General features: G+C 69.3%; 109 protein-coding genes (1 of these 109 cut by a window edge). 49 read left to right on the top strand and 60 right to left on the bottom strand.

Annotation, left to right across the window (positions count from 1 at the left end):
* From BLU09_RS22865 to BLU09_RS38850, 14 genes are all read right to left on the bottom strand, one after another.
* A protein-coding gene (locus BLU09_RS22865) for a hypothetical protein (protein ID WP_090491632.1) crosses the window boundary here: on the bottom strand, positions 1-697 show its 5' portion. The gene continues 125 nt to the left of window position 1, outside the view; the window shows 697 of its 822 coding nt (coding positions 1-697); the start codon lies at positions 695-697; the stop codon falls past the left edge of the window.
* Positions 690-1,265, bottom strand: a complete 576-nt coding sequence (locus tag BLU09_RS22860) for a phiTE_072 family protein (RefSeq protein WP_090491631.1) — start codon at positions 1,263-1,265, stop codon at positions 690-692. The genes BLU09_RS22865 and BLU09_RS22860 overlap by 8 nt, the downstream gene beginning before the upstream one ends.
* Positions 1,258-1,737 carry a hypothetical protein gene (locus BLU09_RS22855; protein ID WP_090491630.1) on the bottom strand — a complete coding sequence of 160 codons (480 nt, stop codon included), beginning with the start codon at positions 1,735-1,737 and terminating at the stop codon, positions 1,258-1,260. The genes BLU09_RS22860 and BLU09_RS22855 overlap by 8 nt, the downstream gene beginning before the upstream one ends.
* Positions 1,730-4,339 (bottom strand): DnaJ-like cysteine-rich domain-containing protein, encoded by a 2,610-nt coding sequence (locus tag BLU09_RS22850; protein WP_090491629.1) that lies wholly within the window; start codon positions 4,337-4,339, stop codon positions 1,730-1,732. Before BLU09_RS22850 ends, BLU09_RS22855 begins: the two co-directional genes overlap by 8 nt.
* A gap of 118 nt (positions 4,340-4,457) precedes the next feature.
* Positions 4,458-4,697 carry a hypothetical protein gene (locus BLU09_RS22845; protein WP_143043172.1) on the bottom strand — a complete coding sequence of 80 codons (240 nt, stop codon included), beginning with the start codon at positions 4,695-4,697 and terminating at the stop codon, positions 4,458-4,460.
* A gap of 173 nt (positions 4,698-4,870) precedes the next feature.
* The gene (locus BLU09_RS22840; RefSeq protein WP_090491627.1) at positions 4,871-5,098 is read right to left on the bottom strand and encodes a hypothetical protein; all 228 of its coding nucleotides are present in this window, start codon (positions 5,096-5,098) and stop codon (positions 4,871-4,873) included.
* A gap of 89 nt (positions 5,099-5,187) precedes the next feature.
* A complete protein-coding gene (locus tag BLU09_RS22835; protein WP_090491626.1) occupies positions 5,188-6,888 on the bottom strand; it encodes an amidohydrolase in 1,701 nt (566 codons plus the stop codon).
* A 157-nt stretch (positions 6,889-7,045) separates the two neighbouring features.
* Positions 7,046-7,375, bottom strand: a complete 330-nt coding sequence (locus tag BLU09_RS22830) for a hypothetical protein (protein ID WP_090491625.1) — start codon at positions 7,373-7,375, stop codon at positions 7,046-7,048.
* A gap of 249 nt (positions 7,376-7,624) precedes the next feature.
* Positions 7,625-7,963 carry a hypothetical protein gene (locus BLU09_RS22825; protein WP_090491624.1) on the bottom strand — a complete coding sequence of 113 codons (339 nt, stop codon included), beginning with the start codon at positions 7,961-7,963 and terminating at the stop codon, positions 7,625-7,627.
* Between the two features lie 286 nt (positions 7,964-8,249).
* Positions 8,250-9,401: an ERF family protein gene (locus BLU09_RS22820; RefSeq protein ID WP_167371132.1), complete on the bottom strand. Its 1,152-nt coding sequence runs from the start codon at positions 9,399-9,401 to the stop codon at positions 8,250-8,252.
* A gap of 79 nt (positions 9,402-9,480) precedes the next feature.
* Positions 9,481-9,678 carry a hypothetical protein gene (locus BLU09_RS22815; protein ID WP_143043171.1) on the bottom strand — a complete coding sequence of 66 codons (198 nt, stop codon included), beginning with the start codon at positions 9,676-9,678 and terminating at the stop codon, positions 9,481-9,483.
* Between the two features lie 49 nt (positions 9,679-9,727).
* Positions 9,728-10,105, bottom strand: a complete 378-nt coding sequence (locus BLU09_RS22810) for a hypothetical protein (protein WP_090491621.1) — start codon at positions 10,103-10,105, stop codon at positions 9,728-9,730.
* A complete protein-coding gene (locus BLU09_RS22805; protein WP_090491620.1) occupies positions 10,102-10,614 on the bottom strand; it encodes a hypothetical protein in 513 nt (170 codons plus the stop codon). Before BLU09_RS22805 ends, BLU09_RS22810 begins: the two co-directional genes overlap by 4 nt.
* Positions 10,615-10,697: 83 nt before the next feature.
* On the bottom strand, positions 10,698-10,838 hold the full coding sequence (locus BLU09_RS38850; protein WP_167371131.1) for a hypothetical protein: 141 nt from the start codon (positions 10,836-10,838) through the stop codon (positions 10,698-10,700).
* A gap of 201 nt (positions 10,839-11,039) precedes the next feature.
* On the opposite strand from BLU09_RS38850, the gene BLU09_RS22800 reads away from it, so the two are divergent.
* The 4 genes from BLU09_RS22800 (at position 11,040) to BLU09_RS22780 (ending at position 14,549) form a co-directional block, all read left to right on the top strand.
* Positions 11,040-11,435 carry a hypothetical protein gene (locus BLU09_RS22800; RefSeq protein ID WP_143043170.1) on the top strand — a complete coding sequence of 132 codons (396 nt, stop codon included), beginning with the start codon at positions 11,040-11,042 and terminating at the stop codon, positions 11,433-11,435.
* 53 nt (positions 11,436-11,488) lie between these two features.
* Positions 11,489-12,211, top strand: coding sequence for a hypothetical protein (locus tag BLU09_RS22795; protein ID WP_208610768.1), 723 nt, complete (start codon positions 11,489-11,491; stop codon positions 12,209-12,211).
* Between the two features lie 797 nt (positions 12,212-13,008).
* Complete coding sequence (locus BLU09_RS22785) at positions 13,009-13,284, top strand: helix-turn-helix domain-containing protein (protein ID WP_306440810.1); 276 nt, start codon at positions 13,009-13,011, stop codon at positions 13,282-13,284.
* The gene (locus tag BLU09_RS22780; RefSeq protein WP_090491616.1) at positions 13,281-14,549 is read left to right on the top strand and encodes a tyrosine-type recombinase/integrase; all 1,269 of its coding nucleotides are present in this window, start codon (positions 13,281-13,283) and stop codon (positions 14,547-14,549) included. The genes BLU09_RS22785 and BLU09_RS22780 overlap by 4 nt, the downstream gene beginning before the upstream one ends.
* Here BLU09_RS22780 and BLU09_RS22775 read toward each other — a convergent pair.
* Positions 14,498-15,994 (bottom strand): sigma-54-dependent transcriptional regulator, encoded by a 1,497-nt coding sequence (locus tag BLU09_RS22775; protein WP_090491615.1) that lies wholly within the window; start codon positions 15,992-15,994, stop codon positions 14,498-14,500. The genes BLU09_RS22780 and BLU09_RS22775 overlap by 52 nt on opposite strands.
* A gap of 220 nt (positions 15,995-16,214) precedes the next feature.
* On the opposite strand from BLU09_RS22775, the gene BLU09_RS22770 reads away from it, so the two are divergent.
* The 7 genes from BLU09_RS22770 (at position 16,215) to BLU09_RS22740 (ending at position 25,149) form a co-directional block, all read left to right on the top strand.
* Positions 16,215-16,964 (top strand): OmpA family protein, encoded by a 750-nt coding sequence (locus BLU09_RS22770; protein WP_090491614.1) that lies wholly within the window; start codon positions 16,215-16,217, stop codon positions 16,962-16,964.
* A 22-nt stretch (positions 16,965-16,986) separates the two neighbouring features.
* Entirely contained in the window at positions 16,987-17,421 is a 435-nt protein-coding gene (locus BLU09_RS22765) for a chemotaxis protein CheW (protein WP_163884324.1), read from the top strand.
* A gap of 3 nt (positions 17,422-17,424) precedes the next feature.
* A complete protein-coding gene (locus tag BLU09_RS22760; protein ID WP_090491613.1) occupies positions 17,425-17,796 on the top strand; it encodes a protein CrdC in 372 nt (123 codons plus the stop codon).
* Complete coding sequence (locus BLU09_RS22755; RefSeq protein ID WP_011555120.1) at positions 17,793-19,580, top strand: methyl-accepting chemotaxis protein; 1,788 nt, start codon at positions 17,793-17,795, stop codon at positions 19,578-19,580. Before BLU09_RS22760 ends, BLU09_RS22755 begins: the two co-directional genes overlap by 4 nt.
* A complete protein-coding gene (locus tag BLU09_RS39915) occupies positions 19,577-21,394 on the top strand; it encodes a methyl-accepting chemotaxis protein (RefSeq protein WP_090491612.1) in 1,818 nt (605 codons plus the stop codon). Before BLU09_RS22755 ends, BLU09_RS39915 begins: the two co-directional genes overlap by 4 nt.
* A complete protein-coding gene (locus BLU09_RS22745; protein ID WP_090491611.1) occupies positions 21,391-23,787 on the top strand; it encodes a hybrid sensor histidine kinase/response regulator in 2,397 nt (798 codons plus the stop codon). Before BLU09_RS39915 ends, BLU09_RS22745 begins: the two co-directional genes overlap by 4 nt.
* A gap of 180 nt (positions 23,788-23,967) precedes the next feature.
* Positions 23,968-25,149 (top strand): hypothetical protein, encoded by a 1,182-nt coding sequence (locus BLU09_RS22740; RefSeq protein WP_090491610.1) that lies wholly within the window; start codon positions 23,968-23,970, stop codon positions 25,147-25,149.
* A gap of 67 nt (positions 25,150-25,216) precedes the next feature.
* Here BLU09_RS22740 and BLU09_RS38845 read toward each other — a convergent pair whose 3' ends face one another.
* Positions 25,217-25,363 carry a hypothetical protein gene (locus tag BLU09_RS38845; RefSeq protein WP_167371130.1) on the bottom strand — a complete coding sequence of 49 codons (147 nt, stop codon included), beginning with the start codon at positions 25,361-25,363 and terminating at the stop codon, positions 25,217-25,219.
* Positions 25,360-26,118 (bottom strand): DUF6209 family protein, encoded by a 759-nt coding sequence (locus tag BLU09_RS22735; RefSeq protein WP_090491609.1) that lies wholly within the window; start codon positions 26,116-26,118, stop codon positions 25,360-25,362. Before BLU09_RS22735 ends, BLU09_RS38845 begins: the two co-directional genes overlap by 4 nt.
* Before the next feature lie 485 nt (positions 26,119-26,603).
* Here BLU09_RS22735 and cheB point away from each other — a divergent pair, with 485 nt between their 5' ends.
* The 7 genes from cheB to BLU09_RS22705 all read left to right on the top strand — a co-directional run bounded on the left by cheB (position 26,604) and on the right by BLU09_RS22705 (position 32,502).
* Complete coding sequence (gene cheB, locus BLU09_RS22730) at positions 26,604-27,662, top strand: chemotaxis-specific protein-glutamate methyltransferase CheB (protein ID WP_090491608.1); 1,059 nt, start codon at positions 26,604-26,606, stop codon at positions 27,660-27,662.
* Positions 27,663-27,668: 6 nt separating this feature from the next.
* Positions 27,669-28,991, top strand: coding sequence for a CheR family methyltransferase (locus BLU09_RS22725; protein WP_090491607.1), 1,323 nt, complete (start codon positions 27,669-27,671; stop codon positions 28,989-28,991).
* An 88-nt stretch (positions 28,992-29,079) separates the two neighbouring features.
* Positions 29,080-29,922 carry a tetratricopeptide repeat protein gene (locus tag BLU09_RS22720; protein WP_186817938.1) on the top strand — a complete coding sequence of 281 codons (843 nt, stop codon included), beginning with the start codon at positions 29,080-29,082 and terminating at the stop codon, positions 29,920-29,922.
* Positions 29,919-30,053 (top strand): hypothetical protein, encoded by a 135-nt coding sequence (locus tag BLU09_RS39910; RefSeq protein ID WP_002634075.1) that lies wholly within the window; start codon positions 29,919-29,921, stop codon positions 30,051-30,053. The genes BLU09_RS22720 and BLU09_RS39910 overlap by 4 nt, the downstream gene beginning before the upstream one ends.
* Positions 30,054-30,125: 72 nt before the next feature.
* Positions 30,126-31,064: a metallophosphoesterase family protein gene (locus BLU09_RS22715; protein ID WP_090491605.1), complete on the top strand. Its 939-nt coding sequence runs from the start codon at positions 30,126-30,128 to the stop codon at positions 31,062-31,064.
* Positions 31,065-31,175: 111 nt separating this feature from the next.
* Entirely contained in the window at positions 31,176-31,397 is a 222-nt protein-coding gene (rpmE, locus tag BLU09_RS22710) for a 50S ribosomal protein L31 (RefSeq protein ID WP_011555112.1), read from the top strand.
* 220 nt (positions 31,398-31,617) lie between these two features.
* On the top strand, positions 31,618-32,502 hold the full coding sequence (locus tag BLU09_RS22705; RefSeq protein WP_090491604.1) for a DNA-methyltransferase: 885 nt from the start codon (positions 31,618-31,620) through the stop codon (positions 32,500-32,502).
* Positions 32,503-32,523: 21 nt separating this feature from the next.
* Here the strand turns inward: BLU09_RS22705 and BLU09_RS22700 are convergent, their stop codons facing one another.
* Positions 32,524-34,278: a M1 family metallopeptidase gene (locus BLU09_RS22700; protein WP_090491603.1), complete on the bottom strand. Its 1,755-nt coding sequence runs from the start codon at positions 34,276-34,278 to the stop codon at positions 32,524-32,526.
* Between the two features lie 127 nt (positions 34,279-34,405).
* Between BLU09_RS22700 and BLU09_RS22695 the strand changes: the two genes are divergently transcribed.
* Together BLU09_RS22695 and BLU09_RS22690 are read left to right on the top strand one after the other, a co-directional pair.
* Positions 34,406-36,784: a 3-hydroxyacyl-CoA dehydrogenase/enoyl-CoA hydratase family protein gene (locus BLU09_RS22695; RefSeq protein ID WP_090491602.1), complete on the top strand. Its 2,379-nt coding sequence runs from the start codon at positions 34,406-34,408 to the stop codon at positions 36,782-36,784.
* Positions 36,785-36,863: 79 nt separating this feature from the next.
* A complete protein-coding gene (locus BLU09_RS22690; RefSeq protein WP_090491601.1) occupies positions 36,864-38,036 on the top strand; it encodes a thiolase family protein in 1,173 nt (390 codons plus the stop codon).
* Positions 38,037-38,110: 74 nt separating this feature from the next.
* Here BLU09_RS22690 and BLU09_RS22685 read toward each other — a convergent pair whose 3' ends face one another.
* Positions 38,111-39,964 (bottom strand): MutS-related protein, encoded by a 1,854-nt coding sequence (locus BLU09_RS22685; protein WP_373284044.1) that lies wholly within the window; start codon positions 39,962-39,964, stop codon positions 38,111-38,113.
* A 157-nt stretch (positions 39,965-40,121) separates the two neighbouring features.
* On the opposite strand from BLU09_RS22685, the gene BLU09_RS22680 reads away from it, so the two are divergent.
* Positions 40,122-41,216 carry a vWA domain-containing protein gene (locus BLU09_RS22680; protein WP_090491599.1) on the top strand — a complete coding sequence of 365 codons (1,095 nt, stop codon included), beginning with the start codon at positions 40,122-40,124 and terminating at the stop codon, positions 41,214-41,216.
* Positions 41,217-41,229: 13 nt separating this feature from the next.
* Here BLU09_RS22680 and BLU09_RS22675 read toward each other — a convergent pair whose 3' ends face one another.
* On the bottom strand, positions 41,230-42,936 hold the full coding sequence (locus BLU09_RS22675; protein WP_090491598.1) for a HEAT repeat domain-containing protein: 1,707 nt from the start codon (positions 42,934-42,936) through the stop codon (positions 41,230-41,232).
* 156 nt (positions 42,937-43,092) lie between these two features.
* Here BLU09_RS22675 and BLU09_RS22670 point away from each other — a divergent pair, with 156 nt between their 5' ends.
* Both BLU09_RS22670 and BLU09_RS22665 read left to right on the top strand, forming a co-directional pair.
* A complete protein-coding gene (locus tag BLU09_RS22670) occupies positions 43,093-43,863 on the top strand; it encodes a metallophosphoesterase family protein (RefSeq protein WP_090491597.1) in 771 nt (256 codons plus the stop codon).
* Positions 43,863-44,459, top strand: a complete 597-nt coding sequence (locus BLU09_RS22665) for a hypothetical protein (protein ID WP_090491596.1) — start codon at positions 43,863-43,865, stop codon at positions 44,457-44,459. Before BLU09_RS22670 ends, BLU09_RS22665 begins: the two co-directional genes overlap by 1 nt.
* A gap of 45 nt (positions 44,460-44,504) precedes the next feature.
* Here BLU09_RS22665 and BLU09_RS22660 read toward each other — a convergent pair whose 3' ends face one another.
* Positions 44,505-46,400, bottom strand: a complete 1,896-nt coding sequence (locus BLU09_RS22660) for a sulfatase-like hydrolase/transferase (protein ID WP_090491595.1) — start codon at positions 46,398-46,400, stop codon at positions 44,505-44,507.
* Between the two features lie 106 nt (positions 46,401-46,506).
* Between BLU09_RS22660 and BLU09_RS22655 the strand changes: the two genes are divergently transcribed.
* Both BLU09_RS22655 and BLU09_RS22650 read left to right on the top strand, forming a co-directional pair.
* Positions 46,507-47,418: a LysR family transcriptional regulator gene (locus BLU09_RS22655; RefSeq protein ID WP_373284042.1), complete on the top strand. Its 912-nt coding sequence runs from the start codon at positions 46,507-46,509 to the stop codon at positions 47,416-47,418.
* Positions 47,419-47,521: 103 nt separating this feature from the next.
* On the top strand, positions 47,522-49,093 hold the full coding sequence (locus BLU09_RS22650) for an aromatic amino acid hydroxylase (RefSeq protein ID WP_167371145.1): 1,572 nt from the start codon (positions 47,522-47,524) through the stop codon (positions 49,091-49,093).
* Position 49,094: 1 nt separating this feature from the next.
* Here the strand turns inward: BLU09_RS22650 and BLU09_RS22645 are convergent, their stop codons facing one another.
* The 4 genes from BLU09_RS22645 to BLU09_RS22630 all read right to left on the bottom strand — a co-directional run bounded on the left by BLU09_RS22645 (position 49,095) and on the right by BLU09_RS22630 (position 53,263).
* Positions 49,095-49,673 (bottom strand): SMI1/KNR4 family protein, encoded by a 579-nt coding sequence (locus BLU09_RS22645; protein WP_090491592.1) that lies wholly within the window; start codon positions 49,671-49,673, stop codon positions 49,095-49,097.
* A 124-nt stretch (positions 49,674-49,797) separates the two neighbouring features.
* On the bottom strand, positions 49,798-50,544 hold the full coding sequence (gene mrpC, locus BLU09_RS22640; protein ID WP_002634092.1) for a Crp/Fnr family transcriptional regulator MrpC: 747 nt from the start codon (positions 50,542-50,544) through the stop codon (positions 49,798-49,800).
* A gap of 273 nt (positions 50,545-50,817) precedes the next feature.
* On the bottom strand, positions 50,818-52,281 hold the full coding sequence (locus BLU09_RS22635) for a sigma-54-dependent transcriptional regulator (RefSeq protein ID WP_090491591.1): 1,464 nt from the start codon (positions 52,279-52,281) through the stop codon (positions 50,818-50,820).
* Positions 52,282-52,288: 7 nt separating this feature from the next.
* The gene (locus BLU09_RS22630) at positions 52,289-53,263 is read right to left on the bottom strand and encodes a sensor histidine kinase (protein WP_306440809.1); all 975 of its coding nucleotides are present in this window, start codon (positions 53,261-53,263) and stop codon (positions 52,289-52,291) included.
* A 77-nt stretch (positions 53,264-53,340) separates the two neighbouring features.
* On the opposite strand from BLU09_RS22630, the gene BLU09_RS22625 reads away from it, so the two are divergent.
* From BLU09_RS22625 to BLU09_RS22615, 3 genes are all read left to right on the top strand, one after another.
* Positions 53,341-56,184, top strand: coding sequence for a fused MFS/spermidine synthase (locus BLU09_RS22625; RefSeq protein ID WP_244171951.1), 2,844 nt, complete (start codon positions 53,341-53,343; stop codon positions 56,182-56,184).
* A 164-nt stretch (positions 56,185-56,348) separates the two neighbouring features.
* Positions 56,349-56,606, top strand: coding sequence for a hypothetical protein (locus BLU09_RS22620; protein WP_026114034.1), 258 nt, complete (start codon positions 56,349-56,351; stop codon positions 56,604-56,606).
* Positions 56,607-56,781: 175 nt separating this feature from the next.
* Entirely contained in the window at positions 56,782-57,561 is a 780-nt protein-coding gene (locus BLU09_RS22615) for a MerR family transcriptional regulator (RefSeq protein ID WP_186817937.1), read from the top strand.
* Here the strand turns inward: BLU09_RS22615 and BLU09_RS22610 are convergent.
* Complete coding sequence (locus BLU09_RS22610) at positions 57,558-58,688, bottom strand: hypothetical protein (protein ID WP_244171950.1); 1,131 nt, start codon at positions 58,686-58,688, stop codon at positions 57,558-57,560. The two genes, BLU09_RS22615 and BLU09_RS22610, sit on opposite strands and share 4 nt — an antisense overlap.
* A gap of 116 nt (positions 58,689-58,804) precedes the next feature.
* Here BLU09_RS22610 and BLU09_RS22605 point away from each other — a divergent pair, with 116 nt between their 5' ends.
* The 5 genes from BLU09_RS22605 (at position 58,805) to BLU09_RS22585 (ending at position 64,218) form a co-directional block, all read left to right on the top strand.
* Entirely contained in the window at positions 58,805-60,130 is a 1,326-nt protein-coding gene (locus BLU09_RS22605) for an amidohydrolase family protein (protein ID WP_090491586.1), read from the top strand.
* Between the two features lie 8 nt (positions 60,131-60,138).
* Positions 60,139-61,125 carry a class I SAM-dependent rRNA methyltransferase gene (locus BLU09_RS22600; protein ID WP_090491585.1) on the top strand — a complete coding sequence of 329 codons (987 nt, stop codon included), beginning with the start codon at positions 60,139-60,141 and terminating at the stop codon, positions 61,123-61,125.
* Positions 61,126-61,407: 282 nt separating this feature from the next.
* The gene (locus tag BLU09_RS22595; protein ID WP_090491584.1) at positions 61,408-62,634 is read left to right on the top strand and encodes a serine/threonine protein kinase; all 1,227 of its coding nucleotides are present in this window, start codon (positions 61,408-61,410) and stop codon (positions 62,632-62,634) included.
* Between the two features lie 3 nt (positions 62,635-62,637).
* Positions 62,638-63,435, top strand: coding sequence for a tRNA pseudouridine(38-40) synthase TruA (truA, locus tag BLU09_RS22590; protein ID WP_090491583.1), 798 nt, complete (start codon positions 62,638-62,640; stop codon positions 63,433-63,435).
* 21 nt (positions 63,436-63,456) lie between these two features.
* The gene (locus tag BLU09_RS22585; protein ID WP_090491582.1) at positions 63,457-64,218 is read left to right on the top strand and encodes a hypothetical protein; all 762 of its coding nucleotides are present in this window, start codon (positions 63,457-63,459) and stop codon (positions 64,216-64,218) included.
* Positions 64,219-64,243: 25 nt separating this feature from the next.
* Here BLU09_RS22585 and BLU09_RS22580 read toward each other — a convergent pair whose 3' ends face one another.
* Both BLU09_RS22580 and BLU09_RS22575 read right to left on the bottom strand, forming a co-directional pair.
* The gene (locus BLU09_RS22580; protein ID WP_244171949.1) at positions 64,244-65,110 is read right to left on the bottom strand and encodes a universal stress protein; all 867 of its coding nucleotides are present in this window, start codon (positions 65,108-65,110) and stop codon (positions 64,244-64,246) included.
* A gap of 127 nt (positions 65,111-65,237) precedes the next feature.
* Positions 65,238-66,848, bottom strand: coding sequence for a Na+/H+ antiporter (locus tag BLU09_RS22575; protein ID WP_090491580.1), 1,611 nt, complete (start codon positions 66,846-66,848; stop codon positions 65,238-65,240).
* A 186-nt stretch (positions 66,849-67,034) separates the two neighbouring features.
* On the opposite strand from BLU09_RS22575, the gene BLU09_RS22570 reads away from it, so the two are divergent.
* The gene (locus tag BLU09_RS22570) at positions 67,035-67,835 is read left to right on the top strand and encodes a TVP38/TMEM64 family protein (protein WP_090491579.1); all 801 of its coding nucleotides are present in this window, start codon (positions 67,035-67,037) and stop codon (positions 67,833-67,835) included.
* Here BLU09_RS22570 and argC read toward each other — a convergent pair.
* From argC to BLU09_RS22535, 7 genes are read right to left on the bottom strand one after another with little or no spacing between them, the layout of a single operon-like run.
* Entirely contained in the window at positions 67,774-68,841 is a 1,068-nt protein-coding gene (gene argC / locus BLU09_RS22565) for an N-acetyl-gamma-glutamyl-phosphate reductase (protein WP_090491578.1), read from the bottom strand. The genes BLU09_RS22570 and argC overlap by 62 nt on opposite strands.
* Positions 68,838-69,899, bottom strand: a complete 1,062-nt coding sequence (locus tag BLU09_RS22560; protein WP_090491577.1) for a hypothetical protein — start codon at positions 69,897-69,899, stop codon at positions 68,838-68,840. The genes argC and BLU09_RS22560 overlap by 4 nt, the downstream gene beginning before the upstream one ends.
* Positions 69,900-69,906: 7 nt before the next feature.
* Complete coding sequence (argG, locus tag BLU09_RS22555) at positions 69,907-71,097, bottom strand: argininosuccinate synthase (protein WP_090491576.1); 1,191 nt, start codon at positions 71,095-71,097, stop codon at positions 69,907-69,909.
* Between the two features lie 25 nt (positions 71,098-71,122).
* Complete coding sequence (gene argH / locus BLU09_RS22550; RefSeq protein WP_090491575.1) at positions 71,123-72,472, bottom strand: argininosuccinate lyase; 1,350 nt, start codon at positions 72,470-72,472, stop codon at positions 71,123-71,125.
* Positions 72,465-73,526 carry a M20/M25/M40 family metallo-hydrolase gene (locus BLU09_RS22545; protein WP_090491574.1) on the bottom strand — a complete coding sequence of 354 codons (1,062 nt, stop codon included), beginning with the start codon at positions 73,524-73,526 and terminating at the stop codon, positions 72,465-72,467. The genes argH and BLU09_RS22545 overlap by 8 nt, the downstream gene beginning before the upstream one ends.
* On the bottom strand, positions 73,523-74,449 hold the full coding sequence (gene argB / locus BLU09_RS22540; RefSeq protein ID WP_011555079.1) for an acetylglutamate kinase: 927 nt from the start codon (positions 74,447-74,449) through the stop codon (positions 73,523-73,525). The genes BLU09_RS22545 and argB overlap by 4 nt, the downstream gene beginning before the upstream one ends.
* Before the next feature lie 43 nt (positions 74,450-74,492).
* Complete coding sequence (locus tag BLU09_RS22535) at positions 74,493-75,500, bottom strand: N-acetylornithine carbamoyltransferase (protein ID WP_090491573.1); 1,008 nt, start codon at positions 75,498-75,500, stop codon at positions 74,493-74,495.
* A 169-nt stretch (positions 75,501-75,669) separates the two neighbouring features.
* Between BLU09_RS22535 and BLU09_RS22530 the strand changes: the two genes are divergently transcribed.
* Entirely contained in the window at positions 75,670-76,104 is a 435-nt protein-coding gene (locus BLU09_RS22530) for an arginine repressor (RefSeq protein WP_090491572.1), read from the top strand.
* 154 nt (positions 76,105-76,258) lie between these two features.
* Here the strand turns inward: BLU09_RS22530 and BLU09_RS22525 are convergent, their stop codons facing one another.
* On the bottom strand, positions 76,259-77,068 hold the full coding sequence (locus BLU09_RS22525) for a DUF6209 family protein (protein ID WP_090491571.1): 810 nt from the start codon (positions 77,066-77,068) through the stop codon (positions 76,259-76,261).
* Between the two features lie 308 nt (positions 77,069-77,376).
* On the opposite strand from BLU09_RS22525, the gene BLU09_RS22520 reads away from it, so the two are divergent.
* A complete protein-coding gene (locus BLU09_RS22520; protein ID WP_090491813.1) occupies positions 77,377-77,928 on the top strand; it encodes a sigma-70 family RNA polymerase sigma factor in 552 nt (183 codons plus the stop codon).
* Between the two features lie 49 nt (positions 77,929-77,977).
* Here BLU09_RS22520 and BLU09_RS22515 read toward each other — a convergent pair whose 3' ends face one another.
* Together BLU09_RS22515 and BLU09_RS22510 are read right to left on the bottom strand one after the other, a co-directional pair.
* On the bottom strand, positions 77,978-80,197 hold the full coding sequence (locus BLU09_RS22515) for an Ig domain-containing protein (protein WP_090491570.1): 2,220 nt from the start codon (positions 80,195-80,197) through the stop codon (positions 77,978-77,980).
* Between the two features lie 132 nt (positions 80,198-80,329).
* Complete coding sequence (locus BLU09_RS22510; RefSeq protein WP_090491569.1) at positions 80,330-81,643, bottom strand: amidohydrolase; 1,314 nt, start codon at positions 81,641-81,643, stop codon at positions 80,330-80,332.
* A 138-nt stretch (positions 81,644-81,781) separates the two neighbouring features.
* Between BLU09_RS22510 and BLU09_RS22505 the strand changes: the two genes are divergently transcribed.
* Positions 81,782-83,110: a DUF418 domain-containing protein gene (locus tag BLU09_RS22505; protein WP_090491568.1), complete on the top strand. Its 1,329-nt coding sequence runs from the start codon at positions 81,782-81,784 to the stop codon at positions 83,108-83,110.
* 11 nt (positions 83,111-83,121) lie between these two features.
* Here the strand turns inward: BLU09_RS22505 and BLU09_RS22500 are convergent, their stop codons facing one another.
* The 4 genes from BLU09_RS22500 to clpB all read right to left on the bottom strand — a co-directional run bounded on the left by BLU09_RS22500 (position 83,122) and on the right by clpB (position 89,165).
* Positions 83,122-84,507, bottom strand: a complete 1,386-nt coding sequence (locus BLU09_RS22500; RefSeq protein ID WP_090491567.1) for a di-heme oxidoreductase family protein — start codon at positions 84,505-84,507, stop codon at positions 83,122-83,124.
* 246 nt (positions 84,508-84,753) lie between these two features.
* Complete coding sequence (locus tag BLU09_RS22495; protein WP_090491566.1) at positions 84,754-85,770, bottom strand: LLM class flavin-dependent oxidoreductase; 1,017 nt, start codon at positions 85,768-85,770, stop codon at positions 84,754-84,756.
* A gap of 10 nt (positions 85,771-85,780) precedes the next feature.
* The gene (locus BLU09_RS22490; protein WP_090491565.1) at positions 85,781-86,464 is read right to left on the bottom strand and encodes a spermidine synthase family protein; all 684 of its coding nucleotides are present in this window, start codon (positions 86,462-86,464) and stop codon (positions 85,781-85,783) included.
* 76 nt (positions 86,465-86,540) lie between these two features.
* Complete coding sequence (clpB, locus tag BLU09_RS22485) at positions 86,541-89,165, bottom strand: ATP-dependent chaperone ClpB (RefSeq protein ID WP_090491564.1); 2,625 nt, start codon at positions 89,163-89,165, stop codon at positions 86,541-86,543.
* A 235-nt stretch (positions 89,166-89,400) separates the two neighbouring features.
* Here clpB and BLU09_RS22480 point away from each other — a divergent pair, with 235 nt between their 5' ends.
* Positions 89,401-89,928, top strand: a complete 528-nt coding sequence (locus BLU09_RS22480; RefSeq protein ID WP_090491563.1) for a hypothetical protein — start codon at positions 89,401-89,403, stop codon at positions 89,926-89,928.
* 6 nt (positions 89,929-89,934) lie between these two features.
* On the opposite strand, the gene BLU09_RS22475 is transcribed toward BLU09_RS22480, so the two are convergent.
* The 3 genes from BLU09_RS22475 to BLU09_RS22465 are packed head-to-tail and all read right to left on the bottom strand — an operon-like array spanning position 89,935 to position 91,252.
* Complete coding sequence (locus BLU09_RS22475; protein WP_090491562.1) at positions 89,935-90,576, bottom strand: hypothetical protein; 642 nt, start codon at positions 90,574-90,576, stop codon at positions 89,935-89,937.
* On the bottom strand, positions 90,573-90,887 hold the full coding sequence (locus BLU09_RS22470) for a DUF1844 domain-containing protein (protein ID WP_090491561.1): 315 nt from the start codon (positions 90,885-90,887) through the stop codon (positions 90,573-90,575). The genes BLU09_RS22475 and BLU09_RS22470 overlap by 4 nt, the downstream gene beginning before the upstream one ends.
* Positions 90,884-91,252 carry an RNA polymerase subunit sigma gene (locus BLU09_RS22465; RefSeq protein ID WP_090491560.1) on the bottom strand — a complete coding sequence of 123 codons (369 nt, stop codon included), beginning with the start codon at positions 91,250-91,252 and terminating at the stop codon, positions 90,884-90,886. The genes BLU09_RS22470 and BLU09_RS22465 overlap by 4 nt, the downstream gene beginning before the upstream one ends.
* Positions 91,253-91,344: 92 nt before the next feature.
* Between BLU09_RS22465 and thiE the strand changes: the two genes are divergently transcribed.
* Genes thiE through thiD form a run of 3 tightly spaced genes read left to right on the top strand, consistent with a single transcriptional unit; the run spans position 91,345 to position 93,523 of the window.
* Complete coding sequence (gene thiE / locus BLU09_RS22460) at positions 91,345-92,001, top strand: thiamine phosphate synthase (protein WP_090491559.1); 657 nt, start codon at positions 91,345-91,347, stop codon at positions 91,999-92,001.
* Between the two features lie 20 nt (positions 92,002-92,021).
* Complete coding sequence (locus BLU09_RS22455) at positions 92,022-92,786, top strand: gamma-glutamyl-gamma-aminobutyrate hydrolase family protein (RefSeq protein ID WP_090491558.1); 765 nt, start codon at positions 92,022-92,024, stop codon at positions 92,784-92,786.
* Positions 92,783-93,523: a bifunctional hydroxymethylpyrimidine kinase/phosphomethylpyrimidine kinase gene (gene thiD, locus BLU09_RS22450; protein WP_090491557.1), complete on the top strand. Its 741-nt coding sequence runs from the start codon at positions 92,783-92,785 to the stop codon at positions 93,521-93,523. The genes BLU09_RS22455 and thiD overlap by 4 nt, the downstream gene beginning before the upstream one ends.
* 76 nt (positions 93,524-93,599) lie before the next feature.
* Here thiD and dnaB read toward each other — a convergent pair whose 3' ends face one another.
* From dnaB to BLU09_RS22390, 12 genes are all read right to left on the bottom strand, one after another.
* Entirely contained in the window at positions 93,600-94,967 is a 1,368-nt protein-coding gene (gene dnaB, locus BLU09_RS22445; RefSeq protein WP_090491556.1) for a replicative DNA helicase, read from the bottom strand.
* A gap of 71 nt (positions 94,968-95,038) precedes the next feature.
* Entirely contained in the window at positions 95,039-95,809 is a 771-nt protein-coding gene (locus tag BLU09_RS22440; RefSeq protein WP_090491555.1) for a LytR/AlgR family response regulator transcription factor, read from the bottom strand.
* Positions 95,806-96,921, bottom strand: a complete 1,116-nt coding sequence (locus BLU09_RS22435; RefSeq protein WP_090491554.1) for a sensor histidine kinase — start codon at positions 96,919-96,921, stop codon at positions 95,806-95,808. The genes BLU09_RS22440 and BLU09_RS22435 overlap by 4 nt, the downstream gene beginning before the upstream one ends.
* An 8-nt stretch (positions 96,922-96,929) precedes the next feature.
* Positions 96,930-98,096, bottom strand: a complete 1,167-nt coding sequence (locus BLU09_RS22430; RefSeq protein WP_090491553.1) for an acyltransferase family protein — start codon at positions 98,094-98,096, stop codon at positions 96,930-96,932.
* A 173-nt stretch (positions 98,097-98,269) separates the two neighbouring features.
* Positions 98,270-98,713: a 50S ribosomal protein L9 gene (gene rplI, locus BLU09_RS22425; RefSeq protein ID WP_011555054.1), complete on the bottom strand. Its 444-nt coding sequence runs from the start codon at positions 98,711-98,713 to the stop codon at positions 98,270-98,272.
* 27 nt (positions 98,714-98,740) lie between these two features.
* A complete protein-coding gene (rpsR, locus tag BLU09_RS22420) occupies positions 98,741-99,136 on the bottom strand; it encodes a 30S ribosomal protein S18 (RefSeq protein WP_090491552.1) in 396 nt (131 codons plus the stop codon).
* A gap of 51 nt (positions 99,137-99,187) precedes the next feature.
* On the bottom strand, positions 99,188-99,664 hold the full coding sequence (rpsF, locus tag BLU09_RS22415; RefSeq protein ID WP_090491551.1) for a 30S ribosomal protein S6: 477 nt from the start codon (positions 99,662-99,664) through the stop codon (positions 99,188-99,190).
* A gap of 271 nt (positions 99,665-99,935) precedes the next feature.
* Positions 99,936-100,511, bottom strand: a complete 576-nt coding sequence (gene pth / locus BLU09_RS22410) for an aminoacyl-tRNA hydrolase (RefSeq protein ID WP_090491550.1) — start codon at positions 100,509-100,511, stop codon at positions 99,936-99,938.
* Positions 100,512-100,592: 81 nt separating this feature from the next.
* The gene (locus tag BLU09_RS22405) at positions 100,593-101,258 is read right to left on the bottom strand and encodes a 50S ribosomal protein L25/general stress protein Ctc (RefSeq protein ID WP_090491549.1); all 666 of its coding nucleotides are present in this window, start codon (positions 101,256-101,258) and stop codon (positions 100,593-100,595) included.
* 173 nt (positions 101,259-101,431) lie between these two features.
* The gene (locus BLU09_RS22400) at positions 101,432-102,382 is read right to left on the bottom strand and encodes a ribose-phosphate pyrophosphokinase (protein WP_011555049.1); all 951 of its coding nucleotides are present in this window, start codon (positions 102,380-102,382) and stop codon (positions 101,432-101,434) included.
* A 47-nt stretch (positions 102,383-102,429) separates the two neighbouring features.
* Entirely contained in the window at positions 102,430-102,729 is a 300-nt protein-coding gene (spoVG, locus tag BLU09_RS22395; RefSeq protein WP_002634160.1) for a septation regulator SpoVG, read from the bottom strand.
* A 134-nt stretch (positions 102,730-102,863) separates the two neighbouring features.
* On the bottom strand, positions 102,864-103,244 hold the full coding sequence (locus BLU09_RS22390; protein ID WP_171452260.1) for a DUF5658 family protein: 381 nt from the start codon (positions 103,242-103,244) through the stop codon (positions 102,864-102,866).
* A 194-nt stretch (positions 103,245-103,438) separates the two neighbouring features.
* On the opposite strand from BLU09_RS22390, the gene BLU09_RS22385 reads away from it, so the two are divergent.
* Genes BLU09_RS22385 through hpt form a run of 3 tightly spaced genes read left to right on the top strand, consistent with a single transcriptional unit; the run spans position 103,439 to position 105,414 of the window.
* The gene (locus BLU09_RS22385) at positions 103,439-104,038 is read left to right on the top strand and encodes a thymidine kinase (protein WP_011555047.1); all 600 of its coding nucleotides are present in this window, start codon (positions 103,439-103,441) and stop codon (positions 104,036-104,038) included.
* A gap of 15 nt (positions 104,039-104,053) precedes the next feature.
* Positions 104,054-104,869, top strand: a complete 816-nt coding sequence (locus tag BLU09_RS22380; RefSeq protein ID WP_011555046.1) for a uracil phosphoribosyltransferase — start codon at positions 104,054-104,056, stop codon at positions 104,867-104,869.
* 11 nt (positions 104,870-104,880) lie between these two features.
* Positions 104,881-105,414: a hypoxanthine phosphoribosyltransferase gene (gene hpt / locus BLU09_RS22375; RefSeq protein WP_011555045.1), complete on the top strand. Its 534-nt coding sequence runs from the start codon at positions 104,881-104,883 to the stop codon at positions 105,412-105,414.
* 62 nt (positions 105,415-105,476) lie between these two features.
* Here hpt and BLU09_RS22370 read toward each other — a convergent pair whose 3' ends face one another.
* The gene (locus BLU09_RS22370) at positions 105,477-105,893 is read right to left on the bottom strand and encodes a hypothetical protein (RefSeq protein WP_143043168.1); all 417 of its coding nucleotides are present in this window, start codon (positions 105,891-105,893) and stop codon (positions 105,477-105,479) included.
* Between the two features lie 44 nt (positions 105,894-105,937).
* A complete protein-coding gene (locus tag BLU09_RS22365) occupies positions 105,938-106,207 on the bottom strand; it encodes a hypothetical protein (RefSeq protein WP_090491547.1) in 270 nt (89 codons plus the stop codon).
* Positions 106,208-106,438: 231 nt separating this feature from the next.
* On the opposite strand from BLU09_RS22365, the gene aqpZ reads away from it, so the two are divergent.
* On the top strand, positions 106,439-107,275 hold the full coding sequence (gene aqpZ / locus BLU09_RS22360) for an aquaporin Z (protein ID WP_090491546.1): 837 nt from the start codon (positions 106,439-106,441) through the stop codon (positions 107,273-107,275).
* Positions 107,276-107,358: 83 nt separating this feature from the next.
* A complete protein-coding gene (locus tag BLU09_RS22355; protein WP_090491545.1) occupies positions 107,359-107,994 on the top strand; it encodes a LysE family translocator in 636 nt (211 codons plus the stop codon).
* A gap of 3 nt (positions 107,995-107,997) precedes the next feature.
* Here the strand turns inward: BLU09_RS22355 and BLU09_RS22350 are convergent, their stop codons facing one another.
* Positions 107,998-108,645: a hypothetical protein gene (locus tag BLU09_RS22350; protein WP_090491544.1), complete on the bottom strand. Its 648-nt coding sequence runs from the start codon at positions 108,643-108,645 to the stop codon at positions 107,998-108,000.
* A 112-nt stretch (positions 108,646-108,757) separates the two neighbouring features.
* Here BLU09_RS22350 and BLU09_RS22345 point away from each other — a divergent pair, with 112 nt between their 5' ends.
* The 3 genes from BLU09_RS22345 to BLU09_RS38840 form a co-directional block, all read left to right on the top strand.
* Positions 108,758-108,937 carry a hypothetical protein gene (locus tag BLU09_RS22345; RefSeq protein WP_090491543.1) on the top strand — a complete coding sequence of 60 codons (180 nt, stop codon included), beginning with the start codon at positions 108,758-108,760 and terminating at the stop codon, positions 108,935-108,937.
* Between the two features lie 583 nt (positions 108,938-109,520).
* Positions 109,521-110,585: a TIGR02270 family protein gene (locus tag BLU09_RS22340; protein ID WP_244171987.1), complete on the top strand. Its 1,065-nt coding sequence runs from the start codon at positions 109,521-109,523 to the stop codon at positions 110,583-110,585.
* The coding region (locus BLU09_RS38840) for a transposase (RefSeq protein WP_244171947.1) at positions 110,485-110,725 on the top strand (241 nt) is incomplete at its 3' end. The genes BLU09_RS22340 and BLU09_RS38840, both read left to right, overlap by 101 nt.

The raw sequence follows: 110,725 nt of genomic DNA, 5'->3' as shown, positions 1-110,725 counted from the left end.
CCTTGCCCGGGTCGCCCCTGTCGTCCTCGCCGGACACGAGCACGCCGCCACCCCGGCCAAGGTGGGCGCTGTTGAGGTAGATGCGAAGGCCGCTCGGCATGTAGTCGATGGAATCGCGGGGGCCGAAGTAGACGTCAGAGGTGATGAAGAGCGCGGACGGGTCCGCGAGTGCGAGCGCGCGCTGTGCCTCCGTCGTCGCCTTCTGGGCTGCGGCGGCGCGCTCGCGCGCGTCGCAGTCCAGCGCCGCCCACCACAGCCACACCTCCCAGCGCCGGGCCACGTCCTCCGGTGGCAGCGGCGTCACGCGGACGAGCTCGGAGCTGTAGTCCGTGTCGTACTCGTAGCCACAGTCCGTCCAGTGCGTGCTGTGCACAGGCGGGTCCACCTCGACGAGGAAGGGTTGGCCAGGCGCGATGCCGCACGCCAGTGCCCACCCGACGCGCTCCGCCTCGCGATAGGGGTAGTCCACCAGGTTGTCCCAGCCGTCCTGCTCCAACTCGTAGGTCAGCCACTCAGGAGGGGTGCCCACGTCCATCGGCTTGCCCAGCGAATCGGCCTCCACCAACTCCAACGTGCGACGGTCCAGCGTGAGCCACACCCGGCATGACGCCTTGCTGTAGACGTTGACGAGGTCGCGGATGCGCGTCTTTCTGGGCGCTGCGCTCTTGATGGTGAACGGGGAAGTGCTCTCACCCATGGGCCACCTCGCTTCCCGTCGCAGGGGCTGCTGCGGCCTCGGCCTTGAGCTGCTCGCGGATGGCAGCGGCCAGGACTGGCATCACCTCGCGGCAGAACGCGCGGAGCTGCGGCTCGTAGTCGTACGTCGCGAACTCGTAGCCATCGTCGATTTTCGTCTCGCCGTACCAGTCGTGGAACTGGTGGACGTCCATCTCGTCGTGCTCGCTCGGACTGCTGTCGCTGTAGGGGGAGAGGGCATCGGCCAGCGTCTGCCATTCCTGGGCGGCCCGCGCCTTCGTCCAGCCGCTCTTGCGCCGAGACTCAAGGATGTATTCGCGGATGCCCTTGAGTGTGGCGGCGCCATCCCACCATGTGGCCCGGCCCAGCTTGCTGCACAGGTAGTCCGCGTCATCTTCCAGGTCGGCGACGAAGGCGCGGAACTCCTTGCCCGGGCTTCCCCACCGGTAGGCATAGCCGCCGCAGTTGGAGACGGCAGAGAAGTAGCCGTCGCTGAGCATGACGACGTCTGCGATCCAACGCCCCTTCGGGGTGCGCAGCCGGTATTGGTAGACGGTCGGCTCAGCCACGGTGCACCTCTCCGGATGGCAGAAGCGGGGGCATGGTGCCCGTGCGGTACGCCTCGGCAACGGCGGGCAAGGCGTGCTGCCCCACCGTCTTCCCACTAGGCGTGACGATGTGCGCGAGGAAGGCCTCCTCGAACGTCTCGACCTGGTTGTCCACGCTGACGAACTTGGCCTTCATGGTGAGGAGGAGGGCCCGCCACTTCTCGCGGCAGGCCTGCTGCCATGCGCGGGTGGCGGCGGCCTGGGTCCGCTGCTTCCCGCGCTTGTCGTGGGTGAAGCTGCGGTGGACGGGGAGGGGCAGGGGCATGGTGAACTTCACGCGCCTGTCCTGCAGGTCGAAGAGCACCACCGCGCGGCCCTCTTCCTCGGCGAAGGCGGTGCGCGTGGCCCCGCGACTGCGGAGCAGGTCCTTGATTTCGGCCTCCGTCTTGGAAACGGCCACCGTCGTGCCGGCGGCGAACGTGCGCTTACCCACGGCGCACCGCCTTCCCGCGCAGGGGGGCGGCGCGGATGACAGAGGCCAGGTTCTTGAGCCCGACGTTTTCCACCATGCGTGCCACCCGCTCCCGCGTGTCCTCGGCAACCGCCTTGTCCTTCTGGCGGAGTGCCTCCTCGCTGCTCGCGAGGCTGGCGCGAGCGAGACGAGCGTCGAACTTCGCCTTGGCCAATGCGCGGGCGAGGCGCTGGAGGCGCATCGTCTTCGTGAGGGGCTGGCCCCAGCCATGCGGTCCGAAAATCAGCAACGTCCCGTTGGCGAGAACCCGCACGTCCTTGTCCTCCCACACCACTCGCTGCGGAGGCTTCCCCTCCAGCGCCGGGTCATGCCACATGGTGCACGCCCGGCCCTCGCCGTACTTGCACTCGTCCGGCGTGCAGTGCTCGGCGTGCAGATCGGGCGTCGCGGAAGGCTCGTCAACCGGGCCTTCGATGAGCGGTACCGCGGGCACGGGCGTCATCCGCGCGCGTTGGTGGGCGTAGGCGTCGGCCGTCATCATCGCCATGTTGGCCACGTCGGCGCACCGGGCGAGCAGCACTTCCGGTGAGACACGCGCGGCAAGGCCCAGTTCCACCTCGTCGGCTTCCTCTTGGACGCGGCGGAGGAGGGCGGCGGGCATGTCGCGCACCCAGCCCTCGCGGCCACCCTTGCGCGGGCGGTGGTGGTCCAGCAGGCGGCGCATCTCCGCCGAGAAGGCCGTCAGCGTGGGCCACAGGTCCACCGTGGGCTTCGGCTTGATGGCGGCGTGCTGCGTCCACACCTTGTCGATGAGCGCCTCGTCCTCGGCGGCCAGCGGGCCCTCCTGCTCCACCAGAGGCTGGAGCACCTCGCGGAACAGCGCCGCCAGGTCCTCGGCAAGGGCAGGGTGCTCGCGCTGGTAGCGCTCCAGCGCGCCGGCCGGGTCCGCCTCCACGGCGAAGGCGTTGAGCACGTCGTCACGGGAGGGGGGCTCCCCGACTCCCGGCCTGGTCGGTGGCGTGTCGAGTCCGAGGTCCTCGAAGACAGCGTGAGTGGGAGGCAGCCACTTGCGCAGCACCTCCACCACCCTGGCCTTGTCCAGCGTCTCGCTGGGGGTGGAGGAGTCGAGGCCGAGGACATGCCGCGCCACTGCGCTTGCCTGTGCTTGATCCTCGGTCAACTTGCTGGGAGGGCGCCGGTGTTCGCGCCACGCCTCGAAAGACACCTTCGCGAGTGTTGCAACATCACGGGCCCGCTCCACCGCCGCGCGGTACTTCGCGGCGCCCTCGCGACACGCGAACAGTTCGCGGCGCTCCAGGCACTCCGGGCACAGGGCCGGGCTGCCGGGCTTTGCCGCACACGCCGGACACTCGCGGAACTCGGCACGAATGTACGTGGGCGCTCGGTCGTCATTGGGACGCTGGGCGCCCTCCACGATGATGCTCGGCACCTCCCCGCCCTTCGCGGCGTCGAAGGCGACACGGATGCGGTTCTCCAGGTTGGTGCAGGCCGTATGCACGGCCTCGCTTCGGTCGCCTCCGATGTCCCATCCGGAGCGCTCGGCGTTCACCGCAGCGAGCACCGCCTCCAGCAGCCCGGGCGGCGGGGTGGGGGAGGGCTCCAGTCCCTTGCCCTTGCAGCGCGAGCACGGGAAGTGCGTCTCGTTCTGGGTTCCGCCCTCTTCGTCCGTGTCCACGTCGTATCCCTTGCCACCGCAATGCGAGCACTTCGCCCCGGTGGTGGGCGCGGGGTGGGAGGCGAGAGCGGCCGTCACCTCTGGGGGCAAGCACTCCTTGTCCCCCTCGCAGGTGCTGCACGTCCGCGAGCCGATGCCTTCACAGTCCGGACACCGGACTCGCCGCGCGTGCTTGCGCAGCAGGTCCAGCAGTTCCCGCACGCGGGCCTCGGCGGTGTCGGCGCGCGCCAGCTCCTTTCCGGCCGTCTCCTGCCAGCCATCCGCGAGGCTATTCCAGTGGGCGGCGGCTTCATCCCCACGGCGGACAGCAGCGTCACGCTCTTTCCGAGCTTCGAGCACTTCACCCTCGGCGGCGAAGGTGCGTTGCTCCAGCGTGGCCACGCGCTCGCGGAGGGTGGACACCCCGGCCATGTGGTCCTTGGCATCCTTCAGCGTCATGCCGTCTGGCCGGTCGAAGCCGAGCACGAGTTCCACCTGCCGGACGTTGTCTGCCCACGTCTTCCGGAGGGACTTCTCCCGCTTCAACTCCTCTCGGACCGCATCGCGCTCGGACTCGGCCTGCGTCAGGCGTTCCAACAGGGCGGAGACGTGACGGGTGGGCTTCAGCTTCTCAACGCCAAGGGGCCACGCTCCGGACCACATCAGCGCTCCGTGAATCGCGTACCTGTCGGCCTGCGCCTGCTCCTCCAGCCCCGGCACCCGCGCGGCCTGGGCGGCGAGGCGGGAGAGGGCGTCTTCGGCGTCGGTCTTGTAGGCGGGCCGCGCGTCATCAAAGGGCGCCTCCTCTACGGCAGCCATGACGCTCGCCACATCCCGTGCCGCCTCCTCGGGCGTGGGCGGGGGCTGCTGGGCGGACAGTGCCGCGAGCAGCGCCCCCACGGCGTCCCGCCACTGGCCATCCGTCCACAAGGTTTCCAGCGTCGCCATCCTGCGCAGTTCTGCAACCGCGCTCTCCATCGTCTTGCACGTCGTCATCGCAGGCACCTCGGGTACAGCGAGAGGACAGCAGGGGCTGGGCGCGGTGAGTCACCCAGCCCCGTGAAGATCAGAGTCCGGACTCGAATGCGGCGCGGACTCGCTCGGTGAGGTCGGCGCCGCAGTCCTCGAGGACGCGGGACTGGTAGCGCGCGGCTGCCTCAGAGGACTGGGCGTCCCCGTCCTGCGCCCACGCCCTGCTGGCGCAGTCGGACGCCACCAGTCGCTGGAGGCACGTCGTCTCACCGGCGGACCAGCCGGCGTAGTCGCCGCCAGCCACCTGCGCCTCGGCCGCGTCGACGCAGTCCATCGAGGCCTGCGCCCTACGGTTCTGGGCCGCAGAGAATCTGCTGGGCTTCGGGCTTGTGCACCCGGCCACCACACACATCGTCAACAACAGCATCCAGCGCATCGTCAGCACTCCAGGATTACGGGTTGGGGGAAACAGCGCGGGCGGCCTGGGCAGCACCGGCCGCGCGCGAATCAGGGGGAGGGCTCGTAGAAGCCACCCAGTTCCTCGGCCCACGCGACGAGTTCCACTCCGTCGTCGAGCCGCACGCGGTACTGGTCCTCCGGGTCGTCCAGTTCGGTGTTCTGGAGCACTTCGAGAATGACGCCGCTCTTGCCCTTGTGCTGCTCGTGCTCCTCCCATGGGCCAGAGAAGGTGAAGCGCGCTCCGACGAACGGTGCTTTCACTTCGACGTATTCCATTGGTGGACTCGTGCGTTCGTTGGTTGGGGAGACAGCGCGGGCGGCCTGGGCAGCACCTCCCGCGCTCACGTCACAGCGAGGGGGAGGGCTCAGGGGACGGACAGGTCCAGCACGCCCGTGTTCCACCGCACGGCGCCGTCAATCACCGTGAGAACCGAGCCGGTCTTCGGAAGCTTGTCCGGCGTCACGGCGAAGACGTCCTGGGAGAGGACCGCGAAGTTGGCTCGCTTCCCGGCAGCCAGCACACCAACGTCCGCGCGGAGCCGCGCCTCCGCGGTGCCACGGGTGTAGGCCCGCACCACCTGCTCCATCGACAGGGCTTCGGTGGGGTTGAAGGGCGCCGTCACCAGGAACATCGCGTCCAGCCACGGGGACGGGGCATGGGGTCCGAAGGCGTCCGAGCCGAGAGCGAGCGTCAGCGGCTCCAGCACCGTCACCCCGTCGTCGTCCAGTTCCGGCGTCAGTAGGGAACGGAGCTTCAGCGCGTGCGTGTGCAGGTGGCCCGGGTGCTGCTCAACCATCATGCTGGGGATGAGGAACTGGTGGGTGCCCATGCCGCTAATGGACACCTTGAGCCGCTTCGCGCGCTTCACGTGGCTTTCACCCGTGACGTTGAAGTGCTCGATGGAGACCTTGCCCTTCCAGTTCACGCCCGGCCGCGCCTCCAGCCGCGAGAGGATGTGCTCGATGCCGGCATCGCCAATGGCGTGCACGGAGAGCATGCCGCCGCGCTGAAGAGTGTCGTCGATGGCCCAGTCCATCTGGGCGTCGGTCAGGTTCTTGATGCCGTAGCCTGCGTTCACATCGAAGCCGGTGGGGCACCACTCCGGGCGAAGGTAGGCTGCGGTGACGTAGGCGCTGCACGCCACCTGCGTCCCGTCGCTGAAGACCTTCCTGCGGATGATGCCGTCCGGACCTGGCGCACACTGCTGCCCAGCCCGCGTGATGATGCAGTGCGGGACGATGGCATCCGGCCTCGGGAGCTGCTGGATGACCGGCGCGAAGCGCTCGCCCTCATCCACGAAAATGTAATCGTGCGTCTCGCCCACGCCCACGGACTCAGCCCCAGCGACCCAGCCGCCATATTGCGAGACGTAGTGCGCATCCGGAACCATCCGGCTCAGGTACCGGACCAGCGGGAGAATGGCGTACTCCTGGAGGACGCCCGTCAAGCGCCCGGTGTCATCGCGCCCACCCCACCCGCCAAAGGGGTCGGGCTGGAAGTCACGGATGTCCGCAGCATCGAGCGCCGCGGAGTTGGACGCGCTGGCGTGCCCGCTCCACTCCAGCAGGACCACGGGGTGTTGCGTCGTGATGCTGTCCAGGAAGTCACGGGCCGTCACGCCCATGGCGTTCAGGTCCTCGTAGAGTCGCCTCCCGTAGTACCCGACGATGGGCGTTCCGGCGGGGCTCTGCGCCGCGCGCTCCGAGATGTAGACCACCCACTCCTGGACGGTCGGTCCGCCGTCGGGCGCCCAGGTGGATGGATGCGGACCCACGATGAACCGCTCGTCCGTCAGCTTCGCGACGTGGGCGTGGGAGTCGTTGAGCGTCGGGACGACAGTCATCCCTTTCAGGTCCACCCTGCGCGCGTGGGGGAACAGCAGTCGGAGGTCGCCCGTGCTCCCGGTGGCGGCCACCTTGCCGCCGCGCACCACGAAAGCCTCGACGAAGGGCCGATCATCGCGGGCGGTGAAGACCTTGCCGCCCTCATACAACGTGGACTGCTGGGCCAACGCGGGAGCGCTGGCGAGAGCTACGGCGAGAAGTGCAACGAGTCGATGGAACATACGTGTGGGGTGCTCCTGGGACTGCGAGGGACTGCTGCGTCGGCGTGAGCCGAGGCCGCGGGCCGGAGGTGCGCCGGCAGGTCGAGGGGAGTGCGCTGCTGCTCCGCGGCGGTGCTCGGGGCGTCACCCGCCCGAGCAGTGGAGTCAGAGCGGCGCGTCAGTGGACGGTGCAGGGGATGCAGCGGCGACCGCTTCCCTCGGCCTTCTCGTTGAGGGCTCGGACCAGGCCGCGGGCGCCGGGCGTGCCGCCGCCTTCGTCGTCGCAGTACTTGTCAACGGCGTCATCCAAGGTGTCCTTCCAGTCCGCGCTCCAACTCACGGCGTTGGGGCGCAGCCTGGGGCCCTGCGCGCGCTCCAACTGGTATGCCTCGGCGAGGCACGAGCGCAGGTACTCCGCGCGCACGCAGTCCTGCTCGAACGGCTTCATGGATTGAAAGTCCACCTCGTGCGAGGGGCCGGTGATGATTCGGCTCGTGTCGCTCAACATCGAATTGGCGCACACGTCCCACACATCCGAGGGGACGCCCGGCGGACTGGCGAAGCCATGTGGGCGCCAGAGCCTTGGGGACGACGAGCAGCCGACGACAGCAAGGGGGCCTAGCAGACAGACGAGTAGCGTTGCGATGTGGAGTCGCATTGGTTGCTCCGTGGTTGTGATTGTTGCGTGGGGTGCGGCTTGGGACGGGCGTGTCGTGCCCGTCACGCGGCCCAGGAGGGGACTCCCGGGCGGGGACTCTCAGGCGGGCTCGTAGGTCTGCGTCTCCGCGCACCACGCCACGTGCTGAACGGACTCAGGCAGGGCGGTGGCCGCATCCGACAGCCGGTAAAAAACGGACTCGTGTCGGCCGTCGGGAAAGATGACGTCGGCGACGCTCTGGTCGTCGCCGTAGCGCGCCAGCAACAGGTGACACGTCTCCCGGGTGACGGACACCATCTGGGCGCCCACGGGAATCGTCACCTCCGGGCCCACCATTCCACCCGGGCCGACTTCCCACCCAGCTACTGGCGCCGCCAGCGTGTAGATGGGCACCTTGTGCTTGGCCAACTTCTCGCGCGTCATGGTCGGTTGCGACATGGCTGCCTCCTGGTGCTGCATGGAAAAGGTGCGGCGCCCGGCCGGGTAGGGGGGCTGAACCCCGGCCGAGCACCGCGTGGCGTCTGCGTCACGCCGTGAGGACTGCACCGCCGCGGCCAATCCGCGGCGGGTGTGATGGCGGGCGGGGTAGATCGGCCCAGCGCCGAGAAGCGACTGGCCCGCCCGCCACCACGAGAAGGCCCCGCCCGTGTGGGCGCGGGGTGCCGCCTGATGGGAGGCGGCTGCGCGGAGAGCTGGGGCCGCAGCTCCGTCCGCGTGGTGATGCTCAGCCGTCAGAGCCCGGCTCGCGTCCGTTTTGGGCCGCGAGCATTCCGCGCCGGGAAATCTCCGCGAGCAGCAGGTCTCGGTTGGCTTCCATCGCCGGCGCCCACTGCGCCTTGGGCTCCTCCAGCAGCTTCTCGTTGGCCATGTCCACTGCGGCGTTCAGTTCGCCGTCCGTCATCGACGAGATGGGTTGATTCTTCCAGGGGCCAAAGCCGCACTTCGCCGCTGTGGCCCTCTGTGGTGCGCTCGTCCCAACCGGCGCCTTATTACGGAGCACCAACTCGTCATGAATGGCGTCGAGCGAGGTCCTCAGCGCCGGAGCATTGAAGATGTTGGGCTGCCGCTTGAGCATGGCCTCGCCCTCTGCCGCTGCCTCGACGAGGACTTCGGTAGCGGCCTCCGTGCGCCGCACTGCCTTGTGTTTGCCAAAGCCGATGGCATCCGTGGGCGCGGTCCCGGCGGGGGGCTCAGTGCGGCTCGCTTGTTCGGGCGGGCGTGAGTCGCGAGAGGCAGGGGAGGTGGTGCGGCGCTCGCCCTGCTCCGCCACCTGGTTCGGCTTGCCCTGTTGCGCGGAACCCTGCTTCTCCTGGGGGGGCTGCTGGGGCTGCTGGCCGTTCCGTGGCTGGCTCTGTTGGCCGCCTCGCTGTTTCCCCTGGGGGCCTTGCTCGGGCTGCTGCCGGTTGCGCGACTGGCTCTGTTGCGCGCCACGTTGTTGCCCCTGCTGGCCGGTCCGCTGCTGGCTCTGCTGCCCGCCGCGCGGGTTCGCGTCGTCCTGCTCTGGGTCGTCTCCCGTGGGAATCAAGAATAGCTTGAGCAGGGCGTACTTCGTCGCGCCCGTGAGGGCCTTGTACGTCGCCTTGTCGCCCGGGTCCTGGCCCTCGCCCAACACCTCGAAGGACAGCGCCTCCCCACTCTCTCCGTCATGCAGCGTGAAGCGGACGGTCAGCGTGACGAGGCGGTCCTTCTGACGATCCGGAGGGGACCACTTCGTGTCCACGACGGTGGGGATGAGCATGAGGGCGCGGTCCGCCATCCCCGTGCGAACAGCCGCGACGATGTCCGCCTCCGTGGCGTAGTCGTATTTGTGGAAGTTGTTACGCCCGGACTTCGGGACGTGCCCGACCGACCCCATCACCTCTGCAAGCTTCCGCACGAGACTCAGCTTCCGCTGAGGCTCCGCCGGGGGGTGATAAACGAGTCCTGCCGTTGCTGACGTCATTGGTCAAACCCTCTCACTCGTATTCCTCGCCAGCGGCCTGCTCGGCCCGGCGCAGTAGCTCTCTCAACTCGGCCTCTACTTCGTTGGCCTCGTCGTCCCACTCGATGTCACCGGCGCGGTGCTTGCCTTCGTGCCCGTACCGCAACTCGCACAGCACCCACGCGCGCTCGGGGTCCTCGGTGTATGCGTGGCATCGCTCGTCGAATCGCACTGAATCCCCGAGGTTGATACACAAACACAGTACCCGGGGAGTCTGACTCTCAATGCTGCGTGGCCTCCATCGCGTTGATACGTGCCACGCCCTCGTTCCACGCGGTCGTCCGTGCCCACCACAGCTCCACGCTCAGGGCCGCGAGCAGCGCGCTTTCCTCGGTGTCCAGCTCGCGCAGCACCCGGGCCTGTGCCGTCAGCGTGCCCTGCAATTCGCGCCAGCGCGCCTGCGTGGCGGGCGTGCCGTCGGGGCGGAGCTTCGCGAGCTCGTCCTGCGCCGCGCGCTGTGCCTCGCGGGCCTGGGCTTGGCGCTCGGGGAGGGCGTCGGCCTCCTCCAGGCACTGGCGGATGCGGCCCGACTCGGACGGACGCCACCAGGGCTCCAGCCCGCGCAGACGGCGGGCCACGTCCGTGAGGTCGCCGCTCACGGCGCCGCCCCAAGGCCCAGCGGACGGCGCACCCGGTACCAGCGGCGCCACGCGGGGTATGCGAGGCGCCAACAGAAACCGAGCGCGCCGAGCCAACCGAAGGCCAGCGCCAGGCCGGCGAGTCCCAGCCAGGGCAGGAGGGCGCGGAGCTGCGCGGCGCGCGGCGAGCACTCCACGAGGACCGGCTCGCGGCCCTCCGCCTCGGCCTGCTCGCGTTCCCGGGCCGCAATCGAGTCCAGTTCGGCGCCCATCAGCAGCGCCACGAGGGACACCGTCAGCCCGGCCACTTGGGCCAGCGCCTGCGGCAGCGGGGCCGCGCCCAGCGTGGCGTGATGCTGGGCCACCGTGGCGCCGAGGAGGAGGGTGCCGTACACGGCGCGCTCCACCATCCAGGTGCGCACTCCGGCCGCCGTGGCGCGGGACTCGAGCACCAGCAGCGCGCGCCGTGCCCAGGGGCCCGGGTCCTCTCGGCTGTCGACTACAAGGCAAAGCTCCGCCAGCAGCGCCATGGGCGCCTCCTGCAAGGGATTGGGGTGAGAGGCCGGATGCGCTCCGGCAGGCGGGCCCCGCGGTGTGCGCAGGGCCGGGCCACTCAGTCTTCGTCGTCGCCGATGAGCTCCAGCAGTTCCTCGGCCGCCCGCGCCTGCCGCTTCTTGTCCTCGGTGAGCGGGGGCGGGTTACGCCACCGCTCCAGCGCGTCCTCCACCATCTTCTCCGTCTTTTCGTCCGTCATCGCTGCCCCCTGTGTCCTGCGTGCCTCGGCGTCCTCGCTGGCCACCCAGCTCGCGCACCGTCCCGCCCCTCTCCCTCCCGGGAGCCCCGTCCGTCCGCCGTTCCAACGAAACTCAAGGTAGCGCCTCGGATATATATCTGCAAGTGGTTTGCGGAAAATATATCCGTGGGTACTATGTGAGGGGCTCACGAGGTGGTTGCCATGGACGCAGCCGCCCACATAAGGAGGGGAGTCATGCCTGTGGCGGCAGCCACCCGACGCAAGGAGATCGTCCCGATGGGACTGATGGACAAGCCGGACCCGCTGGAGGAGCTCGAGCGGCAGTTGATGCTCGACACCGCGAGGAACTGGCGGAAGCTTGAGTACATCGCCGATGTGCTGGCGAAGCGTGGCATCAAGTCCCCCATCACTCGGAAGCCGGTCACGAAGACCGACGTGAGCAGGGATTTTCACGCCCAGGGCATCAAGATGTGGGAGGCGCTCGAAGGCGAGGTCACCGACGCCATGCTGGCGGAGATGGAGCGCGCGAAGGAGGCAGAGCGCGCCAAGAAGACGGCCAAGAAGAAGTCCGCCGCGAAGAAGGGCGGCTCGAAGTGAGCGCCGCGAAGGGCCCGTACCGCGGGCCAAGAGTGCGCGGGCTACCGGAGCGCATGGGGCGCGTCTACCTCTCGCGCGGTGACGAGGGACAGCCCGCGCTGCTTCAGGCGGCAACAGGCGAGACGCCGCACCTGCAACTGCAGCCCGTGCAGGTGCTCGTCACGGCCTTACCCACCCCCGGAGGTGTTGCGATCCAGGTGCAAGGGGAGCCGCCTCCCCGGGGCCGCGTCACTGAGGCAGTGCTGGGGGCGCTCGAGGGCGCCGCCGAGCTCGTGGAACACGTCGGACACGGGCAGGCCGTGCGTGAGCACCTGTCGCGCGTGTGTCCACCAGTAAGCAGCATCCCGGTTCGGACGCGGGCCGGGCGCCATCGGTGGTCGCCAGCGCTTGCGGTCGCTGCCGGGCTGCTCCTGCTGGTGTGGCCCGGGGCCACGGTCCACGTTCGGGTGCAGGAGCCGCCACGGAGCGAGTTCACCTGGGACGTCCCTGCGACACCTGCGAACGTGGCCTACACTGACATCCTCCATGGCAGCTCGACGCCAGAGCCATGGACGATGCGCAAGCGCATCGTGATGCCTGACGGGCCGCTCGAAGGGCAGGACACCCCGCCCTGTCCGAAGGGATATGTCGCCATCCGCGGTGGTTGCTGGGCGAAGCTTGATGCCAAGGCACCTAACTGCCCGGAGCGCTCCGTCGAGCACCAGGGCAACTGCTACCTGCCCATCAAAGGTGAGCGTCCGGTGCCCATGAGCATTGGCCGGGAGCGCGGACGGTGACGCCCGCTGTCGCAGCTCGCCCGCGCCGTGCTCCGCGTCGGCCGCCGCCTCGGCTCACCGCAGCCAGGCGCGACGCGGGCACCTGCTGCGCTTCGTCCGTGCGCGTCGCCTGTGATTGCGGTGCCGCGTGGGAGTGTCCGCAGCACCAGGAGCGACACGGGCAGCACACCGACGGCGACTGAGCGGGAGTCGCTGTCAGCCCAGCAAGACTTGACAAACCCCCTCCCCAGGGGGCACCTTGGCCGCAGCATCAACCTCGCTGAGCGTTACACGGTCAGTCAGCGAGCATCCCACAGATTCGAGAGCAGGGGCCGCACCAGTGCGCTGGACGGCTTTTGCTCCGGCACCCGACGGTGCTCCTGACCGTCGCCGTCGGCGTGCTGTTTTCGAGGTGCGCCGTGCCCGCCCAGCTCCCGACAGCAACGAGCCGAGACGCAGGGCACGGCGTGTACCGCCCGTGGCCGTCCACGTTTGCGACACCAATCCCAGACACCGGATTGCCTGTCGCTGACAGTATTAGACAGTGCGTGGTTGGGGTGTGTCTCAGGGTGAAGTTCTGCTGCTCAGGAGAGATGCCGGTTCCGTGTATTTGTCGAGAGGCGTGGCGGTCGCAGTGCGTGTGTGTCGCGTGAAATAGGCTGCGGTGGATTGAGGCGCACCTTGTGTTTCATGGAGATGGCGAATAGCGGCGCTCGGGCGAGGACAGGTGCAGTCGCCATCTCGACATTGGCAGCGGCCGTGCATCTGCTCACTCACGGCCCGGCGGTGGACGTCAGTACGTCGAGGTATCTGATAGGATGTTCAGGGGTGGAAAACCAGTGATGGGCAACTGCGACAGCGGTAGCGGAGATGGGGTGGGGCTGAGAGCGCCGACCCTCACTGTGGTGCCGGAGGGGGGCCTTTGGACGGCTGTTGAGACGGCCGCCTACCTCAAGGTGTCTCCCCACTGGGTGTGGCGTCAGGTGCGAATGAACAGCGGACTCCCCTTCATTCGCCTTGGCCGGAATGTGCGTTTCGACCCGAGCAAGGTTCGCGCCTGGGTGGCGTCGCGGTCGAGTGGGGGAACGCAGTGAAGCCCGGCGCCTACTTCCGGCCGAACAAGGCTGGAAAGGCCGTGCTTGCGGCCGGCAAGCGCCTCTATCGCAAGGCGCCAGACTTCGGTACCTGGTACGTGCGCTACAAGGACGCGGCCGGCGCCCTCATTCGCGAGCCGTGCGGCGAGGCTCTGGAAGAGGCCGCGACGAAGCGGGCAATGGAGCTTCACCTCTTGGGGGAGAAGCGGCGCGCTGGGCTGGAGCCTGCGGCGTTCAACATCATCCCCTGCACGAAGCTCCACTCGCAGTACCTTGAGGCCCACGCGCACCTGTCCAGTCAGGACCCGATGAAGTCGCAGATGAAGAACTGGTTTGACCCACACTTCGGCCGGAAGCCCACGTCCGACGTTACGCCGGCGGACTGCGAAGCGCTGCTCGCGAAGGCGCGCACGGCAGGGCAGGCGGCGGCAACGGTGCGGCAGCTGCACATCCGCGGGCGCCTCATTTGGGAGTACGGCGTCAACCGACTGCGCGTCGCGCGCGAAAACCCGTGGAAGGCCGTGCCCCGGCCAGAGGTCGCCAAGAAGGATGTCCTGTTCCTGTCCCGCGAGCAGGTGGAGAGAGTGCTTGAGGCGGCCGGGCAGTTCCGGCTGCTCATTCTTCTGGCGGTGCTCACAGGTGGCCGCCGTGGTGAGTTCGGCGCGCTGAGATGGAGCGACTTTCATTTCGATGAGGGGCCGACTGGCACCGTCCACTACCAGCGCAGTTGGGGCCGTGCGACGACGAAGAGCTTCAAGGCGCGCGTGGTGCCACTGCATCCGGCGCTGCTGCCGGAGATTGCAGCCGCCCGCCGCACCGCGACGTCGGAGTACGTCTTCCCGGCACCTCGCAAGGGAGGGATGCGGCACGAGGCCTGGCACACGGCCAGACTGCTGCGCAACATCGCCAAGCGCGCTGGAGTGGAGATGCCGGAAGGCACCACCTTCCACACGCTTCGCAAGACGTTCATCACCCACCTGATTCGGGACTCGGGTGGCGACATCGCCGTTGCCCAGCAACTCGCCGGACACTCCACTCCAGCCGTCACTGCCACGTACTACGTAGGCCGTGATGTCGAGCATCAGGCCAGCCGAGTCAGCGCCCTTCGTCTGGTTTCCATTCCCGCAGTTGAGCACGCGGCGAGCACACGGGGTGCCGCCAACTCACGCAGCACACACGCAACCACCATGGAGGTCTCAATGAATCCAATGCGTTACGACTCAGAGCCGCCGCGCCGCAAGCCCAAGGCCTTCATTTTTTTATAGAAGTGACCGCGTTCCAGGTCGAGCAACCGCGCGGCTTCCGTCACGTTGTCGTGTGTATGGGAAAGCACGTGCTGGATGATTTCCCGCTCGGCGTCTTCCACCTGCTCGCGGAACGTCCGGTCCGCGCGAGGCCGGAAGCCCACGGGCGCGGGAGGCTCGGTCGCCACCGGGGCGGCGATGGCGGGCGCGGGCGTACTGGACGCCAGGACCACGGCCGCCTCGGGAGAAGGAGGGGGCAGGGGGCTCGCGGGTGTCTCCACCGGTGAGGGCGGCGGCACGTTCCGGCCCCGGGGCAACAGCTCCAGCGCATCCGTCCGGGTGACGATGGGGCCTTCACACAGGATGGCGAGCCGCTCCACCAGGTTGCGCAGCTCGCGCACGTTGCCGGGATAGTCGTAGGCGCTCATCACCGCCAGCGCGTCGGGGGACAGCGTCAGCGGCCGGCGTCCATTCTTGGCGCAGGCCTCGTCGAGGAACGTCTTGATGAGGTCCGGCAGGTCTTCGCGCCGCTCGCGCAGCGGAGGCGAATGAATCTGCACCACGTTGATGCGGTAGTAGAGGTCCTCGCGGAAGCGCCCGGCGGCAATCTCCGCCTCCAGGTTCTTGTTCGTCGCCGCGACGACGCGCACGTCCACCTTGTGCGTCTCCGCGCCGCCCACGCGCTCCAGCTCACCTTCCTGCAACACGCGCAGCAGCTTGGCCTGCATCGCCTGCGGCATGTCGCCAATCTCGTCCAGGAAGAGCGTGCCCTCGTGGGCCAGTTCGAACTTGCCTCGCCGCACGCTCACCGCGCCGGTGAAGGCGCCCTTCTCGTGGCCGAACAGCTCGCTCTCGATGAGCTCATGCGGCACCGCGGCGCAGTTGAGCTTCACGAAGGGCTGCCCCTTGCGCTTCGAGTGCTGGTGCAGCGCCCGCGCGATGAGCTCCTTGCCCGTGCCGTTCTCACCTGTAATCAGCACCCGGCCCTCGGAAGGCGCCGTGCGCTGGATGAGCGAGAAGATGCGCTGCATGGCCGGTCCACTGCCGACCATGTCGTAGCGGCCCAGCTGCGCCCGCAGCTCCTGGAGCTCCGCCATGGCGGCCTGGTGCTTGAGCACGTTGCGCAGCGCCACCAGCAGCCGCTCCCGGGCGATTGGCTTTTCCAGGAAGTCCCTGGCTCCCAGTTGGGTGGCCTTCACCGCGGTGTCGATGGTGCCGTGCCCGGACATCATGATGACGGGCAGCTCCGGCTTCAGCTCGGTCAGCTTCGCCAGGGCCGTGAGGCCGTCCATGTCCGGCATCTTCACGTCCATCAGCACCGCGTCCACGGGACGGGCGCTGACGACATCCAGGGCCACCTGCCCGCTGTTCGCCAGGTGCGTTTGATACCCCGCCAGTTGGAGTGACTGGCTCAGGGTGAGGAGGATGTTCTTCTCGTCATCGACGATGAGGACAGAGGCGGGCATGGCGGGCTTTCCCCGAGGCGAGCCACGGGGCGCGCCACACGCGGGTCAATCGTGACAATCTCACGGAAAATATTTGGAGATTCAAGGGTTTCGACGATGGGGTGGGGTGTCCTGCGCGGGACAAATGTTTTGACTCACCCCCTCCAGTGAGACTACACGCCAACGACTACACCCCCGCGGGCGCGGGCGCGTTTTCGACTACAGAATTCTGGAGGAAATAATGCGTCAGATTTCCCTTTTGGCGGGGCTCTCCCTCGCCGTCGCCATCATGGGCGGCTGCACCCCTTCCTATCCGAAGTGCAACGAGGACGAGCACTGCGCGGAGAAGGGCGAAGTTTGCGTCCAGGGCCAGTGCCAGGAGTGCGCCACCGACGCCAACTGCCAGGAGGGTTTCACCTGCCAGGCGAACAAGTGCGCCCCCAAGCCGCCGGAGTGCACCACGGACAGCGCTTGTGGCAGCGGCCGCATCTGTGAGGCCGGCAAGTGCGCCGAGGCCCAGTGCCAGCAGGACACCCAGTGCCCCGGCGGCGGCAAGTGCGAGTCCGGCCGTTGCCAGGCTCCCGAGAACACCTGTGCGTCCAGCGCTGACTGCGGCGAGGGCCAGGAGTGCCAGGCCGGCCAGTGCGTGACGGCCTCCGCGGACCGCTGCGACTGGAGCCCCATCCCGTTCGGCTTCAACGAGTCTGGCCTGTCCGCGGACGCGCAGCAGCGCCTGTCCGACCTGGCTCAGTGCATGAAGACCGCGCCGGGCCGCGTCACCCTGGCGGGCCACGCCGACGAGCGCGGCACCGAGGAGTACAACCTCCAGCTCTCCAACCGCCGCGCGGCGTCCGTCAAGCGCTACCTGACGGACCTGGGCGTGCCGGCCAGCCAGCTGGGCACGGTGGGCTATGGTGAGACCCGCCCGGTGAACTCCGCTTCGTCCGAAGACGCGTGGTCCGAGAACCGCCGCGTCGAGTTCCAGCGCTAGTCTGAGGTAGGCTGCGCGTGTGATGGCCGTCCAAGAGCCGGAAGCGCGTCAGTCCTATCTCGTCTTCGCCTGTGGCAGTAGCTGGTATGCGGTACCCGCGGAGAGCGCGGCGGAGGTCGTGACCTTCCCCGAGCTCACGCGGGTACCTGGCGCTCCAGCCCACCTGCTGGGCGTGTTCGCGCATCGGGGTGAAGTCATCCCCGTCGTGGACATGGGCCTGCTGGTGGGCGGCGTCAGTCAGGGTTCCCGAAGGGCGGTGCTCGTGCGCCTGCCGCGTGGGACCCTGGCCCTCACGGCCAGTACGGTGGCCGGCGTCTCCCCGGTGACGGGCACGCTGGAGCCCCTGGGCCCCACGGGCGTCCACGTCCACCTGCGCGGCCCCGCCAAGAGCGGCCCCCGGGACGTGGCCGTCATCGACCCGGAAGGGCTCTTCGACCACCTCAGTCAGGGGACCTGAGTCATGGAGCCGCCGGGCCACGTCCGGGGAATGCTCCTGTGTCATGCCGGTCCCCACCGGCTCGCCTTCCATGCGCACGAGGTGGCCTCCATCGCGTCGCCCTCCGGGCACGCGGCGGCCTCCGCGCGCCGGGCCTTCCATGAGACGGAGGGTTCCGCCCGCGTGCTGGTGTCCGCCTCGGGCGGGGCGGTGGGCGTGGACGCGCTGGAAATCGACGCGGAGCCGCACCGGGTGCTGCCCGCGCCGCTGGTGACGGTGCGCGCGTCAGGGGGCAGCCTCCAGGGCTTCGTGATGGCGCGAGGAGCGCTGTGGCCCCTCGTGGGACTGGCGGACTTCGAGCGCTTCCTGCGCGGGCATCCAGGGGAGGGTGCATGACGGTGCCCGGGGGCATGAGGGGCCTGGCGCGGTGGACCGCGCGTCCCGCGTTGTTGGGCAGTTCCATGGGCACGGTGCTGGTGCTGCTGCACTGCCAGCTCACCGGCACGGTGCCCGAGGGCACCTGGGGGCCCTTCCTGCTGCTGGTGGGCGTGGCGCTGTCGCTGGCGCTCTGGTTCACCGGCGTCCATGGCAGGCGCGCGCTGCGGGTGCTGTACGCGCTGGGCGAAGGCCGGCTGCCGTCCACGCACGAGGCCCTGCTCAAGGCGCTGCTGGAAGCGCGCTCCTTCCCGGAGCGGAGCTTCGCCTTCGTCCTTCAGTGCTGGCTGTTGGCCTCGCTGGGCGTGGCGCTCGTCTTCGTACCGCTGGTGGGTGGGACGTGGATGCTGGGGATGCGGCTCGCGCTGATGGGCCTGTTCCTGGGGCCGCTGAGCGCGCTGTTCGTCTACCTGATGGTGGCTCGCCGCGCCCGCAAGGCGGTGGAGTTGGTGGCGGCCCAGGGCTTGTCCCCGCTGGAGGTGGTGGCCACGGCGCCGCCGCGCCGCCTGCACATCCGCCGGCGGATGGTGCTCTTCACCGCCATCGCCGTGCTCAGCCCGTCCTTCTTCATCCTCGACGCGTCGGTGACGCGGGCGATGGACGCGGTGGATGCGATGGTGGGCGCGCCAGCCCACGTGCAGCGCGACGTGGCGGGACGGGCCAGTGAGACGAGCGGGCTCGCGGTGGCTGGATTGGTCGCGGTGCTGGTGATGATGACGGCCTATGTGGGCGGCGCCGTCATCGCCGAGCCGCTGCGCTCCATCACCGAGGACGCCACGCGCATCGCCCAGGGCGACTTCCGCCCGCCGCGCATCATCGCCGCGGAGGACGAGGTGTGGGCCACCTCCGCCGCCTTCGCGCAGATGCAGACGCAGCTGGGGCAGGCGCTGGCACAGCTGCGGCGCGCGGGCCTCCAGATTTCAACCACCACCGAGCAGCTGGTGGCCACGTCCGGTGAGCAGGAGTCCGGCGCGGATGAGCAGTCCGCGTCGCTCAACGTGACGAGCGCCACCACGGAGGAGCTGGCACGCTCGGCGCAACAGATTGCCGGCAATGCGGAGTCGGTGTCCGCCATCGCCGAGACGACCTTCGCCGCCGCGCAGACGGGACAGCGAGGCGCCGCCGCCTTCCTGGGCGCGATGCAGCGCATGAAGGAGGACAACCAGGCCATCGCGGACGCGGTGGTGCGGCTCAACAAGCGCGTGCAGCAGATTGGCAAGGTGGTGGAGTTCATCAACGAAATTGCCGACAAGTCCGACCTGCTGGCGCTCAACGCCGAGTTGGAAGGCACCAAGGCGGGCGAGGTGGGCCGCGGCTTCTCATTGGTGGCCGCGGAGATGCGGCGCCTGGCGGAGAACGTCATCCGTTCCACGAAGGCGATTGAGCAGCTCATCGCGGAGATTCGCGATGCGACGCACGCCGCGGTCATGGCCACCGAGGCGGGGCTGAAGACGACGGACGCGGGCACGGTGCTGGCCGCGCAGGTGGACGAAAGCCTGAGCCTCATCCTGGAGCTGGCCCGGCAGACGTCCCACGCGGTGCGCAGCATCTCCCTGGCCACGCAGCAGCAGCAGACGGGAACGGACCAGCTGGCGGCGGCCATGGGCGACATCCTCCGCGTCACCGAGCAGAACTTCGCGGCCACCAAGCAAATGGCGGCGGCCAACGCCGACCTGTCCACCCTGGCGCGTGATTTGAAAGACGCGGTGGAGCGCTTCCACGTCGGGCCGGGAGGTGACGCGTGAGCGCGCAGAAGGGCCCCAGGCGGGCCTCCTTCAGCCGGCATCTCATGGCGCCCGTCCCGCTGGCGAACCTGGTGGGTGCGGCGCTCAGCCTGCGTTTCGCCTCGCTCACCCTCGCCGAGCCGCTGGCGGGCCGGATGGGCTTGATGGGCATCCTGGGCGGCGCGCTCTGCGCGACGGCGCTGGTGTCGGGGGCCGCTGTGTCCCTGGGACGGCAGCGCACCCTGCGCGGGCTGGAGCGTGGGGATGTGCCCACCACGCCGCGGACGCTGGCGTCGGCGGTGGCGGAGGTGACGCGCGCGCCGGACGAGGCCTTCCTGGGCTCGCTGGGACTGTGGCTGGTCACCACGCTGGCCCTGGGCGCGTGCATGTGGCTGGGCGTGGGCGTGGAGTTGGCGGTGGCCGCTCGCATCGCCGCGCTGGGCCTGCTCTTCGGGCCGTTGACCGCGCTGCTCGTGTACTGCCTCGTCGTGCTTCGTTCGCGCAAGGTGGTGCTGTGGCTGGCGGAGCTGGGCATGACGCACGCGCAGCTCATCGAGGCCATGCCCCGGCGCGCGGAGCTGCGTGCGCGGCTGGCGGCCTTCGCCTTCGTGGCGGTGATGACGCCCGCGGTGCTGTCCGCGCAGCTCGCGTCGGCGCTGAGCAACCACATCTTCACCCGGCTCATGGCGGAGCGGGACGTCAGCCGTCAGGTGATGTTGGCGCAGGAGCTTCGAGTCGAGGCGCTGACGCAGGGCGGAGGGCTGGTGCTGCTCGTCTTCGCGCTGGCGCTGACGGCCGCCTACCTGGGCGGCACCATGCTGGGGAAGCCCCTCCGGGAGCTGTCGCGCGAGGCGAAGCGCATCGCCGAGGGAGACCTGGCCAGCCCGCGCGTGGTGCCCGCGGAGGACGAGGTCTGGGACGTCTCCGCGGCGTTCACCACCATGCGCGTGCATCTGGCGGACGTGATGTCGCAGTTGCAGCGGGCGGGCGCGCAGATTTCGGCGACCACGGAGGAGATTCTCACCACGTCGGGACGCTACGAAGCGGGCGCGACGGAGCAGGCCAGCTCGCTGGACGAGACGAGCGCTACCACGGAGGAGCTGGCGCGTTCGGCGCGGCAGATCGCCGAGAACGCGGGCTCGGTGGCGGAGATTGCCCAGCGCACGCTGGGCGCGGCGCAGCAGGGGCAGGGGAGCGCGGAGGCCTTCCTGGGCTCCATGGCGCGCATGCGCCAGGACAACGGCGCCATCTCCTCCGCCGTGGTGCGGCTCAACAAGCGCGTGCAGCAGATTGGCAAGATCGTCGAGTTCATCAACGGCGTCGCTGACAAGTCGGAGCTGCTGGCGCTCAACGCCGAGCTGGAGGGCACCAAGGCCAGTGAGGTGGGCCGGGGCTTCTCGCTGGTGGCGGCGGAGATGCGGCGGCTGGCGGAGAACGTGCTGGAGTCCACGAAGGAGATTGAGGGGCTCATCGAGGAGGTGCGCGAGGCCTCCGCCGCGGCCGTGTCCGCCACCGAGGGCGGCGTGCGCGCGGTGGAGACGGGCACCACGCTGGCGCAGCAGGTGTCCGAGTCGCTGCGGCAGATTGTCGACCTGGCCGGGCAGACGTCCTACGCGGTGCGCAGCATCTCCCTGGCCACGCAGCAGCAGCAGATGGGCACCGACCAGCTCGCCGACACGATGGCGGACATCCTCCGCATCACCCAGCAGAGCCTCAACGCCACCAAGCAGGTGACGACGGCGAACACGGACCTGCTCGTGCTCGCCAGGGACCTGCAGGGCGTGGTGGAGCGCTTCCAGATTGGCCAGGAGCCGCTGGGGGAGGAGGGCGGGTGACCCCGAGCGAGCGCCTGCTCAGGCAGTTCCGGGACCTGGTGACGGTGCGCCTGGAGCGCATCACCCGGTCCTTGATGGAGCTGGAGTCTGGCGCCAGCGCGGAGGCGGGGCGGGGCGTGCTGCGAGAGCTGCACGGCTTGAAGGGGGAAGCCCGGATGATGGGCTTCGATGACGTCAACGTGCTGGTGCACGAGATGGAGGAGCTGGTCCGCTGCACCGAGCCCTTGCGCTACGCGCTCTCACCCGCGTCCACGGATGCGTTGCTGACCACGGCGGACGCCGTGCTCGTGTTCTCCGGGACGCAGGCCGCCGATGAGCCGCCGCCCGCGGTGGAGCGGCTCGTCGCGTGGTTGCAGGAGTGCGTCCGCTCCGAGTCGGTGCGGCTGCCGCCCGGAAGCCTCGCGCCCGCAGAAGGAGCCCCCGCGACTCCGGAGGCCGCTGGCCGCGTAGGCGCCCAAGGTGGCCCCCCCTCCGCCGTGCAGACGAACCCGGGGGCTTCTCCGGGGCGGCTGTTGACGGTCCCCGTCGCGGAGGGGACCCGGCCTCACGTGCCTCCACCGGGCCGGAGCGCGATGCCCAGCCTCGTCTCTCCGCAAGCCTCTGGCGCCGCGGCGTCCTCCGGGGCGGGAGCCCGGGCGGCCTCCTCGGCTCCATCGGTGCAGGGGGCCAACGGCCTCACGGCACCCCGACAGCCCGAGTCACGTCCGGACACCGCGGTGCGCATCGGCGTGGAGAGCCTGGACCTGCTCACCAGCGCCGTCACCAACCTCACGCAGGTGGCGCGTCGCCGGGAGCTGGCCAATGCCCGGCGCCTGGCCCTGGCCCGTGAGCTGAGCCAGCTTGCTCGCGAGGCGGAAGACCTGGGGCCCGCGGGCGCCGCGCTGGCGGCACGGTTGGGTTCGGCCAAGGAGATGGCCGCGGTCCTCCACCGCGAGTCGAAGCTGCTTTCCAACGCGGAACTGCGCGACCTGGGCATGTTGGTGGAGGAGGTGCAGACGCTGCGCATGCTGCCGCTCTCCGTCCTCTTCGAGCCCTACCCGCGCATGGTGCGCGACCTGTCCCGCGCGCTGGGCAAGGAGGTGGAGCTGGTCGTCGATGGCGAGGACACTCGCGCCGACCGCGCCGTCGTGGAGGCGCTTCGCGAGCCGTTGATGCACCTGGTCCGCAACGCCCTGGACCACGGACTGGAGACGCGGGTGGACCGCGTCACGGCGGACAAGAAGCCGCGTGGCTGTCTCACGCTGCGTGCCGCTCGAGAGGGCAACCGCATCAACCTCCGTGTCGAGGACGACGGCATGGGCGTGGACCCCGTCCAACTCCGCAAGGTGGCCGTGCGCAGGGGGCTGTTCGACGAGAGCGCCGCCAACGCCCTGTCGGACGCCGCGGCCCGCGAGCTCATCTTCCTGCCGGGCTTCACCTCGCGGGACGTCGTCACCGACCTGTCGGGCCGGGGCGTGGGGTTGGACGCGGTCCGCACCTCCATCCAGGCCCTGGGCGGCGACGTCGGGGTGGAGTCTGCGCCGGGCTGGGGCACCATCTTCGAGCTGCGCGTCCCCGTCTCCCTCACCGTGGCCCCGCTGCTCTTCATCCAGGTGGGGACGGAGACGCTGGCCCTGAGCGCCACCCATGTCTCGCGGGCGCTGAAGGTGGACTCGGTTGACCAATGCGAGGTGGCCGGCCGCCCGTCGCTCCTGGTGGAAGGCCGGGTCCTGCCGCTGGCCCCGCTGTCGTCACTGCTGGGGCTGGGGCCTCCGCGGCCCGCTCGCGAGGGTGAGCTTGCCCTGGTGGTGAAGAGCCAGAGCGGCGCGGCGGCGCTGGTGGTGGACCGCGTCCTGGAGGAGCGGGTCCAGGCCATCCTCCCCTTGAAGGGCATTCTGGGCCGCTTCGGCCACCTCACCGGGGCCACGTCCCTGGCGGATGGGCGCCTGGCCATGGTGCTCTCGGCGGCCTTCCTCACCGCCAGCGCTCACCAAGGCAATGCCTTGCCGCGTCCTCCCCCATCGGTGGAGCCCGGTCCCGAGGCCCGGCGGCGCCGCATTTTGGTGGTGGATGACTCGCCCCTCACCCGGGAGCTCATCGCCAACCTGCTGGAGGCGGTGGGGTACGACACCGTCATCGCCTCGGACGGCGCGGAGGCCCTGGAGGTCCTGGAGTCTCATCCCGTGGACCTGGTCGTCACGGACCTGGAGATGCCGGGGGTGAACGGCCTGGAACTGGCCCGGCGCCTGAAGGGGCACCCCGTCCATTCGAGGCTCCCGGTGGTCATCCTCACCACCCGTGGCGGGGAGGATGACCGGCGGCGGGGGTTGGCGGCCGGGGTGGACGGCTACATCACCAAGGGCGACCTGGTGCGCCAGGACCTGGTGGATGTGGTGCGGCGACTGCTGGGCTGACAGGCCCCTGCATTGGCTGTACCCCGCCGGCGTGTCGGCGGGATGGAAGCCATGCGGGTTGAGGGTGAGGGTTGGAGCAGAGGAGGCGAGGAGGGCCGCTGACGGGGGCAGGCCGGTAGGTAGACTGCCGAGCCATCGCGGCGGTGTCGATCAAACCCACCGCGCTCGAGGACCAGTCCGATGGGTTACGACGTGAGGTGGGTTCGATACGACGACACGCTCCACACTGCGGCGTTCGTCAAGGCAGCCAGCCAGGAGGCAGAAGCGCGCGGAGGACTCGAAGTCGAGTTCAAGCGCGGAGCCGGTGTGACCCGCTTGCTCGTCAAGTTGCCGCGCAGCGCACTCGAGGTGCAACCGGGTGAATCGGAACGGGCCCCGGACGAAGGGGAGCGCTGGGGCGAGATTCACTTCAGCGTCATCCCCTCAGCTCAGCGTGGCTTCGAGGTCCTCCGACACTTTCCGGATGAGCGAGGTTACATCGCGCTCTCGCGCTCCGGAGACGACGTGCTGATGCTGCGCGACGACGGAGTGGTGAGCCGGTGGGACGGCGTGGCCGTTCACGACGGGCCCCGCGTGTCCGAAGGATTCCTCGACGATCTCTGGTCTCCAGAGCCGGGAGTGGCGTGGGTCGTGGGGGACGAGACGTATCACCTCGGTCCCAGCGGCTGGACGCGCGTGGAGACGGGGGCGGGCGTTCCGCTTCATCGGGTCTCCGGTCGCCATGCGCGAGACGTATGGGCAGTCGGAGAAGGGGTTGTCTTTCATTGGGACGGGGCTCAGTGGAGTCGAATCCCTTCGCCCGATTTCGGAGTGGGCTATGGCTTGTGGGTCGACGCCGAGGGGGTCTGGCTGACGGGCTCGAACGTGAAACTGCTTCGGCTCGAAGGCTCGCAAATGGTTCCGGTCGAGATTCCAGACGGCGCCAGCGCCGAACACTCCTGGTACGAGGCCATCTTCCGAAGTGGCGGCGAGCTTTGGCTGGCAGCGGAAGGCGAATGCGTTCGCTGGAACCGCGGCGGGGCCACGGTGCTCAGGACCGGCGTCGAGGGCCCCTCTGCCTTTGCAGGTACTTCCTCAGACGCGTTGATCCTGGTGGGGACGTGCACCTCGGCCTGCTGGGACGGCGGCAGCTGGTCGCCCGTCGAATCGCTCACCGAACGGTACGTGGATGCGTGCGTTTACAGCGATGGTTCAATCCTCGCGTCGAATCCGGATGAAGGGCTCACTCGCCTGGTGCCCAGAGGCACGCACGCCGTGCTCTCTGTCAGCTCCGGCTTCAGTTCCAATCGCAACCTATGGCTTTCGATCGCTGAACTCGCCGCCGCGATTGCACGTCGCCTGAACATGACGGTTCAACCTTAAGTCGACAGAGTTCCGACCGTCCGCGCGCCCTCCCGGTCTTCGCTGCACTGGCCCGAAGGGGCGCGCCTCAGGAGAAGCGGACCTTGAACTTCCGCTCTCCCTCGGCGGTGCCGATGAGGATGGGTTGATTCGGCTCCGGGTCCACCACGCCGCCGCCTGCGGTCTCGAACGTGATGACACTGCAGCCGGTCGCGACCCAGCAGGTGCGGCTCACTCCACGGCGAAGTGATAGTTGGAGCCGTAGTCGCTGTCGTAGCTCACGCAGGAGCTGCGGTCCGTGTTGCGGAACCACATCTCCAGGTGGCGGGCGCCGGCCGGAGCGGTGATGGCCGTCGGCACGGACCAGCCGGAGCCGGTGACGGCCGTCTCGTGGATGGGGCCGTTGTCGAAGCGGTACTGCGCGACAATCGCCCAGGCCGGGCCGTTGTATGTCGCGCGACACTCGGGCAGGCGGGCCACGTCGTAGTTGACGATGAACTGCTCGCCGGCGCGCAGCGTGCCCGCTACCGCCTCGTCCCAGTTCGCGTTGAAGGAGAGGGTCGGCGCGCCGATGGCGAAGTGGTAGTTGTTCCCGTGGTTGGAGTCCCAGGCCTGGCAGCCCTGGCTCGAGATGTCGAACCACATCACGAGGGCGCCGCTCAACCCCGCCGGGAGATGCAGGGTGCGCTGGGTGGGGTTGCCGTCCGGCGCGTGGCCGGCCACCCAGAAGCTCACCACCGGGCCGCGGTTCACCTGGACGTGGCCGGTGATGGTCCAGGTCGGGTTGCCCGAGGAGGTGGTGCCCCGGCACTGCGGCAAGCGGCTGATGTCGTAGTTGACGACCACCTGCCCGCCCACGGGAATCAGCTCCACCGACGGCGTCTCGTTCCAATCGCCATCGAAGGTGATGGAGGTGGGGGTGGTCTGCGCCGTGGCCGTGGACGCCACCAGCACCAGCGGGAGGAGGAAGGGAAGAAATCGCCGGACCAAGATGCGCTCCTTTCGAGCGGCAGAGGGGTCGGACGGCGGTATCCCGGCTCCCGCGCATCGGGTCAATGACTTCCCCGCTTATCTATATAGGATGGAAAAAACCATATTGAGGGTGCGAGTCGGAGCGGAGGCGGGCCGCTGACGGAGGGCTGATCGAGCAGCGAGCCCGGCCGGTGGAGAGGCTGCGCAGCCCCATGGCGTGCCCGCCAGCCCCGGCCACGCGCCCAGGAGGTGCGCGGCAGGGGGGGCGGATTCTCTTGGCCGTGGCGGCTCGAGCCTCAACACCACGAAGTATGAGGGGCACCCCGTCCATTCGAGGCTCCCGGTGGTCAGCCTTCACCACCCGTGGGGGGAGGAGGACCGGCGGCGCGGGGGCTGGCGACACCGCCCAGGGCAACCTGATGGATGTGGTGCGGCGACTGCTGGGCTGACAGGCCCCTGCATTGGCTATACTCCCGGGCTCGCGCACGGGGTATGGACAGGGCATGGGCAAGAAAGTGTCGGTGCTGGTGGTCGATGACTCCCTCATCTGCCGACAGCTCATCTGCGAGGCGCTGAGCAAGGACCCCGATATCGAAGTCGTGGGCACCTGCGCGGACGGCAAGCAGGCTGTGGAGATGACCAAGGAGCTGCGTCCCCACGTCATCACCATGGACGTGGACATGCCCGTCATGGACGGGCTCACGGCCACCGAGCACATCATGGCCGAGTGCCCCACGCCCATCCTGGTGCTCACGGCGGACCCGCGCTCACAGGCGCCGGAGCTGACGTACCGCGCGCTGGAGCTGGGCGCGCTCGCCCTGCAAATCAAGCCTGCGATCGACGCCGGGCCGGACGCGTGGAACCTGGTTCGCGAAATCCGGCTGCTGTCCTCGGTGCGTGTCATCCGCCACCTGCGCCGGCCCCAGCGCGGCCCGTTGTTGCCGCCCCGGGTGGCCACGTCGGTGCTGCCAGCGGTGTCCATGGGCGTGGTGGTGGTGGCGGCGAGCACGGGCGGGCCCCAGGTGCTCTTCAAGATGCTGTCGGAGCTGCCCGCGGACTTCCCGGCGCCCATCGTCATCGTCCAGCACATCAACGCCGCCTTCGCGGAGTCCCTGGCGGGGTGGCTGGCCGGGGCCAGCAAGTTGAAGGTGCGGCTGGCGCAGGACGGAGAGCCGCTGATGCCGGGGCACGTCCTCATCGCTCCGCCGGGGCAGCACACCGTCATCCCCTTCCGGGGACGCGTGGGGATCAAGCTGGGCGTGGAGCGGGATGGGCACATGCCGTCCGGCACGGTGCTGCTGGAGAGCGCCGCTCGCACCTATGGTCGGCGCGCGGTGGGCCTGGTGCTGACGGGCATGGGCGCGGATGGCGCGGATGGCCTGCTGGCCATCAAGCAGGCGGGCGGACTGGCGGTGGCGCAGAACGAGGAGTCCTGCGTGGTGTTCGGCATGCCGGGCGCGGCGGTGGAGCGGAAGGCGGTGGACCACCTCATCCACGGTGACGAAGTCGCTTCGACGTTGGTGCGACTGGCGCGGGGAGAGTCCCTCTCGGTGGGACGCTGAGCCCGGGTGGCTGACGGCGCGCCATGGTCCGGAGTGCGCGCCTTCCTGTCGGCGCGGACGGGGATGGCCCTGAGCGGCCCTCAGGTCCGCCGGCTGGATGAGCGGCTGGCGGCGCGCAGCCAGGGCCTCACGCCGCACCAGTACCTGATGTTCCTCCAGTCCCCGTCGGGCGTGACGGACCTGGAGGACCTCATCGCCGCGGTGGTGGTGAACAAGACGGACCTCTTCCGCGACGAGGTGCAGCTCGCCGCGTTTCGAGCGCAGGTCCTCACCCCACTGGTGGCGAGGAATCGGCGGCCCCTGCGCGTCTGGAGCGCGGGCTGCGCCACGGGCGAGGAGGTGGCCACGCTGCTCGTCCTGCTCGCGGAGGCAGGGGCCGACCCGGACAGCACGGTGTTGGGGACGGACATCGCCGGGGACACGCTGCGCCGTGCGCGGTGGCTGGCGTACGGCCGGGAGCAGCTGCGCCGCGTCCCACCGGAGCTGCGCTCGCGGTACTTCGTCCGGTCCGGCGCGAAAGAAGCCCTGACGCCCGCACTGCGGGAGCGTGCGAGCTTCCAGTGCCACAACCTGATGGAGTCGCCGTATCCGGTGGCGCCCGGCGGAGGCGGCTTCGACGTCATCTTCTGCCGCAACGTCCTCATCTACTTCACCGCGGAGGCCTTCCAGCGCACCGTGGAGGCGCTCGCGGGGAGCCTGGCGCCCGGCGGCGCGCTGGTGCTGTCCGCGTCCGAGCCGCTGCTCCGGGTGCCGGCAACGCTCCGTGTGCGGCGCGGCGAGCAGGCCTTCTTCTACGTCCGGCCGGAGGAAGGGGCGTCCGAGCCGTCGCCAGCCCCGCGCTCCTGGAACGGCGCTGCGTCACCTTCAAGGAAGCGTGGCACGACCCTGCCCCCGGGCCGAGCCCCTGAGCGCGCTCGCACCGAGGCTCCCCATGGGCTTTCGGTCCCGGCGCCCCTGGAGGTGGGGGACGTCCGGGGGGCCGTGGCCACCGCGCCCGAGCCCAGCCCGGAGGCCTGCGCGGAAGCAGACCTCCTCTTCGCCTGCGTGCTGGATGGCGCCGCCTCGGGTGTCTCCGACGCCGTGGCGGAGCAGGACCTGCGTCGCTGCCTGACGCTGGACCCGGACCATGCCGCCGCCCGGTATCTGCTCGGGCTGCTCCTGGAGCAGTGCCGGCGCACCGTTGAGGCTGCCGCCGAGTACCGCCGGGCCTTTCAGGCCCTGGAGTCGGGCCGTTCGCGCCCCGTGGCCTTCTTCCTCAACCCCGACCGCCTCCGGGTGGCCTGCGCGCATGCTGCCGAGCGACTGGAGTTTTCCATCCAGAGGCGGTGACCGGCCAGCCGGGCAGGCCTTGGCGGGAGCCCCAACGGGACGAGAGAAGTCCGGACGGGCAGGGCGTTTGCGCCTAAGATGGCGCCCGATGCGAAGCTTGGCGCTGATATCCCTGCTGGCCCTCCCTGGTTGCTTCTATCCCGCTGACCGCGGCCGCGCCCTCGAGGCGAAGGTCGACCGGCTCGGCACCGACTCCGCTCAGATTCAGACGGAGCTGAAGGAGACGCGCGAGCAGCTCGCCGCCACGCTCCCGAAAATCGACGAGAAGGTCGCGGAGGTCACCAAGGCCCTCAAGGGGCTGGACACCGCGTCGCGCCGAAAGGACGCGGACATCGGCGTGCAGTTCCAGAAGACCGTCGAGGACCTCGCCCAGCTTCGTGGCCAGGTGGAGACGTACCTCCACAAAATCACCGAGCTGGAGACGGCGCTGGCCGCGCAGGACCAGAAGCTGGTCTCCATGCAGGGCGAGGCGGCGCTGAAGGAGGCCGAGGCGAAGAAGAAGGCCGAGGAGCTCAAGCGCCCCACGGACAAGAAGGAGTTCCTGGCGCTCGCCAAGGCGAAGGCCAAGGCCGGCGACGTGCTGCTGGCGCGCCAGCTCTACAACGAGTTCATGAAGAAGTGGGCCAAGGACCCGCTGGTGGGGGACGCCCACTTCGGCCTCGGTGAGACGTACTTCTCCGAGTCCAAGTGCCGCGAGGCCCTCTTCGAGTACGGCAAGGTGCTGCAGGACTTCCCGAAGGCGGAGTCCGCGCCGGAGTCGTACCTGCGCTCGTCGGACTGCTTCGCCCAGCTGAAGATGAAGGAGGAGTCGCGGCTGGCGCTGGAGGAGCTCATCAAGAGCTACCCGAAGTCCGCCGAGGCGAAGACGGCCAAGGAGCGCATCGCCGAGCTGGACAAGAAGGCGGCGCCGGCCAAGAAGGGCAAGAAGTGAGCCCGCGTCCGGTGAAGCTGGCCGCCCTGGCGCTGCTGCTCCTGCTGCCCCTGGTGGCGGGCGCGGCGCCCAAGCAGCTCGTCCTCCTCTTCACCGGAGACAATGGGGGCGAAGTCGCCCCCTGTGGTTGAAGGCACAACCCATCTGGCGGTCTGGCCAGACGAAAAGTCGCGATTGAGAAGGAGCGCAAGCAGGGCACGCCCGTGCTGGTGCTGGACGCCGGCAATGCGCTCTTCAAGAGCCGGGACAGCGCGCAGGCCCCGGATGCCCGGGCGCGCGCGGAGCTCGTGCTGTCGCAGATGGACGCGCAGGGCACCGCGGCCATGGCCGTGGGCGCGCGCGACCTCGGGTTCGGCGTGGGCTTCCTCAAGAAGCAGACGCGGCAGGCGAAGCTGAAGCTCCTGTCGGCGAACCTCGCGGACGCGCAGGGCAAGCTGCTGTTCCCCGCCTCGCTGGTGACGACGGTGGGCGGCGTGAAGGTGGGCGTGGTGGGCGTCTCTCCCGCCATGGCCAAACCCACTCCGGTGGGGCTCGCCGTTCCGGGCCAGCCCCAGGCGCAGGTGCAGGGCCTGCCGGTGCAGCCCGCCGTGGCCGCCGAGGCGAAGCGCCTGCGTGAGAAGTCGAAGGTGGACCTGGTAGTGGTGCTCGCGGCGGTGCCCCACGCGGAGGCGCTCCAACTGGCCGATCAGGTGGAGGGCGTGGACTTCGTGGTGCAGTCCCACGAGGGCCGGGGGCAGGGCATCGCCCAGCGGCAGGCCCTGGCCACGGTGATTCCTTCCGGGGCCCGGGGCCGCGAGCTGGCGAAGCTGGTGCTCCAGTTGGAGGGGACGGGCCGCTTCGCCGACGCCTCCGTGCAGGAGCGCACGCGGCAGCAGCTGCGCCTGCTCGAAGGCAACCTCACCCGGGCGAAGGCGCGGCTCGCGGGGACCCAGGACCCGGCCGAGAAGCGGCCCCTGGAGGCGACGATTGCCCGCCTGGAAGCCTCGCGGGCGGCCTACCAGAAGGAACTGGCCGGCGGCGCAACGGACGCCGGGCGCACGCATCTGTTGTCGTACATCCAGCTTGGCAGTGACGTCCCGGCGGATCCGGTCGTCCAGAAATGGGTGGAACGCGTCGAGCCCCCCGGCTCGGCGGCCCATTGAGCCGTGCTGGCCTTGTGAAGCGGTCCAAGCGCCATTATAAGCGCCGACCATCCCTCAGCGCCGGACCTCCTACCCGTCAGCGGGTGGGGGCAAGGCATACTGGAGCGTGTCATGAAGCCTGAAATCCATCCCGTCTACCCGCCGTCCCGCGTGACCTGCATGTGCGGCAACGTCGTGGAGACGAAGTCCACCCGCGGCTCGTTCTCGGTGGAAATCTGCTCGAACTGCCACCCCTTCTTCACGGGCAAGTACAAGCTCGTGGACACGGCCGGCCGCATCGACCGCTTCCGCAAGAAGTACGGCGCGTCGCCGACCTCCGCCAAGAAGGCGTAGGCCGCGGGGGCCACACACGGGCCCCGCCACAGTCCAGGCAGTCCCCGTCGAGCAGGGTGTCGGAGGGCCTCCACGAGAGGCGCTCCCGCCCTGCTCGCGGCGCTTCTACGGCCTGAATCCCCCGTCAAGTTTCAGGGTGCTACAGGCCAGAAATTAGACGTAGCACCGAAGCGACCGCACAGTCCGCCGCGTCCACGACGAAGAGTCCGACGGAGGCGAGATGTCCGCGCACGGTGCAGCAGCCCCTTCCCTGAAAGTCGTCCGCCGTTCGCTCAACGAGAGCGTCTACGCGAAAGGGGAGGCCTATACGCTGCTGCACGGCGACAGCCTGGAGCTGATGTCGCAGTTCGAGCCCCAGACGTTCGACATGATTTTCGCCGACCCGCCGTACTTCCTCTCCAACGGCGGCTTCACCTGCAAGGGCGGCAAGCGCGCCTCGGTGGCCAAGGGCGGCTGGGACGTGTCGCGCGGCGTGGAGGAGGACCACAAGTTCACCACCGAGTGGCTCGCGGCCTGCCAGCGCCTGCTCAAGCCCACCGGCACGTTGTGGGTGAGCGGCACCCAGCACGTCATCTTCAACGTCGGCTTCGCGATGCAGAAGCTCGGCTACAAGCTGCTCAACACCGTCACCTGGTTCAAGCCCAACGCGAGCCCCAACCTGGCGTGCCGCTACTTCACGCACTCCACGGAGCTGCTCATCTGGGCCTCGCCGAAGTCCGGCGGCAAGCTCCAACACACGTTCAACTACTCACGCATGAAGGCGGAGAACGGCGGCAAGCAGATGCGCGACGCGTGGGTGCTGCCGCCCTCCGGTGACGCCGAGCTGACCGCGGACGGCGAGGGCCGGCTGTGGACGCTCACCGTCCCGCGCGGTGGCGAGGAGAAGGCCTTCGGCAGCCACCCCACGCAGAAGCCGGTGGCGCTGCTGGAGCGCATCCTGGAGGCGAGCTGCCCCCCGGACGCGCTGGTGCTGGACCCCTTCAACGGCAGCGGCACCTCGGGCGTGGCGGCCCTCAAGCTGGGCCACCGTTACGTGGGCATCGACATGGACGAGAAGTACCTCGCCCTGTCGGAGAAGCGCCTGAACGCGGCGGCCTCGAAGTAGTCCCGTCCTGCTCGCGCGTCCTCAGGCGCGCGAAAGGATGAGCTCCACGCCCTGACGGGCGATGGGGTGGTAGCGCTCCCCGTGCTTCTTGAAGAGCGCGCGCGCCAGACTCCGGTGCGCATGCGACGCGGAGAGCACCCCGTACAGCGGCTTGAGGTACTTCATCCGGCCCACCTCGCCGAGGAACGTCTCGGTGCGAGCCACGGCCGGCTCCCAGCCCGCGCGCAGCGCCACCACCAGCCACGCCACCAGCACCTCCGAGTTGCGGCTCTCGGTGAGGCTGAAGCGCGCGTCGAGCTGTTGGATGACGTCCCGTGGCAAGTCCCAGGGCAGTGACTCCAGGTAGAGCTGCCACTCGGCCGGCGTCCAGTCCTTCGCCTGCTCCGGCGTGGGCACCTTGCCGCGCAGCGCGTCCATGGCCTCCAGCCGCAGGGAGCGCGGTGAGGGCGCCCCGGGGGGCACGCCGGGCCGGTGCAGGTACGCCTCCGCGTCCACCTTGGTCAGCACGCCGGGCAGCTCCTTCTCCGCGAAGGCGACGAACTCCTCGGTGGTGAGCGCGCGGAAGCGGTAGGTGGCCAGGTAGCGGCGGAGGAACTCGTCGAAGGCGGGCCGCCCGGCCGCGTCCTCCATGGCGCGCAGCAGCAGGTAGCCCTTCTCGTAGGGAATCTGGGAGAAGGCCTCGTCCGGGTCCACGCCGGCCAGGTGGGTGCGCAGCGACGTCAGCTGCGGGTGCGCGCGGAAGTGCTGCAGCGCGGAGTCCAGCGCGCGGCGGCCCAGCGCGCCGTGCAGCGCCGACACCTCCGGACCCTCCAGGACCTCCAGGATGCGGCGCTCGGCGAAGACGGTGAAGCCCTCGTTGAGCCAGAAGTGCTCCGCGGAGGCGTTCGTCACCAGGTTGCCCGTCCACGAGTGCGCCAGCTCGTGCGCCACCACGTTGACCAGGCTCTTGTCTCCGGTGATGAGCGTGGGCGTGAGGAACGTCAGGCGCGGGTTCTCCATGCCGCCGTAGGGGAACGAGGGCGGCATGGTGAGCAGGTCGAATCGCTCCCAGTCATAGGGCCCGAAGAGCGACTCGGCGGCGCGCAGCATGTCGTCCACGCCGGAGAACTCCTCCGCCGCGTCCTCCAGCAGCTCTGGCTCCGCCCACACGCGCGAGCGCGGCCCCAGCTCCTTCGGCGCCAGGCTGCCCACCGCGAAGGCCAGCAGGTACGGCGGCACCGGCTGGGGCATCTCGTAGTGCTCCTCCGCCTCCACGCCGTGCTCCTCGCGCCGCAGGAAGCTGGCGGCCATGACGGCCTTGAGCGCCTTGGGAATCCGCAGCGACGCGGTGTAGCGGATGCGGATGCGCGGTGTGTCCTGGAGCGGCACCACGCTTCGGGCGTGGATGGCCTGGCACTGGCTGTAGAGGAAGGGGTGCTTCCCTCCGGCTGTCTGCGAGGGCGTCAGCCACTGGAGCGCGCTGGCGTGCGGCGCCGTGCGGTAGCGCACGGTGAATTGCCGCAGCCCCACCGGCAGCTCGATGCGCAGCCGGCTGCCGAGAATCGGCTCGGAAGGGGAGAGAATGTAGGGCAAGGGACGACCCGCGGCGTCGACGACGTCACGGATTTCCAAATCCCGGGTATCCAGGTCCAGTGGCCCGGCCGAGGCTTCCTTGAGGGTGTGGGTGACCTCCGCGTGCAGCCGCTGCGTCTTGAAATCGACGCGGGCCCTCCAGTCCAGGGTTTCCGTCTCAGGCTGCGTGCTGTCGTTGTACGAGTGCGGGTCGAGGCGAGCCATGGAGGGCCGGTATCTAGTCGGCTTGTCCTCTGGTGGCGAGTGTCCTGGCCGTCCGAACCGATTGACTTTCGGGTCAATCGCCTACATTTGTGCAATCCCCTCCTTCCCAACAGGGAGCCTTTTCCACATGACGACGCGGATCCGCAAAGTGGCTGTGCTGGGCGCCGGAGTAATGGGCAGCGGCATCGCCGCGCACCTGGCCAACTCGGGCGTGCGCGCGCTCCTCCTGGACATCGTTCCGCCCAAGGCCGCGCCGGGCGAGGACACCTCCTCGAAGGCGTTTCGCAACAAGTTCGCCCAGGGCGCGCTGGCCAACCTGCGCAAGCAGAAGCCGAGCCCCATCGTCTCTGGTGAGGTCTTCACCAACATCGAGGTCGGCAACTTCGAGGACGACCTGCACCGCATCGCCGAGTGCGACTGGGTGGTGGAGGTGGTGAAGGAGGACCTGAAGATCAAGCAGGACCTGTTCGCCAAGGTGGAGAAGCTCATCCGCCCGGGCACCATCGTGTCGTCCAACACCTCCGGCATGTCGATTGTGGGGATGACCGAGGGCCGTGGCGCGGAGTTCAAGAAGAACTTCCTGGTCACGCACTTCTTCAACCCCGTCCGCTACATGAAGCTGCTGGAGCTGGTGGCCGGGAAGGAGACTGCGCCGGAGGTGCTCAAGACGCTGCACCGCTTTGGCGAAGAGGTGCTGGGCAAGGGCATCGTCTACGGCAAGGACACCACCAACTTCATCGCGAACCGCATTGGCGTGTACGGGATGATGCGGACCATCGCCGCCATGGACAAGGCGGAGCTGTCCATCGAAGAGGTGGACAAGATTTTCGGCCCGGCCATGGGCCGTCCCAAGTCCGCCGTCTTCCGCACCGCGGACATCGTGGGCCTGGACACGTTCACCCACGTGGCGAAGAACTGCTACGACACGCTGACGCACGACGAAGAGCGTGACGTGTTCGCCAGCCCCGCCTTCCTCCAGAAGATGGTGGAGAAGGGCATGCTGGGCGACAAGAGCGGCGGCGGCTTCTACAAGAAGCAGGGCAAGGACATCCTCGCGCTCGACCTGAAGACGCTGGAGTACCGGCCGCAGGCGAAGGTGCGCTACGAGTCGCTGGGCGCCGCGCGGGACATCGAGGACGTGCGCGAGCGCGTGGCCTCGGTGATGAACGCCGAGGACAAGGCGGCGAAGTTCGCCGAGGGCGTCACCCTGGACGTGCTGGCCTACACCAGCCGCCGCATCCCGGAGATCGCCGACGACGTGGTCAACGTGGACCGCGGCGTGCGCTGGGGCTTCGGTTGGGACTTGGGGCCCTTCGAGGTCTGGGACGCCTACGGCGTGAAGAAGGGCGTGGAGCGGATGAAGGCCCTGGGCCTGAAGCCGGCCGCGTGGGTGGAGGAGATGCTGGCCGCGGGCCGCACGTCCTTCTACGGCGTGGAGAACGGCAAGGACACGTACTGGGACATCCCGTCCAAGTCCGTGAAGGTGGTGCCGGAGAACGCCCGCACGCAGCGCGTGGAGTACCTCAAGCGCGGCAACAAGAAGATCGCCGGCAACGACGGGGCCACGCTGTGGGATTTGGGCGACGGCGCGACGCTGCTCGAGTTCCACACGAAGATGAACTCCATCGATGACCAGATCATCGAGATGATGAACACCGCGCTGGACGAGACGGAGAAGAACCACAAGGGCCTCGTCATCGGTAACGACGGCTCCAACTTCTCCGCGGGCGCGAACATCGTGGCGCTGCTGTGGGCGGCCAAGAGCGGCGAGTTCGAGTCCATCCGCAAGCTGGTGACGGGCTTCCAGGCAGTCAATCAGCGCATGCGCTACAGCCCGGTGCCGGTGGTGACGGCGCCCTTCAACCTCACGCTCGGCGGCGGCGCCGAGGTGACGATGGGTGGCAACGCCATCCAGGCCAGCGCCGAGCTGTACATGGGCCTGGTGGAAGTGGGCGTGGGCCTCATCCCGGGCGGCGGCGGCAACATGCAGCTGCTGCGCAACGTGTACGGCCCATTCGGCACGGACAAGGACTTCGACTTCTTCCCCTTCCTGAAGAAGATCTTCCTCACCATCGGCATGGCGAAGGTCGCCACCAGCGCCGAGGAGGCCCGTGAGGCGGGCTTCCTGACGCAGGCGGATGGCATCAGCGCCAACCGGGACTTCCTGCTGTCCGACGCGAAGGCCCGCGTGCTGGGCATGGCGGACGCCGGCTTCAAGGCGCCCCGTCCCACGCGCTTCCGCCTGCCGGGCACCAGCGGCGCGGCCACCATCGACATGATGCTCTACGACATGGAGCTCAACGGCCAGGTGAGCGCGCACGACCGGAAGATCGCCCAGAAGCTGGCGAAGGTGCTGACGGGTGGCAACACCAGCCCGTCGCTGCTCGTGACGGAAGAGCGCTTGCTGGAGCTGGAGGCCGAGGCCTTCCTGAGCCTGTGCGGCGAGGAGAAGACCCAGGACCGCCTGCAGCACATGATCGAGAAGGGCAAGCCGCTGCGGAACTGACGGCCGGCCAGTATCCATAGGCTACTGAACCAGAGATTCGCTGAATGCCCGGGTGCCCCCCGGGCAAGGAGACATCAAAATGGCTGGTCGAGTCGTGATTGCCAGCGCGGTCCGCACGCCCTTCACCCGCGCGCACAAGGGAGAGTTCAAGGACACCCGGCCGGATACCCTGGCCGCTGTCGCCATCAAGGAGGCCGTTGCCCAGGTCCCGGGCCTGAAGCCGGAGGACATCGGTGACGTCGTCCTGGGCTGTGCCATGCCGGAGGCCGAGCAGGGCATGAACGTGGCCCGCGTGGCCACGCTGTTGGCGGGCCTGCCCGTCACGGTGCCCGCGATGACCATCAACCGGTTCTGTTCCTCCGGTTCGCAGGCCATCGCCCAGGTGGCGCAGGCCATCCAGGCGGGGATGTACGACGTGGGCATCGGCGGTGGCACCGAGTCCATGACGATGGTCCCCATGGGCGGCAACAAGGCGAGCGCGAACCCCGAGGCCATGGAGCGCCTGCCGGAGATCTACACCTCCATGGGCGCCACGGCGGAGAACATCGCGTCGCGCTACGGCGTGTCGCGTGAGGACTCGGACAAGTTCGCCGCCGAGAGCCAGCGCCGTGCCGCCACCGCGCGCGAGCAGGGCAAGTTCAAGGAGGAGATCGTCCCCGTCACCACGACGTACTACGACGACGACGGCGTGGCGCAGAACGTCACCGTCACGGTGGACACCATCCTCCGCCCGGAGACGACGGTGGAGGGCCTGGCCAAGCTGCGTCCGGCCTTCAACCCCAAGGGCGTGGTGACGGCCGGTAACGCGTCCCCGCTGACGGACGGCGCCGCCGCCGCGGTGGTGATGAGCGAGGCCAAGGCGAAGGAGCTGGGCGTCAAGCCGCTGGGCTACTTCATCGACGCCGCGGTGGCGGGCGTGCCCCCGGAAATCATGGGCATCGGCCCGGTTCCCGCGGTCCGCAAGCTGCTGGAGAAGAACAAGCTCAAGGTCGAGGACATCGACGTCTTCGAGCTGAACGAGGCCTTCGGCGCGCAGGCGCTGTACTGCGTGCGCGAGCTGGGCATCCCCGCCGACAAGGTGAACCCCAACGGAGGCGCCATCGCCCTGGGTCACCCGCTGGGCGTCTCCGGCGCGCGCATGGTGGCCACCATCCTGCGCGAGCTGAAGCGCCGCAACGGCCGCTACGGCGTCGTCTCCATGTGCATCGGCGGCGGCATGGGCTTCGCCGCCCTCATCGAGGCGCCCAAGTAGTCACCGCTTCGACGTGAGCCACTGATTCAAGCACGGGCCTCGGGGGAAACCCCGGGGCCCGTGTCGTTTCGGGCTCAGCGCGCCGCCGTGGCTTCGTCCGGGTCGTCCACCGGTACGCCGGCCAGGCGCAGCACGCGCAGGGCGTTGGTGGTGTCCACCACGCCCTGGCGCAGCTTGTAGTCGAACATCATCTTCCCGGCCTCCAGGTGGTCCCGGAAGTGGACGTTGACGACATGGGCGCCCGGCTCGTCCGCGAGCACCGCCAGGGACAAGTCGTGCGTCGTCACCGCGCCAATGGCGCCAGTGCCCAGCAGCAGGCGCAGCACCTCGCGCGAGGCAATCTGCCGCTCGCGGGTGTTCGTCCCCAGGAGGATTTCGTCCAAGAGGAACAGCACCTGCCCGCGCGCGGCCTGCGCCGCGTCCAGCACCGCCTTGATGCGCTGCACCTCCGCGTAGAAGTAGGAGACGCCGCGCTCCAGCGAGTCCTTCACCCGCATGCTGGTGAGCGTCTGGAGCGGTGTCAGGCGGAAGTGCTTCGCGCTCACCGGCGCGCCCGCCAATGCCAGCACCACGTTGGCGCCCACCGCGCGCATCAGCGTCGTCTTGCCGCTCATGTTGGAGCCGGTGATGAGCAGCGCGTGCCGGGGGCCGGGCAGGGACACGTCGTTGGGCACCGGCGCGTCCAGCAGCGGGTGGCCCAGCGCCGTCGCCTCCACACAGGGGCCATTGGCCGCCAGGACGGGCCAGGTGAAGTCCGGCCGGTCATGGGCGAGGCCCGCGACGCAAGACAGGGCTTCCAGCTCGGCCAGGGCCTCGAACCACTGGCGCAGCTGCTTGCCGTGGGCCTCGCGCCAGCGCTCCAGCGCGAAGTGCGCGTGGATGTCCCAGAGCGTGAGCCAGTGAATCAGCGGGTGGAACTGGTGGCGCTTGAACTCGATGAAGGAGAACAGCCGGCTGAAGCGCTTGAAGTGCTCGGACACGGGCGGCTGGCCGGGCTGCTGGAGGCCGGACTGGAGCGTCTTCAGGCGCGGGTGCTCGAAGCGCTGGGCCTCCACGCGCTCGAAGATGGGGGCGTAGCGCACGAAGCCGCGCTCACCCACCTCCACGCCTTCGTCCATGACCTTCAGCGGGCGGCGGGTGATGACAGCCACGCCCAGCTGCGCGGCCAGGCCCACCCAGAAGGCCGACTCCGGCAGCACCTCGAACTTGCCCAGGACGTAGACGGCCAGCGTCACCAGGGGCAGCACCACCGCCACCGGCCGGGCCCAGCGGATGGCGTTCAGCTGTGGACCCAACTCCGCCCACTGGATGAACAGCGCCGGGTCCGCCTTCTCGCGCGAGGCGTCCCGCGCGTCCACGCAGAGGTCCTGGCGGAAGTCCAGGTTGGGCGCCAGTTCGCGCGCGGCGCCCTGTCTGGCTTCGACCTCCTGGGCGGACGCGGGGGCGGAGAGCCACGCCGCCAACCGTTCTTCTCCAGCGCGCGTGGCCGTCTCGTTGAGGAGCTGGAAGAGGCTGCCCTGTCCGAAGACGTCCAGGTCCGGGGTGTACAGGTGACTGGGGGACAGGAAGCGTTCACCGCGCTCGGTGAAGTCGTGCCAGCCGGGCCCCAGTCGCGCCAGGCCGCGTTCGTTGAGCGTCACGTACAGCTTCGCCCGGGCCTCGCGGCGGAAGACCTGATGGTGGAGGACGGCGAGCACGCCGTAGAGCGCCAGCGCGGCGGCGCTGGCCCACCACCACACCTTGGGCAGACGCCCGGCCAGCACGAAGCCCGCGACGCCGGCCGCGGCCAGGAAGGCGAGTGTTCGCAAGTTGGCGTAGCGGGCGCTCACGCGGTCCAGCGCGGTCAGCTCCGCCTGCGCGGCGGATCGGCGCTCGGTGTACGTACGATGCGGGGATGGGGGCTCGGCGGTGGCGGACACGATGGGCACGCATGCTGCGGTCGCGCGGCGTCCAGGGCAAGCGGCAGGTGCAAATGCGTGACGCCGGGTCGACGGAGGCCCGGCCAGCACCCCGTTTCCTGGCCTGATTCATGTCAGACCCGGCGCGTAGATTTCTCCTCGTCGGCGGTCACGAGGGGGCACCGGAATGAGCACGTCAGTCATTGATAACCGCGTCGAAATCGTCTTCAGCTTTGACACCACTGGCAGCATGTATCCGTGTCTTGCACAGGTGCGGAAGAAGCTGCGGGGCACCGTGTCCCGGCTGATGAAGGAGATTCCGGGCATCCGCATTGGAATCATCGCCCACGGGGACTACTGCGACGCGGGCTCCACGTATGTCACCAAGATGCTGGACCTGACGGACGACGAGGGCGCCGTGGTCCGCTTCGTGGACCGCGTGGAGCAGACGGGCGGGGGCGATGCGCCCGAATGCTACGAGTTCGTACTGCATCAGGCGCAAAGCCTGTCTTGGACAGTCGGATACACGCGGGCGCTGGTCTTGATTGGCGACGACGTTCCACACGGGCCCGCGCAGAATCCACACAAGCTGGACTGGCGCAAGGAGGTGGCCGCGCTGGGGAAGATGGGCATTCCCGTGTATGGCGTGCAAGCCCTGGCGCGCCGTCACGCGACGGCCTTCTACAAGGAACTGGCGGAGAAGTCGGGCGGCTTCCATCTGAGCCTGGACCAGTTCGCCCACGTCACCGACCTGCTGCTGGCCGTCTGCTACAAGCAGTCCTCGGACGCGCAGCTTCAATCGTTTGAGCAGGAAGTGGTGCGCGAGGGCCGCATGAGCCGCGGCCTCAACGTGATGTTCAGCACCATGCTTCAGCGCACGGCGCCGCCGCTCTACGGCGAGGCGGACCTGCGCGCGGTTCCACCGGGCCGCTTCCAGGTGCTGGACGTGGACCGGACCCAGCCCATCAAGGACTTCGTGCAGGAGAACGGCCTGCGCTTCAAGACGGGCCGGGGCTTCTACGAGTTCACCAAGACGGAGACCATCCAGGGCCGCAAGGAAGTGGTGCTGATGGACCGCAAGACGGGTGACCTCTACAGCGGCGAGCGGGCCCGCGAGATGCTCGGGCTGCCGCCCGGGGAGACGGTGCGCATCCGGCCCGCCAGCCTGGAGAAGTACGTCGTCTTCGTGCAGAGCACTTCGGCCAACCGGAAGCTGATGGGGGATTCGAAGTTCCTCTACGAGGTCGAGGACTGGGATGGCGCCCGGTCCGCCGCGGCATAGAGGTTCCCTCGCGTCAGTCCCCGTCGACCGGCTCCGTGTCGGCTTGTCGGGGTTCGATGAAGTGCAGCGTTCGGGGCGCCTCCGTGCCGGTGAGGACGTCCTGGGCCAGCTCCAGGCGGAAGCGGTGGGGCGGAGCTGCCGGCGTGACGGTGAAGGCCGTGCTTCGTTCGGGCGCGCCCTGGGGGTGGACGCGGAGCTGGTCTTCGATCGCGGTGTACTGGAAGGCGTCGACCCGGCCATCGGTGCCCTGCCGCTCCAGGTGTCCGCCTTCATAGAAGTAGAAGCGCTCGGTCGCGGGGTAGCGTTCGGGGACCGCGATCCACTGCGCCACGCTCTGTTCCGTTCGCGCCGGGTCGAAGAGGAGCCGCTCGGCGGGCGAGGCCGCCCAAATGGGCGTGTCGCCAGGGGCTTGCCGTCGTTCGAGCGCCGCGTCCAGGTGTCGCAGGACGTCCGGGTCGCGTTCGGTGGCTTGATGGTCGCGCAGGGTTTGAAGGGCCTCTGGGCTGGCCTTGAGGCCCAGGGCTCGCACGGCCATCCGCCGGACCTCGGGCACGGAGTCCTCGAGCGCAAGCCGCAGGGCCCGGTGGGCCACCTCCGGGCGGCAATTCATGAGGGCCAGGGCAACGGCCTTCCGCGTTTCCGTGTCGGGGGCGCCTCGCAGGCGCTCCAGCAGCACGGTGGTGGCGTCGGGCGGCGCGACGTCCGAGGCCCAGGCGATGATGGCGGCGCGCCTGACGCGGGGAGATTCATCCGATAGCGCCTGGCGAAGCGCCTCCCAAGCTTCCGGACCACCGAGCCCGCCGAGCGCGGCGACGAGGTCCGCCCGTTCATCTTCGTCGCGTGTCCGGGCCAGCATCTCCAGCAGGGTGGGCGTCGCACTGGTGCAGCCGAGCCGTTCGGTGGCGAGAATCGCCCTTCTGCGGAGCGAGGCGTCGGGGTCGGTCAGGAGCCGGCACACGGGCTCGCATGTGCTGGCGTCACGCCGAAGGATGAGCGCCTGAAGCGCCTGTGCGCGGACGGGGGGGGAGGACGATGCGGCGAGCAGCGGGACGAAGACGCTGGCGGGTACGTGCGCACGATAGGTCAGCGTGCGGAGGGCGTGGAGTTGTACGTTCTCGGAGGCATCCGTGAGCAGGTGGATGAGCAGGCCCTCTGTCGCCTCGCCTTCTCGCGCGACCAGGTCAACCGCCGCGGCCCTGATGGTGGAAGAGGCCGAAGCCAGGCCGAGCCGAGCCAGGGCGCCGGATTCGGGGAGCCCCAGCCGTTGCGCGGTGGCGAGCGCGTTCAGCTTCTCCGCCTCCGGAGCACGCTCGAAGCGCTCGAGGAAGAGGTCGCTCGCGGCCACCGGATTCATCCTCGCGAGCGAGTCCATGGCGGCGTGCTGCACGGAGGGCGCGGTATCATCCAGCGCCTCCTGGAGGCTCCGCCAGTCCGCGGCGTCCTGTGCGCTCGCAAGCGCTCGCGCCGCCAGGGCGCGGACGTCAGCGGCTGCGTCGCGCAGCGCGAGCCGAGCCAGGGCATGGGCTTCGGGGGACGCCAGCTCCCGGAGCACTCGCAAGGCCGTGGTCTTCTCCGATGTGGTGCCCGACGCCAGGACGTCCCGGGCGACCTGCGTGAAATCCGCTCGCGCGAGCAGTGCGTCGAGGTCTTCCCGCGTGCTCCGGGTGGGCTTCGTGGCCACCCAATGCAGCAGCTCCCATGTCGACAGAGGTGAGCTCACGGCACCGCCGTCATGCGCGTGGCGAGAAGGCTGCTGGAGGACGCCTGAGTCCGGTTCATATGGCGCGTGAGAATGGCTGCTCCTTGTCGCCGCGTGCTCCTGAATCCGGCGTCACATTCCATGGAAGCATCGGGAGGCCGACGTTAGCGTGCGTCCGTGCGCGTCTGGGTGACATTGCTACTGGTGTGCGCGGGCTGTGGCGCCTTCGAGTTCCACCCCTATGAGCTCCGGGGACCCCACCGGGACTTGCATGCGCGCTCGCTCGAGCGGTTGTTCGGAGCGGAACCGAAGCAGGCCTTTCGCTTCGCGGTGGTGGGCGACATGCAGTTGTTCCTGGATGACTCCGCGGCGGCGATGCGGGACCTGGAGCAGCGCGGCGTCGACTTCGTGGTGCAGATGGGCGACCTGACGGAGTTCGGCAGCACGCAGGAGTACGAGTGGGGCGTCGAGCTGCTGTCCCGCTTGAAGGTCCCGTTCTTCGTGGTCATGGGCAACCATGACGCGCTGGGCATGGGGCAGAAGCTCTACCGGCGCACCTTCGGACCGGAGTCCTTCTCCTTCACGTATTCGGGCACGCGCTTCGTCTTCTTCGACTCCAACTCCCGCGAGTACGGCTTCCCGGGCGACATCCCGGACCTGCAGTGGCTGAAGACGGCGCTCACACCCGAGCCCGCGGTGCTGAACACCTTCACCTTCTCCCACGTGCCTCCTGGGAACGGGGACTTTGACGATGCGCTCGTCGCGCCCTTGGTGAAGCTCCAGCAGAAGAAGGGCGTCGCCATCTCCTTCCACGGCCACGTCCACCAGTACCACGACGTCCACGCGCACGATGTCCGGTACGTCACCACCGATTCGATGAAGGGCCGGAGCTACCTCTGGGTGGACGTCGATGGCACCTCGGTGCAGGTGCAGAGGGCCACCTTCTGATGGCCGCGCGCGGGACTCTCCGAGCCTCGCTGCTGGCGGCGCTGCTGTTGGCGGCACGGGAGGCGCGGCCGGAGCCGGTGCACGAGGCGTCACCCTGGTACGTGCCCGACCATGCGGCGATGCAGTTCGCGGGCGCCATCGGCTTTCTCTCCGCGGGGCCGGGCTGGAGCTTTCTCGACGAGACCGTGGAGGCCGCGCTGCTGGTGGGCTGGGCGCCGCCCGCGTTGGCGGGGGAGGACTTCTTCACCTTCACGCTGAAGGGGCAGTGGCGGCCCTTCCTGCTCGATGCGGCGGGGTGGACCGTCCGTCCGCTCATGGTGGGCGCGATGCTCAGCTACACGGTGGGCGACGACTACTTCGCGGGCCTGCCCAGCCGTTACGACCGGGGCTACTACTGGTTCCGCACCGCCATCCGGCCCGCGCTGCTGCTGGGCGCCAGCGTGGGGCGCCCGGTGGAGGCGCTGAACCTGCGATTCGTGGAGGGGTACTTCGAGCTCGTCGCCACCGACTACCGGCTGGTGCAGTTCATCCGCAATCCCTCCACCGTGAACGTCGAGCTCTTCACGCTGGCCCTGGGCGTGAAGCTCCGGTTCTGAAGCGGCGCGTGTGCGCACCGCCCCAGGGCCCGCCACGAGGGTCCGTCAGGGCATGTCCGTGGCCGTGGCGGAGTCGGGAACCGCCGACTCCGACGTCCCTCTCAGGCGGCGGAGGATGCGCGGGGCCTCGGCCGCGAGGCGCTCCTTGCCATCGGCCAGGGGGCGGTCGCGCAGGTCGGTGATGACAGTGCCGGGCCGCCCCGCGCCGAAATGGACCTTCAGGTCCTTGCCGATGAGCGCGTAACGCGCCTCCCAACCCACGGTGGTGAGGAGGTATCGCTGCGGGTCCGGCCGGGTCATCGGAAGGCCGTCACCCAGCACCGCCGGGCTGTGCGTGTCGCCCAGCAGGTCGAAGAGCGTGGACACCACGTCGATGTGTCCGGTGACGGCGTCGACCTGGCCCACGGGAAGCTGGTCGTCGAACACGAGCATGGGCACGTGAAGCTGGGAGGCCGTCACGTCGCTGGCATGGCCCACGCGGCCGTGCTCACGGAACTCCTCGCCATGGTCGCCGGTGAAGAGCGTCAGCGGGCGCGTGCCGCGCAGGCTTTCGATGCGCGCCAGCAGCTCTTCGACCTTGGTGTCCACTTCGTAGGCCGAGTTCCACGCGCGGGCCTTGAGATGCTCGGGAGGCACGCGCGCCGTGGAGAGTCCGCCCTTGCCATTCCAGGCGGGCGAGAAGACCTCGGAGCGCGGTGGGTAGTCGTAGTCGAAGTGCGTGCCGGCGAAGAACACGAACAGGAACAGCGGCGTGTCCTGAGGCGTGGCCTCCACGGCCGCCAGCGCGTCGCGGACCATGGCTTCGTCCCGCAGGTGGCTGCGGCCCGTGTAGTCTGTGCGCAGGCCTCCCGTCACGTCGCGGAAGACGGTGTCCTTGAGGCCCATCCAGTCCACGGAGGACGCGGCGAAGAAGAACTGCTGGTAGCCATTGCGGGCCAGCGCGGGGAAGAGGAGGGGCGTGCGGCCCGCGCCCACCACGGCATTGCGGCGCTGGGCCTCCAGCCCGAAGAACATGCTGAACAGCGAGTAGTCCGTGGAGCTGGCCGCGCTGTGGTGATGCAGGAAGCGCGTGCCGCTCTGCGCCCTGCGCCACATGTTCGGCATGATGTCGGCGGTGAAGAAGTCGTCACGCAGGCTCTCCACGAGCACGACGACGATGTCGGGACGGCGGGTGAAGCGCACCTCCGCGGGGTCGATGCTCGCCGCGGGCACGCCTGCCTCGGGGCTCACGCCCAGGCGCAGGCCGGATGCGGGCGCCTTGCCAGTGATGCGCGAGAGGAGGGTGTTCATCCGCACCGGTGCCTGGAGGGGCAGGGTGGTGGTGGCGTGCTGCACGGCGCCGCCATGGGCGAAGACGAGGGACGCGGTGACCAGCCGCTCGGTGGTGCACAGGACCGTCATCAGCACCACCGTGCGCGCCACCCGGCGAGGGCCAAAGCCCCGGCGCAGGAACCAGATGCCCGCCGCCGTGTCGAGCGTGAGGATGACCACCATCGCCCCGGCCACCAGCGCCACCTCCGACGAAGACAGCCCTGTCTCCGCCAGGGCATGCGGCTGGAGCGCCACCGCCAGCACCAGGCCGTTGATGTGGAAGCCCAGTGAGTTGAGCACCAGCGCGTCCAGCCCGAGCAGCACGCCGCCCACCGCCGTCAGCACCGGGAGCGCGAAGCGGTAGCGGTGGCCGAGCAGGATGGCCAGGGGGAGGGTTCCAAGAAAGGCCACCAGCCCCAGGAACAACGCTTGTGCGAGGCTTCCCGCGAGCAGGAGGGGGCGGAGCCCCGGCGCCAGCCGCTCCACGGCCACGCGCAGCGCGCCGCCGAAGTACAGCAATGCGACGAGCCCGTGGAGCACGCACCACGTCAGCGCGGTACTCAGGTAGGGCCGGGCTGCTTCGAAGCGCTGGAGGAAAATGGCGGCTGCGGAGGACGCCGCATCAGACATCCGTGACATTGCATGGCGCAGGTATTCCGGATGCCGGACTTTCGCAAGCATCAATGAAGTCCGGGGGGGCGCGTCACGCTGATGGCGACATGCAAGGATGCTGCTCATGCCTCCGCGCAAGCTCGTTCGGCACCTCGTCTGGTTGGAGTCCTTCGCCGCCGCCGTGGAGGCGGGCAGCATCGAGGCCGCCGCGGAGCACCTGGGCGTGGCGCGCTCGGTGGTGAGCGAGCACGTTCGCTCGCTGGAGCTGGCGCTGGCGGAGGGTGCGCCGTTGTTGGAGCGCGGGCCTGGCCGTCGCCTGCAGCTCACCGCCCGAGGGGAGCGGCTCTTCGCGGGCACCCAGACGCCGCTGCACCAACTGGACATGAAGCGGCTGCGCGACCTGGCCAGCGCCGAGCCCGTGGTGCGGCTGGGCCTCAACCCGACGCTGTCCTTGTCCCTGGTGGGCGCCGTGGCGAGGGACGCCGCCGCCGCGGACCTCAAGCTGGTGCTCAGCTTCGGAGGGCCCCACGAGCTGACGCGCCAGGTGCAGACGCGGCAGCTCGACCTGGCGCTCGACTTCACGCCCCTGCCTACCCATGAAGGCGTGGAGTCGGAGTCACTGCTGCGCATGCCCTTCGTCGTGCTCGCCGGGCCGGACAACGAGCTGGCGCGGCAGGCCGCGTCCCGGACGTCGCTGCACGTGAAGGACCTGGAGGGGCAGCGCTTCGTGGACTGGCTGCGTGATGACCCCTACGGCGGCGCCAACAGCGCCCGCTTCGCCGCCCACGGCGTGACGGTGGATGAAGTGGGGCGCGCGGAGAGCTTCCTTCTCCTCTACGAGCTGCTGCGCGCGTTCCGCGCCTGCTCCATCACGCCGGACCTGCGCCCCATGCACCCGTTTCCACCGGACCTCCATGCGTGGCCCCTCCTGGAAGAGGAGCCCCAGGCGGTCGAGGTGGTGGCCTTGTGGCCTTCGGGAGCGCTCAGTCCCGGCGCCCGGTTGGTGCTGGATGGACTTCGCCGCAAGCCAGGTTAGTTCGACGTTAAAACGACGAAGACGTCGAATTCTGACGGATTTCCGTTCACCCAGAGAAGGGATATCTTCAAAAAGAAGAAGATTCCGCCTGAGGTGAATGATGATGACTCCCACGGAACGGACGATTGCCCGCCTGCCTGCTCATCTGCGTCGCTACGTGGTGAGCCAGGACTACGCGGCGTATACGTCGCGGGACCAGGCCGTCTGGCGGAACATCCTGGGCTCCTTGAGGGGGCACCTGGCGGACAAGGCGCACCCCGTCTACCTGGAGGGCCTGGAGGCCACGGGCATCGGCTCGGAGTGCATCCCCAGCCTGGATGAGATGAACGAGAAGCTCGCTCGCCTGGGGTGGGCCTGTGTGGGGGTGCGTGGCTTCATTCCTCCCGCCGTCTTCACGGAACTCCAGGCGATGGGCGTCCTGGCGATTGCCGCGGACATCAGGACCCACGAGCACATCGAGTACACGCCGGCGCCGGACATCGTCCATGAGAGCGCCGGGCACGCGCCCATCATCGCCAACCGCCGCTATGCGGAGTACCTCAAGGCGTGCGGGCTGGTGGGCTTCAAGGCCATTGCCAGTGTGGAGGACCAGGCCGTCTTCGAGGCCATCCGGAACCTGTCGGTGGTGAAGGAGGACCCGGACGCCAGCGAGGAGGAGGCGGCGCACGCGCAGGCCCGGCTGGAGGCCGCCAGCGCGAGCCGCCGCTACGTCAGCGAGAGCACGCGGGCGAGCCGCCTCTACTGGTGGACGGCGGAGTATGGCCTCATTGGGAGCGTCGAGTCGCCGCGTATCTACGGCGCGGGGCTGCTGTCCAGCATCGGCGAGGCGCAGCACTGCCTGACGCCGGCGGTGAAGAAGCTGCCGCTGAGCGTGGCCTGCGCGGACATGGACTACGACATCACCCGCATGCAGCCGCAGCTCTTCGTGGCGCGGGACTTCGAGCACCTGTTCGAGGTGCTGGCGGAGTTCGAGTCCACGCTGTCGTGGAAGCGGGGCGGCGACTTCGGCCTGACGGAGGCGCTGCGCGCGCGGACCGTCAATCACCTGGTGCTGGCGGACGGCCGCGAGGTGACGGGCCGGGTGCTGGAGATGCTGGCCGCGCCGCGCGAGGTGGCGCCGGGGCTGGGCACCGCGCTCGTCTGCATGGAGGGGCCCATCATGGCCTCGCGCGGCGGGCGCTCCCTGGACGACAAGCCGTGGAGCGGGCCGGCGCTGGTGGCGTTCGGCGCGGGGACGTTGCCGGAGCGCGGGCCCTTCAAGCTGTCGCTGGAGAGTGGGCTGGAGCTGGAGGGCTTCGCCACGGATGGCGGCCAGGTGCTGGCGCTGCGCGGCCGGTTGGCGGGGCGCGAGCTGGCGCTGCCCGCGGTGGCGAAGCTCTTCGTCAGCACGCACCTGCCCTCGGTGGCGGGGGGGCCTTCGGACCCGGAGACGTGGGACCGCTGGTACGGCGAGCTGAGCGCCTTCGCGGAAGGGGATGGTGAGGAGAAGGCCCGCACACGCAAGGCCCTGGCGCTGCACCCGGCGCTGGCCGCGCTCTACCGCGAGGTCCGGAAGATGCGGGAGACGCACTCCGTGAAGCCCGAGCGGCTGAGCCAGATTGCCGCGGCGGCCACGGACTTTCCGGACGACTGGCTGCTTCGCGCCGAAGTGGAAGAGCTGCGCCGCCGCGTCTGAGTCAGCGCCCCCAGTCCTTCTCCTCCAGGCCCTCCCGGAGGACCCAGCGCAGGTGCTCGTCGAAGTCGAAGGTGCAGCCTGAAACGTCGGGCTCTCCGTCCAGCAGCCACGTCGACAGGTCGAAGTCGTCGTGGCGCGCCGGGAAGATGAGCAGCCCGGTGTCGCGACGCATCCCCGTGTCGAAGTAGTAGTAGTCGCTCACGTTCGTGGAGGCGATGTACTGGAAGGGGATGAGCCGCTCGCGGAGCTTCTTCTCGAGGATGGCGGCTTCCAGTTCGTCCTCGTTGTCGCCGAAGGCGCCCTCCTCGACGTACTCCTTGGACCACTGGAGCGTCTCCAGCAGCTCGGTGGGGCTCAGCATCCGGGCGCGCTCATGTCCCTGCCAGTCCACCGCGGACAGCAGGCCGTACTGGGAGATGAAGTCGAGGTAGGCCTGGGGAAGCCGCGCGCCCAGCGAGGACTCCAGGATGTGGAGGTCCTGGGCGGCCACCGGCGTGAGCGACACGGACCGGAGCGGGAGCTTTGTCTCGTGCTTCAGGCGTTCCTGGAGCGCGAGGATGGAATCAATGGCGCGGGACATTCGCGCCATCCTACGCACACCCAGGGGGCGCCGTTCGCTGGAAACACCACGGGCCCGGCCACGCGACAGGCGCATGGTCAGGCCCGTCGGGTGTCCTGCTGCCCGTTCGCCGCGGGCGCGCGGACTACTTCTCCTTGCCAGCGATCTTCCGCAGGGCCTTCTGGTCACGCACGCAGAGGATGCGGCCGACGTTGCCGAGCACGCCCTCGCGCTTCATCTCGTTGATGAGCGTGGACACGAAGGAGCGGGAGGCGCCCACGAGGTCCGCGAGGTCCTGCTGGGTGATGCCGCGCAGGTCCGTCTCGCCGCCGTGCGGGCAGCGCTCGCCGTGTGCTTCAACCAGGGTGAGCAGGGTGTCCGCCAGGCGGGCCGGAACCTCCTTGAACGTCAGGCCCAGCACGCGCTTGCGCAGGGCACGCACGCGCTCGGCGTAGGCGCGGACCACGTCCACCGCCAGGGCCGGACGGGCCTCCAGCTGGGCGCGGAAGTCGCGGCCCTCGATGCTCCAGACCTCGGCCTCACCGGCGGCGATGGCCATCTCTTCAATCGGCGTGCCCTCGGGGCGGAACAGCTCGCCGAAGAGGTCGCCCGGGCGGAGGATGGAGACCACGGAGCGGGTGCTGTTCTTGCCGATGCGCATCAGGCGCACGCGGCCGGACTTCAGCAGATAGACGCGGTCGGTGTTGTCACCGGGGCGGTAGATGGTCGAGTTGTGCGGGAAGGACTCGACCTTGAAGTAGCCCTTGAAGTCGATGGCCTCCTGGCCGGGCACCAGCTTGTTGGCGGTGACCATCATCCCGGAGCTGGTCGTCTGCAGCGGCGCCACGACGTTGGAACCGATGGGGCCGAGGGGGCGGTTGAAACCGTGCATGGCATTACTCCTGGGAAGGAAGCGTAGGGAAGCCGGGCCGTCTGCTTCAGCGGCGAACGGGACTTTCCTTCTCCAAGGTTCGTGCCAGCGGGAATTGAAATGCCGCCGGGACAACACCTCCTGAAATGCCGGGTACTTAGCGCTACAGGCCCGCACCAGAGCCCGTTCTGTGTCCAAAACCTGAAACAGAACGTTCAAACAGTCTGATCAATTTGAACGAAACGTTCAAACCGGGGGCGTGAGTGTCGGAGCAGCGACACTGTCCAGGAGTGCTCACGAGGCATCCTTCACAGGGAAGGTGTGCACTTGAGGGCTCTGGCCCTGTGCAAGACCGTACTTCTGGAGCTTGCGCTCCAGGGTGGGGCGGCTGATTCCAAGGATCTGGCAGGTGCGACCCTTGTGCCCCTTGGTGACGGTCATCGCACGGGCGATGAGCTGGCGCTCGGCTTCTTCCAAAGTGGGAATCAGGCTGGCGTCGTCCTCGGCCGGCGCGGCGAACATGGCGCTGGCGGTGTGGGCGGAGGCGGCCCGGCCCGGCTCCGGCGAGGGGAGGGGAGACTCCAGGGCGGGCAAGTCGTCCCCGCGCAGGACGTCACCGGGGGCCAGCACCACGGCGCGGGTGAGCACGTTCTCCAGCTCGCGCACGTTGCCGCGCCAGGGCAGGCGGGTGAGGCGCTCCATGACCTCGCCGGGCACGCGGGTGACGCGCTTGTGGACCTTCTCGTTGATGCGCTCGAGCAGGTGCTTCACCAGCGGGGGGATGTCCTCGCGCCGCTCGCGCAGCGGGGGAATCTGGAGGGTGATGACCTTGAGGCGTTGGTAGAGGTCCTCGCGGAAGCGGCCGGCCTCCACCTCCTCCACCAGGGCGCGGTGGGTGGCGGCGATGACGCGGGCGCGCAGCTTGATGCGTTTGACGCCGCCCACGCGCTCGAACTCGCGCTCCTGCAGCACGCGCAGGAGCTTGGCCTGGAGCATCAGCGACATGTCGCCAATCTCGTCCAGGAACACCGTGCCGTCCTCGGCCAGCTCGAACTTGCCCGGCTTGCCCGCCGTGGCGCCGGTGAAGGCGCCCTTCTCGTGGCCGAAGAGCTCGCTCTCCAGCAGCGTGTCGACGATGGCCGAACAGTTGATGCCGATGAAGGGCCGGGGCTCGTCGTAGGAGTAGTTGTGGATGACGCGGGCGATGAGCTCCTTGCCGGTGCCGCTCTCGCCCGTAATCAGCACGGTGGCGTGGCTGCCGGTGACTTTTCCAATCTCCTTCACCAGTTGCTGCATCAGCGGGCTGGTGCCCACGATGTCGCCCAGGCGGGCGGCGGCATTCTCCCGGTGGACCTCGTCCGCGCGGCGCGACAGCTGGCGGTACTCCAGCGCGCGCTCCACCACCAGGTCCAGGGCGGCCGGGTCCGGGAAGGGCTTGTGGATGTAGTCGAAAGCCCCGGCCTTCATGGCCCGGATGGTGGTCTCCATGTCGTGGTACGCGGTGACCAGGATGATGCGCGCGTCCCCGCACAGGCCCTTCATCTCCTCGATGATTTCCAGGCCCGTGCGGTCCGGGAGCATCATGTCGAGGATGACCACGCTGGGCATGGCCTCCTGGGCGGCGCGCAGTCCCGCCGCGGCGCTGGTGGCGGTGGCCACCTGGTAGCGGGGCTGGCCGTCCTGCTCGATCTCCTCGAAGTGCATCTTCAGCGTTTCGAGGAGCGAGACGTCGTCGTCGACGATGAGAAGGGTCTCCATGGCGCTCTCAGGTGGCGAACGTCAGCGTCAGCACCACGCCCGGCTCGGCGCTGCCCCGGGCGGCCACGTCTCCCCCCACGCCCGTCATCACCCGGCGCAGGGCCGCCAGGGACAGACCGGCGCCCCGGGCCAGCCGGGAGCCGAAGGGCTCGAAGAGCGAACCGTTCTCCTCGGGGGGCAGGGCGGCGGCGGGGTCGTGGAGCACCATCATCACCTGGTGGGGGCCACCCCGGCGCAGGGCCACCTCCATCGGGCTGCCCTCCGCCTGGCCCATGGCGACGTTGAGCAGCACCTGGGCCAGCACGGGCCGCAGCCGCGTCGGGTCCACCCGGACGCGGGGCAGGTCGGGTTCCTCGTCCACGCGGACCTCCACGCGCCGCTCGGCCAGCTCGGGGGCCACCATCTCCGTGGCCTCCTGCACCACGCCGCGCAGCGGATGGGCGTCCATCTTCGGGGTGGTGTCGCGGCCGTATTCGGAGAGGAGCCAGAGCATGCGCTCCATGGTGCGAATCTCCCGGTTGGCGATGGTGAGCCGCCGCTTGTCCCGGTCATTGAGGCCGGTGTTCCGGGCCAGCGTCTGCACCGCCATCTTCACCGAGGAGAGGGGGTTGCGAATCTCGTGGCTGAGCGAGGAGGACAGCCGTGAAATCTGCACCGGGGGGGCGCCATCCAGCACGGCGTTGAGGTCCAGCACGGTGGCGCTGGCCTCGCCGTCGTCCAGTCCCAGGGACAGGCGGAGGGGGCACGCGTCCTCGCCGCCGAGGTTGGCGGAGATGAACTCCACCGCGCGGCGGTCCTCGCGGGCGCGGGCGTCCAGCTCACGGGCGCGCTTGGGCGACACGCCGAGGACCTCGTGGAGCGGCTGCTCCAACAGGGCCTCGGCGGGGCGCCGCAGGATGCTGGAGAGGTCGCCTTCGGCGCGTGTCACCCGCAGGCTTGGAGTCCAGGCGAGCATCGCGGCTTGCAGGAGATGGGTGTTCATTTGATGGGCCTGAAACATACCGACTAAGGTTCCGCGCTGTCCCCATGTCATCTCCGGCGCGTTTTCCTAAGAACCTTGTGGCCTGCCTCCTCTTCCTGTCCGGGGGCACTGCGCTCGTCTACGAACTCGTCTGGTCCAAGTACCTCGGGAATGTCCTGGGGAACAGCGGCCAGGCACATGCCGTGGTGCTCGCCACGTTCATGGGCGGGCAAGCGCTGGGGGCATTTGTCTTCGGGCGGACAGCCGACCGGGCAAAGAACCCCCTGGCCCTTTACGGCCTGCTGGAGCTGGGCGTGGGCCTGTACGCGCTGGCCTTCCCCTATGTGCTCGATGTGCTGGGGGCGCTGTGGCTGAACGTGGCCCCGTCCGTGCCGGATGGCTGGCGACTGGGGCCCCGGCTGCTGGTCTCCTCCGCGTCGCTGCTGATTCCCACGCTGCTGATGGGCGGCACGCTGCCGGCGCTGGTGCGGCACTTCGCCTCCAGCCTGTCGGGGGTGCGCTACGAGTTGGCGCGGCTCTACGCCGTCAACAGCCTGGGCGCGGCGGTGGGGGTGTTCATCGCCGGGACGAAGCTGGTGCCCGCCATCGGCCTGTCCTCCTCGGCGGGGCTGGCCGCGGGGCTCAACATCCTGGTGGCGCTGGCCTCGCTGGGGCTGGCCCGGCGCTTCCCGCCCGCGCTGGTGCCGGGACAGACGCCTCCTGTGGAAGCGGGCGACGCGGAGGTGTCCTATCCGCGCATCGCGGTGAGGGCGGCGCTCATCGGCGTGCTGCTGTCCGGCTTCACGTCCATGCTGTACCAGGTGACGTGGATCCGCCTGCTGTCCATCGTCCTGGGCGCGTCCACCTATGCCTTCACGCTCATCCTCACCGCGTTCATCATGGGCATCGGCCTGGGCAGCTTCTGGCTGATGACGCGCAAGGGACAGGTGGACTCGCTGCGCCTGTTCGGCCGGCTCCAGGTCGCGCTGGTGGCCAGCATCTGCGTGGCGCTGCCGCTCTACGTCCGGCTGCCTCACCTGTTCCGCAAGGCGCAGTGGATGATGACGCGCTCGCTGGACACCTGGCCGCTGTTCCAGGTGCTGACCTTCGGCTTCTGCTGCCTGGTGCTGCTGGTTCCCACCTTCTTCATGGGCGCGGCGTTCCCGGCGGCGGCGCGCGTGGCCACGGCCAAGGTGTCCGAGGTGGGGCGCCAGCTGGGCGGCGTCTACTTGTGGAACACGGTGGGCACGATTACGGGTTCGGCGCTGGGCGTGCTGGTGCTGATGCCGTGGTGGGGCATGGAGGGCAACTTCATCGCGGGCGTGGCGGCCAACCTGCTCGGCGCGGGGCTGGCCTTCCACGCGGCCCCCGGCCGTCCCGCGCAGCACGCGCGCGCCTTGTGGCCGGTGGCCGCCACGGCGGTGCTGGCGCTGGTGGTGCTGGGCGGGATGAGCGGCTGGGCGGTGCGGTTGTCGGGCATCGCCTCCATCCGCTCCCATGAGAAGCCGCCGGAGAGCTACGCGAAGCTGGTGGCGGAGACGGAGGCCCTCATCCGCCCCATCTTCTACCAGGACGACACCTTCGCCACGGTGATGGTGGCGGACGTTCCCGTGGACAACCTGCGGTTCATGAAGCTCAACGGGAAGGTGGACGCGTCCAACGGGAGCGACGTGGAGACGCAGGTGGTGGCCGGTCACCTGGGCGCCCTGTTGCACCCGCGTGAGCCCAAGACGGTGCTGCTGGTGGGCGCCGGCGCGGCCATCACCGCGGGCAGCGTGCTGGTGCACCCCGTGGAGCACCTGGACATGGTGGAGATTGCTCCCGCCGTCATCGACGCGGCGCGCCTGTTCAAGGCGGACAACCGCAACGCGGTGGATGACCCGCGCACCCACGTGCACGTGGACGACGCCAAGACGTTCATGGCGCTGTCGCCGCGCAAGTACGACCTGGTGGTGAGCGTGCCGTCCAACCCGTGGGTGTCCGGCGTGTCCGGCCTCTTCACGCGGGACTTCTTCCAGACGGTGGACCGGCACCTGGCGGACGACGGCGTGCTGGTGCAGTGGATCCACACCTACGAGAGCAACGAGGACCTCATCAAGCTGGTGGTCCGCACGCTGCGCGACACCTTCCCGCACGCCACCACGTGGCTGGGGCCGCATGACCTGGTGATGGTGGCCAGCCGCAAGCCCCTGGCCTTCGATGCGGCGCGCCTGGCCGAGCGCATGGGGCATCCGGAGGTGCGGAAGGACTTGTCCCGCGTGGGCATCAACGACGTGTTCGCGCTGCTGTCCAAGCAGGTGCACAGCGAGGCCGGCCAGCTCGAGTTCGCCGGTGAGGGCCCCATCAACACGGACGACCACAACCTGCTGGAGTACGCGTCGCCCATCGCCTTCTTCGTGTCGAATCTGGACGTGCGAGTGAAGGACGAGCGGCGCGCGCCCGAAGGGGCGGACCGCCTCTTCCTGCACGACTACGTCCAGCAGCACCCGCCCACCGCGGAGCAGGCCGCCGGGCTGTACCGGAACATCGAGCGCTACCACGCGCCCAATGACCCCATGGTGCGAGGCGCGGCCGCGCAGTGGCGGCGGCTGGCCCCCGACAGCCCGGAGTCCGCCCTGGCCCTGGGCAAGGCGGCGCTGGCCCAGCAGGATTTGACGCTGGCCGCCTCGCTCCTGGAGCCCGAGGTGGCGCGGGGAGGACGCGAGCCCGCCCTGGTGACGGCCTACCTCCGGCTGGTGACGGCTCGGACCTGGGCTTCGCGCACCATGTGGACGCCTGTAGGTGCCCTGCACGACACCGTGGCCCTGGGGCGCGAGGTTGCGTCCCGGCACCCGGACGACGAACATCTGGCCCGGGCGCTGCGCTCGCTCTGCGAGGCGCTGCCCCGTTCGAGCTGCGAAGGCACCGCCCAAACGCCCGTTGCCGCCCCCGGGGGCCCCTGAAATGGGGGCCTGGCGCATCCCAATCGGGCCAATCGCCTGGAATCACTGAGAATTCCTGGCATCCTCCCGATGACCGATGGAGGTGGAAGTGGGATCTGCCCTAGGGTGCGAATCACCCAAGCAGCAGGGTGTTTTTTCCACCACTGCAATCCCCGGAGAGTTCCATGAAGGCGATCTCGAAGAAGCAGCAGCTCCGCAAGGCTCGTGGCCAGGGCATGACCGAGTACATCATCATCGTCGCCCTCATCGCGATCGCCGCCATCGGCGTGGTGACCCTGTTCGGCGACAACATCCGCAAGCTGTTCGGCGCCTCCGCCGACGCGCTGGCCGGTAACGCCTCCGTCGACTCCGAGGCCACCGAGCGTCAGCGCCAGCTGGAGAAGAAGACCATCAAGACGTTCGGCCAGAACAACGCGTACTGAGCCGTGTCCTTCCGGGGGGAGCCATACCTGCCTCGTGTGGGTGGCTCCTCTCGGGCGGCTGAGGTCGAGGGCTGAGTCGTCAGCCCGGTGCCCGGCCGGAAGTGGCAGCACCCCCGCCCAGGGGCTTGACCCTCACGCGACGTGAGGCCCTACACCTCCTCATCAAGAGGTGGAGATGGCCCTGACGGTGAGCCAGGTCGCCCGGCTGGCGAAAATCAGCATCCGCGCGTTGCACCACTATGACGAGCTGGGCCTGTTGTGTCCTTCGGACCGCAGCGAGGCCGGCTACCGGCTCTATTCACAGGCGGACCTCCAGAAGCTCCAGCAGGTGCTCTTCTTCAAGGAGCTGGGCTTCCCGCTGGAGGACATCCGCCGCATCCTGGGCGACCCCACCTTCGACCTGGGCACCGCGCTGCGGATGCAGCGGCAGCTCCTGACGGAGCGGGCCGCCCGTCTGGACGCGCTGGTGCATGCCGTGGACGCGGCGCTGGACGCGCTGGAGAAGGGGACGCACGTGGACAAGGACGCGATGTTCGAGGCCTTTGGTGACTTCGACCCCTCGAAGTACGAGGAGGAGGCGAAGCAGCGCTGGGGAAACACGGAGGCCTACAAGGAATCCGCCCGGAGGACGGCGCGCTACAAGAAGGAGGACTGGAAGCGCATCAAGGAGGAGGGGGACGCCCTCTTCCAGGCGTTGGCGGACCTGCTCGCGGCGGGCACCAGCGCCGCGTCGGCCGCGGCCATGGACCTGGCCGAGGCGCACCGGCAATACCTGGGCAAGTGGTTCTACGCGTGCCCGCCCGCCATGCACCGGGGCCTGGGGGAGATGTACGTGGCGGATACGCGCTTCACGGAGAACATCGACAAGGTGCGCCCGGGCCTGTCGCTGTTCCTGCGGGATGCCTTCGCGGCCAACGCGGAACGACAGGGGGCCGCCGATGCTCCCTGCGGCTAGCTGAAGCCCAACCGCTTCAGCATCACCGCGCGGATGGAGGGAATCCGGAAGCGGTAGATGAGCGCGTCCGCGAAGTAGTGCGCCAGCACCACCGCGAAGCCCAGGGACGTCATGGCGCGCAGCAGGGGATGCGTCTCCGCCACGCCCATGTTGCTGCCCAGCGCGCCGCGCACCACGCCCTGCTGGAGCAGGCCGTGCACCGCGCCCAGCGCCAACAGGGGCAGCATGGACGCAATCATCGCCGGGACGATGAACTTCCGCGGCAGCCGGGGCGTGTCACCCTCGCGCGGCTCCAGCATCCGCGCGGTGAGCATGTAGTACTCCAGGCCGTGCATGCCGGGCAGCATGACGTAGCCCCAGGTGGGCGCCACCAGCACCAGCCCGGTCGCCGTCGCCATGGCCAGGAGGTAGAGCACCTTGGGCCCGCTGACCGCCTCCGCGCGCAGCACCGTGCGGAACAGCAGCATGAAGTAGCCCAGCCACACCGCCAGCAGCACCCCAAGCGTGCCGTGCGGGAGCACCGCTCCCTGGCCAATGTCGAGGTACGCCGGCGCATCGGGCCCGGGGGCCTCCGGCACGAAGAAGATGCGCACCAGCAGCAGCGTGAGCAGCAGCGGGACGTACATCTGTTGCAGCTTGCGCTCCAGCGCCGACGCGCCGGGCAGGCCGGCCTTGCCCGCGCGCAGCCCGTGGAGTGACCAGATGCCCCGGTGCTGGGACAAGGTGTGGTGCGTGCCGAAGACGTTGAAAATCACCGCCACGCCATACGTGTGCGCCGTGCGCTCCGCGTAGAAGGTGAAGAAGAGCACCGTGCCCACCGCGAGCATGCCCAGCGAACCCGCCAGCACCTGCCGGGGTTGGCCCGGGGCGGACGTCAGCACGTCCCGGTGCACCGCGAAGAGCAGGAACGTGAGGATGACGTGGGTGGCGTTGCCGAGCAGGTTCTGCGCCGTCCAGGCGGAAAGGCGGTGCGCGCCTTCCGCGGCGCCCGGGGCCAGCCAGACGTTGGCGGCCGCCGTGCACAGGGCCAGGGCCAGGGGCAGGGCGACGATGAGGGCGTCTGCCCGCGGTGAGAAGAGCCACAAGTCCCGGAAGGCCAGCGCCCCTCCCGGGGAGGGTGCCGTCACGGGAGACGGGGAGTTCACGGCGGGGCTCAGCGGCGTCATACCGTACGGACCCTAACATGCTCGCTGGCGGCGGCGCCGCTCGCGCCGCGCCGCGCCCGTGTTAGAACAGGGCTTTCATGGAAGGCCGCCTGCTTCTGAAAAACTGCGCCGTGTTCAGGGCGGACGGACGCGTCCGCCATGGCATGGCCGTGGTGGTGGAAGGCAACACCATCCGCCGCATGGCTCCGGACGCCCAGGTGCCAGTGTTGCCCGGGGACTGGGAAGTCGCCTGTCATGGCCGGTTGGTGGCGCCAGGCCTGGTGGACTGCCACACGCACCTCGTCAACGGCCAGTTGCTGCCGCCGACGGGACACTTCCTGATGCTTCCGCCCCGCGAGCGCCTGGACCGGCTCCGGCACGTGGCACGGCTGCTCACGAACGAGGACGTGGAGGCCCTCACCCGCTACGCGGCGGCCCGAGCCCTGCGTCACGGCGTCACCCTGGCGGTGGAGCACCTGTCCTGCCAGGACGTGGCCGGAGGACTCGCCGCCCAGGCTCGCGCCGCGGAGGCGGTGGGCTTGCGGTTGGTGACGAGCCACTCCACCCACGGATTGGACGGCGCGGCGCAGGCGCAGGCGTGGCTGGACGCCAACGCGGACTTCACGCGCGCGCATCGGGATCACCCGTTGGTCCGGGGCGCGCTTGGCTTCCATGCGTCGTTCACCTGCGACGACGCGCTGCTGCGCCGCATCGCGGAGCTGAGCCGGGTGCTGGACGCGCCCACCGTCTTCCACCTCGCGGAGAGCGAGGACGACCTCGCCTCCACCTACTCGCAGCACGGCAAGCGCGTGGTTCCGCGGCTGGATGCGCTGGGACTGCTCGGGCCGCGGGCCATCGCGGGCTACGCGCGCGTGCTGGACAGCGCGGAGGCGGAGCTGCTGGAGCAGAGCGGTGCCTTCGTGGCGCTGGCGGCCCGGGGCGTGCGCGCGCTGGAGCGCGGCGCGGACCCCATGGACGCGGTGCTGTCGCGGGTCCACCTGCTGGGGCTCGGCACCGGGGGCCATGGCAGCCTCCAGGACGAGCTGCTCGCCGCGCTGGTGGGCGTGCTGCGCATCTCCCGTTCCGGCAGGATGCCGGACGTGGATGGGGCGCTGGCGCACCTGCTCGTCAACGGCCCGGCGGAGCTGTGCACGCGGCTGTTCGGCCTGCCCTCCGGGAGCGTGGAGGAGGGGAGCATCGCGGACCTCGTCGTCTACGACGTCGTGCCCACCGCGGATCCGGAGACGGGCTACTCGCCCTATCTGCTCGGGCAGCTGGCGCATTCGCCGGTGGGGTGGACCATCGTGAACGGCCGGGTCTGCGTGCGGGAGGGGCAGTTGCTGGGGCTCGACTACGTGGCGCTTTCCCGCGCGGCGACCCAGGCGCTGGAGCGTGTCTGGACGCGCGCGCGTCTGGGCAGTTGAGCGGCGGCATGGGCACATTGCCTTCTACTCTCGTGGAGACGCTGCGCGCCTCGCGTGGCCGGCGCGGGCCGCTGCTGGGAGACGCGCGGACCACGGCCTGGCGCGTGGTGAACGCCGAAGCGGACGGCGTGCCGGACGTGACGGCGGATGTGTTTGGTGACGTGTACGTCATCAGCCTCTACCGGGACTTCACGCCGGACGAGGAGGAGACGCTGCTCGACGCGGCCATGGCCGCCTGGGCGCCTCGAAGCCTCTACCTCAAGCGCCGGCCCCGGGAGGCGCGTGTCCTGGCCAATGTGGCGAAGGAATCGCTCGCACCCGAGGCACCCGCCCGGGGCGAAGCGGTGGAGTCCTTCACGGCGCTCGAAAACGGCCTGAAATTCCTCATCCGTCCGGCGCAGGGGCTGTCGGTGGGGCTGTACCTGGACATGCGGGACACGCGGGCGTGGCTGCTGTCGCAGGCGCGGGGCCTCACCGTGCTCAACCTCTTCTCGTACACCTGTGCCTTTGGCGTCGTGGCCATGGCGGGCGGCGCGAAGCGGGCGCTCAACCTGGATGCGAGCCGGCGCGTGCTGGAGTGGGGCGAGGAGAACGCGCGCCTCAATGGCCAGACGGTGGACCGGTATGACTACGTGGCCGGTGACGTGTTCGATTGGCTGAAGCGTCTGGCGAAGAAGGGCGAGTCCTTCGACATCGTCATCTCGGACCCGCCGTCGTTCTCGACGACGCGCAGTGGCCGGTTCTCCGCGGCGCGCGACTATGCCCGGCTGGCCGAGGCCGCCGCGCGTGTCGTCAGCCCGGGAGGTCAACTGGTGGCGTGCTGCAACCACGCGGGACTGCCCGCCCGCCGCTTCGAGGCCATGGTGCTCGAAGGGGTGTCCCAGGCGGGACGCCAGGGGACGTCGTTGGGCGCGCTGGCGCCGTCCGCGTTGGATTTCCCACCGCCGCCCGGACAGGAACCCGCGCTGAAGGTGCACCGGGTGCAGGTCCGGTAGGAATAGAGGCCAGGGAGGCGGGCCCTCGGTTTGCTCACACGCGACCGGCTACACTCTCGCGGATGAAGCCCTGGGAGTGGGTCGTGTTCGTCATGTGCATGGTCGTGGTCGCCGCGGCGATCGTCTACTGGTTCTTCGAGGGCTGGGATATCGACCGATGCCTTGACCGCGGCGGGGCCTGGGACGAGGCCCGAAACGCTTGCAGATTCGAGTAGAGGCCTGTCGAGCTTCGCCCAAGTTTGTTGCCACTCCGAGGCTCGGCACAGGTAGGCTCGCCGGGCCATGCCTCCCGCCGCCCCGCAGCGCGACACCGGCCGCTTTGGAAAGTACCGCCTCATCGACCGCATCGCCGTGGGAGGCATGGCCGAAATCTTCCTTGCGCATCAGCAGCAGGAGGACGGCCGCGAGTCTCCCGTCGTCATCAAGCGCATCCGCCCGCACCTGACCAAGCACGCGGCCTTCGTGAAGATGTTCCTCAACGAGGCTCGGCTCGCCGCGCAGCTCAATCATCCCAACGTGGTGCAGATTCACGACCTGGGGAAGATCGCCGACAGCTACTTCATCGCCATGGAGTACGTGTCCGGGCGGGACATGCGCCGCGTCGTCCCCAAGGCGGAGGCGCTGGGGATTCCCTTCCCGCTGGTGTACGCGGTGAAGATTGCCTCGTGCGTCTGCGCGGGCCTGCACCACGCGCACACCAAGGTGGACCTGTACGGCAACCCGCTCAACATCGTCCACCGGGACGTGTCACCGGAGAACATCGTCGTCGCCTTCGACGGCTCGGTGAAGATTCTGGATTTCGGCATCGCCAAGGCCGCCAACCAGATGGAGCAGACGCGCAACGGCGAAATCAAGGGCAAGCTCAGCTACATGAGCCCGGAGCAGTGTCTGGGCAAGCCGCTCGACTGCCGCAGCGACGTCTTCTCCCTGGGCGTGGTGCTCTACGAGTGGCTCACCGGCTTCAAGCTCTTCACCGGTGAGTCCGAGGCCGCGGTGATGCGCAGCATCACGGACGGGAAGATCTACGCGCCGTCGTACTTCCGCGAGGACCTGCCGGAGCGCCTGGAGACCATCCTGATGCGGGCGCTGGAGCGCGACCGGGACAAGCGCTACCAGACGGCCGCGCAGATGCAGAAGGACCTGGACGCCTTCCTGGACGCGTACGACTTCACGCCCACGGCGCTGCACCTGTCCAACTTCATCAAGCAGCTCTTCGAGGAGGAGCTGGCCGCCGAGCAGCGCCGCCTGGCCGTGCGTGCCGCGGCCGCGCCCACGTCGGAGGAGGCCCTGGAGCTGTCGGATGTGGCGGACGCGCTCGACACCGCGAAGGCCATGCCCGCTCCGGAGCCGGAGCCCCCGGCCCACGATGACCGCACCGAGCCGCGCACCCTGGCCGTGCCGCTGAGCCCCGCCGTCTCGGAAGCGCTGGAGGCGGTGGCCCGCCGCAACAACGTGCCCGCGGGCCGCATGGTGGCCGAGCTGCTCGAGTCCTGGCTCAAGTACCGCTGACCCATGCCCCGGCTGAAGCTGACGCTCGAATACGAAGGAACGCGCTACGTGGGCTGGCAGGTGCAGCCCAACGGGCCCTCCATCCAGTCGGTGCTGGAATCGGGGCTGGAGCGGCTGCTGGGGGTGCGTGTGTCGGTGGCGTCGGCGGGGCGCACGGATGCGGGCGTCCATGCCTCAGGGCAGGTGGCGTGTTTCGACACGCCCCGGGTGTTGCCGATGAAGGCCTACGTCATGGGGCTCAATGGCCTGCTGCCGCCCGACGTGGCCGTGGTGGACGCGATGGAGGTGGCCGAGGACTTCGACCCGCGCCGGTGGTCCCGGGGCAAGCGCTACCGGTATCGCGTGAGCAACCGGCGCACGCGCTCGCCGCTGCGGCGGATGACGCACTGGGAAGTCTTCGCTCCGTTGGATGTGGAGGCCATGCGGCAGGCGGCCACGCACCTGCTGGGGCGGCATGACTTCTCCGCCTTCAGGGCCGCGGACTGCCAGGCGAAGCACGCGGTGCGGGAGATACGGAGCCTGGCGGTGGAAGGCACGTCGGGGGACGCCGTGTCCTTCGTCGTGGAGGGCACCGCGTTCCTGAAGCACATGGTGCGCAACCTGGCGGGGACACTGGTGGAGGTGGGGAAGGGACGGCGGCCCGCGTCCTGGGTGGCGGAGGTGCTGGCCTCCAAGGAGCGCAAGCGGGCCGGGCCTACCGCGCCGGCTCAGGGGCTGGTGCTGGAGGAGGTCTTCTACGGGGACGGCCCGCCTGCCCGCACGCCGGGGGGAACGACGGACGTGGAAGAGGATGAGGGCTGAAGTGGAGTAGGCTGCCTGCCTGTGAGCTCCAAGACGAGTGTCCTCGAACCGCTGCGCGTCCGTGTCCGTCGCTTCCAGTTCATCATGGGACTGGGGTTCATCGCGCTCATCGCGGGGTCGATTCTGAGCGTGGCGTTGACGCTTCGGCTGAGCGTGCGCATCCAGGCGGTGCCGGTGGGCGTGCTGCGGGTGGCGCTGGCGGTGCTGCTGGAGAACCTGTGGGTGCTCGGGATGTTGCCGGTGCTGTGCTACGGCGCCGCGCGGGTGATGGAGCTGCGTCCGTGGACCACGGCGGGTGGTGCGGCGCTCACGGGCGCGGCCTTCCTGAACGCGATGGCCTTCATCCAGAGCGGCGTGTACGGGCTGTGGGCCGGGGACATCGGCTCCGTGTTCAGCCTGGCGGCCTTTGCCGGAGGCGTCGTGCTCAGCGCGCGAGCGGTGATGATGGGCCGGCACGCCGCGGCACAGCAGTCGGTGAAAACCCAGGCCAAGGCAGCGGAGCGCAAGTCCGAGTACGACGAGTTCCTCCGCGCGGCGGAGCAGGGTGGGGCGCGACTGGAGCAGCGAGAAGCCCAGTCCACGGCTGTGGCTGGGGACGCGCTCACGGCCGCGGCCGTCTCGGCGACGGTTGCTTCTGCGCCGGCTCAGGCGCCAGCCAGCGACGCGAACGCAACGGCATCGCAGGCGCAGGCCTCCGGGGGCGGCGCGGAGCCCACCGCGACGGAAGAGGCAGGGACCTCACCCGCCACCGACCCCCAGGCAGGCAAGGCCCCCGAGGCCTGAGGCCGCACGCGCGGGGGCCTTCACGCTACTCGCGGGGCTCGGGCTCGCGGACGACGAGCACGTCGCACTTCGCCTCACGGATGAGGTCCGTCGCGACGCTGCCGAGCAACGCGAACGCCACACCGGAGCGCGCCCGGGTGCCCAGCGCCAGCAGGTCCGCGCCCTGGTCGTCCACGAACTCGAGGATGATGGAGCGTGAGCCGCCGCTCTCCATCACCAGGTGGTACGGGATGTCGCTTGCATCGAGCTCTCGCTGCAACGCCTTGAGCTTGCGCTCCGCGGACGCCTTGAACGTCTGCCGGTAGTGCTTGTGCTCCTTCGCCGTCAGCCCGGGGAACACCGCGTACTCCAGCGGCACGTCATACGCGTGCACCAGCGTCAGCTCGGAGCCGGGCGTCATCAGCGTGGGAACGAAGCTCGCCGCGCGCTTGGACGTTTCGTCCGCGTCCACGGCCACGACGGGCCGTAGGTAGGGCCCAGGCGCCCGCCGGTTGGCGATGAGCACGGGCAGGTCTCCGCCGCGGATGACGTTCTCCGCCGTGGAGCCCAGGAACATGTTGCGCAGCGGCTTGTCGCCATGCCGGCCCAGGACGATGAGCTCCGCGCCAAAGGCCCGGGCCCGGCGCAGGATGGCCTCGACGGGCTTGCCGCGAGCGATGTGCGTGTCGACCGTGGCGGAGCTGCCCTCGGCACGCAGCAGCTTGCGCAGCCGGTCGGCGACCCGCTCCAGCTCGCGCGCGGTGGCCTGGAGCGCTCGGGTGCCCACCTCCGCGGGCATGCGGCTGGGGAGGACGTGTGTCACCAGCACCTTCGCGCCGTCCGCGAGTGGCAGGTGTCCAGCCCTGCCCACCGCGTGGGTGCTCGCCTCCGAGAAATCCGTGGCGACGAGCACTCTGCGAAGTCGCCTCGGGAACGCCTGCTTTCGTGGTTTCACACACGAGAGTCTAGGAGGCCCAGACGCAGCAGGCACGGCAAACCCGCCTGAATGTCCTCAGGCGGATGTGCCGTGCCCGGATGACTCAGGCGCTCGCGGCGCTGGCCACGGGCGGAGTCTCACCCTCTGGCGGCACGTGGTTCTCCGCGGCGTCCGCTGCGGCGATGCGCTCATCCAGATCCGCCGTCAGCCGTGCGAAGGCCTCCTTGCCAATGGTGGCGGACTGATAGGCCTTGAGCAGCGCCGCCTTCTCCACGATGAGCACGCGGCGGACCGCTTCCTGGTGCTCCTCCTCGTGGAAGCGCATCGACTGCTGCTTCAGCGCCGTCAGCTCCTTCTCCGCGACGACTTCCTTCTCCTGGTAGTCCTTCTCCAGCTGCGTCACCACATCCCCCGGAATCTCCCGGGCGCGGCGCATGCCCTCCAGCGCGGCCTGCGCTGCGTGGATGGCGCCCAGGCGGCCGCGGGCCAGCTCGTACTGCTCCTGGAACGCGTCCTTGAGGCCGGTGATGCGCAGCTTGCGCAGCAGCGGCGCCATGGTGAGGCCCTGGAAGATGATGGAGAGGACCACCACGCCGAACGTCATGTTCACCAGCAGCTCGCGGTGCGGGAAGTCCGTGGGAAGACCGAGCACCAGCACCATGGAGATGGCGCCACGCAGGCCGCTCCAGGTGAGCACCGCGCTCCAGGTCCACGGCATCTTCTCCTTGGTGAAGCGGAGCAGCGCGGACACGCCGTAGACGACCACGGCGCGGGCCACCATCACCGCCACATAGGCGGCGAGGATGGGCTTCCACGAGGCCAGCAGCGAGGAGAGCTGCACCTCCAGGCCGATGAGGAGGAACACCACGGAGTTGAGCGCGAACGCCAGGTACTCCCAGAAGCTCTCCACCGCGATGCGGGTGGCGGGGCTCATGCCCTCGTGCGTGGCCCAGTTGCCGCACAGCATGCCGGCCACCACCGACGCGATGACGCCCGAGTAGTGGAAGTGCTCGGCGAGCACGAACGAGCCGTACGCCGCGATGACCGTGAGGGTGATTTCCACCATGGCGTCGTCCACGCGCTTGATGATCTGCGCGACGGCGAAGCCCACCGCGCTGCCCATCAGCACGCCCATGCCGAAGACCTTGATGAAGTCGAACATGGCGCCGCCCACCGTGAACTGGCCACCCGTGGCGACCGCGACGATGAGCGTGAAGAGCACGACGGCGGAACCGTCGTTCAGCAGGCTCTCTCCCTCCACCAGGATGAGCAGCCGCTTGGGCGCGCCCAGCGACTTGAAGAGCGCCACCACGGCGATGGGGTCCGTGGACACGATGACGGACGCGAACACCAGCGCGGACAGCATCCCGAAGCCATGGACGAAGTCCAACCCATCCACCACGCGCGTGAGGATGAAGGCCGTGAGCCCCGCGGAGGCCAGGAGCCCTGGAATGGCCAGGGCGTGGATGGCCATCTTGTTCTTCCAGAACTTGCGGAACTCGACGTGGAAGGCCGCTTCGAACAGCAGACCTGGGAGGATGATGGCGAAGAGCAGCTCCTTCGTGAGGTGCGGCGGCTCGAACGCCTTGAACGTACCCAACAGCAGGCCCGCGACGACCAGGGCAACCGTATAGGGGATTTTGAAGTACCGCGCGGCGATGGCCACGGCGGTCGCGATGGCGAAAATCAGTACGAAGGCCAACTCGAAATGCATTCGTCCTTACCTGTTTTGGCTCAAAGCGCGGGACGATAGCGCAGTTGAGCTGGACAGAGACGCACTCGATGTTGTTCTTGCTCGCACGGAGGGCATCGCAAATTGCCAGGGTGAGGCGGAATGCAAGGTGTCATCTCTCGCCTGGCTGCTCTTGCCTTCCCGCGTGGGGCTTCCCAGCTTTGAGCCATGTCCAAGCACCCTCGCTCCAAGGGAGGACGGCTGAGCGCGGGCCTCAAGCTCATCGGACCGCTCTGCATCTCCGTCGGCCTGCTCGTGGGGCTGCGGCTGCTGGGGCCGCAATACCTGGATCAGCAGACGCTGTCGGGCTGGCTGAGGCCCCTGGGGGCGCTGGCGCCCTTGGCCTTCATCCTGCTCCTCGCGGTGCGCCCGGTGACGCTGCTGCCCGGGCAGCTCTTCACGGCGGTGGGCGGCATCCTCTTCGGTATGGCTGCGGGCACGGCCTACGCGCTCGTCGGGACGCTGCTGGCCTCGGGCCTCATCCACTTGCTGGCGCGCAGGCTGGGCCGCAAGCCCATGCGGCGGCTGGCCGGGGACAAGCACCCGGTGTTCGAGCGCGCGGCGCGCGAGCATGGCTTCCAGCTCGGCTTCCTGGCCTGCATCAATTCAGTGATTCCGGCGGATGTGATGCTGGCGACGGCGTCCGCGTCAGGCGCCCGCTACGCGCCGCTGGCGCTGGGCGCGGTGGTGGGCACCCTCCCCGGGACGCTGCTGACGGCGCTCTTTGGCAGCTCGCTGGGGCAGGGGAAGACGTGGATGACGGCCGTGTCCGCCACCGGCATGGTGGTGAGCCTGCTGCTGGGGCTCGTCCTGGGGCGTAAGCTGATGCGGGAGTTGCTCGCGAAGGAGGCGGCCGTTGCGAGCGGAGGGCCTGGACGCGTGCGCCCAGGCCCCAGGGACGTGCGGCCTACGGGTAGCAGGCGGCCTGGCGCAGCGCCGTGTCTTCCGGCAGCCCCAGTGCGACGTTGAAGTTCTGCACCGCCTGGCCGGCCATGCCCTTCACCAGGTTGTCGAGCGCCGCCATCACGGCCACCGAGCGGCCCTTGGTGGCCACCGCGATGTCGCAGAAGTTGCTGCCGGCCACCGCGGCGATGCGCGGCGTGCCCTCGACGATGCGCACGAACTTCGAGCCCTCGTAGTAGCGGCGGTAGCGCTCCATCAGCGACGCCGTCACCACGGCGCCGCCGTGCTCCGGCCACTCGAACTGCACGGTGGCGAAGATGCCGCGCACCATGGGCGCCGAGTGCGGGACGAAGGCCAGCCGGTGCCGCTGCGCGCCGTGGGCCACCAGCATGACCTCCACCTCGGCCTCGTGCTGGTGCTCCAGCGGCTTGTACGCGCGGAAGTCTTGCGCGCGCGTCGGGTGGTGCGTGCCCTCACCGGGCAGCGAGCCGGAGCCGGACGAGCCCGTGACGCCGGACACCGCGAGCAGCCCCAAGCCCGGCGTGGAGGCGATGGGCAGGAGCGCCAGCTGCACCGCCGTGGCGAAGCAGCCCGGGTTGGCGATGCGCTTCGCCGTCTTCACCGCGTCGCGCTTCCACTCGGTGAGGCCGTAGGTGAAGGTGCCCAGCAGCTCCGGGGACGGGTGGGGCCGGCCGTACGCGCCCGCGTAGCGGCCCGGGTGGTCCAGCCGGAAGTCGGAGGACAGGTCCACCAGCAGCAGGCGCTCGGCGATGCCGACCTCCGCCCACTGCTTCTCCAGGCCCGCGAACTGCTTGGCCAGGTCGCCGTGGCCCAGCGCGCTGAAGACGACGGGCTGCTCGCAGTCCGCCAGCCACTTCCAGTCGGGCTCGCCCTCGAAGCGGCCTTCCACCAGTCCGCGCAGGTGCGGGTGCACCTTGTGGATGGGCTCGCCGGCGTGGTGCCGCGACACCGCGCGGATGCTGCCCACCGCGGGGTGGCCGGAGAGGATGCGCAAGAGCTCGCCGCCGCCGAAGCCGGAGGCACCCAGGATGTAGATGTTGACCTGCGTCATGACTTCCTCCCCGCGCCCAGCTTGGGGGCGATTTTTTCCAGGATGAGTCCGCCCAGCGCCGCCGCGTCCGCGCGGGCGTTGCGAGCGGGGATGCCCACCACCTGCTCCACGAAGCGCACGCCCACGGCGTTGTCCGTGGCCGGTCCGGCCACCACGTCCACTTCGATGCCGTACGCCTCGCGCAGGTGGCGCACGCCGCCGGACGCGCCCACCGGGTCGTTGGCGCACAGCACCCACGCCCCCGCCAGGCTCTTGAGCTCCGGGTCCGCGAGGATGCCCTGCACGCCGTACTCGCCCATGATGCCGTCGCCCGTCTCCGCGACGATGACGTCCACGTTCTCCGCCGCCAGCTCGGAGAAGAGCACCCGCGCCACGCGCGCGCCCGTGCGAGGCCCCGTGCAGACGATGCCCGCGTCCGTGAAGTCCATCACCACGTCCGCGCCGGAGTCCTGCATGCTCAGCGTGTCGCGCATCAGCGACACCCCCGTCAGCTTGGCGCCGCCCACGCGGAAGCCCGCCTGTGCCAGCTTGCGCACCATGGCCGCCGAGGCGAACGTCTTGCCCGAGTTCATGCAGGTGCCCACCACGTAGACGACGGGGCACTTCACCGGCGACGACGTGCCCTTCAGCGCGCCGGAGGACACGTGCGCCGGCTGCCCGGTGCGCGACATCAGCTCCGGGAACTCCAGCACCTGGCCCAGCACCTCCGCCTCGAAGGGCAGGCCCACGCCGTGGTTGTGCGACGTGCACTTGCCGATGACGCCGCCCATGTTGAGCACGTGCAGCCGCTCGCCCACGGTGACGGACGCCGGCACCACGCCTTCATAGCCGTGCAGCGCGTTGCGGTGACCCAGCGCGCCCACGACGATGTCACCGGCGTGCAGCGTCACCAGGCGCCCGTGCACGTCCTCGAGCTGGTTGTACGTGCTCTTCTCTCCGTGGATGCGCACGGCCACCACCGCGCCCTCCTCGGCCTTCACCTCGGACGCGAGGTGGACGGTCCGGCCCAGGCCGAGGTTGCGGGTGACACTGCCTACCTTGTCGACGAAAACCTTCATGGCACCCTCACTTCGCGCGATGCGAGAGCATCTGCGCGACGCCGTACAGCTTGGCGAAGCCCGCGGCTTCCGAGCCGTTCCACAACACGTTGGCCTCTCCGTACGTCGCCACCTTCGCGTCCATCAGCGAGTGCGGCGAACGCACGCCCTCCACCACCTGCGTGCGCGGGTGCAGCACCAGCCGCACGTCACCCGTCACGCGCTCCTGCGACGAGGTGAGGAACGCCTCCAGGTCCTTCACCAGCGGGTCGAAGAAGTGCCCCTCGTGCAGCAGCGAGCCGTAGAGGTTGCCCATCGACTCCTTCCAGAAGAGCTGCTTGCCGGAGAGCACCAGCTTCTCCAGCTCGCGGTGCGCGGTGACGAGCAGGTGCGCCGCCGGCGCCTCGAAGCCCACGCGGCCCTTGATGCCCAGAATCGTGTCACCCAGGTGCACGCCCCGGCCGATGCCGTAGGTGCGCCCCAGCGCGTTGAGCGCCTCCACCAGCTTCACGGGGCCCAGCTTCTCGCCGTCCAGCGCCACCGGGACGCCCTTCTCGAAGGACACCGTGAGGGGACGGGGCTTGAGGTCCTGCGACAGCTCGCCGCCGGGGAAGGCCGCCTCGGGCAGCGCCTTCCAGGAGTCCAGCGTCTCGGCGCCGCCCACGGAGGTGCCCCACATGCCCTCGTTGACGGAGTAGGAGCCCAGCTTCGGCGGCATGTGCACGCCGCGCTCGGCCAGGTAGGACAGCTCCTGCTGCCGGCTCAGGGACAGCGTGCGGATGGGCGTGAGCAGCTCCAGCTCCGGCGCCAGCGAGCGGAAGGCCACGTCGAAGCGCACCTGGTCGTTGCCCGCGCCCGTGCTGCCGTGCGCCAGCGCCTGGGTGCCCTTCTCGCGCGCCACGCGGACGACCTCCGCCGCCTGGCACGCGCGCTCCGCGGACACGCTCAGGGGGTAGACCTGGCCGCGCAGCACGTTGCCGGCGATGAGGTAGCGCAGATAGCCCTGGAAGAGCGTCTCGCGCGCGTCCACCGTCACGTGCTCCACCGCGCCCAGCTGCTTGGACAGCGCGGCGATGCGCTCCAACTGCTCGGGCGGGAAGCCGCCGGTGTCCACCGTGACGGTGGTGACGTCGTAGCCCTGCTCGCGCAGGTAGACGGCGCAGAATGCGGTATCGAGTCCGCCGGAGAAGGCCAGCACTACGTTCTTCTTGTTGCTCATGATTCGCTCCTCGCGGGGATGCGGTTCAAACCGTCCAGACGCGCCCGGCGGCATCGGCCACCAGGCGGTGCGTCTCATCGAGCCAGGCGCGCGAGGCGGCCAGCTCTTCCCGGGCCTGGGGCAGGCCCAGGTTGCCGGCGCCACCCAGGTGGGTGGCCGTCAGGGCGCCGCGGTCTGGACGGAACGTTCCTTCCACCAGCTCGCGGCCCACCTGCTTGTAGGCGTCACGGAAGGCCTGTCCCTGGGCCACCAGCGCATAGGCGTGGTGCGCCGCGTACAGCGTGTCGTCGCTGGCACGCGCCGCCGCGTCCGCCTTCACCTGGAGCGCGGGCACCAACCGGGTGAGCACGTCCAGCAGCTCCCGCGTGGAGCCCAGCGCCGTCAGGGTGGGGGACTTCAGCAGTTGGAAGTCGCGGTGGTAGCTGGAGGGCAGTCCACCCGCGACGGCCTCCACCTGATGCGCCAGCCCGCGCAGCTCGCGGCAGCGGCCCCGGGCCAGCTCCACGACGTCCGGGTTCTTCTTCTGCGGCATGATGGACGAGCCCGTGGTGTACGCGTCCGGCAGCCCGAGGAAGCCGAACTCGTCCATGCTGTAGAGCTGCACGTCCCACAGCCACTTCTCCAGCGTGCCCGCCACCGAGCAGGCCCAGCCCAGCACCGCGGACTCGTGACGGCCGCGTCCGTTCTGCACGTCGATGGGGCTGCGCTGCACGCGCGAGAAACCCAATAGCGCCGCCACGTACTCCCGGTCGATGGGCAGCGGCACGCCGAAGCCCGCCGCCGCGCCCAGCGGGCAGCGGTCCAGCCGCGCCCACACGCCGCGCAGCGCCTCGAGCTCCTCCAGCAGCCCTTCCGCGAACGCCATGCCCCAGAGACCGAAGGTGGAAGGCATGGCCCGGCGCAGGTGCGTGTAGCCCGGCAGCGCCACGTCCTTGTGCGCCTGCGCGAAGTCCAGGAAGGCCCCCGCCAGCTCCGCCGCCCGCGCGCCCAGCGTGAGCACTTCTTCACGCAGCAGCAGGCGCAGGGCCAGCTGCACCTGGTCGTTGCGAGAACGCCCCAGGTGGATGCGCTTGCCCGGCTCGCCCACGCGCTCCACCAGCGCCGCCTCCAGGGCGGTGTGGCCGTCCTCCTGCTCGGGGCGGATGACGAACGTGCCCGCGCGGGCCTCGTCGTGCAGCGCCTTGAGCGCCGTCACCAGGGCCTGGGCCTCCGCGTCCTTCAGCAGGCCCACGCGCGCCAGCATCCGCGCGTGCGCGGCCGAGCCGAGCGCGTCATGCGGCGCCAGCGCCAGGTCCACCACCGGGTCGTTGCCCACCGTGAAGCGGTGGATGGCCGCGTCCAGGGGAAGGCCCTTGCCCCACAGCGTGTCAGCCACGAGCCACCTCCTCGAAGTAACCCCGAACCAGTTGCGTGTAGAAGGCGGCGCCGGCTTCCAGCTCCGCCCGGGTGATGAATTCGTCCGCCAGGTGGCTGCGCAGCGTGTCGCCAGGGCCCACCTTCACCGCGGGGAGGTCCCCCAGGAAGGCCCAGTCCGACGCCGTGCTGGAGCCCACCGGCTGCGCGCCCGACGCGGCCACCGCCGCGCGGACGATGGGCTGCTCCGCCGACGTCGCCTTCGGCAGGTAGCGCTCCGAATGGACCTTCACTTCGCTCTTCAACGCGCCCGCCACCTGCCGGGCCACCATCGCGTGCTCCATGCCCGGCGTGGTGCGCAGGTCCACGAAGAACTCGCACTGGTCCGGCACCTGGTTGCGCGCCAGGCCACCCGACACCTGCGTCACCTGCGCCCGGGCCTCGCCCAGGAGCGGGTGGGACGGAAAGCGCAGCGCGGCCAGCACCGCGATGTCCGTCGCGGCCAGGTGGATGGCGTTGACGGCCTCCGTGGCGTGCGCGTGCGCGACGTGCGCGCTCTTGCCGTGCGCGGTGCAGCGAAGCAGCAGCATGCCGCGCTGGGCGGTGCAGGGCTTGAGGCTGGTGGGCTCGCCGACGATGGCGGCGTCCAGCGGGCCCAGCTTGGGCAACAGCGTTCCCAGCCCCTGGCCTCCCGTCTCTTCCTCCGCGGTGAACGCGAACACCACTTCCGCGCCCGTGGGCGCGCCTTCGGCCAGCAGGGTCCGCGCGGCGAGCAGCATGCCCGTCACGCACCCCTTGGCGTCGTTGCTGCCCAGGCCGTACAGGCGGTCCTCGCGCCACACGGGCGCGTGGGGCTCGTACGTCCACCCGGCGCACGGCTTCACCGTGTCCAGGTGCGAGTTGACGAGCAGCCGGCGCGGCCCGCTCCCCACGGAGAACCACACGTTGTGGCCCTGCCGCTGGACGCGCGCGCCCCAGCCTTCCGCCCACCCGGACACGGTGTCCGCGATGCGGCCCTCGTCACCTGACACGCTGGGGATGGCCACCAGCGCCTGGAGCAGCTCCGCCGCCGTCATCCCACCGCCCCCGCGGGCTTCTGCGCGTTCTCCCGCACGACCATGGTCCCGCTGCCCTCGTTGGTGAAGACCTCCTCCAGGAGCGCGTTGGGCTGCACGCCGCTGACCAGGTGCACGCTGCCCACGCCGCCCACGAGCGCGTGGCGGATGGCGTGCGCCTTGGGCTTCATGCCGCCCGCGATGGCGCCGGTGCTCTCCATGGTGGCCAGGTCCGTGAGGTTGGCCAGCGTGACGAGCGACGACGGGTCGCTCACGTTCTTCAGCAGGCCCGGAACCTGGACCAGGAAGAAGAGCTTCTCGGCGGACAGCGCCACCGCCAGCGCGGCGGCGACGGTGTCCGCGTTGGTGTTGTACACGGCGCCGTCCGTGCCGCCCGACAGGGGGGCGATGACGGGCACGTAGTCGGCCGAGCGCAGGTGCTCCACCACGCGGGTGTCCACCTGCTCGATGTCGCCCACCAGGCCGTAGTCCACCAGCTTGCCCTCGGTGGCACCGGCTTCCGTCACCATGACGGGCGGGCGCTTGCGCGCCTTGATGAGGCCGGCGTCCACGCCGCTCAGGCCCACTGCGGGCACGCCCGCCGCCTGGAGGTCCGCCAGCAGGTCCGTGTGCAGCTTGCCCGCGAGCACCATCTTCGCCGCGTCCAGCACGGGCGCGGAGGTGACGCGGCGGCCGGCCACCTTCTCCACCGGCAGGTGGAGGGCGTCACACAGCGTGTCCAGCTCCGGACCGCCGCCGTGAACCACGACGGGGCGGATGGAGAAGGTCCACAGCAGGGCAATCTGCTCGCAGGCGGCGCGGCGCAGACGCGGGTCGCTGAGCATGGCGCCGCCGAGCTTCACCACGAACGTCTTGCGGCGGAACTGCTGCACGTACTTCGCCGCGTGGCGAAGCGCGGAATAGGGGTCGGGCGAAAGGGGCACGTGAGACCTCGAAGTCAGGAAAGGGAGAATGCGGAGGGGCCGCTCAACGCGAACGCATCCAGTGCAGCAGCGCCCGCTGGACGTGGTAGCGATTGCCGGCCTCGTCTACGACGCGGCTGCTCGGGTGGTCCAGGACCTCATCGGCCACTTCCACGTTCCGGCGCACGGGCAGGCAGTGGAGGAAGGCCGCGTCCTTCTGCGCGCGCGACATCGTCAGGCGCGTGGGCATCCAACCGGAATAGGACGCGAGCAGCGCGGAGACGTCATTGGGCGAAAACGCCGCAGCGGCCGTGGGGCCCCACGACTTGGCGTAGACGGCGCGGCTGCCGGCCAGGGCCTCGTCCTGGTCGTGCGTATAGGTGACGCTGCCGCCCGTGGCCTTGGCGTACGCCTCCGCCTCGGCGCGGACGGCCGGGTGCAGGTCGAACCCGGGCGGGTGCGCCACGCGAATCTCGCAGCCCGCCGCCGCCGCGCTCAGCAGGAAGGAGTTGGGCACGGCCTTGGGCAGCGGCTTGATGTGCGGCGCCCACGTCAGCGTCACCGGCAGCTTCTTCGTGCTGCCGAACGTCTCGCGCAGCGTCAGCATGTCCGCCAGACCCTGGCAGGGGTGCTCGCGCGCGGACTCCATGCTCACCACCGGCACGGTGGACCACTTGCGGAACGCGTTGATGACGGGGTCGAGCTCGTCCTCCTCGTCACCGCCGCCCTGCGAGAAGGTGCGCACGCCGAGCATGTCCACGAAGCGCGACAGGACGGGCGCGGCCTCCTTGAGGTGCTCGGCCCGGTCCGCGTTCATCACCGCGCCCTCGCGGTGCTCCAGCTTCCAGACGCCAGCGCCCACGTCCAGGATGATGGCGTTGCCACCGCCGCGCAGCATGACGGCCTCGAACGAGGTGCGCGTGCGCAGCGACGGGTTGAAGAACACCATCCCCAGCAGCGTGTTGGCGAAGAGCGCGTGCTCCGGGCCCTTCTGCTTCCACGCGAACGCCTGCGCGAGCACCGCCTCCACGCCTTCGGGCCCCAGATCCTTGATGTGCGTGACGTGCTTCATGGGCCTGTCCTCCCCGGCAGCGGCTACCTGCATATTCGTGATGAATATGCGTGAAAATGCGTGCATTGCCGCGAAAAGGCGGCGGATATTATGCAGAAAGACGCGCCGCGCAAGCGGATTATTCGCAACAGGCGCATGCATGTTCTTGCATGAATATTCACGGGGATGCATGTTGGTGGGAATGAATCTGGACGAGGCCATCCTGCGGCTCATCGCCGAGCGGGAGATCGGCGATCAGGCCGTGCTGCAGCAGCTCCTGGAGGCGGAAGGCCAGGCGCCGAGCCAGTCGACGCTGTCGCGGCGCCTGAAGAAGCTGGGCATCTTGAAGGTGGGTGGGCGCTATCAGCGCGCGCCGGCCACGCCCGCGGTGATGCCGGAGCGGCCTCGCGTCACCATCCTGGAAGCGCCGCCCAACCTGCTGGTGATTCGAACGGCGCCGGGGTTCGCGCCGGTGCTCGCGCTGGCGTTGGACAAGGAGCGGGAGCTGCCGGGGCTCGCGGGGACGGTGGCGGGGGATGACACCATCTTCGTCGCGGTGACGGACCCGGCGCTGTTGCGCGACGTGCGCGCGGCGGTGGAGCGGCTCCTCTCGCTGGGGGCGTGAGAGGCGCGCCCCGTCAGGGGACGCTCGTCATGGGGCTGCGTCCCTGGCGCAGGCGCCGTCAACACGCCTTTCGTTGCCGGCGACCGTTGGACCGCGACGGGCATCACTTGGAATCACATGCGCAATGCATCGACGCGTCCCGGAGCGCGGGAGGTCACTGGATGGCGAAGACGTAGTTCTGTCCGTAGCGCGAGTCCCACTGCTGGCAGCCCTTGCGGTCCTGGGTGGAGAACCACAGCTCCAGCGTCGCGGGGCCGGGCGGCAGCGGAATGAAGGCGGGGATCTGCCTCCAGAACTCGGCGTCCCATTCACCCCAGCTCGCCGTCAGGCTGAGCATCGTCACCAGGCCGCCGTTGATGCGGTAGTACGCCGTGGTGCCCCAGGCCTTGTAATTCATGTACTGCGCCCGGCACTGGGCGATGCGGCCGATGTCGTAGTCCACCATCAGCGTGGTGCCGCCCTGGAGCGTGCCGTGGACCGTGTACGTCCACGCTGGTGCGGGGTGGAACGAAATCGTCGGGTTCTGCGTCACCCACGTGTGGAAGTTGTACTGGAGGTTCGAATCCCAGTGGGAGCAGCCGGTGGCGTCCGTGTTCTGGAACCACAGCTCCAACGTGCCGCCCTGAGCCAGGGCCAGCTGCGTCTGCGCGATGGCGTCCACCGTGGTGGCATCCGCCACGGGGAAGCTCTGCACCGGGCCCCGGTTCGACATGGCGAAGCCGGTGATGGTCCACCCGGTGCCTCGGCACAGCGGCAGGCGCGAGGTGTCATAGGCGATGTCCAGCGCGCCGCCCGCCTCCGGCTGGCCGCTGAGGGTGACGCTCCAGTCCGCGGCGAAGGTCAGCGTGGGCGGTCCGGACAGGAATGCCAGGTCGGACTGCACGGCGACGGGCGCTTGCGGCGCTGCGGAGGCGGAGGAGGCAAGACACAGCAACGGCAGCAGGGCGGACAGCAGCGGCTTCATGGCGACTCCCGGGCACGGAGGGTGGTGGCGCCCAGACGGAGGGTGTGGCCCGCCGGACGCGAGCGGCTCGCTAGCACGACCCGGGGAAATACCGGAATGCCCTGCTTCCGACGTGCCTGCGGGTGCGCCTCGGCCTGACGTCAGCGGGTGAACGCCTCCCACTGTAGGACACTGTCGTTTCCCACCCCTCCGGACGGGGGAATCGTTGCACCGTGAGGGGTATCCGCCCCAGTTTTCCAAGATTTCTCGTTGAGGGCGTAGTTTCTGTGAGGGCGGCGAACCCGTCTGGCCTGGAGGTGAATGTGGGCATGTCGGAGCTGACAGAGCTGCTGGACCACGCGCGCAAGGGTGAGCAGGGCGCGCGGGATGCGTTGACGGCGGCGGCCTACCGGGAGCTGCGGGACATGGCGCAGCGGGCCATGTCTGATGCGGCGTCGACGCCGTCACTGCAACCCGCGGTGTTGGTGAAGGAGGCGTGGCTGCGTCTGTTCGGCGCGGGGGCCCCGGTGGAGGCGCGGCGTCACTTCTTCAGCGCCGCGGCGCAGGCCATGCGGCGGGTGATGGTGGACCGGGCGCGGCTGCGCAGGGCGCAGCTCCGCGAGGCCCGGCTGGAGCGGGTGAGCCTGGGGGACGTGGAGGCGGATGTCCCGGCGGGTTTGAGCATGGAGGTGCTGGAGCTGGACCGAGCGCTCTCGGAGCTGGACACGTTCCAGCCGCGGCTCGCGCGCATGCTGGAGCTGCGCTACTTCGTGGGCCTGGACCTGCTGGACACCGCCGCGGTGCTGAGCGTGTCGCCCGTCACGGTCAAGCGCGACTGGGCCTACGTCCGGGAGTGGCTGCTGACGCGGCTGGGCAACTGACGGCCCGCGCGTCCACGCGGGCCGGGTTGGAATCAGGGGGGCGTCGGGCTCAGCGCTTGCGGCGGGCTCGGCCCATCAGTGCCAGCGCCGCCAGCCCCAGTGCCTGGACGCCCGCGCCGCCGCCGCTGCAACCACAGCCGCTGGGCGCGTCGCCCTTGTCCTCAATCGGAGGAGGCGTGGGCGCGATCTGCAGCGACACGCTCCGCGCCGCCGTCTGGTTCGCCGAGTCCGTCACCCGCACCGTCAGCGGGAAGGTGCCGCTGGCGGTCGGAATCCCGCTCAGCACGTAGGCGCCGTCGCGCTGCTGAATCGTCAAGCCTCCGGGCACGGTGCCGCCGTCCAGGCTCCACGTATACGGCGCCCGGCCGCCCTGGACGGTGAAGCGCGCCTCGTACGCGGTGCCCTGGGTCGCGGACGCAATCGCGCCGCTGGAGATGCTCAGGGTGCCCACCACGTCCACGCTGTACGTGCGCGCCGCCACACCGCCACGCGCGTCGCGAACCCGGACGGTGACGGCGGTACTACCGGACTGCGCGGGCGTGCCGGTGAAGGTGCCCGTCGTGGGGGAGAACGTCAGGCCCGAGGGCAGCGTGCCCTCCAGCTCGAACGTCAGGGTGCCCGAGCCGCGCGTGCTCAGTTCCACGTTGGCGGCCGTGCCCAGCCGGAATGGGGGCAGCGTCTCCGTGAGGAGCTCCGGCAGTGGCCAGGCCCGGCGCGAGGCCACCAGCAGACGCCGTTGGCTCACCGCGACCACGGAGGTGTCGCCCGTGGCGAAGGCCGTGGATGCATAGTTGCCGCCCGCGCCTGTCGGGTGCGCCGTCCATTCCTTGCCATCCGCCGACACGTGCAGCTCGAATGAGGGCAGCACTCCCACGACTTGCGGGTCGACGGCCGTCCAGCTGACGACGAAGCTCTGGTCCACGAACGTCATGAGCGGGGTGGGGAGCGGAGCGTCGGCGGGCAGCCGGAGGCTCTCCACGCGCGTCCAGGTGCCGCCGAGGTCCTCGGAGAGGAAGAATCCGCTCGTCGGTTCCACCGCCTGGGGCGCCAGAGGGGGCAGTTGGTTGGGCCGGGCGAAGGCGAGGAAGCGACCGTTTCCGGCGATGAGCTGGGCGATGGTGAGCCCGGACAGCGTGGCGGGCTGGAACACCTCCCAGGCGGCGCCAGCGCCCTGGGGCCGCACGAGGACAGGATGCTGGGAGGGCGCGCCCGCCATCGGGCGGGCCACGGCGAGGAAGCTGCTCTGACCGGGCACCAGCGTCACGACGTCATAGGCGCTGTTGATGCTCTCATCGGTCCAGCGCTGGCCGTCCGTGGAGCTGGCGATGAGGCCCGCGGTGCCCACCGCGACCATCCGGTTTCCGCTGAGCGCGAGTTCCAGGAAGCGCCGGCCCCCGGGCGCCGGGTCCTGGTAGGCGGGAGCCCACGTATGCGCGTTGTCGGACGAGACGACGATGCGCCCGTTCGACAGGCCGAACCACTTGCGCTGGGAGTAGACCAGCCGCTCCAGCGGGAGGGGTGACGTGGTCCCCTCCGACACGGGAACGAAGCCTGTCCACTGGCGCCCGTCCGAGGAGCGCAGCAGCTCCGGGTTGCCCGTGGCCGCCGCCAGGAACGTCCCGTTGCCATGCCAGGCGCGCGTCACGGACGGCGTCACCAGGATGCCGGTGGCGACGCCCGCTTGCCAGTCGTCGAAGGTGGTGGCGGGGGCCACGTTGACGTGGAGCAGGCGCTCCAGGCGTCCCGAGAAGTCCGTGGGCTGGTAGGCCGGATCCTGCCCCCCTCCGACCGGAGGCGTCATCTCGCGGAACCCGCTCTGGTACCGCACCCGGTAGGCCCCCTGGGCCACCGCGGGCACGGGAAGCGTGAGCTGCGCGGTCGTTTGGACCTCCTGGTTCGTCGTGGTCACGTTTTCCGACACCAGGCAGTGCCAGCTGGCGCCGTCGACGGGCCACGCGGACTGGGCCTCGGCGGAGAGCGCCGCGGCGCCCGGCTGCGCGGCGGTGGCCGCCGAGCCGGCATGCGTGTAGCTGCCGCCCGGCGCTTGCCAGCCCACGGGCAGGGCGATGCAGGCCACCAGCTGACCGGTGCGCGCGGAGGTCTGGCCAGGCCCGGAGGAGACCTGGAGGCTCAGTGAGACGGAGGTGCCACTGCGGACCGTGCCTTCGTGACTGACGATGGCCTCGGACTGGAAGCCGGAGACGACCCACCACAGCGAAGCCCCCAGCAGGGCTCGCAGGGAACGATTGCGATTGAGCAAGGGGGACATCCTGTCGCGATGCGAGAGGAGCCCTGTCTACGGTTTCGCATTCCCCCGAGTCAAATCAGCGTGGGCGTCTCGCGAACCCCGCCGCCGAACAGGTGCCGGCCCGGGGGCAAGGCGCTGCGCGCTCCCCGGCCGTCACGGCTTGTCGAGCAGCTCCAGGGCGGCGGTGGTCAGCGTGGTGACGCCCGTGCGCAGCGTGCGCTCGCGGTCCGGCGCGAAGAGGGGCGAATGCATCGAAGGCAACGCGGTCCCCGCGGCCATCGCCTGGGCGTATTGCCGCGGCTCGGTGGAGCCGAGCCAGAGCATCACGGCGGGAACGCCCGCGCGCCCGTACTCGGAGAAGTCCTCGCCGCCCATGACGGGAGGCGCCTCCTGGAGGTTCTTCTCGCCCAGGACGCGGGACACCGCGCCCACCAGCCGCCGGGTGAGGGCGGGGTCGTTGAAGGTGGAGGGCGTGCCCTCGGTGATGGCGATGTCGGGTGGACGGGGCGCGCCGGAGGCCATGGCCTCCGCCTTGGCGATGCGCTCGATGCCGTCCAGCAGGGCCTTGCGGACCTCGGGCTTGTACGAGCGCACGGAGAGGTGGAGCTTCACGTCATCAGGGATGATGTTGTGCTTGGCGCCGCCATGAATGGAGCCGACCGTCACCACCGCGGGCTCCAGCGGGTTCTTCTCGCGGCTGACGAGCGTCTGGAGTGACAGCACGACGCGCGCCGCCATCACGACCGGGTCCACGGTGGTGTGGGGATAGGCGCCATGTCCCCCCTTGCCATGCAGGGTGACTTCAACGCTGTCCACGCTCGCCATCGCATACCCGGGGGTGAACTCCACCGTGCCCGCCGCGGCGGTGTTGACGTGGAGCGCCACCGCGAAGTCCGGCTTGGGGAATCGCTTGAAGAGGCCGTCCTGGAGCATCTGCCGGGCGCCCGCGCCCACCTCTTCCGCCGGCTGACCCACCAGCAGCAGTGTGCCTCGCCACCGGTCCTTCGAGCGGGCCAGCAGCGTGGCCGTCCCCAACAACGACGTCATGTGCACGTCATGGCCACACGCGTGCATGGCCGGGTGGGTCGCGCCCGCGGCGTCCTTCGCCTTCTGCTTGCTCGCATAGGGCAGGCCCGTCTTCTCCTCCACGGGCAGCGCGTCCATGTCCGCGCGCAGCATCACCGTGGGGCCCTGGCCGTTGCGGAGCAGGGCCACGACGCCGTGCCCGCCCACCTTGGACGTCACTTCGAAGCCGAGCTTGCGCAGCCGGCCGGCCAGCTTCGCCGCCGTCTTGGCTTCCTGGTTGGACAACTCCGGCGTCTGGTGCAGGTCGCGGTAGAGCGCGTCGAGCTCTGGGTAGATGGCGTCGAGTCCACCCAGGACGGGCGGCGTCTCCGCGGCGAGCGCGAGGCCGCCGGGCGCGGCCAGGGAGATGAGCAGCAGGGAAAGCAGGGGGGAAATCTTCACGGGGCGGACTCCTGTCCGTCGGGGAGCGGGGGGCCACTACAGCACACCCGCCGTGCCAGGAGGGGCAAGCCCGTATGTCCCGTCACCCTCGAAGGTGCCGGATTGACGGCCAGGAGGCAGAGCGCGTCTGCTTCACGCATGTCCCAATCTGGTTCTCCCGTGGCGGACGACCTGCCCGTGGCGCGTCCGGTGGATGCCTCCGAGCGAGTCGTCTTGCTGGACGCCCTCCGTGGCTTCGCGCTCTGGGGCGTCTTCGTGTCCAACAGCCTCATGTGGCTGAGTGGACGGGCCTTCATGCCCCGTGAGGCTGCGTCCGCGCTGGATGCCCCCCTGCTGGAGCAGGTGATTGGCGCCATCTATCAGCTCTTCGTGACGCAGAAGTTCATCTCCATCTTCTCGTTCCTCTTCGGCCTGGGCTTCGCACTCCAGTTCACGCGGGCCGAGTCACGGGGCGTCTCCGCCGCGCCGCTCTACCGCCGGCGGCTGCTGATGCTCTTCGGCATCGGCCTGGCGCACGCCCTTCTGTTGTGGACGGGCGATATCCTCCACACCTACGCGATGGTGGGCTTCCTGCTGATGGCCTTCCGGGCCCGCTCCAACCGCACGGTGCTGTTCTGGGCGCTGGGGCTCGTCACCGTGATGCCGTTCCTGGTGCCCGCCGCCATTCGCTACACGCCCATCCTGCTGCACGGCGCGGAGGCCGCGGCCGAGGCCGCGAAGGCCAGTCAGGCCCGGGATATGGCCTTGAGAGCCGACACCCTGGTGGCGTTGTCGAGCGAGTCGTTCTGGACGGCGCAGGTGGGCAACGCACGCTTCTTCCTGGAGAACCTCGGCGGCGGCTTCCGGCGCGTGCTCTGGATGAGCCTCATCCTGGGGCGCTTCCTGCTGGGGTTGCTTGCGGGGCGTCTGCTCGTGTTGCAGGACGTGGAGCGTCACCGGGCGTTGCTGCGCCGGATTCTCGGCTGGGGGTTGAGCGTGGGCCTCGTCCTCAATGGCGGTGGGTTGCTGCTGTTCCGCCTGCGCAAAGCCGGCGTGCTGGAGTGGGACCCGAAGGGGCCCTGGATGATGATCGTCAACGGCTTCCAGGAGCCCGGCTACATCGCCATGGGCGCGGCATATGTCGCGGCCTTCGCGCTGCTCTTCCAGCGGGAGCGCTGGAGCCGCTGGCTGGGCGTGCTGTCGCCCGTGGGTCGCATGGCCCTGACGAACTACCTGATGCAGTCCGCGGTGAGCATCTGGATTTATGACGGCTGGGGCCTGGGCTTCATCGGCAAGCTGCCGCCGTCGCGCATCGTCGTCATCTGCTGCGTCATCTTCGCGGCGCAGGTGGTGCTCAGCCGTCTGTGGTTGGCGCGCTTCCGCTTCGGTCCCGCGGAGTGGCTGTGGCGCTCGCTCACGTATGGAAGGGTCCAACCCATGCGGCGGCTCGCTGGCGACGGAGGTGTCCCCGGCGTCAGCGCTCCTTGAGTGGGGAGGGCTCAGAGTGAGTTGAGGAACGCGAGCAGCGCCTGCCGGTCCAGGAGCGGCAGGCGCGTGTAGCGCTCCTGGGCTGGCGCGGCCTCGCCGCCATGCCACAGCACGGCCTCTTCCAGGTCGCGAGCCCGCCCGTCATGCAGGAAGCGGGTATGGCCGTTCACCGCTTTCACGAGGCCCACGCCCCACAGCGGCGGGGTGCGCCACTCGGTGCCGGTGGCGAGCCCGTCCGGACGGTCATCCGCGAGCCCTTCGCCCATGTCGTGGAGCAGCAGGTCCGTGTAGGGGCGGATGCGCTGGCCGGACAGTTCGGGGAAGCCGGGCACACCTTCCGTCTCGAAGACGGTGGCCACGTGGCACCCCGCGCAGCCGATGGCGCCGAACACCGCCTTGCCGCGCAGGACGTCGGCGGCTTCCCAGTCCCGGCGCTTGGGCACGGCGACCAATCGCGCGTAGATGAGCAGCGCGTCCAGTTCCTTGGGGCTGACCTCGGGTGGGGCGGCCTCGCTGGCCTCGCGTCCCTGCTCGCGGGGATACAGCTCCGTCGTCAGTCCCATGTCGGTGACGAGCGCGTGTGCCACCTGCTGGTGCAGCGTGGGTTGGTTGGCCTTCCAGCCGAAGCGCCCCATCCGCGTCTGTCCCGTCGCCGCGTCCCGCACACGGTTGGCCCGGCCGGAGATGCCATTCTGGTCACGGTCCTCGGAATCCTCGTGGGCCAGTACCGCCGCCTCGGGGATGGCCTCGAGCAGGCCGAGGCCGAAGTTCGCGGGCGCGACGCGAGGAGAGAAGCGGGTCTCCTCTCCGAGGGGCCCCTTCGACAGCTGGGTGAATCGGTAGCGGGGCCGGTGGAGGACGTAGGTCTCGCCCGAGGCGAACCGGCCGGTGACTTCTTCGTACGTCACCTCGACGCTGCCTTCCGCGCCGGTTCCGTCGACGTGGCGAACATCGAGCTGCGCGCCATATACCGGATGCGGCCCACGGCCGTCTGGCCCGCTCAGCTGGAACGCGAGGGAGACGGGCGTCTCGCTCGGGGAGGCGGGGGGCTGGCCGCGTCCATCCTTCACGTGGCAGGTCATGCACGAGGGGGCGTTGAACAGCGGCCCCACCTGGATGGGGCCGTCCACGTCCGTCCAGTCGCGGCCGAAGACGCGCTTGCCCGCGTGGAAGTCCTCCCAGCGCGTCCGCGGCATGTTCATGGGAGCGCGGCCGAAGGCGTTGCGTCCCGGGTCCGGCACGGAGCCCAGTCCGCCAGACAGCTCCTCTCCAGGCTCCGTCGTGGCGGGCAGTGCGCCCAGCTCGAGAGGCCGGGGCAGCCGGTGCGTGCTCGCCCAGACAGCGGCGATAGCGATGGCTCCGACGGGAATGCCTAGAAGGTACAGCCGCCTGCGCATCAGAACGTCTCCCGAGGGAAAGCCTACTCGTTTCCCGTGACGCGCTTCGAGGCGAAGCGCCATCCGCGGCAGCGAGGTGTGCACCCATCGCGCCACGAGGCGCGCAGCCAGGCTGCTGCTGGGAGAAACGGCGTTGGCGAGGACGAGGCGCGTGGCCGTGTAGCGCGTTCCGCTACAGGGCGGACGCGTGTGTGTCGTTCATGGCTACAGACGCGGTGTCTCACGCTCCGCCTGGGAGGAGGGCGTTCAGGCTGGCTGCGCCGCTTCTGCCTCGGCGAGCCGCTGGTGCGCCTGCGCAGTCAGCTCGAAGGAGCGCAGCCGCGCGGCGTGGTCGTAGACCATGCCCGTCACCATCAGCTCATCGACTCCCGTGAGCCGAATGAACGCGGCCAGGCCCTGCTGAACGGTGTCAGGCGCGCCGATGATGGAGTACTTCAACGCGTGGTCGGCGCTCGCGCGGTCCAGGGGCGAAGCCACGGAGTCGATGTCATCCACCGGAGGCGGGAGCTGACCGGGCGTGCCGCGGCGCAGGCGGATGAACTGTTGCTGCACGGACGTGAAGAGGCGCTGCGCCTCCACATCCGTATCCGCCGCGAAGACATTCACGCAGGCCATGGCGTAGGGCCGCTCGAGCGACTCGGACGGCTTGAAGCGCTCCCGGTAGATGTCCAGGGCCTGAAGCAGGGCATCGGGCGCGAAGTGGGAGGCGAAGGCGAACGGCATGCCCAGCATCGCCGCGAGCTGCGCGCTGAACAGGCTGGAGCCGAGCAGCCAGATGGGCACCTTCAAGCCCGCGCCCGGCACCGCCTGGATGAGCTGCCCCGGCTCGGTGGGCTCGAAGTACGACTTCAGCTCCACGACGTCCTGGGGAAAGGTGTCCGCGCTCGCCGCCAGGTCCCGCCGCAGGGCGCGCGCTGTCAGCATGTCCGTGCCCGGCGCCCGGCCGAGCCCCAGGTCGATGCGCCCCGGGTAGAGCGTCTCCAGCGTGCCGAACTGCTCCGCGATGATCAGCGGCGCGTGATTCGGCAGCATGACGCCGCCCGAACCCACCCGGATGCGCTTCGTCCCCCCGGCCACGTAGCCGATGACCACGGACGTCGCCGCGCTGGCGATACCCGTCATGTTGTGGTGCTCGGCCAGCCAGAAGCGCTTGAAGCCCCAGTCCTCCGCGTGCCGTGCCAGGTCCAGCGTGTTCCGGAGCGCGTCGGCCGCGGTGGAGCCCTGCGTGACGGGCGAGAGGTCGAGGACGGAGAAAGGAATCATGGGGCCCCTACTAACGCCGTCCCTGGGGCCTCCGCTTGCCCATGAACAGGGTATGCCGCGTCCCCTTGGTGCCATGCGCCGCCGGGTGCAGCACCTGGACGGTGAAGCCCGCCTGCTCCATGCGGCGTTCGAAGGCGGGGGAGGGCCCGGCGCTCCACACGCCCAGTACGCCTCCGGGCCGCAGCGCCTGGACGGCGTGCGCCAGCCCCACGCGCCCATAGAGGCCGTGGTTGTCGGGGTGGGTGAGGGCGGTGGGGCCGTTGTCCACGTCGAGCAGGATGGCGTCATAGGTCCCGGACTGCCGGGCCATGTGCTTGCCCACGTCGAGCTCCACCACCGCGACGCGCGGGTCCTCCAGCGGCGCCCCGGCCAGCGGCGCGAGCAGCCCCCGGTTCCACGTCACCACCACGGGGAGCAGCTCCGCCACCGTGACACGCGCGTCGGGACCCAGCCGGTCCAGCACCGCGCGGGCGGTGTAGCCAAAGCCCAACCCACCCACGAGCACCCGGACGCCGCTTCGGCCCGCCAGCCCTTCACAGCCGGCCTCCGCCAGCGCTTCCTCGGAGCCGTGCTGCCGGCTGGACATCAGCGTCTGGCCCCGCACGCGGAAGACGTACTCGTCCCCGCGCCGGGCCAGGGTGACTTCCCCCACGTCCGGGACTTCTGCGCGCTCCAGCGTCTCCCAGGGCTTCATGGCCGGGCTCTTCGCGCGGAGGCGGCCCGGCGTCAAGCCATGACGCCGGGCCGGGGCACATCCGTGGACGCCCGGGCTAGGCCGAGCGCTTCACGTCCTTCGAGGTGTCCACCAGCACCTTGGCGAAGGTGAGCCCGTCCGGGCCCGCATCCGCCTGGATGTGGTCGCCCGGGACGAACTCGCCGCCGAGGACCTTGAGGGCCAGCGGGTCCAACAGGTTCTTCTGCACCGCGCGCTTCAGGGGCCGCGCGCCGTACGTCGGGTCGTAGCCGCGCTCGGCGAGCAGCTCGCGCGCCTTCTCCGTCAGCTCCAGCGTCAGCCGCTTGTCGGCCAGCAGCTTGGACAGCCGCGCCAGCTGCAGGTCCACGATGCGGTAGATGTCCTTCTTCCGCAGCGGCTCGAAGATGACGACCTCGTCCACGCGGTTGAGGAACTCCGGCCGGAAGTGCGCGCGCAGCGCGTCCATCACCTCGTTGCGCGTGCGCTCGTCCAGCTCCTCCTTGCCCGCCATGCCGGCCTGGATGTCCTGCGAGCCGATGTTGGACGTCAGGATGAGCACCGTGTTCTTGAAGTCCACCGTGCGGCCCTGGCTGTCCGTCAGCCGGCCCTCGTCGAGAATCTGGAGCAGCACGTTGAAGACGTCGTGGTGCGCCTTCTCGATTTCGTCGAAGAGGACCACCGTGTACGGCCGCCGGCGCACCGCCTCGGTGAGCTGGCCGCCTTCCTCGTAGCCGACGTACCCCGGAGGCGCGCCGACCAGCCGGGCCACGGAGTGCTTCTCCATGTACTCGGACATGTCGATGCGGACCATGGCCGAGTCGTCATCGAAGAGGAACTCCGCCAACGCCTTGGCCGTCTCCGTCTTGCCCACGCCCGTGGGGCCCAGGAAGATGAACGAACCGATGGGGCGGTTGGGGTCCTGCAGTCCGCTGCGCGCGCGGCGCACGGCGTTGGACACCGCCTCGATGGCGCTTCGCTGGCCAATCACCCGGTTCGCCAGCCGGTCCTCCATGTGGACCAGCTTCTGGACCTCGCCCTCCATCAGCCGCGAGACGGGGATGCCCGTCCACTTGGCCACCACCTGGGCGATGTCCTCCGCGTCGACCTCCTCCTTGAGGAACTTCTGGTTCTTCTGCAGCTCGGCCAGCTTCTCGTTCTGCGCCTTCAGCTCCTTGTCGAGCGAGGGGATGACGCCGAACTTCAGCTCCGCCGCGCGGTTCAGGTCGCCCTGACGCTCGGCCGCGGCCTGGTCGTTCTTCGCCTTCTCCTGCTTCTCCTTCAGGCTGCGGATGGCGCCAATGGCCGTCTTCTCCGCGTCCCAGTGCACCTTGAGCGCGTTGAACTTCTCGCTCAGGTTGGCCAGCTCCTTCTCAATCTGACCCAGGCGCTCCTGCGAGTGCGGGTCCGTCTCCTTGCGCAAGCCCTCCCGCTCAATCTGGAGCTGCGTCATCTTCCGGCGCACGTCGTCCAGCTCCGTGGGCATGGAGTCGATTTCGATGCGCAGGCGGCTGGAGGCCTCGTCGACCAGGTCGATGGCCTTGTCCGGCAGGAACCGGTCCGCGATGTAGCGGTGGCTCAGCGTGGCGGCGGCCACCAGGGCGTTGTCCTGGATGCGCACGCCGTGGTGCACCTCGTAGCGCTCCTTCAGGCCGCGGAGGATGCTGATGGTGTCGTGCACGCTCGGCTCGCCCACCAGGACGGGCTGGAAGCGCCGCTCCAGCGCGGCGTCCTTCTCGATGTGCTTGCGGTACTCGTCCAGCGTGGTGGCGCCGATGCAGTGCAGCTCGCCGCGCGCCAGCGCCGGCTTGAGCATGTTGCCCGCGTCCATGGCCCCTTCGGCCTTGCCCGCGCCCACCAGCGTGTGGAGCTCGTCGATGAAGAGGATGACCTCGCCCGCGGCGTCGGCAATCTCCTTGAGGACGGCCTTGAGGCGCTCCTCGAACTCGCCGCGGTATTTCGCGCCGGCCACCATGGCGCCCAAATCCAGGGACACCAGGCGCTTGTTCTTCAGGCCCTCCGGCACGTCGCCATCGACGATGCGCCGCGCCAGTCCTTCCGCGATGGCCGTCTTGCCCACGCCGGGCTCGCCGATGAGCACCGGGTTGTTCTTGGTGCGCCGGCTCAGCACCTGGACGCACCGGCGGATCTCCTCGTCACGGCCGATGACGGGGTCGAGCTTGCCGGAGCGCGCCGCCTCCGTGAGGTCGCGGCCGTACTTCTCCAGCGCCTGGTAGGTCGACTCGGCGTCCTGGCTCGTCACGCGCCCGGAGCCCCGGACGTCCTTGAGCCCGGACAGCACGCGCTCCCGCGTGACGCCCGAGGACTTCATCACCTCGCCCACCGCGCCCTTGTCGTGCGTGAGCGCGAGCAGCAGGTGCTCCGAGGAGATGAACTCGTCCTTGAGGGACTTGGCCTCGTCCTCGGCCTTGTCGAAAGTCTTGAGCAGCCGCTGGCCGAGCATCGCGCTCTCGCCCCCCTGCATGCGGGGCAGCTTCTGGAGCGCTTCGCCAAGCCGCGCGGCGAACAGCTTCACGTCGGCTCCGATCTTCCGGAGCAAGGGGTCGACGATGCCGTCCTTCTGGCCAAGCAGCGCAGCGGCCAGGTGCTCGGGCTCGTACTGCGGATTGTCCGCCCGACGGGCCAGGGCCTGACCCTCGTGGATCGCCTCCTGCGCCTTCACTGTGTACTTGTCGAGTCGCATGCCTCCAACGTAAGAGTCGGCCACCCCTTGGCAAGCAGCGCACGTGGCGCGGCGTTTCCGTTTGCCTGAAATTGTTTGGACTCCTGGTAACCACCTGCTTTTCAGGGTGCCGGAGTTGCCAGCGGGTATGATGCCGGGTATAGGCGGCGCCCAATCCCCTGGGGGGCTGAAACTGAAAGCACACGGCGGATATCTCCTACGACTCGAAAGCTTCGGCGGCCTGGAGCTGCTCCGGTTGGCGCGTGAAGCGCTGGCGCTGGATGGTGCGATGGGCGCGACGGGGCTGAAGGTGTCCGTCAACCGGCGCCGCAAGGTGGTCCGTCTGGCGTACGTGGCTCCCTTCACGGAGGGACGGCAGGGCGCGCACTGGTACGCGGCCCACCACGCGCTCCCCCGGCTGCTCTCCCGGGCGACGAACGCCGCCGTCCAGGCCTACGTCTATGATCCAGACGAAGGCGAGCAGGTCATCGCGTACGGCAACGGCCGGCGCGTGGGCGGCGAGCGGGTCGTCTACGAGGACGTGGAGCTCCCGGTGCCGCTGGACCAGATGGACGACGCGGCCTTCAAGCACATGCAGGAGCGCTGGCCGGTGGGCCACTTGGCGTACGTGTTCGGGCTGACGCGCAAGGAGCTGCTGCGGCTGCCGCGCGTGGCTCCGGGCCACGAGCTGGCGCTGGAGGGCCGTGACGCAGAAGGGGCCGCCGTCCTGGAGGCCCTCCTGCCGACCTGCCAGGCGACACTGCCGGAGTCCGACGCCCTCTGAGGAGGGCTACTCCGCCTGCGGCCCGTCCTGCACGGCCATGGCCTCGCGGACGCGCTGGCTGCGGAAGTACTGCCCCAGAATCGCGAAGGTGCCCGCCACCACCACGGTGCCGAAGATGGCGCTCCCCACGCCCATCGCGCTCAGGATTTCGCGAGAGGCCTCGACGGTGATGTCCGGTGGGAACTCGGGCATCTTGCTCATCGGCTCCGCCAACGCCGCGAAGAGGCGCTGCTTGGCCACGGACATCTGTGCGCCGTCGATGGTGCGCAGCCCGGCGGCGATGATGGCCGCGCGGCTCAGGACCCGGCTCATGGCGTCGCGGTGCAGGTTCTCCGGATTCAGCACGCGCGCCGCGGACACGCTGACAAAGGCGCAGGCAACGGCCAGCAAGCCCAGCAGCACCGCGCGCGGCTCCCGCATGGGCTCCAGCGCCCCGTAGTAGACCTCGAAAATCTTCGGGTCGAGTGCCGGGGCGCCGGGAATCCGAGGCAGCTCCTGCTCCATCCGGAGCGAGCGCGCCTCGTAGAAGTTCGCCATTTCGACGGCTTCCATCAGCGCTGCCCAGCCCGTGAAGATGGAGAGCACCAGGCCCACGATGGCGGCGAAGCGGATGCCGCCGGGCAGGCCCTTCCTGCTGGAGTGCTTCACCGCTTGGTCGCCTCCACGTAGCGCAGGCGGAGGTCCGCGAGCAGCCCGTCGAAGAGCTTCTCTTCCTCGGCCGTCAGGTTGCCCCGCGTCTTCGCGCGCAGCATGGACAAGAGGTCCAGGTTCTGCCGGGCCAGCGGCAGGTCCTTCTCCGTCTGACCCGTTTCAGGATTGGGTGCACCTCCCAGGTGGATGAGCACCGCGGTGCCCAGCCCCACGACGAAGGTGCTGAAGGAAATCGACTCCTCGGACGCGGAGCGCGCTTCCCCCCGCATCACGAAGGTCTCGCCGCGCTTCTCGTCCCCGGAGCTCATGCGGAGACCGGCCCCTCGTCGTCGGAGGTCTCGTTCGAAGCGGTGGCGGCCTCGTTGTCGCTCTCGGCCTCGTCGGCGTCGTCGGCGTCGTCGGCGTCACCATCCGTCGACTCGGCGGCGGCGGAGGTCTCGGCCTCATCGCTGTCGTCGGACGTGTCGTCGCCCTCGTCCTCGAAGTCATCCTCTTCGTCGTCGAAGTCGTCGGCGTCGTCGAGCATGAGCGTCTCAACGGGGACGGACTTCTCCGCCACGTCGGGCAGGCCCTGGAGGTGGCGCTCGTACTCCGTCTCGTCGAGCTGGCCTGAGCGCACGTACCGCTCCACGGTGCGCTTATCGAGGTACTTCGGGTCCGCCGAATCCGCCATGGTTCAAATCCTCAGAATTGCTTGGAAAACAGCGCGGCACCTTATAGCAGGGTGGCCATCTGTCAACGCCGCCGTCCCGCCTTCCAGAGCCGATGAACGCACCATCCCGCCCGTACCTTCCCAGCGGTCCCTACCTGCTGTGCGACGACTCCGTCCTGCCGGAGATTTCACTGGTGGACAAGGCGGCTCGCCTGGTGGCCGGTGGGGCCCGGGTGGTGCAACTGCGCATGAAGCGCACCCCGGTCCGTGAGGCGCTGGCCGCCACGCGGCAGGTGGTGGCGCTGTGCCGCCGGGAAGGCGCGCTGTGCCTGGTGAACGACCGGGTGGACCTGGCGCTGCTGGCGGACGCGGACGGTGTGCACGTGGGTGACGAGGACGTGCCCGCCGAGGATGCGCGCGCGCTGCTGGGGCCTGGCCGTCTGGTGGGCGTCACGGTGCGAGACGTCGTGGGCGCGCGGGCGGCGCAAGCGGCGGGGGCGGACTATGTGGGGCTGGGGCCTGTCTTCCCCACGTCGACGAAGCAGGTGCCCGCGCCAGTGCTGGGCCTGGAGGCCTTCGCGTCCGTGGTGCGTGACAGCCCGCTGCCCGTGGTGGGCATTGGTGGGGTGGGGCTGATGAACATCGCGAGCGTGGCGGCAGCCGGGGCGCACTGCGCGGCGGTGGTGTCCGACGCGCTGCTCGCCGCGGATATCACCGAGCGTGTGAGGCGGCTGGTGGCCGCGTTTGAACAGGGGCGCCCCGGGGCATAGCCTCGAAGCCAGGAGCTTCCATGAACAACCATTCGCGTCACCACGGGCCGGCGCCGCGCCGCCCCAACATCGGCATCACCCCGGACTGGAGTCCGGCCGGAGAGCAGCCCTTTGCCCGTTATGAGCTGAAGGTTCCGTACGCGGACGCCGTCCTTCGCGCGGGCGGGCTGCCCTTCGTGTTGCCGTATTCGGACGAGCCGGCCTGCGTGGAGTCCTATCTGGACCGCATCTCCGGGGTGCTCGTCACGGGCGGCGCGTTCGACATTCCTCCGTCGGCCTACGGCGAGGATGCGCGCGAGGGCCTGGGGGCGCTGAAGGAGGGGCGCACCGCTTTCGAGGCGGCGCTCATGCGTGGCGCGCTCAAGCGCAACATGCCGGTGCTGGGCATCTGTGGCGGCATGCAGCTGCTCAACGTCATCCTGGGGGGCACGCTGTACCAGGACATCGGCCGTGAGGTGGAGGGCGCTCGCGAGCACGAGCAGAAGCACGACCGCACGCACCCGCAGCACCCGGTGGACGTGAAGAGCGGCACGTTGCTGGCGGAGGCGGTGGGGTATGGCCAGTTGATGGTCAACTCCACCCACCACCAGTCGGTGCGCGGCGTGGGCAAGGACGTGACGATTACCGCGGTGGCGCCGGATGGCGTGGTGGAGGCCATCGAGTCCTCCGTGCACACCTTCGCCGTGGGCGTGCAGTGGCACCCCGAATACATGTCCACGACCATTCCGGTGCACGTGGGGCTCTACAAGGCGTTCGTGCAGAAGGCGCGCGAGCATCGCCGGTGAGTCCCCGCGTCCTCCTGCTGGCCGGGTTGGAGCCCACGGGACGGGCAGGGCTCTTGGCGGATGTCGCCGCGGTGCGCGCGCTGCGGGGCCAGCCGGTGGCGGTGCCCACCGCGCAGACGGCGCAGGGTGTCCGCACCTTCACCTGGACGGCCTCGCCGCCGCGCGTGCTGTCCGCGCAGGTGGTCGCCGCGCGCGAGCTGGGGCCGGTGCACGCGGTGAAGTGCGGCATGGTGCCCGCGCGCGCGCAGCTCGAGGCCGCGCAGCAGGCCCTGGAGGACTCGGGCGCGTGGTGGGTGGTGGACCCGGTGGTGCGTACCTCCCGCGGCGAGCCGCTGACGCGCCTGACCGCACGGGCCTACCTGTCTCTGGCCGGGCCGCGCGTGGTGCTCACGCCGAACCTGGATGAAGCGGGCTGGCTGCTGGGACGCCCCGTCGCGCGCACGGTGGACGAGGCTGTCGAGGCCGCGGAGGCACTGGCACAGCACGGCTTTTGCGCGGTGCTGGTGAAGGGCGGGCACTTGCCGGACACGCAGGGGTTGGCGGACGTCCTGGCCACGCCGGGCCGCGTGCGAGTGCTGGAGGGCAAGAGATTGGCGCGCGCCCCCGGCCGCCGGGGCACGGGGTGTCGGCTGGCGTCCGCGCTCGCCACGGAGTTGGGGCGGGGACGGACGCTGGAGACGGCGGTGCGCTCGGCCCGCGCGCTGGTCGTGCGCTACCTGCGTACGGGCTCGGAGTAGGTCGAAGCCGCTGCTCCCTGTGAACCGACAGGGGCGGGTGCGATGTACACCGCGCCCGCGCGAACGCGGAGGGTTGCTACTCGCTTCGAGACCGGCTCTCGAAGCGGGTGTACTCGGCCAGGAACACCAGGTCGATGGAGCCGATGGGGCCGTTACGCTGCTTGGCGACGATGAGCTCCACGGGGATGACGGTGTTCGACTGCTGCGCAGGCTGCCCGTCGGGGCCCTCGTCAGACGTCTCACGGTGGATGAACATCACCACGTCGGCGTCCTGCTCGATGGAGCCGGACTCACGCAGGTCTGACAGCAGGGGCTTGCCGTCCTTGCGGTCCTCCACCTTTCGGCTGAGCTGACTGAGCGCGATGATGGGCACCTCCAGCTCCTTGGCGAGCTGCTTCAACGCGCGGGAGATTTCGGCGACCTCGAGCTGGCGGCTCTCCACCTTGCCCTTCTGATGCATGAGCTGGAGGTAGTCGATGACGATGAGCGACAGGCGCGGGTCGCGCTGCTTCACGCGGCGGGCCTTGGCGCGCAGGTCGAACGGGGACAGGCCGCCTGAGTCGTCGATGTAGATGGGCGCGTTGTAGAGCGCGCCCGCCATCTCCTGGAACTTCTCCTCGTCGTGCGGCGTCAGCCGGCCGCCACGCAGCTTCTTCATGTCCACGCGCGCGGTGGAGGCCAGCAGACGCATCAGCAGCTGGTCGGCGGGCATTTCGAGGCTGAAGATGCCGACGGCCTTGTTCTCCTTCAGCGCCGCGTGCACCGCGATGTTCATCGCGAAGGACGTCTTGCCGATGCCGGGACGCGCCGCGAGGATGATGAGCTCGCCGGCGTGCAGGCCGGTGAGCTGGTTGTCCAGGTCGATGTAGCCGGTGGACAGGCCCGTGATGCCCGTGGCCGCCGCCTTCATCTTGTCGAGCAGGTCGAGCGTATGCTCCATCAGCTCGCTGACCGGGCGCAGGTCGCCCTCGCGCTTCTTCTCCGCGAGGAGGAACACCTTGCGCTCGGCCTCGTCGAGCAGCACCTCCAGCTCGCCCGTCTCCTGGCTGGCGAGGTCCTGGATCTCCCTGCCCGCCTGGGCCAGGCGGCGGCGGATGGCCTGGTCCTTGACGATCTGCGCGTACTGGACCGCGTTGGACGCGATGGGCACCACCTGGTCCAGACGCATCAGGTAGGCCGGGCCGCCCACCGACACCAGGTGGCCCAACACCTTCAGCTCCTCGGCCAGCGTCAGGTGGTCCACCTGTCTCGACTGGCCGTCGAGCTTCAGCATCGCCTCGAAAATCTGGGCGTGTGCGGGGCTGGAGAAATCCTCTGGGTGGACGACCTCGCCTACCGCGGCGATGAGCGTGTTGTCCGCCAGCACGGCGCCCAGTACGGCGCGCTCCGCGGCGAGGTCCTCGTGGACCTTCCGACCCTCTCTGAACTCGTGGACGTTCTCCATGGCAGCCCGCCCACTCTACAGGCAGGGCTGACACAACCAAATTTGCTGCCACAGCCCTGTAGCAGCGACGCCTACCCCTCCAGTCCCCACGCCCGGAGGAACGCTTCACGCCAGGTGCGGCTGAGCACGACGGAGCTCCCGTCCTTGAGGACGAGGATTCCATCCCCGTGGCTCCACGGCTCCAGGCGGGCCACCGCGTCCAGATTGACGATGTCGCCCCGGTGCACCCGGACGAAGCGTGAGGGGTCCAGCCGCTCCTCCAGGGCGCGGAGCGTCTGTCGCACCAGGTGCTCGCCCTGGCCCGTGTAGAGCCGCACGTACTTGTCCTCGGCCGACAGGCGCCAGACGTCCGCCAGCGGCAGGGGCACCCAGGCCTCGCCTACCTTCACCACCAGCCGCTCCAACGGACGGCCCGCGGGTGCCCGCCCCAGCTCCGCTAGCAGGGACTGGAGCCGCGCGGTGTCCGGCAGCCCGCTGCGGAGCACCGCATGGGCCTTGTCGAGCGCCCGGCCGAAGCGCTCCGCGTCGTAGGGCTTCAAGAGGTAGTCCACCGCCTGCGCCTCGAAAGCCGCCAACGCGAAGGCGTCGTACGCGGTGGAGAAGATGACTGCGGGGCAGTGCTCCGGGCCCAGGGCCTCAAGCACCTCGAAGCCGGTGAGACCGGGCATCTGCACGTCGAGCACCAGCAGGTCCGGATGCAGGGCACTCACCTGACTCAACGTCTGTGTCCCATCCGCCGCTTCGCCCGCCAGCGCGAAGCGCACGTCCTCCGCCAGCAGGCGCTTCACCTTCGCCCGCGCGGGCGCTTCGTCATCGGCCACGAGCACCTGGAAGCGCGTCATGCCGCGGCCTCCCGTGGCAGCCAGAGCGACACGCGCGCGCCGCCCTCGGGGCCGTGGCTCCGCTCCAGCCGCGCTCGGCCCGCGTGGAGCAGCGTCAGGATGCGCTCGAGGTGGGCCAACCCCACACCGGGGCCGGATGCGGGGGACGGCGTGCGGAAGCCGCGCCCGGTGTCCTCGACCTCCAGCCGCCACCCGGCGCCGTCCTCCCGGGCCCGGATGCGCACCTCCAGCGCCTCTGTCCGGTCCTGGTTGTGCTTCACCGCGTTCTCCACCAGCGCTTGCAGCGCGAAGCAGGGCACCTGGGCGCCATCCAGGCCGGGGGCCACGTCCCAGTGCACCGTCACCCGCTCGCCGAAGCGCGCGGCTAGAAGGGCCACGAAGCGCGCGGCCTGGGTTCGCTCCTCGCCCAGCGTCCACGTGGCCTCGCGCCGCTCCAGGCTGGCGCGCAGCAGTCCGCCCAGGTCGCTGAGCAGCCGGTCCGTGCGCGCGAGGTCCTCGTACATCACCGCGCTGACGGTGTTCAGGGCGTTGAAGAGGAAGTGCGGATGGAGCTGCCCGGTGAGGGACTGGAGCTGGGCCGCTCGTAACTCGGCCTCCAGCGAGGCCTCCCGCAGCGCCCGTGCCTGACGCTCCTTCCAGGTTTGGAGGAAGCTCCAGAGCGTGGCGGTGACCGTGTACGAGATGAGGTCCTTCTGCGCCTCCATGGGGATGCGGAAGGCGAGCGCGCCATAGTCGTAGGTGCCCCAGCCGAGCAGCGCGTACAGCAGCTGCCGCGTCCCCACCATCAGCGCGGTGTGCAGGCCGGTGAAGAGCACGAAGGCCACGGCATGGATGCCCAGGAAGCGCCCCCATCCCATGCGAGGGCTCGGTGCGTTGACCACCGCCGTGTAGAGGATGGGCATGACGGCCCAGATGCCGAGCGCCCCGGTGATTTCCCAGAGGAAGGGACGGGCGCCCGGGAGGGTGCCGCCGTCCCCGAGGATGGTGAGCCACAGCGTGAGCCCCATCCACAGGCCGATGAGCAGGCAGAAGCCCAACAGCGCCAGCGCCGGCTTCGCGCGGATGCGGGGCCACTTCCAGTCGAGGCCGGCCTGGGGCGGAGAGGGCGTCATGGGCGTCGTCAGGCAGTATGCACTGGGGCGGCGGCGTGGATGGGCGCGGCCCGTTTCGAGCGAGCCGGCATCCCGAAGCACGCTCGCAGCCAGGGCACCCGGGCCACTCCTTCACACAGGCCCCAGGTGAGACTGAACGTCAGCGTGAGCACCGCCAGGAAGAGGCCCCAGGGGCCCACGGGCCAGTCCACGACCGCGAAGCCGACGATGACGATGACCGTCTGGTGGAGGATGTAGAACGGGTAGGCCCGCTCGCGCGCGTACCGGAGCCAGGGGCGACGGACGTGGATGCAGGCCCGCGCCCACGCCAGGGCCGAGAGGATGAAGAGCCACTGCAGCGCCGTGCGGCCCAGCGTCTCCAGTGGGAAGGCGTACTCGTTCGGCGGCGCCATGACGGCGAAGAGCAGGCCGCAGGCGCCCAGCAGCGCCTTGCGCCGGGCCACCAGGTGCTCGATGACGCGAGGACACCGGCCCAGCAGGTGCCCGCCGAGGAAGAAGAGGCCGAAGTGGATGAAGGCTCGCGGGTCGTCGAGCAGCGCGTGCGTCTGGGGGAAGCGGCGCAGCAACACCTCGTTGAGCGCGAGTGGCAGGAACAGCCACGCCACGTTCCCGCCCCGGCTCAGCCACGCCTCGGCGCGCTGGAGCCAGGCCTGGCCGCTCGCCGTACGCAGCGCCGCGAAGAGGGGCAGCGCGAGCAGGCAGTAGACGAAGAGGTAGGCGACGAACCACAGGTGGTGCCAGCTGAAGCTGCCGGCGGGGTAGGGCTCGAAGCCGAACACGGATGGGTAGAAGTCCGCGTAGCTGCCCTGGAACGTCCCTCGTTGGAGCTGCTCCAGGTAGATTTGCGGCGGCACCACGACGAACATCCCGAAGACCAATGGGCCCAGGAGCCGCTTCGCGCGGTCCCCGGCGAAGGTGCCCAGCGAGCGCCGCCGCAGCGCGACCGCCGTGCCCAGGCCGGAGATGCACATCAGCAGCGGCATGCGGAGGTGATGCAGCACCTCCATGGGGGGCTCCAGCCACGGCAGGGCCTGGACGCTCTTCACGTGCCAGTCCCATGTGTTGAACATCATCCCGGTGTGGAACAGGTGCAGCAGGAGGATGGCCACCACGCGGAGCCAGTCCAGGTCCGGGCGGTGCTCATCGGTGAGGTGCGGGGTGGCGGTGGTGCTCATGCGCGAGCCTCCTTCCGCTCCGGGATACGCACCGCGCCCCGAGCGCTCCACGCATCTGTCGCCAGCCGGTTTCACGAGGGTGTGAGCCGGACGGGCAGGGTGGGGCGCAAAGGAAAAGGCCGCCCGGGTTGCCCCGGACGGCCCTCTCTCACTTCAGTGAAGCCCGCGGAGGATTACTCCGGCAGGACCTCGAGCTTGATCTTCGCGATGACGTCGCGGTGCAGGCGCAGCTCCACCTCGTAGTTGCCCAGGGCCTTGATGGGCTCGGGCAGGTGGATGTGGCGGCGGTCGATGCTCTGACCCTCGGCGGCAACCGCCTCCGCGATGTCCAGCGCCGTGACGGAGCCGAACAGCTTGTCCTGATCGCCCACGCGGCGCTTGATGCTGACCTTGATGGCGCCAATCTTCTTCGCCTGCTCCTCGGCCGCGCCCTTCAGCTTGGCGTTCCGAGCGGCGATGACCGCCTTCTCGTGCTCCAGCTGGCGGAGGTTCTGCTCGCTGGCCAGAACCGCCTTCTTGCGGGGCAGGAGGAAGTTGCGGCCGAAGCCGTCCTTCACGGTGACGAGTTCCCCGGACTTGCCCAGGTTCTCGATGTCCTCACGCAGAATGACCTTCATGTTCAGTCTCCTGTGCGGACCGGCGGACTAGCCGACCACCGCGTTGTAGGGGAGGAGCGCGATGCCACGGGCGCGCTTGATGGCCACCGCCACCTCGCGCTGGTGCTTGGCGCAGTTACCGGAGATGCGGCGGGGGATGATCTTGCCGCGCTCGGTCACGAAGTACTTCAGCGTCGCCTGGTCCTTGAAGTCCACCGACGCGTTCTTCTCCGCGCAGAAGCGGCAGACCTTCTTGCGGCCGAAGCCGCGGCCACCACCGCGCTTGTCGTCGTCGCCGCCCAGCCCGCCGCCGCGGTCGCCGCGATCACCACCGCGGTCACCCCGGTCACCCCGGTCTCCACCGCGCGAACCACCACCGCCGAAGCCACCACCGCTGCGGGCGGCGGGGGCAGAGGCCGTCTTGCTATCCGTTCCGTTGCTCATGAGCGTTCTCGTATCCTGGAATGGTCTCTAGCGAATTGACCCAGAAGGCCCTCAGGCCTCCTCGGACGACTCCTCCTCGGAGTCGCCGCCCTGCTCCTCGGAACCCTCGGAGCGGAAGCCACCCTCGCGCTCCGCGGGAGCGCCCGGACGGGTCTCCTCCACGTCGCCGGCCAGCTTCACGTCCTCGAGCACCGGACGCGTCTCGGGGTCCACCTCGTCCGCGATCTTCACGGAGATGTAGCGGGTGACCTCGTCCAGGTTGCGGAGGTTGCGCTCGATTTCCGCCACCAGCTTCGCGCCACCCAGGAAGTGGGTGTGCACGTAGATGGCGCGGGGCTGCTTCGCCACGGGGAACAGGGTCTTCTTCTTGCCCCACACCGTGAAGCGGATGACCTTGCCACCCTCGCGGGAAACGATGCCGCGGACGCGCTCCTTGAGCTTGTCCACGTTGTCGTCCGTCAGGTCCGGCTTGACCAGGAAGATGGTCTCGTACTCACGAAGCCGCGTCGCGGCCTGCGTCTCAGCCATTGTTTTCTCTCCCCTTGGGGTCGAGTGCCCTCCGGTGAATCCAGAGAGCGGGGAAACGGCCAGCGGACCTGAGAGGCCCACCGCCGGGGACGGGAAACCGCGCGCCCGTCACCCTCGCGCTACGTCCCGTGTACCAACACGGGAAGCTGGAAAAGAACATCCCACCGGGTCATCCCCGATGAGGGAAGGGGCCTTCTATGGGGGGCCCCCCGCCAAGTCAAGCGGCCGGGCGCCCCGTCCGCCAGCCCGTGGGGGGGCCTGGGGGCCCGCCTCAGGCCTTCCGGTTGAACCGGTTCATGGCCACTGACAGCCCTTCGCGGATCCACAGCTCCGTCATGTCCATGGCCCGGTCGATGAGCGCATCCATCTCCCGGCGCTCGCCGTCGTCGAAGTTGGACAGGACGTAGCCGGACACGCGCTCGCGGGCGTTGGGGCCCTCCGGCTTGCCGATGCCGAAGCGCAGGCGGATGAAGCCCTCGTCGCCCAGGCTGGAGACGATGCTCTTGAGGCCGTTGTGGCCGCCGCTGCCGCCGCCAGCCTTGAGCTGCAGGCGGCCCAGGGGCAGGTCCAGCTCGTCATGAATGACGAGCACGTCCGCGATCGGGACCTTGAAGAAGCGCGCCGCCTCCGCGACGGAGCGGCCCGACAGGTTCATGAACGTCTGGGGCTCCACGAAGAGGACGCGCTCGCCCGCCAGGGTGCCCTGGCCGACCTTGGCCGCGAACTTCTCCTGGTTCAGCTCCGCGCGCGCCCGCGACAGCAGCGCCTCCACCACCATGAACCCGATGTTGTGCCGGTGCCGCTCGTACTCGCGCCCCGGATTGCCCAGCCCGACGATGAGCTTCATGACGTGGCTCCCGAAACGAGAAACGGGGCCAGCCCCTTACCGGGCCGGCCCCGCTCCTGAAGGACCGCTGAAGGCGACAGACTACTTCTTCGCCGGGGCCTTCGCGTCCTTGGCCGGAGCCGCCTTCGCGTCCTTGGCCGGAGCCGCCGCCGCGGCAGCCGCCGCGCCCGGACCCGCCTCCACGGCCTCCGGCGCGCTGATGACGGCCAGGGTGTAGTTGACGTTCGTCTTCACCGACACGCCCTCGGGCAGCTTCAGATCGTTGATGTGGAGCACCTCGGCGATCTTCATCGGCGTCACGTCCACTTCGAGCTTCTCGGGGATGGCGCCCGGAAGCGACCAGACCTCGATCTCACGGCGGGCCTGGGTCAGCAGACCGCCGTCCGCCACACCCTGCGCGCGGCCGGAGAGCACCAGCGGCACGTTGACCTTCACCTTGTCGGTGGGGCGCACATCCAGGAAGTCGGCGTGCAGGATGGCGCGGGTGACGGGATCCATCTGGTAGTCCTTCAGGAGCACCTGGCGGTCACCGCCCTCCACCTTGATCTGGATCAGGGTGTTGAACTTGTGCGGGGTGTTGATGGCCTGGCGGACCGCCTTGGGGTTCACGGAGATGTGCACCGGCTTCTCCAGGTGCTTTCCGTAGACGACGGCGGGAATCAGACCCTCGGCGCGCAGGCGGCGGGCAACGCCCTTGCCGGAACCCTCACGCGGCTTGGCCTCGAGGGTGCTCGTATTGACGGACATGGAATCCTCACGGATGGGACTGCGGGTGCCACCGGCGGCCCTGGCGCCCTCGGCATCCCGCCCCAGTGGCGGGCCCCGAAGACGGCGCCTGTGAAGGCCTCCGATGGAGGGTCGTGCACATGCCAGCCGGAGGGCCTGGAGTCAAGCCGCCCGGCAGGCAAGCGCGCGCCGGCTCAGACGAACAGCGAGCTGAGCGAGTCGGCGCGGTGGATGCGGGCAATGGCCTCGCCGAAGAGGCGCTCGGTGGTGAGCAGGCGGATCTTCGAGCAGGCCTGCGCCGCCGGAGACAGCGGCACGGTGTCCGTGAAGACGACCTCTTCCAGCACCGAGTCCTGGATGCGCTGGATGGCCGGACCGGAGAGGATGGGGTGGACCGCGTACGCCACCACGCGCCGTGCGCCCTTGGCCTTCAGCGCCGCGGCCGCCTGGGCGAGCGTGCCGGCGGTGTCCACCATGTCGTCCACCAGCACCGCGTCCTTGCCGCTCACGTCGCCGATGAGGTTCATCACCTCCGACGCGTTGGGGCGGGGACGGCGCTTGTCGATGATGGCCAGGCCCGTGTTCAGCCGCTTGGAGTACGCGCGGGCGCGCTCCACGCCGCCGGCGTCCGGCGAGACGATGACCAGCTCCTGCGACTCCGGGAAGCGCTTGCGCAGGTCCTCCAGGAACACCGGCGAGCCGTAGAGGTGGTCCGAGGGGATGTTGAAGAAGCCCTGGATCTGCCCCGCGTGCATGTCCATGGACACCACGCGCCCGGCGCCCGCCGACTCCAGCAGGTCCGCGATGAGCTTCGCGGTGATGGGCGTACGCGGCGCCACCTTCCGGTCCTGACGGGCGTACCCGTAGTACGGAATGACGGCGGTGATGGAGCCAGCGCTCGCCCGCTTGAGCGCGTCACACATGATGAGCAACTCCATCAGGTGGTCGTTCGCGGGCGGGCAGGTCGACTGGAGGATGAAGACATCGTGGCCGCGGACGTTCTCGCCGATCTCGACGTGAATCTCCCCGTCAGAGAAGCGACCGACCTCCGCCTTGCCCAGAGGGCGCTTGAGGTACTCGCAGATGCGATGCGCCAGGCCGGGATTCGAGTTCCCGGCGAACACCTTGAAGTCACGCGGCTGCATGGTGGGGCCGCTGACTAACCTGGACGCGGACGGAAGGAAAGAAGTCGTTAGTCGAGGTCCGCTGGCGCTGCGACGAGCATCCCGGCTTGCGCCTGATGGAGGTGTCGCTCGTACTCCATCAGGATGACGCGTTCCATTTGACTCCGCGTATCCGCGTTGAGCGGGTGGGCAATGTCCTTGTACGTCCCATCCTTCCGCTTCTTGGCTGGCATCGCGATGAAGAGCCCGGTCGAGCCGTGAATGACCTTCAAATCGCGAATGACGAAGCAGTGGTCCAAGGTGATGGTGACGTACGCCTTGAGCTTGTCCTCTTCGACCGGAAACACCCGGACGTCGGTGATGTTCATGGTCCCCCCCCGAACCCGAAAGGTCGGAGCTGAAGGGAAGCCTGGGACATACCGGGTGCCAAATGCAAGCGCGGGCGCGAGAGAGATTTGCGCCACTGTTCAATGCACCCACAGTCGGCCGTTGCGAGTGGAGGCTAGGTCAGCATTTGCGGCCAGTGCATGACCAGGTGGGTCAGGAACGCGAGGTGGTAGACCACGATGACGGCATACACGGCGGCGCCCAGCCGGATGGCGATGCGGCTGGCCTTGAGGTGCCGGTGGATGCACAGCAGCCACAGTCCCGCGTTCACGATGACCAGCTTGGAGAACATGAAGAAGAGGGGGGACTGCTCATAGGCCTCCCGCATGATGGGGTTGAGCTCCTCGGCCACGCCCAACTGGAGGAAGAAGAGGGTGAACAGCCCGTCCAGCAGGTTCAGCATCAACAAGGCCACGGACGCCGGTGACAGGTAGAAAGAAGCCCTGTTGCCCCACGCCCCACCCCGCATCTGTCCGATCGTCGCCGCCACGCCCATCCCCCTTCGCCAGTCCGTAGCCAATGCTCTTCAAGAGCCTTGCCAACGCCCACGGGGCCCGGTGACGGGCAGGCGAGGAAGCGGGCGACATCCGGGGACGATTCGGCTATGGGACGGGCGTGGCGGGAAGTTGACTCCCCTGGGGTCGTGGCAGACTATCCGCGCCCTTTCCGCCCCCGGCCCGTGAGCGTTCCTTGCACCAATTCCCCAAAGATATCGGGTGGATAGAGGTCATCTGCGGTTCGATGTTCTCCGGCAAGACGGAGGAGCTGATCCGCCGCGTCCAACGCGCCGTCTACGGCAAGCAGAAGGTGCAGGTCTTCAAGCCGCGCATCGACAACCGCTACGACGAATCCGCGGTGGTGAGCCACTCGCAGCACAAGGTGCTGTCCACCGCCATCGAGCGGGCTGAAGAGATTTTTTACAGGCTCGCGCCCGACACCCAGGTGGTGGGCATCGACGAGGTGCAGTTCTTCGGTTCAGAAGTGGTCGCCGTGGTGGAGGCGCTGGCCAACAAGGGCCTGCGCGTCATCTGCGCGGGCCTGGACCAGGACTACCAGGGGCGCCCCTTCGAACCGATGCCCCAGTTGATGGCGGTGTCGGAGTACGTGACGAAGGAGCTGGCCATCTGCGTGGTGTGTGGGAATCCGGCCAACCGCTCCCAGCGCATCGTGTCCAGTGGTGAGCGGGTGGTGGTGGGCGCGGCGGGCGCGTACGAGCCGCGCTGCCGCAAGTGTCACGTGGCGGAACCGGCGGAGGGCACGCCGCCGCAGACGTTGGAACTGTTCGACTGAGCGGGAGCTGAACGGATGCGCGACACCCTGTACTCCAACGTTCCCTTCAAGCTGAACGAGATGCCCCACCACTATGGGCCTCACGTCCACCTGGTGGGAAATCCCTTTCTCCTGACCCAGCTGGCCACGCTGTGTTCGAAGGGCGTCATCCAGCCGCAGATCAACCGCCTGGTGGAGACGCTGTACGTCGACCTGGTGAAGACGGTGCTCAACGCGGAGTTCCCGCGGAAGAACGTCAGCCTGCCCACGCGGATGATCGACTCCACCCCGCAGGGCCTCTACCAGGGCGAGGTCATCGATCCGCAGGTGCGGGTGGTGACGGTGAACATCGCCCGGGCGGGCACGCTGCCGTCGCAGGTGACGTACGACCTGATGAACGCCACGCTGGACCCGACGGTGGTGCGCCAGGACCACATCATCATGAGCCGCATGATTGACGCCGCGGAGGCGGTGGTGGGCTCGGAGATTGGCGGCGCGAAGATTGGCGGCGACGTGGACGACGCCTTCGTCCTCTTCCCAGACCCCATGGGGGCCACGGGCGGCAGCCTGTCCACGGCGATTTCGCTCTACAAAAACAAGGTGCCCGGGACGCCCCGGCGCATCATCACCCTGAACCTCATCGTCACGCCGGAGTACCTGCGGAAGATGACCACGGACCATCCGGACGTCATCATCTACGCGCTCCGGTTGGACCGGGGCCTGTCCCCGCCGGAGGTGTTCGGCACCGAGCCGGGCGCGCTCTGGGAGAAGGAGCGGGGCCTGGATGACCGGCAGTACATCGTCCCCGGAGGCGGCGGCTTCGGGGAGATCATGAACAACGCGTACGTGTAGCGGAGGAATCCTTGGCGTTCTACGAGCAGGAAGTCGGTGTCCTGATTTCCGAGGACAAGTTGCAGGCGCGCGTGCGCGAGCTCGCGGCGGAGATTACGCGCGACTACGCGGGCAAGGACCTGACGCTCATCTGCGTGTTGAAGGGCTCGGCGTTCTTCGCCATCGACCTGGCGAAGTACATCGACCTGCCGGTGAAGTTGGAGTTCCTGGGCGTCTCCAGCTACCAGGGCGGCACGGAGTCCACGGGCGAGGTGCGCATCACCACCGACGTCAGCAAGCCGATGGCTGGCAAGCACCTGCTCATCATCGAGGACATCATCGACACCGGGCTCACCATGCAGTTCCTGCTGGAGAACCTGCGCGCTCGGCACCCCGCGTCGCTGAAGGTGTGCACGCTGCTGGAGAAGCCCTCGCGCGCCCGGACGAAGGTGGACATCGACTACAAGGGCTTCGTCATCGATGACCTCTTCGTCGTGGGCTACGGGCTCGACTTCGGCGAGGTGTACCGGAACATCCCCTTCATCGGGGTGATGAAGAACAAGTAGTGCCTTGCTGGTGCGGGCGCCGCCCACTGCGCGCGGCGCCGCACCCAGGTCACGACGTCTGGCTAGAGCGGGCAGACCGTTCCGCTGGGCGTCGGGCAGCGGCGCTCCACGCCGTCGCACTGGATGGAGCAGCTCGTCCACTCCATGCAGACCTGCGTCTGCGTCGGGCACCGGAGGATGGTGCTGCTTCCCGGGCAGTGGAGCGTGAAGTCGGCGCACGGACCGGGCGGCGGAGGCTGCTGGCAGTAGGTGTACTGGCCATCACAGACGACGTAGTTGCTCGCGGACGAGCAGGAGTTGCCCGTACAGCTGATGGACGGGCCTCCCGTGGCTGAACAGCTGTTGGTGCAGGTGTGGAGCTCCGCGGTGCTCTGGCCCAGCTCCTCGGCGGCCACGCCGGGCGCCGGCGCGTCCACGGGGCCGCATGCGGCCATCAGCAGCATCGTCGTCACGGCGAGCAGCAGGCTTCCAGTCTTCATGGTGGGGTCCTCTTCGTGGTGTCGATTGCGGGGGGACAGCGACGTCACATGAGCGGGCAGAGGTCGGCGAAGTCGCAGCGCACCTCGAGGCCGTCACATTCGAGCGAGCACGTCGTGTACATCCCGCACGTCTGCGTGCCCGAGGGGCACCGGATGAAGGTTCCGTTGGGGCACATGTACTTGAGCGTGCCGCAGTTGTTCAGCGCGGCCTCGTCCTGGCCCAGGTCCACTTCGGTTTCCGGCGCATCTACCGGTCCACAGCCAACCGCGGACAGCAGCGTCGACACCGCGAACAGCAGCGTTGCAGCCTTCATGACAAGTCCTTTCAGGTGGGGACGGCCTATCCAGGCTGTCTGCCCTAAACCTGAAAGTCAAAGAGGGTCTGGCTTTGCGCATCAAGGGAGGCGGAGGGCCTTGGGCCGCGCACAGGGGCCGCTCAGCGGGCATGACGCGGTGCTTCGCGTTGTCGTCTCCCGGTCCATGCACAGCGTGCCTGGAAGAATTCGCTGAAGCGCGGCGTCTGGCCGCGCGAATCGAGGCTGACCATGGATGCATCCAGGGACAGGGCCGCGCTGGCTCGGGCGGGCAACCCCCGCAACAACGACGCCGTCCGGAAGTACGTTGCGGAGTTCATCGGGACGTTCGTCCTGGTGTTGGGAGGCGTCGGGGCGGCCGTGCTGGCGGGCGACCACATCGGCTTCCAAGGTGTCGCGCTCGCCTTTGGCCTGTCGTTGCTGGCCATGGTGTACGTGATTGGCCCCATCTCCGGCTGCCATGTGAATCCAGCGGTGACGCTGGGCCTCCTGCTGACGGGGAAGATGGAGGGCAAGGACGCGGTCGGCTACGTGGTGGCGCAGTGCGTGGGGGCCATCCTCGGCGCGGGCGTGGTGCTGCTGATTGCCAAGGGCATGCCCGGAGGGTACTCGGCGGTGACCGAGGGACTCGCGACCAATGGGTACGGCGCCGCTTCACCTGACGGCTTCAACATGGGAGCGGCCTTCCTCACGGAGGTGGCGCTCACCTTCCTGCTCGTGCTCACGGTGCTGGGCGCGACGGATGCGCGCGCCCCGGTGGGCTTCGCGGGGCTGGCCATTGGCCTGGTGCTGGCGCTCATCCACCTGGTGGGGATTCCGGTGACGAACACGTCGGTGAATCCGGCGCGCAGCCTGGGGCCGGCGGTGTTCGCGGGGAGCGTGCCCATGGGGCAACTGTGGCTGTTCATCGTGGCGCCGCTCCTGGGAGGCGCCACCGCGGCGGCGGTGTATCGCACGGTGTTCCGTCCTGCCGTGCCCATCAGCGCGGAGGAGGCCGAGCGGGCCCTGCGGCGCGAGCGTGAGGCGCGAATCGCGGACGAGCGGGCCGGCACGCGCGCGCCTGTCTGATGCTGCGGGTCGCTTTGCTCGGCGGGCTCCGGCGGGTACGGTGACTGGCAATTGGGGCCAGTCGTGCCCCCACTGGAGCCGCCATGTTCTTCGACCCGACGCGCCTCACGGCCTACTTCCTGGCGGTGCTCGCGCTCATCCTGACGCCCGGGCCGGACACGATGTTCGTGCTGGCCCGGAGCATGGGGCAGGGGCGCAAGGCGGGCATCGTCTCCGCGCTGGGCATCTTCGTTGGGTGCCTGTTCCACATCGCCGCGGCGGCGTTCGGGCTGTCGACGTTGCTGGCGACGTCGGCGCTGGCCTTCTCCGTGGTGAAGTGGGGTGGGGCGGCCTACCTCGTGTGGATGGGCGTGCAGATGCTGCGCAGCAAGGACACCGCGGCCGAGGCGGTTCAGGCGCTGCCACCCGCTGGCCTGTGGCGCATCTTCCGCGACGGCGTCGTCACCAACGTGCTGAACCCGAAGGTGGCCGTGTTCTTCCTGGCCTTCCTGCCGCAGTTCGTGGACGCGTCCGCGGGCTCGACGGGGCTCCAGTTCCTGGGGCTCGGGTTGATGTTCTCCGTCACGGGCACGTCGTGGCTGGTGCTGCTGGCTGCGTTCGCGGGTGCCTTTGGGGGCTGGATGCGGCGCAATCCGCGCGTGGCCGCGTGGCAGAAGCGCGTCACCGGTGGCGTGTTCGTCGCACTGGGCGCCCGGCTGGCGTTGCAGCGCCAGGAGTAGGCCTCAGACGAGCGCCTTGATGACCACGTAGAGCACGTAGAGGACCCACGGCACGGCGGCCAGGAGTCCGAGGATTCCGAGCAGGCCGGCCCAGACGGGGTAGCCCTTTCGCCACGGCAGGAGCAGGAAGGTGCCTCCGGCGAGCGCGGGCAGGGGCAGCAGGTTGAGGGCGGCCAGCTTCGCGCTCATCAGGCCCCAGGCGCGCAGCAGGTCGCCGTCCCGGAGGAGCGCGAGGAAGCGCTCCACGCGGCCGGGGAGCAGGGAGGGCTCGAATGGAACGGCGAAGCCGCTCGCGAACTGGCGCAGGGCCTCCGTGGGCCCCAGGCAGGCCATGGCGATGGCGACCTGCACGGCCCAGGGCAGGAGGATGACGGCGGCGTGGAGGGGCGGGGAGAGCTGGAGGAGGCGGCTCTTGGCGGGGGCGCCCTCGACGGGCTCGTCGAAGCTCACCGCGCTGCCGAGCGCCAGGGGGCGGAAGGCCCACAGGATGCTCCCCAGGCGGGCGGAGAGCAGGGTGGGGCCGTAGCCGAGGACGACGGACACGGGCCGTGCCCCCAGGGTGCTGGCCACGGCGGTCTGCGCCAGCGCCCAGAGGGCGTTGACGGCGAAGAAGAGCATCCAGAGCCAGAGGAGTTGGGACAGGCGGTCCATGCGGTGCGTCCCTGTCTACCATGACCCGGGGTGGTATCCGTGAAGGGGCGGGGCGCCAATCATCCTGGAGCGTGGCGCCGCGTCTCTGGTAGGCATCCGGGTTGAGGAGCTCATGGCTTACGGCATCGCGAATCACCTCTGGATTCATGGGAGCCCGGACCGGTCCAGGGTCCGTCAGTGGATGGACGCCGCACTGGGGACGTCGTTCGGGGAGCAGCCCCAGAGCGACATCGTCGTCGCGGACGTCTTCCAGTTCGGGCCGTCGCTGACGCTCATCAACACCAGCGGGTGATGGTGGCAAGGTACAGCTGTCGGACTCTGCATCCAGGTGAAGGGATGCATTGATTGCACATACTCGCTCCATGCCTTGAAGCGATGCCTCCAACGCCGGAGGTACTTGATTGCTGTTGAGGGAACTGCTGGGCTGCAACAGTAGGCCGCCGTTGTGTGCCGCAGGTGTACTTGCGGCATCATCGTAGCCAGCTGGGGGGAATCATGGACGTTTCGGCAACCAAAGCGGATGGGCAGCCGGTGGGGCAGACATTGCTCAGGCCCATTGGGCGAACGGACTTGGGTTGGCTTCTCGACACGGAGGCGGGAAGGCACTTTGGGGTAGATGTGCTTATCGACAAGGGCGGCCTGCGGCTGCCTGTCCTGCTCAATCTGAAGCACGCACGTGGTCCCACGTCCATGCGTGATGCATTGTTGGATGCGACTGCGGCTGATTCGCCTGTCGGACCCGTGGAGTTCCAGGCGGATGGCCCTCAGCAGCCTGTAGCGCAGCGGGCGGACGGTGCTGAGCGGTATCGATGTGAAGGTCCTCTCCTCATTCGCCACCCGGTGCAAGGACAGTTCGGGGCAGGTCAACTGACGTGATGCCCACGCTGAGGATAGACGTCATCGAGGAGCACTTTTCCGAGGCGGCTTTCCTGTACTCGCAATGGGAGCGAGCACTGCGGGGAACGAACTACAATCTGGAAGAGACAGCGCAGTTGGAGGAGCGGCTGCTTGCACATCTGGACGGACTGGTGCTCGGGGGGGAGCCCGTAGCCGAGGCTCTGCTCAGTCCTGCCCTGGACGGTGGGGAACCTGGGGAGGTGTTTTGCTCAGTGTTCGCCTCCATCGCCGAATCCCCACCAGCTGCGCTGGAAGTGGCACTCGCGCTGGCGCCGGTCGCGCCTCCAGAGGTACTGGCTTCGCTGCGGCGCGCGCTGGAACTCAGCGGGCGCACCGGGTTGGATGCGTCGCTGGTTCCGTTGCTGAAGGCACCCGAGGCATCCGTCCAGGCACTGGCATTGGAGGTGCTTTCGTTCCGCGGAGCCGTACCACGCGGAGTTGCTCTGGAACTGCTCGACCAGGCGGATGGCCGGGTGGTGGCGGCGGCAATGCGAGGCCTTGGCACGCTGGAAAGAGATATCGGGCACCGGGAGTTGCGGCGATTGTTGGACGACAATCGACCGCAGGTGCGACTGGCGGCCATCGAGACAGGCCTGCTGTCTGGAATACGCGCGGCATGGGACGCATGCCGGCAGGAGGCGCAAGGCTGCGGCGAAGGCGCATCTCCGGCCCGAGTGCTCCAGGCGATATGCGGGGATGACGAGGACGTCGAGCGCCTGGTGGCGCTCATGGTTAATGACGTCGTCCGCGCGGACATCGTGTGGGCACTGGGCTTCACAGGGCGGGTTGCCGCCGTGGAGGCTTGTCTGGAGTTGATGGGGCATGTGCCATCGGTGGCACGACTGGCTGGCGAGGCCTTTAGAGCACCTAACGAAAGTAAGGGCTGGAGTAGTCGCTTGCCCTGGAGTGGTCGCCTGTCCTGCGCATGCCCACCTTTCGGAAATGGTCCGAGAGCTCGTCCCCGACGCATTTTGGCAGCGTGTGGCCCCGCTGCTGCCAGCACCGAAGCCAAAGAAGAAGTCCGGACGTCCTCGTGCAGATGACCGCGCGGCCCTGGAGGCCATCGTCTTCGTGCTTCGCAGCGGAATCCCTTGGGAGATGCTGCCTCGCAAGCAATTCGGCCTCTCCGGGATGACTGCCTGGCGCCGGCTGGAGGAGTGGACGCGAGCGGGCGTGTGGGAGG

Source organism: Myxococcus virescens (assembly GCF_900101905.1).
GTDB classification, from domain to species: domain Bacteria; phylum Myxococcota; class Myxococcia; order Myxococcales; family Myxococcaceae; genus Myxococcus; species Myxococcus virescens.
This window is presented reverse-complemented; position numbering and strand designations above follow the sequence as displayed.

What these genes read in the sequence shown, in the direction of transcription:
- BLU09_RS22850 (WP_090491629.1), bottom strand. Translation starts at nt 4,339, where the DNA reads ATGGCGACGCTGGAAACCTTGTGGACGGATGGCCAGTGGCGGGACGCC.
- BLU09_RS22845 (WP_143043172.1), bottom strand. Translation starts at nt 4,697, where the DNA reads ATGGACTGCGTCGACGCGGCCGAGGCGCAGGTGGCTGGCGGCGACTAC.
- BLU09_RS22840 (WP_090491627.1), bottom strand. Translation starts at nt 5,098, where the DNA reads ATGGAATACGTCGAAGTGAAAGCACCGTTCGTCGGAGCGCGCTTCACC.
- BLU09_RS22835 (WP_090491626.1), bottom strand. Translation starts at nt 6,888, where the DNA reads ATGTTCCATCGACTCGTTGCACTTCTCGCCGTAGCTCTCGCCAGCGCT.
- BLU09_RS22830 (WP_090491625.1), bottom strand. Translation starts at nt 7,375, where the DNA reads ATGTTGAGCGACACGAGCCGAATCATCACCGGCCCCTCGCACGAGGTG.
- BLU09_RS22825 (WP_090491624.1), bottom strand. Translation starts at nt 7,963, where the DNA reads ATGTCGCAACCGACCATGACGCGCGAGAAGTTGGCCAAGCACAAGGTG.
- BLU09_RS22805 (WP_090491620.1), bottom strand. Translation starts at nt 10,614, where the DNA reads ATGGCGCTGCTGGCGGAGCTTTGCCTTGTAGTCGACAGCCGAGAGGAC.
- BLU09_RS38850 (WP_167371131.1), bottom strand. Translation starts at nt 10,838, where the DNA reads ATGACGGACGAAAAGACGGAGAAGATGGTGGAGGACGCGCTGGAGCGG.
- BLU09_RS22800 (WP_143043170.1), top strand. Translation starts at nt 11,040, where the DNA reads ATGGACGCAGCCGCCCACATAAGGAGGGGAGTCATGCCTGTGGCGGCA.
- BLU09_RS22795 (WP_208610768.1), top strand. Translation starts at nt 11,489, where the DNA reads ATGGGGCGCGTCTACCTCTCGCGCGGTGACGAGGGACAGCCCGCGCTG.
- BLU09_RS22785 (WP_306440810.1), top strand. Translation starts at nt 13,009, where the DNA reads ATGTTCAGGGGTGGAAAACCAGTGATGGGCAACTGCGACAGCGGTAGC.
- BLU09_RS22775 (WP_090491615.1), bottom strand. Translation starts at nt 15,994, where the DNA reads ATGCCCGCCTCTGTCCTCATCGTCGATGACGAGAAGAACATCCTCCTC.
- BLU09_RS22770 (WP_090491614.1), top strand. Translation starts at nt 16,215, where the DNA reads ATGCGTCAGATTTCCCTTTTGGCGGGGCTCTCCCTCGCCGTCGCCATC.
- BLU09_RS22765 (WP_163884324.1), top strand. Translation starts at nt 16,987, where the DNA reads ATGGCCGTCCAAGAGCCGGAAGCGCGTCAGTCCTATCTCGTCTTCGCC.
- BLU09_RS22760 (WP_090491613.1), top strand. Translation starts at nt 17,425, where the DNA reads ATGGAGCCGCCGGGCCACGTCCGGGGAATGCTCCTGTGTCATGCCGGT.
- BLU09_RS22755 (WP_011555120.1), top strand. Translation starts at nt 17,793, where the DNA reads ATGACGGTGCCCGGGGGCATGAGGGGCCTGGCGCGGTGGACCGCGCGT.
- BLU09_RS22740 (WP_090491610.1), top strand. Translation starts at nt 23,968, where the DNA reads ATGGGTTACGACGTGAGGTGGGTTCGATACGACGACACGCTCCACACT.
- cheB (WP_090491608.1), top strand. Translation starts at nt 26,604, where the DNA reads ATGGGCAAGAAAGTGTCGGTGCTGGTGGTCGATGACTCCCTCATCTGC.
- BLU09_RS22720 (WP_186817938.1), top strand. Translation starts at nt 29,080, where the DNA reads ATGCGAAGCTTGGCGCTGATATCCCTGCTGGCCCTCCCTGGTTGCTTC.
- rpmE (WP_011555112.1), top strand. Translation starts at nt 31,176, where the DNA reads ATGAAGCCTGAAATCCATCCCGTCTACCCGCCGTCCCGCGTGACCTGC.
- BLU09_RS22705 (WP_090491604.1), top strand. Translation starts at nt 31,618, where the DNA reads ATGTCCGCGCACGGTGCAGCAGCCCCTTCCCTGAAAGTCGTCCGCCGT.
- BLU09_RS22700 (WP_090491603.1), bottom strand. Translation starts at nt 34,278, where the DNA reads ATGGCTCGCCTCGACCCGCACTCGTACAACGACAGCACGCAGCCTGAG.
- BLU09_RS22695 (WP_090491602.1), top strand. Translation starts at nt 34,406, where the DNA reads ATGACGACGCGGATCCGCAAAGTGGCTGTGCTGGGCGCCGGAGTAATG.
- BLU09_RS22690 (WP_090491601.1), top strand. Translation starts at nt 36,864, where the DNA reads ATGGCTGGTCGAGTCGTGATTGCCAGCGCGGTCCGCACGCCCTTCACC.
- BLU09_RS22680 (WP_090491599.1), top strand. Translation starts at nt 40,122, where the DNA reads ATGAGCACGTCAGTCATTGATAACCGCGTCGAAATCGTCTTCAGCTTT.
- BLU09_RS22665 (WP_090491596.1), top strand. Translation starts at nt 43,863, where the DNA reads ATGGCCGCGCGCGGGACTCTCCGAGCCTCGCTGCTGGCGGCGCTGCTG.
- BLU09_RS22660 (WP_090491595.1), bottom strand. Translation starts at nt 46,400, where the DNA reads ATGTCTGATGCGGCGTCCTCCGCAGCCGCCATTTTCCTCCAGCGCTTC.
- BLU09_RS22655 (WP_373284042.1), top strand. Translation starts at nt 46,507, where the DNA reads ATGCCTCCGCGCAAGCTCGTTCGGCACCTCGTCTGGTTGGAGTCCTTC.
- BLU09_RS22650 (WP_167371145.1), top strand. Translation starts at nt 47,522, where the DNA reads ATGACTCCCACGGAACGGACGATTGCCCGCCTGCCTGCTCATCTGCGT.
- BLU09_RS22645 (WP_090491592.1), bottom strand. Translation starts at nt 49,673, where the DNA reads ATGTCCCGCGCCATTGATTCCATCCTCGCGCTCCAGGAACGCCTGAAG.
- mrpC (WP_002634092.1), bottom strand. Translation starts at nt 50,544, where the DNA reads ATGCACGGTTTCAACCGCCCCCTCGGCCCCATCGGTTCCAACGTCGTG.
- BLU09_RS22635 (WP_090491591.1), bottom strand. Translation starts at nt 52,281, where the DNA reads ATGGAGACCCTTCTCATCGTCGACGACGACGTCTCGCTCCTCGAAACG.
- BLU09_RS22630 (WP_306440809.1), bottom strand. Translation starts at nt 53,263, where the DNA reads ATGAACACCCATCTCCTGCAAGCCGCGATGCTCGCCTGGACTCCAAGC.
- BLU09_RS22620 (WP_026114034.1), top strand. Translation starts at nt 56,349, where the DNA reads ATGAAGGCGATCTCGAAGAAGCAGCAGCTCCGCAAGGCTCGTGGCCAG.
- BLU09_RS22615 (WP_186817937.1), top strand. Translation starts at nt 56,782, where the DNA reads ATGGCCCTGACGGTGAGCCAGGTCGCCCGGCTGGCGAAAATCAGCATC.
- BLU09_RS22605 (WP_090491586.1), top strand. Translation starts at nt 58,805, where the DNA reads ATGGAAGGCCGCCTGCTTCTGAAAAACTGCGCCGTGTTCAGGGCGGAC.
- BLU09_RS22600 (WP_090491585.1), top strand. Translation starts at nt 60,139, where the DNA reads ATGGGCACATTGCCTTCTACTCTCGTGGAGACGCTGCGCGCCTCGCGT.
- BLU09_RS22595 (WP_090491584.1), top strand. Translation starts at nt 61,408, where the DNA reads ATGCCTCCCGCCGCCCCGCAGCGCGACACCGGCCGCTTTGGAAAGTAC.
- truA (WP_090491583.1), top strand. Translation starts at nt 62,638, where the DNA reads ATGCCCCGGCTGAAGCTGACGCTCGAATACGAAGGAACGCGCTACGTG.
- BLU09_RS22575 (WP_090491580.1), bottom strand. Translation starts at nt 66,848, where the DNA reads ATGCATTTCGAGTTGGCCTTCGTACTGATTTTCGCCATCGCGACCGCC.
- BLU09_RS22570 (WP_090491579.1), top strand. Translation starts at nt 67,035, where the DNA reads ATGTCCAAGCACCCTCGCTCCAAGGGAGGACGGCTGAGCGCGGGCCTC.
- argC (WP_090491578.1), bottom strand. Translation starts at nt 68,841, where the DNA reads ATGACGCAGGTCAACATCTACATCCTGGGTGCCTCCGGCTTCGGCGGC.
- BLU09_RS22560 (WP_090491577.1), bottom strand. Translation starts at nt 69,899, where the DNA reads ATGAAGGTTTTCGTCGACAAGGTAGGCAGTGTCACCCGCAACCTCGGC.
- argG (WP_090491576.1), bottom strand. Translation starts at nt 71,097, where the DNA reads ATGAGCAACAAGAAGAACGTAGTGCTGGCCTTCTCCGGCGGACTCGAT.
- BLU09_RS22545 (WP_090491574.1), bottom strand. Translation starts at nt 73,526, where the DNA reads ATGACGGCGGCGGAGCTGCTCCAGGCGCTGGTGGCCATCCCCAGCGTG.
- BLU09_RS22535 (WP_090491573.1), bottom strand. Translation starts at nt 75,500, where the DNA reads ATGAAGCACGTCACGCACATCAAGGATCTGGGGCCCGAAGGCGTGGAG.
- BLU09_RS22530 (WP_090491572.1), top strand. Translation starts at nt 75,670, where the DNA reads ATGTTGGTGGGAATGAATCTGGACGAGGCCATCCTGCGGCTCATCGCC.
- BLU09_RS22525 (WP_090491571.1), bottom strand. Translation starts at nt 77,068, where the DNA reads ATGAAGCCGCTGCTGTCCGCCCTGCTGCCGTTGCTGTGTCTTGCCTCC.
- BLU09_RS22520 (WP_090491813.1), top strand. Translation starts at nt 77,377, where the DNA reads ATGTCGGAGCTGACAGAGCTGCTGGACCACGCGCGCAAGGGTGAGCAG.
- BLU09_RS22515 (WP_090491570.1), bottom strand. Translation starts at nt 80,197, where the DNA reads ATGTCCCCCTTGCTCAATCGCAATCGTTCCCTGCGAGCCCTGCTGGGG.
- BLU09_RS22505 (WP_090491568.1), top strand. Translation starts at nt 81,782, where the DNA reads ATGTCCCAATCTGGTTCTCCCGTGGCGGACGACCTGCCCGTGGCGCGT.
- BLU09_RS22500 (WP_090491567.1), bottom strand. Translation starts at nt 84,507, where the DNA reads ATGCGCAGGCGGCTGTACCTTCTAGGCATTCCCGTCGGAGCCATCGCT.
- BLU09_RS22495 (WP_090491566.1), bottom strand. Translation starts at nt 85,770, where the DNA reads ATGATTCCTTTCTCCGTCCTCGACCTCTCGCCCGTCACGCAGGGCTCC.
- BLU09_RS22490 (WP_090491565.1), bottom strand. Translation starts at nt 86,464, where the DNA reads ATGAAGCCCTGGGAGACGCTGGAGCGCGCAGAAGTCCCGGACGTGGGG.
- clpB (WP_090491564.1), bottom strand. Translation starts at nt 89,165, where the DNA reads ATGCGACTCGACAAGTACACAGTGAAGGCGCAGGAGGCGATCCACGAG.
- BLU09_RS22470 (WP_090491561.1), bottom strand. Translation starts at nt 90,887, where the DNA reads ATGAGCTCCGGGGACGAGAAGCGCGGCGAGACCTTCGTGATGCGGGGG.
- BLU09_RS22465 (WP_090491560.1), bottom strand. Translation starts at nt 91,252, where the DNA reads ATGGCGGATTCGGCGGACCCGAAGTACCTCGATAAGCGCACCGTGGAG.
- thiE (WP_090491559.1), top strand. Translation starts at nt 91,345, where the DNA reads ATGAACGCACCATCCCGCCCGTACCTTCCCAGCGGTCCCTACCTGCTG.
- BLU09_RS22455 (WP_090491558.1), top strand. Translation starts at nt 92,022, where the DNA reads ATGAACAACCATTCGCGTCACCACGGGCCGGCGCCGCGCCGCCCCAAC.
- dnaB (WP_090491556.1), bottom strand. Translation starts at nt 94,967, where the DNA reads ATGGAGAACGTCCACGAGTTCAGAGAGGGTCGGAAGGTCCACGAGGAC.
- BLU09_RS22440 (WP_090491555.1), bottom strand. Translation starts at nt 95,809, where the DNA reads ATGACGCGCTTCCAGGTGCTCGTGGCCGATGACGAAGCGCCCGCGCGG.
- BLU09_RS22435 (WP_090491554.1), bottom strand. Translation starts at nt 96,921, where the DNA reads ATGACGCCCTCTCCGCCCCAGGCCGGCCTCGACTGGAAGTGGCCCCGC.
- BLU09_RS22430 (WP_090491553.1), bottom strand. Translation starts at nt 98,096, where the DNA reads ATGAGCACCACCGCCACCCCGCACCTCACCGATGAGCACCGCCCGGAC.
- rplI (WP_011555054.1), bottom strand. Translation starts at nt 98,713, where the DNA reads ATGAAGGTCATTCTGCGTGAGGACATCGAGAACCTGGGCAAGTCCGGG.
- rpsR (WP_090491552.1), bottom strand. Translation starts at nt 99,136, where the DNA reads ATGAGCAACGGAACGGATAGCAAGACGGCCTCTGCCCCCGCCGCCCGC.
- rpsF (WP_090491551.1), bottom strand. Translation starts at nt 99,664, where the DNA reads ATGGCTGAGACGCAGGCCGCGACGCGGCTTCGTGAGTACGAGACCATC.
- pth (WP_090491550.1), bottom strand. Translation starts at nt 100,511, where the DNA reads ATGAAGCTCATCGTCGGGCTGGGCAATCCGGGGCGCGAGTACGAGCGG.
- BLU09_RS22405 (WP_090491549.1), bottom strand. Translation starts at nt 101,258, where the DNA reads ATGTCCGTCAATACGAGCACCCTCGAGGCCAAGCCGCGTGAGGGTTCC.
- BLU09_RS22400 (WP_011555049.1), bottom strand. Translation starts at nt 102,382, where the DNA reads ATGCAGCCGCGTGACTTCAAGGTGTTCGCCGGGAACTCGAATCCCGGC.
- spoVG (WP_002634160.1), bottom strand. Translation starts at nt 102,729, where the DNA reads ATGAACATCACCGACGTCCGGGTGTTTCCGGTCGAAGAGGACAAGCTC.
- BLU09_RS22390 (WP_171452260.1), bottom strand. Translation starts at nt 103,244, where the DNA reads ATGGGCGTGGCGGCGACGATCGGACAGATGCGGGGTGGGGCGTGGGGC.
- BLU09_RS22380 (WP_011555046.1), top strand. Translation starts at nt 104,054, where the DNA reads ATGCGCGACACCCTGTACTCCAACGTTCCCTTCAAGCTGAACGAGATG.
- BLU09_RS22370 (WP_143043168.1), bottom strand. Translation starts at nt 105,893, where the DNA reads ATGAAGACTGGAAGCCTGCTGCTCGCCGTGACGACGATGCTGCTGATG.
- BLU09_RS22365 (WP_090491547.1), bottom strand. Translation starts at nt 106,207, where the DNA reads ATGAAGGCTGCAACGCTGCTGTTCGCGGTGTCGACGCTGCTGTCCGCG.
- aqpZ (WP_090491546.1), top strand. Translation starts at nt 106,439, where the DNA reads ATGGATGCATCCAGGGACAGGGCCGCGCTGGCTCGGGCGGGCAACCCC.
- BLU09_RS22355 (WP_090491545.1), top strand. Translation starts at nt 107,359, where the DNA reads ATGTTCTTCGACCCGACGCGCCTCACGGCCTACTTCCTGGCGGTGCTC.
- BLU09_RS22350 (WP_090491544.1), bottom strand. Translation starts at nt 108,645, where the DNA reads ATGGACCGCCTGTCCCAACTCCTCTGGCTCTGGATGCTCTTCTTCGCC.
- BLU09_RS22345 (WP_090491543.1), top strand. Translation starts at nt 108,758, where the DNA reads ATGGCTTACGGCATCGCGAATCACCTCTGGATTCATGGGAGCCCGGAC.
- BLU09_RS22340 (WP_244171987.1), top strand. Translation starts at nt 109,521, where the DNA reads ATGCCCACGCTGAGGATAGACGTCATCGAGGAGCACTTTTCCGAGGCG.